Source organism: Aeromonas sp. DNRA1, assembly GCF_963888745.1.
Classification (GTDB): Bacteria; Pseudomonadota; Gammaproteobacteria; order Enterobacterales; family Aeromonadaceae; genus Aeromonas; species Aeromonas hydrophila.
In genome coordinates, this window is sequence record NZ_CAWPKQ010000001.1 from 966,795 (window position 1) to 1,080,964 (window position 114,170).

A 114,170-nucleotide genomic window follows, 5' to 3' on the forward strand; every position below is an offset into this window, starting at 1 on the left:
TGGTCGCCCTCTTCTCGCTGGCGGTGCGTAACCTGATATTGAGCGGTCTGCTGTTTGCGGGTCTTTCCGGTCTGTTGCCGGTGGCGATCGCCACCCTGACAGTCACCGTGCTCACCTACCTCCTCTCCAGGATCTGGGTATTTGCCTGATGAATGACATGACTACCTCCATCCCCCCTGACAATGCGGGCCCCTATCGCCCGTCACTGGCCATCAGCAGCCGTGACTGGCTGATGATCATCGCCGCCTTCGTACTGAGCCGGGCCGCTCTCTACGGCATGGGCTATTTCGGCGTCCAGCTCTACGGCTCCCCCGACATAGGTCCGCTGCAGGCCTATTGCCAGTTCGACTGCGTCTGGTTCCAGCGCATCATCGAGAACGGCTACGATCTCTACCCGCGCTGGCTGAGCAAGGGCAATGCGGCCAACTGGGCCTTCATGCCGCTCTACCCGATGATCTCCGGCACCATCTCCAGCCTGCTCAACGTCGAGAGTCTGATCGGCCTGATGCTGGTGGCCAACCTGGCGTTTTTCATCAGCCTGCCGCTGATGCTGCTGGTGCTGCGCCAACTCAAGCTGGGTGACGACACCGCCCGCTTCGGCGTCTGGCTGCTCGCCTTCTCCCCCTTCTCCGCCTACTTCGTCTCCGGCTATACCGAATCGATGTTCATGGCGCTGATGCTGGGCATGTTCCTGTTCGCCTATCGCCAGCAGTGGCTGATGGTGGCCCTGCTCGGCGTGTTCATCTCCGCCACCCGCAACCTGGGGGTGATGATGGTGTTCCCGGTGCTGATCCTGGCGCTGCAGGCCTACGGCTGGCGCGAGTTCTTCCGCTTCACCGAGCGCGCCTTCAAGGTGGTGTTCACCCTCTGGATGATCCCGCTCGGCCTGTTCGCCTACATGTTCTACCTCTATCACCTCACCGGTGATGCGCTGGCGTTCAAGCACATCCAGGTGGCTTGGGGCCGTTACATGGACAGCCCGCTGGACTGGTGGCTGAGCGGCTTCGAGCTGGGCGGACGCAAATCCTACCTCTCCATCATGGTGATGTTTGGCTGGGCTCTGAACCTCTATCTGTTCAGCCAGAAGCGCTGGGCCGAGGCGACCCTGATGTTCATCTGCTGCACCATTCCGCTGATGACAGGGCTCAACGCCATGCCGCGCTACATGTTCGGCCTCTATCCGACCATGCTGGCAATCATCCTGCTGACCCATCGCTGGCCGGCCATTCGCCCGGCCGTGCTCTGCCTGAGCGGCATGGTGGCCTCCTTCATCGCGGTGGCCTTCGTCAACTTCAAGTTCTTCACCGTGTGACGAAGGTGGCAATGCAACAAGCCGGTCTATCGACCGGCTTTTTTTATGGGCGCGACACCCCGCTCACACTTTTCCATTCTTGAAAACGTAACCATTTGAACTGATGTCACAAATCGACGGTTTGCCTGTCCAAGCCCGCCCTCATGCCTCCTAGAATGAGCCCCATTGACGGCAATCTGGTCCGCTTAACCCCAGCAAGGAATGGCTTATGCGTCGCACTCCCTCGGTTTCTCCCCTCTGGCTAGCCCTGCTGGCCAGCCCCCTCTTCCTCCATCAGGCCATGGCCGCCGAGGTGCGCCTCTACGTGGATGACCAGCCGGTCGGCGCACCGATGACGCTGGACAAGGGAGCGGTGCAGATGACCCATCCGCTCACCAAGGGGAACCACCAGATCCGCATCAGCGACGCGGGCAACAGCTGCGGCACCAGCTTCGGCCCGAGCGAGGCCAAACCGCTCCCCTTCGGCACCGCCCAGCCCATGGACAAGTGCAGCAAGGGGCAGCACTTCAATCTGCGGGTGATGCTGGCGGGGGACTATCAGTTCACCTTCAACCCGGATACCCCCAGCCTCAAGGTGCTGCGAGCCACCAAGAAGAGCGAATTCAAACGCCAGCCGCCAGCGGAGCCCTGCATTAGCTGGGATGGCGGCCCGGTCACGGTATCCCTGAAAGGAGTCTGGCCCGACGGCACCCAGCTGCGGGACGCCTACTCCGGCCAGCAAGGGGTGGTCAAGGGCGGCAAGCTGACCCTGACGCCGAGTAAAGAGAGCGGCGGCCTGCTGCTGCTCGAACCGGTCAAGGCGGCCACAGTGGCCCCCTTCAGTTGGGATCAGGCGAGCGTCTATTTCCTGCTGACCGACCGTTTCAACAACGGCGATCCCGCCAACGACCACAGCTTCGGGCGCCAACAGGACGGTCAGGATGAAGTGGCCACCTGGCACGGCGGCGACTTCAAGGGGCTGACTGCCAAGCTCGATTACATCAAGCAGCTTGGCATCAACGCCATCTGGATCACTCCCATGGTGGAGCAGGTGCACGGCTTCATCGGCGGCGGCGAGCAGGGCAACTTCCCCTTCTACGCCTATCACGGCTACTGGGCGCTCGACTTCACCAAGATCGATCCCAACTACGGCGACGAAGAGAGCCTGAAGACCCTGGTGGACGAGGCCCACAAGCGCGGCATGCGCATCATCCTCGACGTGGTGATGAACCACGCCGGCTACGCCACCCTCGCCGACCTGCAAGATCTGGGGCTCACCGATCTCACCCAGAACACCGGCAAACTGCCAGCCCGCTGGAACCAGTGGCAACCGAGCGGCGGCCTCAACTGGCATGGCTACAACCAGTTCATCGACTACCAGTCGCCGAAGTGGGACCAGTGGTGGAGCGGTGACTGGGTGCGGGCCGGCCTGCCCGGCTACCCGCAGCCCGGCACCGACGATGTCACCGGCTCGGTGGCGGGGCTGCCAGACTTCCTCACCGAATCGACCAAGTCGGTGGGGCTGCCGCCGCTGCTGGCGGCGAAAAAAGATACCAAGGCCAAGGCGCTGCCCAACGCCACCGTGAGCGACTATCTCATTGCCTGGCACACCGACTGGGTGCGCCGCTTCGGCATCGACGGCTTCAGAGCCGACACCGTCAAACACCTGGAGCCCGAGGTGTGGGCCCGCCTCAAGCAGGCCGGCACCACCGCCCTCAAGGAGTGGAAAGCCGCCAACCCGACCAAGAAGCTCGACGATCTGCCCTTCTACATGGTGGGCGAGGTGTGGGATCACGGGGTAGCCAAGGATTTCTGGTACCGACACGGCTTCGATTCCCTGATCAACTTCGACTATCAGCGCGAGTTCGCCCTGCCTCAGGCCCAGTGTCTGGCCAGCGCCGAGCCCACCTATGCCAGCTACGCCAGCCGCATCAATCAGGATCCCGAGTTCAACGTGCTGAGCTACATCAGCTCCCACGACACCAAGCTGTTCTTCGGCGACTATCAGGACGTGCCGCTGCAGCGCCGGGTTGCCAGCAGCTTCATGCTGCTGCCGGGCGGTATACAGGTCTACTACGGCGATGAGTCCGGCCGCGGGCTCGCCAAGGATGGCGGCGTGTTCGATCAGGCACTGCGCTCGGACATGAACTGGCAGGAGCTGGCCGGCGGCGAGAAGGCCGAACTGGTCAAGCACTGGCAGCGGCTCGGCCAGTTCCGCGCCGCCCACCCGGCGGTAGCGGCGGGCAGCCACAAGAAACTGGCCGACAGCCCCTATGCCTTCGTGCGGGAGAAGGGAAATGACAAGGTGGTGGTGGTGTTCGCCGGCCGCCAGCCATAATCCAGCTTAAGGAATCAACCCCAAACAGAAAGGGGAGCCAGTGGCTCCCCTTTCTGTTTACTCCAGCCGTTCAAACAGGCGGTTGTGCCCGCGGGCTCACTGCGGCTGACGAGCGGTCGCCGGCCACTGCAGGCGTGCCTTGACCAGGGTCTGCTGCCACAGCGGCCAGGCCAGCAGCGCCTGCTGATAGGCACCCGCCTGCCCGGGCAGCTGGATGCCGTAGCTCGCCAGCCGGTAGGCCATCACCGCATAGAAGGCATCGAGGATCCCCGCCTCGCCAAAATAGAAGGGGCCTCGCGCCTGGGACCAGATGGTCTGCAGCCGGGCCAGCTCGCCGATGGCCTCCACCGGCGGTTCGCTGCGGGTCGGGGCGCCGAGGAAGAAGGGCAGCAGGGTACGGATCTGGCGAAAACCGGCGTGCAGCTCGGCGCAAAGACTGCGGGCCAGCGCCCGCTCGGCTCGCGCTTCGGGATAGAGCCGGCGCGCAGGGCAGAGCTCGTGCAGGTACTCGGCGATGGCCAGCGAGTCGTGTACCCGCACGCCGTCGTGATCGAGCCAGGGCACCAGGCCGGCGGGGGCCAGCCGCTTGAGCCGCTGCAGCTCCTTGGCATCCTCCAGGTCGAACACCTGCTCCTGCCACTCCAGCCCGCTCATGGCCAGCACCAGCGCCGCCCGCATCGCCCAGGTGGAGCCCGTGCCCACCGTCAATACCAGAGATCCCATCTATTGCCTCCTGCATGGGTTGTTCTTGACCATCCCATCTGCCCCAATGGCACGACATCCGACGGTCGCTTCACATTTGCGCGCCGGCAGGTTTGACCCTCTCCGGGAGCGGTGCTAGTTTGATTTTCCAAAACAATCAGTTAGCAACAATGTGAGCAATGGACAGCCAATTTACCATCGTCATCGCAGATGACCACCCCCTGTTTCGGGGCGCCCTCTATCAAGCGGTGCACATGGCCATCGACGATGCCCAGCTGCTGGAAGCAGACTCCATCGACAGCCTGGCCCACCTGCTGGGTGAGCACCCGGAAGTCGACCTGCTGCTGCTCGATCTCAAGATGCCGGGGGCCAACGGCTTCTCCGGTCTCGCCCACCTGCGCGGCCAGTATCCCGACCTGCCCATCGTGGTGGTGTCAGCTTCGGAAGAGCCTGCCATCATCCAGCAGGTGCTGCGACTCGGCGCGCTCGGCTTCATCCCCAAATCGGCGCCGATGAAGGAGCTGGTCAACGCCCTAAATACGGTGATCGGGGGTGACAACTGGGTGCCGGCCGGCATCTCGCTCCATCCCGAACCCTGTGAGGGCGCCGATTTTGCCAGCAAGCTGGCCAGCCTCACCCCCCAGCAATACAAGGTGTTGGTGATGCTGCGCGACGGCAGCCTCAACAAGCAGATCGCCTGGGAGCTCAACGTCTCCGAGGCCACCATCAAGGCCCACATCACCGCCATCTTCAGAAAACTCGGTGTCAAGAACCGCACCCAGGCGGTTATCGCCCTGCAACAGATGGATATCAAGGACGACTGAGCCTCTTGCCACCATCAAGGCCCACATCACGCCCATCTTTCAGAAAGCTCGGCGTCAAGAACCGCACCCAGGCGGTCATCGCCCTGCAGCAGATGGATATCAAGGACGACTGAGCTCGCCTCATCTCCTCTTGCAGACCGATTCGTCGCTCGACAAATAGCACGGTCGTACTTTATGCTGCCCCGGTCAATGAAGGAGAGTACGATGAGCAAGGGCCGGCGGACCCGCGACAACATTTTGCAGACTGCGTTCGAGCAGGCGAGCCAGCAGGGGCTGGAGAGCCTCACCATCGGCTCCCTTGCCAGCGCCTGCGAGATGTCGAAAAGCGGCCTGTTTGCCCACTTCCAGTCCCGCGACAACCTGCAGATCGCCGTGCTGGAGTACGCCGCCGAGGTGTTCCGAGAGCGGGTGATCCAGCCGGTGCGCCAGCAGCAGCACGGCAGCCAGCGAGCGAAGCTGACGGCCCTGCTGCAGGCCTGGCTGGCATGGAACCAGTGCTTCGCCGGCCGCTGCATGTTCCTCGACGCCTGGACCTCGGCTCAGGAAGGTGAGGTGCAGCAGGCCGCCCGCCAGCTGGTGCGCTTCTGGCTCGACTACCTGGCCCGCCAGGTGGTGCAGGGACAGAGCGAGGGCGAGTGGCGCAGCGACATGGACCCCTGGCGCGCCGTCTATCGCCTCTATGGCCTCTATCTGGCGGATCAGGTGTTCAATGCCCTCGCTCTGTGTCAGGATCCGGCCCGCCACTTCTGGCCTGAAGTGGAGTTGCTGCTGGATGGCTGGCGCTGATGGATTGACCTCTCTTTTTTAAAACCGACAAAAAAGCACGACCGTTCGCACATAAAAACCACAGGATGACCATGAGCAGCAAGATCTACTTCAACACCCGCCGCTTCAGCCCGAGCAAATGGCTGCTTGGCCTTGGCACCCGCTTGCATCACACCCTGGCCCCCGCTCATGCCAAGCGCACCGCCAGCAAGCTGCTGCTCACCCCCCAGCGCAACCAGCGGGATGACACGGCGCCGGCCGGACTGGTCAAACAGGCCGTGCACACCAGCGAAGGCCCCCTGATGAGCTACCGACTCGGCCAGGGGCCGGTCTGGCTGCTGATGCACGGCTGGTCAGGCAGCGCCGGCCAGTTCTACCCCCTGATGAGCCACATCGCCGCCCAGGGCTTCACGGCCATTGCCTACGATCACCCGGCCCACGGCCACAGCGCCGGCCATACCGGCCACCTGCCCCGCTTCGTGCGCGCCTTCGACGAACTGGTGGAGAAGATGACGGCCGAGTGTGGCCCGCTGCAGGGCGTCATCGCCCACAGCATGGGGGGCGCCGTCACCCTCTCCAGCCGCCGACGCGAGCTGGATGCCCTGCCGCTGCTGCTCATCTCGCCGGTGCTCGACTACGTGCCCCAGCTCTACGGCATGGTGGCGCGCTCCGGCTACTCCATCCGGCTGTTCGATGCGGTGGTCAAGGAGATTGAGCAGGAGTACCAGCACCCCCTGAGCACGGTCGACCCGCTGGGGCGGCTCGCCGGTCGCAGCGGGCCCGCCATCATAGTGCACGACGAGGAGGATCGCTTCGCCCCGCACGGCGATTCCCTGCGCGCCACTCAGGATGGTCGCACCCGGCTGGTGAGCACCCGCGGCCTCGGCCACGGTCGCATCCTCGCCAGTGCTCCCGCATTCGCCGCGTTCGATCAGTTGAGCGCCGCCCGCCGCGCCAACTGAACAGCCTCAAAAAGGGCCTAAAAAAAATGGTTGGCAGGCCTGTTTTTATATTTGATACAGCGTCTTATAGTTAAATTGCTCGGTGGCAACACCCCCAGTGGCATGCATAAGGCGCAGTATCATGGCCAAACCCAACACAGCTCTTCTGTTGACCGGTGGTGGTGCCCGCGCCGCCTATCAGGTCGGCGCCCTCAAGGCGATCGCCGAGTTCTATCCCCGCAATCTCGGCATTCCGTTTCCCATCCTGTGCGGCACCTCGGCCGGCGCCATCAATGTCACCGCGCTGGCCTGCTACGCCTCCTGCTTTCATCTGGGGGTGCGCAAGCTGGAGTGGGTCTGGCGCCGCTTCGAGACCCACCACATCTTCGACTTTCACCCGGGGCGTCTGTTGTGGCGGCTGATGTACGAGGGCTCGGCCGGGCTCATCAATCCCCACACCAACCACGCCTTTCACCTGTTCGACAATGCGCCGCTGCGCCGCCTGCTGGATCAACTCATCGACTATCACCGCATCGACGACAACATCCTCTACGGCAGCCTGGAGGCGCTGGCCATCACCGCCTCCGACTACGACGATGGCCTCTCCACCACCTTCTTTCAGGGGCGAGCCGAGCACCTGCCGTGGGAGCGGGCCAGACGGCGCGGGCTGCGCACCCTGCTCACCTCGGATCACCTGCTCGCCTCCTCGGCGCTGCCATTCGTCTTCCCGGCCACTCACATCGGCGACAAATTCTACGGCGACGGCTCCATCCATCAATTGAGCCCGCTCAGTCCCGCCATCCACCTGGGGGCGGAGCGGATCCTGCTGATCACCCTGGATCCGCCGGCGCACACGGCACCCACCTTCCACCATGGCCACCTGACCAGCTCCAACATCGCCAGCCACCTGCTGGATACCGTCTTCACCGACACCCTCAACTCGGATCTGGAGCGGTTGTGGCGCATCAACCAGACCCTGGATCTCATCCCGGAGCGGGAGCGCAACCGGTTGAAACTCAAACGGGTGGAGACCTGCGTGCTCAAGCCGAGCCAGGATCTCGACCTGCTGGCGCTGGCCTATCTGCGCAAGCTGCCAGTACACCTGCGCCGCCTGCTGCGGGTACTGGGGGTGACGGGGGACGAGACCAGCAGCCTGGCCAGTTTCCTGATGTTCTATCCCGGCTACTGCCAGCAGCTGATCAAGCTGGGCTACCTGGATACTCTGAACGAGCGCCGGCGGGTCGAAGCGTTTCTGGGGATAGAGGAGATGGTACCGGTCGAAGCCTGAAATGGCCTCTTGAGGGTGGGCCGGCACGCCTACCAGCAAGCGGCTCATTCATCTTCGGCGAGGATAAATACACCTTGAGGGAGAACTAGCGCCCCTCCAACAGACGCTGCTCCGCCTGCTCCACCGCCACCCCATTGCCGAACAGCACCAGCCGATCCCCTGCCGCCAGCACCAGCTCAGGTTTGGGTTCCAGCCGCAGCTCGCCGCGCTGTACCTCCTTGATCCGCACCGTCTCCAACGCCAGGGCCTGCACGCTGCGCCCCACGGCCCAGGCCTGCTCGTGCAGCAGCACGGGGTGCAGCCGTTCGAGCAGCTGATCCGTCTCCAGATTGCCGGCGCTTTGATCCCCCCAGTAGAAACCGTGCAGAAAGCGGTACTGGCTGCTGCGTTCGTGCTCCATCCGCCGGATAACCCGACCGATGGGGATGTCGCAGTTGAGCAGCAGGTGGGAGACCAGCATCAGGGCCCCCTCCTGGGATTCGGGGATCACTTCAAAGGCGCCCGCCCGCTTGAACGCCTCCAGAAAACTGTCATCCCGGGTGCGCACCAGCACCTTCACCTCCCCCGCCAGCTCCCTGATCAACGCCAGCATGGCCTCGACCCGCTTGTGATCGTCAAAGGTGATGATCACCAGCCGGGCCCGCAGCAGGCCGGCGGCCAGCAGGATGTCGCGGCGGCTGGCATCGCCGAACGCCACCTGCTCCCCCGCCGATTTGGCCTCGCTCACTCGCTCCGGGTCGAGATCCAGCGCCAGGAAGGGGATCTCCTCCTGCTTGAGAAAACGGGCGCAGGTCTGGCCGGCCCGACCAAAGCCCGCGATGATCACGTGCTGGCTCTTGCTAAGGCCCGACTGGGCCACCTCGGAGCGGGTAAGCAGGGCCGGATCGGTGAGGGAGCGGGCCAGATGATGAGCCTGCAGCACCAGCCAGGGCGTCATGGCGATGGAGGTGACGCCGATGCCGATGAGCAGGGAGACCAGCCGATGGTCGAGCAGACCGTGGTGGTTGGCCAGCGCCAGCAGCACGAAGCCGAACTCCCCCACCTGGCTCAGCATGATCCCCGCCGCCATGGCATCGCGCTTGCGCTCCCCCATCAGCCGGCCGGCCAGCAGCACCAGCAGGGACTTGAACAGGATCAGGCAGAGCACGCTGGTGGCCACCAGCCACCAGTCCTGCGCCACCCGCTGCCAGTCCATGGTCATGCCGATGGTGATGAAGAAGAGCCCCATCAGCACGTCCCGAAATGGCCGGATATCCACTTCCAGCTGATGACGATAGTGGGATTCCCCCAGCATCATGCCCGCCAGAAAGGCCCCCAGCGCCATGGAGAGCCCCATCCACTGGGTCAGCGAGGCCGCCAGCAGCGCCACCAGCAGGGCGCTCAGCACGAACAGCTCGTCGGAGCGGGCCCGCGCCACCTCGTGAAACAACAGTGGCAATAGCCACTTGCCCACCGCCAGCAGGCTCAGCAGGGCAAACAGCCCCTTGAGGGTGGCCCAGGCGATCTCCGCCAGCAGGGCGCTACCCTGGATCTCGGGCCTGGCCAGGATGGGGATCATCACCAGCAGCGGCACCACCGCCAGATCCTGAAACAGCAGCACGCTCACCCCGAGCTGGGCGCGGCGGGTGTGCAGCTGCTTCTGCTCCCCCAGCTGCTTGATCACCACGGCGGTGGACGAGAGCGCCAGGGTGCCCGACACCACCAGCGCCTGGGGCAGGCTCAGGCCCCACCACCAGGCGATGGCGAAAAACAGCGATGATGTGAGCAACACCTGCAGGCCGCCCACCCCGATCACCAGCCGACGCATGGCGATGAGCCGGGGCAGCGAGAATTCGAGCCCGAGCGAGAACATCAGAAAGACGATGCCGAGCTCGGCGATGGTCTGCATGATCGCCTGGCCGGTGATCACGGCGACGCCATAGGGGCCGAGCAGTACCCCGGCAAGCAGGTAAGCGAGGATCACCGGCTGGCCGAGGCGCCGGAAAATCGCCACCAACAGCACGGCGGCAAGCAGCAGGATCAACACATCTGCGTACAATATTTCCTCCCTTTTTATCTACTTAAGCCTAGCCAGCCACTCTTGTTCGCATCGAACATATTTTGGGCACAAGGATTGCAGGTAAGTGTCAGGAAGTAGGTTGTTTGAGGGCTGTACCGTGGAAAACACATCATCATTGAATGGTCTGGGACATGGCATCGAGCAGTGGGTTCGCCAGATGGAGCGGCTCACGCCGCTGGCCAGTCAGGATCGCAACCAGTTGCTCGAGTTGTTGTTGGTGCAGATGGACCTCGGCAGCCTGCTGGCAACCTTTGCCGATCGCGCGGCAAGAATTGTCCGGATCCACAGCCTGCACTTCGACTGCGGCCAGTCTCACACCTTGATCCAGCATCCGCCCCAGGCCAGCCTGACCCTGCACAGCTACCCGTTCGAGCTGCGCGGCCAGCATGGCCAGCTGATCGGCCAGTTGCACTACACCCTGGAACATGCCCTGAGCGGCAGCCAGCAGCGGATCCTACAGCAGTATCACCAGCTGCTCTGCCTGCCTCTGCCCCTCTATCTGCGCCTGTCACAGCTGGAGCTGCAGGTCAGGCTCGATCACCTGACCGGGCTCGGCAACCGCTCCTACTTCGACGAGGCCATCGGCCGGGCGGTAGAGCAGCACAGCCGGGAATCCCACGGCCTGGTGCTGGTGCTGCTGGATCTCGACCGCTTCAAGCAGATCAACGACACCTGGGGCCACCCGGTCGGCGATCTGGTGCTGAGCCGCTTCGCCCAGCTGCTGACCCACTGCATCCGCAGCACGGATCAGGCGTTTCGCCTCGGCGGCGACGAGTTCGCCCTGCTGCTGCAACCCGCCGAACCCGAGGCCTGGCGCCCGGTCTGGCTGCGCCTGCAGCACATGTTGATGACCAACAAGGAACTCAGTACCTTCTCGGTCGGCTGCAGCCTGGGAGCCGCCAGCTGGCAGTCCGGGGTGGACGTGCACAGCCTGTACGAGGCCGCCGATGCCCACCTCTATGCCCGCAAGAAGGCGGGCAAGGCCGGCCTGCTGGACTGAACCGGCCAGCCGCTGAATACGACAAGGCCGGCATATGCCGGCCTTGTCCGTTATCCGCGTTGGCGAATGAGAGCGTCACGCCGGGGGCTGACAGGCCGCCGCCGGCAGCCAGTGCCAGGCCAGGCCGGCGCCCTGCGTCATGAATCCGTCACAGAGGAACAGCTCGCCCACTGCCGCCACCTGCTCGCCGTAATAGAGGATGGGAATGCGGCCGCGCTGCCAGGAGGGAACCCCGTACTCCTGCAACAGCTTCTTGAGGCGCCGGCTGCCGCCACGCCCTGCCGGCTTGAGCATGCTGCCGGCAGCCACCCCGAAGCGCACCGACAGCGGCTCGTCCGCCCTTGGCAGCCGCAGCCCCTCGCCTTCCAGGCGCGGCAGCAAGCACACCTCCCCCAGCCCGCCCGGCAGGATCAGCGTCTCCCCCACGGCCAATGTCAGCTGTTCGTGGCGAGGCTGCAGCCCGGGTCGCACCAGATGAAGCCGGCCCTGAAAGCGGCGGCAGCTCTGCCCGCCCCAGTTGAGCTGGGGATTGGCGTCTTCGCGCGCCAGCGCCACCTCCTGCCAGAGCAGACCAAGCTGCTCGCGAGAGGGCATCTCGCCCCCCTGGCGGCGGATCCAGTGACGCAGCAGGTTGTTGCGCCGGGTAGCTGACAGGGCCCGCAGCGGCGCGATCTGCAGCGCCTCTCCTGCTGCCGCCAGCCGCCAGTCGGCCTCGGCCAGCTCCTCCAGCAGCGCCTCCTGCTCGGCGCACAGCGCCATGCTGCGCGCCGCGGTCTGGGCCATGGCGGGCCAGCGGGCCTTGAGCTGGGGAATGAGCCGTTGGCGCAGGAAGTTGCGGTCATAACTCACATCCTGGTTGCTCTCATCCTCCACCCAGCCATAGGGGAGACTGGCCGCCACCTCGGCCAGCTCGGCCCGGCTCACCTCGAGCAAGGGGCGCAGCAACAGGCCACCGGCAAAGGGCTGGCTCGGCACCATGCCTGCCAGCCCGCGCAGGCCGGCGCCGCGCTTGAGCGCCAGCAGCAGGGTCTCCAGCTGATCGTCCTGATGGTGGGCAGTGAGCAGCCACTCCCCCTCCCCCAGCTGAGCGGCGAGGCGCAGATAGCGGGCCTCCCGCGCCTGCGCCTCCAGGCTGTCGCCACTGCCTCGCTGAAGTTGCACCCGCTCGACCAGCAGCGGCACCGCCAGTTGCTGACACACCTTTTCGCAGTGGGCCACCCACTCGTCGGCATTTGGGCTCAGGCCGTGATGGACGTGCAAGGCACGCAGGGCAAGGCCGTAGGCACGGGCAAAGCGTGCCGCCAGCACCAGCAGCACGGTGGAGTCGAGCCCACCGCTGAAGGCCACCAGCAAACCACGGGAACCTTCCGGCGCGGGCAGAGTCTGACAAAAACGAGAATAAATACGAGAAATCATAGGCTTCCCCAATACGACCAGGCCGATCTTAGCAGACTCGGGCTTATCAAGCGCTAACCCGACTGCTAGAGTGAGACGCTCCCTGCGTGGGCAAGGAAGCCGCATAACCCGAATTGGAATCCATCATAATGAACAACAAAAAAAGCATACTGGCCGCCCTCGTCGGGCTGGCCCTGCTGGCCGGCTGCAGTCAGGCCCCGGCTGGCGCAGACAAACACTCCGGCCTCGCGCTGGCCAACATGGACACCAGCGTCAAACCCGGTGACGACTTCTTTCGCTACGTAAACGGCCACTGGCTCTCCACCGCCAAGATCCCGGACGACAGGCCCGCCGACGGCGCCTTCTACATGCTGCGCGACAAATCCCTGGCGGACGTGCGGGTGCTGGTGGAAGGGCTGGACGGCAAGGCCGCCGCCGGCACACCGGCCCAGCAGATCCACGACCTTTACCAGAGCTACCTGGATCAGACTACCCGCAACGCCAAGGGCACGGCGCCGCTGATGCCGATGTTGAGCGAGATCGAGCAGATCCGCACACCGCAGGATCTGGCCCGGGCCTTCGCCCAGAGCGGCCGCAACGGCGGCGGCGCCCCGTTCGGTTTCTGGGTCGATGCCGACGCCAAGGCGCCGGACAGCTATGCGGTCTACCTCTACCAGGCCGGGCTCGGTCTGCCGGATCGGGACTACTACCTCAAGACGGATGCCGCCAGCCAGGCGCTGCGTCAAAAATACGAGCAGCACATCGCCACCATGCTGGGCCGCTTCGGCGAGGCGGATGCCGGGGCCAAGGCCAAACGCATCCTGGCCCTCGAGAGCAAACTCGCCCGGATCCAATGGGACAACGTCACCCTGCGGGATCGGGAGAAGAACTACAACAAGGGGCCCCAGAGCGAGCTCAAACGCCTCGCCCCCACCATCGAATGGAATGCCTACCTGACCCAGGCCGGCCTCGCCGGCCAGAGCAGCCTCGTCATCGGCCAGCCCACCTATCTCGCGGCCCTCAATGAGGTGATGCAGCAGACCCCTATCGGCGACTGGCAGGCCTACTTCAAGTGGCATCTCATCACCGATTACGCCCCCTACCTCGACAGCCAGACCGATGCCCAGAACTTCGCCTTCTTCGGCACCACCCTGAGCGGCACGCCCAAGCAGCGCGCCCCTTGGGAGCGGGCCCTCGGCGTACTGGACGATCACCTGGGCGAGGCGGTAGGCAAGCTCTACGTGGAGCGCTACTTCCCGCCCCAGGCCAAGGCCCGCATGGAGCAGCTGGTGGAGAACCTGCGCACCGCCTATGGCCAGAGCATCGAGGAGCTGGACTGGATGTCGCCGGCCACCAAGGCCCAGGCCAAAGAGAAGCTCGCCAAGTTCCGCCCCAAGATCGGCTACCCGGACAAGTGGAAGGATTACAGCGCCATCGCGATCCGTGCCGACGATCTGGTGGGCAACCTGCAGCGGGCCCGCGCCTTCGAATACGCCGACAACCTGGCGCGCCTCGGCAAGCCGGTAGACAGAGACGAGTGGCACATGTCGCCGCAGACGGTGAACGCCTACTACAACCCGAGCAACAACGAGATCGTCTTCCCGGCCGCCATCCTGCAGCCCCCCTTCTTCGACATGACGGCGGATGACGCGGTCAACTACGGCGCCATCGGTGGGGTGATCGGCCACGAGATGGGCCACGGTTTTGATGATCAGGGCGCCAAATCCGACGGTGACGGCGTGATGCGCGACTGGTGGACGCCCCAGGATCTCAAGGAGTTTCGCTTCCGCACCAGCCGGCTGGTGGCCCAGTACAACCGCTTCGAGCCCATCAAGGGGCAGTTCGTCAACGGCCAGTTCACCCTGGGGGAGAACATCGGCGATCTGGGTGGCCTTACCATCGCCCACAAGGCCTACCTGCTGTCGCTGGATGGCAAGGAGGCCCCGGTGCTGGACGGCTTCACCGGCGAGCAGCGCTTCTTCCTCGGCTGGGCCCAGGTATGGAAGGGCATGTATCGCCCCGAGCTGATGCAGATGCTGCTCGCCTCGGATCCCCACTCGCCGCCGGAATACCGGGTCAACGGCGTGGTGCCGAACATCCCCGCCTTCTACGAGGCGTTCAAGATCCAGCCGGGTGACAAGCTCTATCTGGACCCGGCCAAACGGGTCAAGATCTGGTAATGACCGCCCCGATGAGGGGCGGATGACGCGAACCGGCGGGGGCTGCCCGGCCGGTTCGCACAGTGACACAGGTGGCGGGCAACCGCCGCCGCAGTAACAAGGGTCAAACCGATGAAAGCCTTGCTCATGACACTCGGCCTGCTCACCCTGCCCCTCGCCAGCCAGGCGGCGGACGGGTTCTTCAAACAGCTGACGCTCCCCTCAGGCCAGGTAGTGACCGTCAGCGAAGGGCGCGGCGAACCTGCCTCCACCGGCAGCTACGACGTGCACCTCTACTCCGGCGCCAACCCCCAGTTCCCGCTGGATCAGTTCATCGATGGCAAGGTGCTGCCGCGCGATGGCAGCATCAAGGAGCTCAAGCTGCTGGATCTCAACGGCGACAAGCAGCCCGAGCTCATCGTCGTGGTCGAGAGTACCGGCAGCGGCAGCTACCTGAGCGCCGACGCCTTCACCATCAACCCGCAGGAGGGGCTGGACAGCTTCAACCACGTGGAGGGGCTGGCCCCCAATGAAGATGTGATCCAGGCGCTCAAGACCCCGCGCGACTGACCCCCATCACCACGCCCCGCCCAGCGGGGCGTTTTTTGTCCCGCCGCTGACAAAGCGCCTTCCCGCCTCACCCGCAGGGCACCGCCATGGATAGACGGTTATTTTTTCTGCGCTTATAATCGCCGCACCGTGCCATAACGAAACACAAGGAGGTAAAAAATGGTTATCCAAGCGTGTCCGATGTTCTCGGCTCGCCTGTTCGGCACATTCGCGTGCTCTTGCCTGCATACCATCGCGCTGCGATAGCGGGTTCGAGCAAAGCCGACTCCCTTCCATACCGAGACCTTTCTCGACTCTGCCGTTGTCGCCAGCGCTCCTGATGACAGGGATCTCCGATCCCGCGATTTAAGAGAGCAAGAGCATGACAACCCTGATGAGTACCCATTCCCTGCAGATGAGTGCGGGGCACCTTCCGTTATTTGACCACCTCGAACTCGGCATACGCGCAGGTGACAGGCTCGGCCTGATTGGCGCCAACGGTTGCGGCAAGAGCACATTGCTGGCGCTGCTGGCGGGCGAGCGCATGCCTCAAGCTGGCCGTGTCGTGCAGGCCGCAGCCTGCCGCTGCGAGTTCGTGGCCCAGCAACTACCCGCCGGGCTCTCTACCCTCAGCACCCGCGCCGTGCTGTTTGACGTGCTGGGCAACGATCCGAGCGCCGAATGGCAGGTGGACAAGCTGCTGGCCGAGCTGCAACTGGAGGCCCAGGCCGCGCTGCCGGTCAGTACACTGAGCGGCGGCCAGCACAGCCGGCTGCAGATAGGCCGTGCCCTTCTGCGCCAACCCAACCTGCTGCTGCTCGATGAGCCCAGCAACCACCTGGACTTACCCGCCCTGCTCTGGCTCGAGCAGTTTCTGCTGGGCTGGCGCGGCGCCTTCGTGCTGGTCTCCCACGATGGCCGTCTGCTGGACCGGGTCACCGAGCAGACCCTGATCCTGCGCGATGGCGAGCTGCACCGCTTCGCCCTGCCCTGCAGCCAGGCGCGAGCGGCGCTGGCCGCCGAGGATGAGCAGGCCCGCCTGCGCCGGGCTGACGAGCAAAAAGAGATCGACCGCCTGAGCGCCAGCAGCAAACGCCTCGCCATCTGGGGGCGAGAGCATGACAACGAGAAGCTGGTGCGTCAGGCCAAATCCATGGAGAAGCGCATCGCCCGCCTGCAGGAGGAGCAGAGCCAAGTGGCAGCGCTGGCCCCCTGGCGGCTCGAGCTGCGCGGAGTGAGCTTGCCTGCCGACACGCTGCTGCGACTGGAGGCACTCGACGTATCGCCAGCGCCAGCATTGCCGCCGCTGCTGCGCGCCGAAGGGCTCTGGCTGCGGGCAGGAGACAAGGTCGCGCTGCTCGGAGCCAACGGCACCGGCAAGTCCTCCCTGCTGCGCCAGTGCTGGCGCGAACTGGCCGCGCAGAGCCCGCAGGCGGGCTGGTACTGCCACCCCGGCGCCAGCATCGCCTATTACGATCAGTCCCTGCAGCAGCTGGCTGACGACGCCACCCTGAGCGATGCCCTCTACCCGCTGGCTCCTCTGCCGGAGACGACGCGGCGTCAGGCGCTGATCCGGGCGGGCTTCCCCTATGCCCGTCACGGCCAGCAGGTACGTACCTTGAGCGGGGGCGAGCGGGCACGGCTGCTGTTTCTCGCCCTGTCGCTCGGCAGCCACCACATGCTCTGGCTCGACGAACCCACCAACCACCTGGATCTGGCGGGCAAGGAGGAGCTGGCCGAGGCGATTGCCGCCTTCCCGGGCGGCGTGCTGCTTGTCTCCCACGATCGGGAGCTGATCGAGCGCAGCTGCAACCGCTTCTGGCTGATCAGGGACGGTCGCATCCAGGAGGCTCACAGTGCCGAGCGGGCCTATGCCGAGCTGCTCGGCGATGCGCCCTCGCCGGCAGCAGACAAGGCAAGCCTGGCCGCCCCCGCCGCCATGGGGCAGGCCTCAGCCGGCCCGGCGGATCACGAAGAGGCGCTGCTGGCACGCTGGTATGAACTCGATGCCCTGCTCGCCGCCGATCTGGCCCGCAAGCCCAGGCACCAGACCCCGCGCCTGCAGCAGCAGTGGCGTGACGAGCTGGCCAGGCTCACCGACCAGCTCGGGCTGGTCGGATCATGAGCAGAGCCATCAACCGGCTTTGCCAGCCATCCCTGTTTGACCCAACACTCGCGGCCAACTCCGGTTGGCCGCAAGGAGCCATCATGACATCAACGCAACAACCCCACATCAGGCTGGATCCGGTGAGCGACGCCGATCTGCCCCACATCTACCGCGGCCTGTCCGATCCGCGGGTCGTCGCCTACTACGGCGTCAGCTACGACAGCCTGACAGCGTGCCAGGCCCAGATGGCCTGGTATGCCGAGCTGACCCGTACCGGCCGCGGCGCCTGGCACCTCATTCGTGACCGGCACACGGGCGAACCGCTCGGCGCCATCGGTTACAACGATGCCGACCCGACTCACCGGCACGCCGAGCTGGGCTACTGGCTCTATCCCGAGCATTGGGGCAAGGGGGTGATGAGCGCGGCGCTGCAACTGTGGCTGCCGCTCACTTACCACACTACCGACCTGCACCGGCTGCTGGCAGTGGTGGAGGAGCCCAATCTCCCCTCCGCCCGCCTACTGGAGCGGGCGGGCTTTCACTACGAAGGCACCGCGCGGGAGTGTGAACGCAAGGGAGATGGTTTTATCTCCCTGCGCCACTACGCCATCTTGCGCAGCGACCTGCCCGCCAACCTGTGACCTGCAACAAAAAGCCCCGCACTGCGGGGCTTTTTTCGGGTTACTTGATGGCGCAGACACGTTCATCGGATACCGAGCGGCGGCGTCTGCGCCGCCACAGGGAGAAGCAGCCATACCCCAGACTGAGCACGACGGCATAGAGCACCTGGGAGGCGAGCGCCACCAGCACCAGGGCGCAGAGCAGCACGCTCACCCCCGCCAGCCCCTTGCCCACCCCGCCGAGCAGACGCCAGCCCGCCGCCATGCAGAGCAGGTAGACCAGCACGAAGTTGCCGTTGGCATAGCGGATCAGCTCATCGAGCGGCAGTCGCAGCCAGATGATCAGGGTGATGCAGACCAGACAGATGGCGAGCACCAGACTCAAGGCCCGCAGCGGCGCGCCGCGGGCGGTGAGGCGGGCCAGCGAGACCGGCAGCTTGCCTTCGCGCGCCATGCTCCAGATCAGCCGGGCAAACCCCTGCAGGTAGATGTTGATGCTGGCAAAGCAGGAGAAGTAGCCGAGCACCGCCACCAGCCACTTGGCGGTGGGGCCGAACAGCAGCGAGAGCAGGGCCGGAATGGCGGTGGCGTTGGTCGCCTCATCGCCGTAGAGCCCGTATTTGAGCACCACCAGCGAGTGCACCCAGTAGATGAGCCCCGCCAGCAGCACGCCGCCAAGCAGGGCGATAGGGTAATCCCGCTCCGGTCGCTTGAACTCCTCCCCCATGTGGGCGAAGGCCTCGAGCCCGACGAAACACCAGAACATCACCGCCAGCGCGGTGGCCATGGCAGGCCACTCGTCCGTCGTCGGCAGCGGCCGGGCGGCGTCGCGCCAGCTGATATCCCCCTTGAACCAGATAAGCAGGGTGAGCCCCAGAATGGCCAGAGCTATCAACAGTTGCAGGTTGCCGGAGGAGCGCGCACCGCGCAGCCCCAGCAAAAATACCCCGAGCAGGGTGAGCAGCTGGATGCCCCACAGGGTCCACTCCCCCAGATCGAACAGGGCGTGCCAGAAGCCGGCGGCGATCATCAAGGCGGCGGGCAAGCCCACCGGCAACACTGCCAAAAACAGGAAGGCGGAGAAGCGCTCGGCGCCGTTGCCAAAGGCAAGGCCAATCAGGTGCGGCGCGCCGCCGGCGTGGGGATAACGGCGGCCGAGGCGCGCAAAGGTAAAGGCGATGGGCAGCACCAGCGCAATCAACAGCAACCAGGCCCACAGCGAGGCCCCGCCCGCCAGCGAGGCGGCAGTCGCCGGCACCACGAAGATCCCGGTGCCCAGCAGCGAGGTGGCGAGCAGCCCCATTCCCTGCCAGAGCCCGAGATCCTTTTTCAACCCAGACATATCCTTTTGTCCCGACTAGAAAAACATCCCGCCATGTTAGGCCTGCCCCGCCCCTTTGTTAAGCACGATGGCAAGAATATGCCCGGTTTTATGCAAGGCCGTATCCATGGACAGCGGCCATAAAAAAAGCCGCCTCTTGCGAGGCGGCTTCTTCATTCAACCGGGTAACCCGTGTTATCAGGCAATCAGCTTGTAGATGATACCGGACATGGCGATCAGGCCGATGATGGTCACGAACGCGTTGCTGATGTTGCCAGCGTATTTGCGCATGGCCGGCACCTTGGTGATGGCGTACATCGGCATCAGGAACAACAGCATCGCGATGATGGGGCCGCCCAGGTCTTCAATCATGCCGAGGATGCTCGGGTTGATGGTGGCGATGGCCCAGGTGGTCAGGATCATGAACACTGCGGTCACTTTGTTCAGCTGCTTGACGTCAACGTTCTTGCCTTTCTCACGCAGCGCCTTGGCCATCAGACCGTTCATGCCCTCTTGTGCACCCAGGTAGTGACCCAGGAAGGACTTGCTGATGGCGACCATGGCGATCAGCGGAGCCACGGTGGCGATAACCGGGTTGTCGAAGTGGTTGGCCAGGTAGGACAGGATGGAGATGTTCTGTTCCTTGGCAGCAGCCAGGTCAGCCGGGGAGAGGCTCAGTACGCAGCTGAATACGAAGAACATAACGGTCATCACCATCATGACGTGGGCGCCCAGCAGGATGTTGCTGCACTTCTTCTCGGCACCTTCACCGTAACGACCTTTGTTGTCCACCGCGAAGGAGGAGATGATCGGGGAGTGGTTGAAGGAGAACACCATGACCGGGATAGCCAGCCACAGGGTCTTGATGAAGTCACCGTTGAAGGCGTCGGACAGGGCCGGCGCTTCGGTGATGATGGCACCGTTCCAGTGCGGGATCAGGTAGAACGCCAGACCCATCAGGGTGATCACGAACGGGAATACCAGCACGCTCATCGCTTTGACGATAACCTGGCCGCCCAGACGAACAACCGCCATCAGACCCAGGATCAGCGCCAGTGACAGGATGGCACGGGGAGGTGCAGTCATGCCCAGCTGGTGAACAATCAGGCTCTCGACGGTGTTGGTGATGGCTACCGAGTACATCAGTACGATCGGGTAGATGGCAAAGAAGTAGAGCAGGGTGATGAACTTGCCTGCGGTCTTGCCGAAATGCTCTTCCACTACCTCGGTGATGTCGCCATCACGGGTAGAACCGGACAGCACGAAGCGGGCCAGGCCACGGTGTGCGAAGAAAGTCAGCGGCAGGGCCAGGATCAGCATGGCGACCAGCGGCCACAGACCACCTACACCGGCGTTGATCGGCAGGAAGAGTACACCGGCACCGATGGCGGTACCGTACAGACCCAGCATCCAGACCACATCGGCCTTGTTGATGCCACGGGAAGACGCATTACTGGCTAAGCGGCCTTCTACTGCAATGTTCATGTCAGACATAGGGGTGTTCCTGTCATCAAGGAAAATAGAAAAGTTCTAGTCAACCGGGCGCAATGCCCTGTCCCATCTCCCTGGAACTCCTGCAGTCCATCCCTGTTATTCTCATCCCGCCAGCTCGGCAAGCTGGTCATCACTCCATGTAACAACCAAATTGCAACAAACAAGCCGGCGGGTCATAGGCCCGAGGGCCACAAACGCGTCAGACTTTACAACTCGCTAACACGCTTTTGTTCCGATGCGCTGACTCTAATTAAATCCCCTTAGCGATCACAGTGTTTTTTTGAATTAATCAACCAAAGTTTGACTGGAATCGCCTTTCTGGCGTCATAGATCACGTTACGAGCCCAATTTTGTGAACAGCCGTTAACAAACAGAGGTAGTTTCACCCGTATCTATATCCTTGTAGGTACAACAAATTGCTTACATTCGACTATTTATTGCTCAGGTTGTGCCTCGCCGTCCGCTGACGTACCCTGTTGCTCAACATTTTTTCGCTGAATTAATATGGCCATCACCCGTACCGATCTCGCCGAACTGGCGGTGTTTGCCGCCGTCGCCCGCCACCAGAGTTTCAGCAAGGCCGCCCTCGAACTCGGCGTGTCTGCCTCCGCCCTGAGCCACAGCCTGAAAGGGCTGGAGACCCGTTTGGGGGTACGGCTGCTCAATCGCAGTACCCGCGCCGTGGTCCCCACAGATGCGGGTCAGCGCCTGCTGACCCAGTTGCTGCCAACTTTGAGCCATCTGGAGAGCGCACTGGGTGAGCTGGCCCGTCACAGCGACGAACCGGTAGGAAGGCTGAAGATCAGCGCACCGCGCGGTGCCATCGATGAGTTGCTGGCCCCGGTGCTGATCGATTACATGGTGCGTTACCCGCGCATGCAGGTGGAGGTGGTGGAGCAGGAGTTGATGCCGCGCCTCATCGAAGATGGTTATGACGCCGCCCTCTTCTATGGGGATCTGCTGCCCAAGGAGATGATCGGGGTCCCGCTCGGCCCGCCCCAGCGCTATCTGGTGGTGGCCGCCCCCGCCTATCTGGCCGAGCACGGCACCCCGCAGCACCCGCGCGAATTGACCCGGCACGCCTGCATCGGCTATCGGCTAACCCCCTCCCATCACTATCGCTGGGCCTTTGCCGGCGAGGAGGGCGCCATGCTGGAGATCGAAGTGACCGGGCCGCTCACCACCAGCACGCCAGCCCTCTATCTGGGAGCGGCCGAGGCGGGACTGGGACTGGCCTACTGTCTGGAAGAGGAGGTGAGCAGGCAGCTTGCCGAGGGCACCCTGGTAAGCGTGCTGGAGCCCTGGTGCCCCACCTTCGTCGGTTTCTCGCTCTTCTATCCCAGTCGCCATCAGCTGGGCAACGGGCTGCGCGCCCTTATCGACATGCTCAAGGGACACTACCAGCCACGCTGATTGATGAATATGGCTCATCAATTCATCAAGTAGAAACCGGATTATCTATAAAAAAATATTAATCTAGACTATCTGCTCGATAATCGAACTCCCCAAGAGAACAGATATGTCTGCCTACTTCACTCTGCGCCAGCGGGCGATGACCCGCCGTTTCTGGGGCTATGCCCTCCCCTCCATCATGGCCATGCTGGTATCCGGCGCCTACTACCTGGTCGATGGCATCTTTGTCGGTCACTACGTGGGGGCCGCCGGCCTCGCCGGCATCAACCTGGTCTACCCGGTCATCATGGTACTGATCGGTCTCGCCGCCATGATCAGTATGGGGGCGGCCACCGCCATCTCCTTCCAGCAGGGCGCCAGAAATTTCGGCCTGGCCCGCCAGGCGCTGGTCAATGCGCTCTGGCTGCTGGGGCTGCTGGGCGCCGTGGCGCCGCTGCTGCTGCACTACTGGCACGTCGACATCCTGCTGGCACTGGGCATTGAACAGGGTACCGACACCTGGCAACAGGCCAGCGACTACCTCTACTGGATTGGCGGCGGTACCCTGCTGCTGGCCTGCAACCTGGCGGTGCCCTATCTGCTGCGCAACGACGGCCGCCCCCGTCTCGCCATGCTGCTGGTGAGCAGCGGCGCTATCCTCAACATCATCCTCAACTACATCATGGTGGGCCGGCTGGGACTGGGTCTGATCGGTACGGCGCAGGCCACCCTCATCTCGGAAGGGGTCGTCAGCCTGCTCGGGCTGGGTTATTTCTTTACCCGCCATGCCAAGCTGCGCATAGAGTGGCGCCACCTGGTGCCCGACTTCCCGGCCATGCCGAACCTGCTGTTCACCGGCCTGCCGAGCCTGATCGCCCAGTTCAACCTCGGCCTGCTGCTGCTGCTGCACAACAGCCAGCTGATGGTGCACGGTTCGGTCAAGGATCTGGCGGGCTTCACCGTGGCCGGTTACACCGAGGCGGTGTTCATCGTCATCCTGCAGGGGCTGGCCTTCGGCATTCAGCCGCTGGTCAGTCAGGCGGCCGGTGCCAAACGCCATCGTGACCTCAAGTTCCTGATGGAGATGGGGCTCAAGATCACGCTCGTCTATGGTCTGGCGGTCTGGCTGCTGATCCAGCTGCTGCCGCGCCAGGTGGCCATGCTCTACACCGGCGATCAAGATGGCGAGCTGCTCGCGGCCGCCACCAGCAGCCTGACTCTCAACCTCGGCGCCATTCCGCTGGAGGGGATCATCATGTTCGGCATCGTGCTGCTGCAGTCCATGGCCCGTACCCGCCAGGCGCTGCTCATCTCGGCCGCCAAGACCCTGCTGCTGCTGCCGCTGATCTTCATGCTGCCACTCTGGTGGGGCCGGGATGGCGTACTGCTGGCCCAGCCCACCACCGTGGTGTTGCTGACCCTGCCGCTGTGCTGGTTGCTGTGGCGGGAGTGGCGCCGTCTCAAGCTGGCCTGTGCCCCGCTGAGCCGGCCCGGTCGCAAGCCGCTTGGTGCGCGCCAACAAGTGCAACTGGCCAGGCGCGCCGGTTAAGCGCCGCCATCAGGCCGGCAGCCGGCGGGCACAGGTGCGGATCTCGGGCTCGACCATCGCCTGCTGGGCGGCCACCAGCTGCAGCTCGTAGGCGCCCGCCAGCCAGGTCTGGGCCAGCACCGCATCCACGCTGGCATTGGTGCGCTCGAACGCCGCCACCGGCGTAAAGCCCGCCAGCAGGTTGGCCAGCATGGTGGCGCTCAGCAGATCCCCCACCCCGATGGGCTGACGCTGAAACTCATAGAGGGGGCGCGAGATATGAAACGCCCCCTCCTCGCACACCAGCAGCATCTCGAACCGATCCAGGCTCAAGCCGGCGCGGCCCAGATGCTTGACCATCACCAGCTCCACTCCCCCCTCACGCAGTTGCTGGCAAGCCGCCAGCGCCTCGCTCAGATTGCAGATCTCGCGGCCGGTCAGCTGCTCCAGCTCCAGCAGATTGGGGGCCAGCAGGTCGGCGCAGGCCAGCGCCCGGTTTTTCAGAAAATCGGCGACGCCGGGCGCGACTATGCACCCCTTGTCGGGATGCCCCATCACGGGGTCGCAAAAATAGCGGGCATTCGGATTGAGTGCCTTGAGGTGAGCCACCGCCGCCAGGATCTCCTCCCCCTGCTCGGCCGAGCCGAGATAACCGCTCAGGATCGCATCGCACTGCCCCAGTACACCGATGTCGGCCAGCCCCGCCATCAGCTGGCGGATATGGCCGTTTGGCATCACCATCCCCTGCCAGCCTGCGCTGTACTGGGTATGGTTGGAAAATTGCACCGTGTTGACGGGCCACACCTCCAGCCCCATGCGGCGCATGGGAAACACGGCGGCGCTGTTGCCGGCGCAGCCGAACACCACGTGGGACTGGATGGAGAGAACTCGCTTCATGCTGACTCGCAAAAAAATGGATGAACCCAGATGGGAAAAACGGGCCTTGCGGCCCGTTGTTGTCACTCTCGCTTAACGCAGCACCTTGACGGTGTAGCTGCCATCGGCCTGACGATAGAGGCCGTGGATGTCGGTCTCGAAGCCCGGGTAGTGCGCCCCGATCTCGCACAGCATCTCGAGGAACTCGAGCACCGGCAGGGAATCCTGGGTCACCATCTCGCCCGGCAGCACCAGCGGTACTCCCGGCGGGTACGGCAGGATCATGTTGGCGCTGATGCGGTCAACCATGTCGCGCAGCGGCACTTCCACCACGTTGCCGGCCAGCTCTTGCTGCCAGGCGGCGTGCGGGGTCATCTTCATCTCCGGCAGCACGTCGAACGCCTTAAACATCAGCTCCGGCAGACGGTACTTGCTGGTCAGCTCGTGAATGCGCTGGGCCAGCTCCTGGATGCGCATCCCTTCGTAGAAGCTCGGGTCTTCACGATAGAGGCTCGGCAGGATGCTCTTGATGGTCAGGTTCAGATCGTAACCGCGCTTGAACTCGGTCAGGGCGCGCAGCAGCTGCATCGCCTTGGACTGATCGATACCGATGGAGAACAGGAACAGCAGGTTGTAGGGGCCGGTCTTCTCAACCACGATGCCGCGCTCGTCCAGGAACTTGGAGACCAGCGAGGCAGGGATGCCGTTGTCCAGCAGTTGACCATTGCGGCCCATGCCCGGGGTCAGCAGAGTGACCTTGATGGGATCCAGGTACATGTGGTTGTCGTCGATGTCCTTGAAACCGTGCCAGTCATCTTTCGGATCCAGCTTCCAGCACTCGACGGTGTCGATGTCGTCCGGCTGCCATACGTCGAAGAACCAGCCTTCACTCTGCTCGCGCAGACGCTTGATCTCTTTGCGGAAGGAGATGGCGCGATCGATGGAGTCCTTGATCAGCCGTTTGCCGGTGTTGCCCCGCATCATGGCGGCGGAGATCTCGGTCGAGGCCACGATGCCGTACTGCGGCGAGGTGGAGGTGTGCATCATGAAGGCTTCGTTGAAGGTCTCTTCCTCTACGTCGCCCTTGATGTGGATCATCGAGGCCTGGGAGAAGGCCGCCAGCAGCTTGTGGGTGGACTGGGTTTCGTAGAACACCTTGCCCGGCATGGCTTCGCCGCTCATGCCGCACTTGCCTTCGTAGATCGGGCTGAAGTTGGTGTAGGGCACCCAGGCACTGTCGAAGTGGATGTAAGGGGTGTCCAGCGCCTCCTTGATGAAGCCGGTGTTGTAGAGCAGGCCGTCATAGGTGGAGTTGGTGATCACGGCGTAGCGCGGCGCCTGGGCACCCGGGGTGGCGGCAACCTTGGCAGCGATGGTGTCGCGGCTGAATTCGCTCTGCGGGATGCCGCCCAGAATGCCGTAGGCATTGCGGGTCGGGCGGAAGTAGAGCGGGGTCACGTCGTTCATCATCATCAGGTGAGTGAGCGACTTGTGGCAGTTGCGGTCCACCAGCACAGTGCTGCCGGCCGGCGCCGAGTACATGCCGACGATCTTGTTGGCAGTGGAGGTGCCGTTGGTGACGATGTAGGAGCGATCGGCGTTGAAGGTACGGGCGATGTACTCTTCGGCTTCCTTGTGCGGACCTGAGTGATCCAGCAGGGAGCCCAGCTCCGGCATGGAGATGGAGACGTCGGCCTTGAAGGCGTTCGGGCCGTAGAAGTCATAGAAGATGCTGCCGGCCGGGCTCATCTGGAAAGCGGTGCCGCCCATGTGACCCGGTGTACAGAAGGTGTATTTACCCTCTTCCACGTACTTGAACAGTGCCTTGGTGAAGGGCGGCAGGATGGCGTCCTGATACTCCTGGGTGGCCTGACCCATCTTGAGGGCGATGTCGTCGGCCATGCCGAGACGGTACTCGAAGAAGTGCACGTTCAGACGCAGGTCGGTCAGGTGAATGTCCAGGGTGGACTGGTCGTTGGCGAAGGCGAAGATCGGCAGCTTCTCGTTGCGATCGTGGATCTCCTTGCACAGGCCCAGGGAGTATTTGTCCCAGTCGAAGATGGCGCCGCAGACGCGGGGGTTCTTCTCAATCAGTTTCAGCAGATCGGCCACATCGACCGGATAAACGACCTCGAAACCCTTGCGCTCGAGGGAGGCTTGCAGCTGGCGAATGGGTTCTTCTTTGAAGAAAACGCCCAGGTGGTTGAGGATGGCAATGATGTTCATCGTAATGCTCCACACGTGATGGGGCGCTCTCCATCAGGGATGGTGAGTGAAGAGCGCTCGGAAAAGGAAAACGGAATTAGTGGCTGGTCTGCTCTTTGAGCAGGGCGTCGTGCTGACGCAGACCCTGTTTCTTGGCGTAGAACATCAAGATGATGAGCGACACCACGAAGGTAGCGGTGAGGTTGGAACCCTTGGCCCCCATCAGGGCCACCAGGCAGAACACGCAGGCCACACCGGAGAAGATCATGGCGCCGATGCTGCGGGAGGTCATGCCTTCAAAACGGATCAGGTTAATGCTGGAGTAGAAGTAGGGCAGCATGGTCAGCAGCACCGCATCGGTCGTCAGCACGTTGAAGAGATCGGCCGCGTGGGCGGACTGGGAAGTGAAGGCGGTCAGGCCGACCATCAGCGCAGTCATCTTGAGGGAGCCCAGGATCAGACCCTTCTTGGCGACGCCGTTCTTGTCCACTTCGCCATAGATTTTCGGGAAGTTGCCGTCGTGGGCGGCACGCTTGCCCGCCTCGCCCACCAGCATCATCCAGGAACCCAGCGAGGTGAAGCAGGCCAGGGCGGTGAAGGCGGAGACGAACGGCGCGGACCAGCTGCCGAAGATGGCGGAGGAAGCCATGGCAAACGGGGCGCCGGAGGCAGCCACTTCACCGGCCGGGAACATACCGCTGATCACCTGGGTGGAGAGGATGTAGATAACACCCGCGATACCGGTGCCCAGCATGGTGGCGAGCGGTACGGTGCGCTTCGGATTCTTCACCATGCCGGAAGAGACGGCGGCGGACTCGACGCCCACGAAGGACCAGAGGCAGATCAGCACGGCGCTGATGACCGCATGCAGGTCGCTGCCGCTGGTGGTGTTCCAGTTCTGGCTGTAGACGGTGGCATCAAAATGACCCCAGCCCATCACGGCGGTACCCACTACCGGCAACAGGATCAGCACCAGACCCAGGGTACAGAGCCGGCTCACCCAACTGCCGCCAAGCAGGTTGACGAAGGTGAAGATCCAGACGGCGGCGATGGTGGCCACGGCGGCCGGGATCGGGCTGTTGAGAATGGGGAAGAAGACGGAGAGGTAGGAGACGCCGGTAATGGCGATGGCCAGGTTGCCGATCCAGTTGGCGTGGTAATAAAGCACACCGGTCTGGAAACCGAACACCGGGGAGATCTCGCCAGCATAGGCGATGGGGCCACCCTCTTGCGGGTTCTTGGTGGCAAGGCGGGCAAACACGAAGGCCAATCCCATGGCGCCGACCAGGCAGATGGCCCAGCTGAACACAGAGATGGAACCTATGGTGGCCAGGGCCGAGGGCAGCAGTGCAATACCGCTCCCCATCATGTTGCCGGCCACCACACCTGTACAGGCGACAAGGCCGATCTTCTTGCTCGTATCTAGGGACATAAAATCTCCGGGTCGATATTAAGGCATCAAACACACGCTTGGCGGAGCCTCCCGCCAACCAATGGCCACAGACTAGGCTCCTCGTCCCCGGAAAACATAAAGACCAGCTAAGGGATAAAAACATGAGTGAACTTTTTCGAGCAGGTGGCCTAAATCGATAAAAACACTTTAAAAACAATCGGCTGGCTGATGCGCCATCAAGCACCTTGATAAAACCTTGATATCCACCGCCCCCCTTGATGGGGCCGATAAGCGCCAGTCGACACGCCTTGATATTTTTCTGAGGGGCGTCGCGGCAGAAAGAGCGTCATTCATGACCCACCGAGTCCGGCCATGCCCGGCAGACGGGTTTGCACGACCCTTTTTGCTGGGTGTTTTTGCACCCCGTCGACCGTGAGCGCGCTATTTCCTTCGGCCGCAGCGCTATACCAGTGCTCGGCCGCCGCAACAGGCACCGGCTGGTGACCACAACCGCGCCGCGCTCCTGGCTCAAGACAACTCAAGACAATATCAAGGCTGAGATCGGGCACCTTGAGTGCCTGCAGCACGGTAAAAACCGGCGCCAGCTCGGCTGGTTCGGCGGTTCAGAGTTTCGGCGAGGAGACAGAGAGACAGTTCGATGCTGGCGCCAAGGATGGCGGCAACCATGGCTCATGCCTGCACGGGGCAAACCTGGGATGGGGATGGGTACGGCTGAGAGATGATGTCAGGCGGCACACCCGCCGGTGGCCCTAGGCAACCGGCGGGGAGCGCCGCCTTGACGACAGGGCCGGGATGGCCCCGGCGGGAATCAGAACAGCTTCACCTTGCTCTGGCCAAGGGCATTGAACAGGGCCGGGGTGAGGGTTTCCATGTTGCTGTAAAAACCGAGCTGCTGGCAGAGCAGAAAGGTCTGCTCGGTCGCCTCCATCAGGAAAGCCTGGCTGTAGGCATCCCCCGCCGCCTCGGGGCGGCCATCCAGCTCGGCCAGCTTGCCACGCAGAATGTGATAGAGCACGGAGCGGCCCCGGCTGGCGGCCTCGGCCAGCAGACGGGTAGCCTCCTGCTGCTGTCCGTTCAGGATCGCCTGCAGGGTGAGGGCCTCCCAGACCCGGGCCGGCAGGGCGGCCTGATCCCGTACCACGCCGGCCAGATGGGCACCTATGCCCTGCAGGCGCTCGCTCTGGGGCGTCCCCGTCAGGGTCGCCAGTGCCTCCCCGGCCAGATAACGCTCCGCCAGCAGCAACGGCTGATCCGGTTGACTGGCCAGCGACTTGTCGAGCAGCTCGACACCGCGTTTGAGGGCCACCGGATCCTGGCTGTTGATGTAGTAGTGCGCCTCCATCATGGCCATCAGCGCCCCGTCATCCGTCGGCCAGCCCATGCCGGGCAGCACGTCCGGCTGATCGAGGGCGCGCAGCAGATCCTGACTGCTCGCCTGCAATACCCCGTGCACGTTGTGACGGCTGAGCTGGTACTGGTGGCTGAACAGCACCCGGTTGGTGTTGATGTTGCGGTACTCCAGATCGAGATAAGTGCCCCCCGGCTGGCGGGAGACCCGCACGCTCAGCTCCTTGCCGGGCAGGATGCCCCCCATCAGGGTGTTGGCACCATACTGCACCCGCAGCGGCGTGGCGGCGGCCACCTCCCCCATCAGGGCGCGGGTGATGCCGTCGGCCAGGCGCACGTTCTCGTTGCTGCCATCCATGCCGGAGTGAAAGCGAAATACCAGCAGGTCGGGATCCAGCATGGAATGCACCTGGGGGCTGGCGTGCTGATAGCTGAGCAGGCTGACGATGGAGACCAGGATCACCGCGACGAAAACATCGAAGCCGATCATCTTCCAGCGGCTGCGGCCATCCTGGGCGTGGCTCGAGATGGCCCGGGTCAACGGGCCGGCCGGGAAGGGGGCCGCGGTGACCACGGCCTCCACGTCCTCCTCTGCCAGCGGCGGGCTCAAATCGCTCTGGACTTCGTTGCCAGCTGGCGCCATCACCACCGACACCACTTGCAGCGGCCTCACCGGCGCCACCAGCTTGTAGCCGCGCTTGGGCACGGTGACTATGTAGTCGGCGGCATCGTTGCGACCGTCTTTGAGGATCTTGCGCAGCTCGAAGATGGACTGGGTCACCACCTGATCGGTCACTTCGGCGCCGTCCCACACCTCGTTGATCAGGCAGTCACGCCCAAATACCGTGCCGGCGTTGCTGGCCAGGAAGCGCAACAGATTGACTAGCCGGGGCTCGAGGTAGACCTCGCGGTCGGGACGACACAGCATGTTGTCGTCGACGCTCAGGGTCCAGTCATGGATCTCAAAAACCGATTCGCTCATGATTCACTCGCTGCAGATGGAGACGATGCACGATGAGAGTGACGTAACACCGGGGCGGCTGGACGCAGCAGGGTGCTGCACAAGACTGGGCCGCCGGGAAGGTGAACATTCCTGTGAATCAGGCCGGGCTGGCCTGTTTACGTCCGCAGAGCGTCCTTGCGGGCATGCCGATCGGGTCGATCGGAAACAATCACTTTAAGCAAAACGGGAGCGGGATCCCACTTTTTTTGGCTACAAATCGCCGTTGAATTGATCCAACAGGGTGGTTTTGGCAAACATCGTGCCAACAGGTATCCATATGAACAGGATTTTTCACTGCCCCGCTTTCGCCCAAACTCTCGCCCAAAAAAAGAAGGCCCCCGCAGAGCGGGGGCCTTCCAGCATGGTGCGATACCGAAGCGGGCTTAGCAGTAGCCGTAGCCCAGCAGGCGCTGGTAGCGCTGCTCCAGCAGCTGCTCGGTCTCGAGCGGGCGCAGGGCGTTCAGATCCTGCTGAATGCGGTCTTTCAGGCGCTTGGCCATCTTTTCCACATTGCGGTGGGCACCACCGAGCGGCTCCTCGACGATGTTGTCGATGAGTTTCAGCTCTTTCAGCCGCTGGGCGGTGATGCCCATGGCATCAGCCGCGACCGGCGCCTTGTCGGCGCTCTTCCACAGGATGGAGGCGCACCCTTCCGGCGAGATGACCGAGTAGGTGGAGTACTGCAGCATGTTGACGCGATCGCCGACACCGATGGCCAAGGCGCCGCCGGAGCCGCCTTCACCGATCACGGTGCAGACCACCGGCACGGTCAGACCGGCCATCACTTTCAGGTTGCGGGCAATCGCCTCGGACTGGCCGCGCTCCTCGGCACCGACGCCAGGATAGGCGCCCGGGGTGTCGATGAAGGTGATGATCGGCATCTTGAAGCGCTCGGCCATCTCCATCAAGCGCAGGGCCTTGCGGTACCCTTCCGGGCGCGGCATGCCGAAGTTGCGCTTGATCTTCTCCTTGGTCTCGCGCCCCTTCTGGTGGCCGATGACCATCACCGGCTCGCCGTCGAGACGGGCGATACCGCCGACGATGGCCTTGTCATCTGCATAGGCGCGATCGCCAGCCAGCTCGTCGAAGTCGGTGAAGATGTGCTCGATGTAGTCGAGGGTATAGGGGCGCTGGGGATGACGCGCCATCTGAGATACCTGCCAGGCCCCCAGATCGCCGAAGATCTTCTTGGTCAGCTCTTCGTTTTTCTTCTCCAGCCGGCGAATGTCTTCGTTGAGATCCACGGCACTGTTGTGCTCGCTCACATGGCGCAGTTCATCGATCTGTGCCTGCAACTCGGCGATCGGCTGTTCAAAATCCAGAAAAAGACTCATAGGGACTATAGATCCTCTAATCAAAAACCAATTCAACCCGCTCTCGTCCAAGCAGGACGCGCAAGTCATCTATCAGTTGATCGGTGGGCGTCACCCGCCACTCGGTACCGAGCGTCAATCGCACCCGGGAGCCGGGGCGACGATAGTTTACCTGAACCGGACAAACTCCGGCACGGGCGGGTTCCAAAATCTCGCACAAACGCGGGAAAAAACGATCATCAATCTGCTGTTCATCGAGAGAGATGCGGATCGCCCTGGCAAAACGCTCTCTCGCATCGTTGATATCCAGTAATTCACGGGCCGACATTTTAAGGCCACCGGAGAAGTCATCAAAGCTGACCTGTCCAGAAACCACCAAAATACGGTCTTTTTGCATCAATTCTTCATACTTTTCCAGCGCTTCACTGAACAGGGTCACATCGAGGCGACCGGAACGGTCGTCCAGGGTAAAGATCCCCATCTTGTTGCCACGCTTGGTCACCATGCTGCGCGCCGCAATCACCAAGCCTGCGGCCGTGGTCACGGTATCGCGGGAGGTGGGGTGCAGATCGCACAGACGACCCGAGGTATAACGACGCAGCTCGCCGCTGTACTGGTTGATGGGGTGACCGGTGAGGTAGAGCCCGAGGGTCTCGCGCTCCCCTTCCAGCCACACCTTGTCAGGCCAGTGCGGCACGTTGGCGAACGCCTTCTTGACGTCGTCTATCTCTTCGGTGAGCACGCCGAACATGTCGACCTGACCCACCGCCTGCGCCTTGGCGTGTTGCTCGGCGGCGCGCATCGCCTCCTCCAGAGTCGCCATCAGGGCGGCGCGGTGGGGGCCGAGCCGGTCCATGGCGCCGGAGAGAATGAGCTTCTCCATCACCCGCTTGTTGAGCTTCTTGATGTCGACCCGATTGCAGAAGTCGAACAGATCGCGAAACGGCCCGTCCCGATCCCGCGCTTCCAGGATCGCATCGATGGGGCCTTCCCCCACCCCCTTCACCGCGCCGATGCCGTAGACGATGTGACCGTCTTCGTTGACGCTGAAGCGATAGCGACCGGTGTTCACATCCGGCGGGATCACGGTCAGCCCCATCCGCTGGCACTCGTCCACCAGGGTCACTATCTTGTCGGTGTTGTCCATGTCGGCGGTCATTACCGCCGCCATGAACTCCGCCGGGAAGTGGGTCTTGAGCCAGAGGGTCTGGTAGGAGACCAGCGCATAGGCGGCAGAGTGGGATTTGTTGAAGCCGTAGCCTGCAAACTTCTCCACCAGATCGAAGATCTTCATCGCCAGTTCGCCGTCGACGCCGTTCTTGACCGCCCCCTCCTCGAAGCCGGCCCGCTGCTTGGCCATCTCTTCGGGTTTTTTCTTGCCCATCGCCCGGCGCAGCATGTCAGCGCCACCCAGCGTATAACCCGCCAGGGTCTGGGCAATCTGCATCACCTGCTCCTGATAGAGAATGATGCCGTAGGTGGGCTCGAGTATGGGTTTGAGGCTCTCGTGCTGCCACTTCTCGTCCGGATAGGAGATGGCCTCCTTGCCGTGCTTGCGCTCGATGAAGTTGTCCACCATGCCCGACTGCAGCGGGCCCGGGCGGAACAACGCCACCAGTGCGATCATGTCTTCGAAGCAGTCAGGCTGCAGCCGTTTGATGAGATCCTTCATGCCACGGGATTCCAGCTGGAATACCGCGGTGGTCTCGTAGCGCTGCAGCAGGTCGAACGAGCGCTTGTCGTCGATGGGGATGGCGGCGATGTCGACCGGCGGCTTGCCCTCTTTGGCAAGGCGCGGGTTTATCATGCCGAGCGCCCAGTCGATGATGGTGAGCGTGCGCAGACCCAGGAAGTCGAACTTCACCAGCCCGGCATACTCCACGTCGTTCTTGTCGAACTGGGTGACCGGGTGATGGCCTTCGTCATCGCAGTAGAGCGGCGCGAAGTCGGTGATCTTGGTGGGCGCGATCACCACGCCACCGGCGTGTTTACCGGCGTTGCGCACCACCCCTTCCAGCCGGCGGGCCATGTCGATCAGGTCCTTGACCTCCTCATCCTGCTCGTAGAGCTCGGGCAGCTTGGGTTCGGCCTCGAACGCCTTGGCGAGCGTCATGCCCGGATCCGGCGGGATCAGCTTGGAGATGCGATCCACAAAACCGTAGGCGTGGCCCAGCACCCGGCCCACGTCCCGCACCACCGCCTTGGCCGCCATGCTGCCGAAGGTGATGATCTGCGATACCGCTTCCCGGCCGTACATCTCGGAGACGTGGTCGATCACCTCGTCCCGTCTGTCCATGCAGAAGTCGACGTCGAAGTCGGGCATGGATACCCGCTCAGGGTTCAGGAAACGTTCGAACAGCAGGTCAAATTCCAGCGGGTCGAGATCGGTGATCTTGAGGGCGTATGCCACCAGGGAACCCGCCCCCGAGCCCCGGCCCGGGCCAACGGGGATGCCGTTGTCCTTGGACCACTGGATAAACTCCATCACGATGAGGAAGTAACCCGGGAAGCCCATCTGGTTGATCACTTTGAGCTCGATGTCGAGACGCTCGTCGTACTCTGGACGACGCTCGGCCCGCACCGCCGGATCCGGGAACAGGAATTCGAGTCGCTCCTCCAGCCCCTCTTTCGACTTCATGACCAGGAAGTCTTCGGTGGTCATGTCACCGGTTGGGAAGTTGGGCAGGAAGTATTCACCGAGGCGCACCGTCACGTTGCAGCGCTTGGCGATCTCCACCGTGTTCTCCAGCGCCTCAGGGATGTCGGCAAACAGCTCCGCCATCTCCTCCTGGCTGCGCAGATACTGCTGCGGGCTGTAGCGGCGCGGGCGGCGCTTGTCCATCAGGGTATAACCGTCGTGGATGGCGACCCGGATCTCGTGAGCATCGAAGTCTTCGGCGGTGAGGAACACCACCTCGTTGGTGGCCACCACCGGCAGTGCGAACTCGGTGGCAATGGCCACCGCCATGTGCAGGTAAACCTCTTCATCGGGGCGGCCGGTACGCAGCAGCTCCAGATAATAGGCGTCGGGGAAGTGGCTCTGATAGAAGGCGAGACACTGCTCGGTCATCTGGCGGTTGCCCTTGAGCAGGAACTTGCCCACGTCCCCCTCGCGCCCGCCGGAGAGGACGATCACCCCCTTGGCGTGTTCGGCCAGCCAGGCCTTGTCGATGACCGGGCGCCCCTGCACGTGACCGCGCTGATAGCCGCGGGAGATGAGCAATGTGATGTTCTGGTAGCCGTCATTGTCCATGGCGAGCAGGGTGAGGCGGAACTGCTCGTCGCCGAGTTCGTCACTCTGCACCCAGAAGTCTGCCCCGACGATGGGCTTGACGCCCTTGCCGTGGGCGGCGCCGTAGAAGCGCACCAGGCCGCACATGTTCATCTGGTCGGTCAGCGCCAGCGCCGGCATGTTGTTGGCCGCCGCCGCGCCGACGATGGGATTGATCTTCTGCAGGCCGTCGACCATGGAGAAGTCGGAGTGGACCCGCAGGTGGATAAAACGGGGTTCAGCCATCGTCATCCCCTCTCGTTGCTCGGACTAAATTGCATGGTCTATTCGATCCCCAGTGCGCGACGCACCGGTTTGAAACTTTTGCGATATTCAGGCAGCGGACCGCGCTCGGCCAGGATGGCGAGGTGCTCAGCGGTCGGATAGCCCTTGTGACGGGCGAAACCGTACTCGGGATGACGGCTGTCCAGCTCGGTCATCTCCGCATCGCGAGTCACCTTGGCCAGGATGGAGGCGGCGCTGATGGCGGCTACCAGGCTGTCACCCTTGACCACGGCGCGGGCTTCCATCGGCAAACTTGGGCAACGGTTGCCGTCGATGAAGACCAGCTCGGGCGCGATGGAGAGCCCCGCCACAGCGCGCTGCATCGCCAGCATGGTGGCGTGCAGGATGTTGAGCTCGTCGATCTCCGCCGGGCTGGCACGGCCAACGGACCAGGCCAGCGCCTTCTCTTTGATCTCGTCAAACAGGGCGAGACGCTTCTTCTCGGAGAGCTTCTTGGAGTCATTCAGCCCGATGATGGGATTGGCCGGGTCAAGAATCACCGCGGCGGTGACCACGTCACCCACCAGCGGGCCACGGCCCACCTCGTCCACACCGGCAACCAGCCTGTCGTCAGGAATATCGATCATCATCTTGTAGCCTTGAATCAAAACAGGCCCCGCAGGGCCTGGCGTCACGTTGGCGCAGCCCCTGCGGCCGCCCGGAAGTTATCTGCCGAGCAGCTCGGCCACCGCTTCGGCCGCCTGCTGATCCGCGTTGCAGCGGATGAGCTGGTGCAGCTCGGTGAAGGTATTCACCAGCGCGCTGTTGTCGTGCTCGAAGAACTTGCTCACCTCGACCACCAGATTCTCCGGGGTGCACTCGTGCTGGATGAGCTCGGGCACCAGCATGCGCCCGGCCAGCAGGTTGGGCAGGGAGACGAATTCGGTCTTCACCAGCCGCTGGGCCAGCCAGTAGCTGAACGGCTTGAGCTTGTAACCCACCACCATCGGCTTTTTCACCAGCATGGCTTCGAGCGCCGCGGTGCCGGAGGCGAGCATCACCACGTCGGCGGCGATCATCGCCTCGCGGCCCTGCCCTTCCAGCAGCACCATGTCGAGATCCGGCGCCACTTCGGCCTTGATGGCCATGAATTGCTCACGCCGTTTCTGGTTGACCAGCGGCACGATGAAGCCGAGATCCGGATAGCGCACCATCAGGTGCTTGCAGGCCTCGAGAAACAGGGGCGACATAAAGCCCACCTCGGCGCTGCGACTGCCCGGCAGCACCGCCAGCCAGCGCCGGTTGGCGTCGATGCCGAGGGTTCTGCGTACCGCGGCCTGATCCGGCACCAGCGGGATGTCGTCCGCCATGGTGTGGCCGACGAAGCGGCAAGGGGCATCGAAGCGGTCGTAGAAGGCTTTCTCGAACGGCAGGAAGGCAAGCACCATGTCGGTGGCGGCCTTGATCTTGTGAATGCGGTTCTGGCGCCAGGCCCACACCGAGGGGCTGACGTAGTGAACCGTCTTGATACCGGCGCGGCGCAGTTTGAGCTCCACCCCGATATTGAAATCCGGTGCATCCACCCCGATGAAGATGTCGGGCGGATTGGCGATGAAGTGGCGCAGCAGTTCGCGGCGGACCTTGAGAATGCGCGGCAGACGGCCCAGCACCTCGGTGATCCCCATGACGGAAAGCTCTTCCATCTCGAACAGCGCCTTCACGCCGAGGGCCTGCATGCGCGGCCCGGCGATCCCTTCGAACTGCGCGTCCGGGTAGCGGGCCTGCAGCTCGCGCACCAGGCCGGCAGCCAGAATGTCGCCGGAAACCTCTCCGGCGACGATACCGATGCGAACGGGATCAGGCACGGATGATCCCGCGCTCGTTGTCTTTGAGGAAATCCACGTAGAGCTGGATTGCCGGCTCGCTGGCCGCCATCTCGATCAGCACCGGCAGCACCTCTTCGATGGTCTTGCCGGAGCGGAAGATCTCCTTGTAGGCGCGCTTGACGGCGGAGATCGCCTCAGCACTGAAACCGCGGCGACGCAGCCCCTCGGAGTTGACCCCGAACGGCTTGGCGTAGTTGCCAGCGGCCATCACGTAGGGCGGCACGTCCTTGTTGAGGGCGGCGCAGCCACCGACGAAGGCGTGGGAGCCGACGCGGCCGAACTGGTGGATCGCGGAGAGACCGCCGAAGATCACGAAATCGCCGATCACCACGTGGCCCGCCAGGGTCGCGTTGTTGGCGAAGATGCAGTTGTCACCGATGATGCAGTCGTGGGCCACGTGGACGTTGACCATGAACAGGTTGCCGCTGCCGATCTTGGTCAGGGACTGATCCTGGATGGTGCCACGGTGCACGGTGCAGTTCTCGCGAAAGACGTTGTTGTCGCCGATCTCGAGGAAGGTGCGCTCGCCGGCGTACTTCTTGTCCTGGCAATCCTCACCGATGGAGGTGTGCTGGAAGATCTTGTTGCCGCGACCAATCTTGGTCGGGCCCTTGATCACCACATGGGAGCTGACCCAGGTGTTGTCGCCGATTTCCACCTCGGCACCGATGACAGAAAAGGGGCCGATTTCAACCCCTTTACCGATGACGGCAGACTCATGGACGACGGCAGTATCGTGAATGATGGCAGTCTGGTCGATCACGTGTGTTAAACCTCGCGTTTGGCGCACATCAGCTCGGCGGTACAGACCACTTCACCGTTGACCGTGGCCACACCGGTGAACTTGGCGATACCGCGACGCTCTTTCAGGAATTCCACGTCGAGCACCAGCTGATCGCCGGGGCCCACCGGACGCTTGAAACGAGCGTTGTCGATTGAGGCAAAGTAATAGAGTTCGTTGGGAGACGGCTTGCCCACCATGGTAAACGCCAGGATACCGGTGGCCTGTGCCATGGCTTCCAGGATCAGCACGCCGGGGAACACCGGCTTGGCCGGGAAGTGGCCCTGAAAGATCGGCTCGTTGAACGAGACGTTCTTGATGGCACGCAAGGTCTTGCGCTCATCGCTGATCTCGTAGTTTTCCACCTTGTCCACCATCAGGAACGGATAACGGTGGGGCAGCAGATCCATTATTTCCTGGATACCCAGGCTCTTCTTTTCAGTAGTCAAAACAGTACCCTATACCAATCGTGATTATTCTTGGTCCAGCTTCTTCTCAAGCTTGCTCAACCGCTTGTGCATCTCTTCGATACGCATCACCCGGGCGGCGGTCTTGCGCCACTCTTTATTGGTTTGCAGGGGAATGCCGGAAGAGTAGACACCGGGCTCGGTAATGGGTCGCATCACCATGGCCATGCCGGTAACGGTGGCCTGGTCGCAGATCTCCATATGCCCGTTAAAGACGGAGGCGCCGCCAATGATACAGTATTTGCCAACCTTGAGACTACCTGCCATCACAGTGGAGCCCGCCACGGCAGTGCCGTAGCCGATCTCGACGTTGTGGGCGATCTGGCACTGGTTGTCGATGATGACGTTGTCAGCGATGCGGGTATCTTCCAGCGCGCCGCGGTCGATGGTGGTGCAGGCACCGATCTCGACCCGGTTGCCGATGGTCACGCCGCCGAGCTGGGGGATCTTGATCCACTCGCCGCGCTCGTTGGCATAACCGAACCCATCGGCCCCGATCACTGTGCCGGATTGAACCAGACAGTCGGTGCCCATGGTGATGTTGTGATACAGGGTGACGTTGGCCCACAACCGGGAGCGAGCTCCCAGTCGGGTATTCTTGCCAACGAAACAGCCCGGGCCAATGCGTACATCATCCCCCAGCACGACGCCGGATTCGATCACCGCATTGGCCCCGATGGCCACTCTCTCGCCCAGTTGCACGTCCGCCGCGATGACGGCGCTCGGATGGATATCCGTGGCCGGCTGCGGGGTGGTGTCCAGCAGTTGGGCTACCCGGGCAAAGCCCACATAGGGGTCTTTGAGCACCAGGGCATTGGTGGGACAAAATGGCAGATCCGCTTCTGTGATGAGCACGGCGGTCGCCTTGCTCTGCTCCAGATAATGCCGGTACTTTTTATTGGACAGGAAGGTGATGTCCCCCTCCCCGGCCTTTTCCAGTGTCGCTACCTTGCGGATTTCCAGGGTTCCGTCGCCATGGACCTGGGCCCCCAGTTGCTGGGCCAGCTGTGCGAGAGTGAATGCCATCAATTAGTTGCTCTTGCTTACCTGAGAAATAACCTGGGCAGAGATGTCCAGCTTGCTGGCGGCATACGGGGCGGCATTGCGCTCCAGCACCAGATCGTAACCATTGCTCTTGGCGATGGAATCGATGGCAGCCTGCACCTTGGTCAGGATCTTGTTGCGCTCTTCGGACTGACGGCGACCGTTGTCCTGTTCAAACGCCTGACGCTTCTGGTTGAACTCCATCTGCAGCTTGGCCAGTTTCTCCTGGTTCTGTTTCTTCTGCTCGGCGCTCATGAAGGCTTCGTCCTTCTTGAACTTCTCGACCAGTTTCTGACCGTCGGATTCCAGCTTCTGCAGCTCACGCATGCGCGGCTCGAATTCGCCTTTCAGCTTCTTGGAGACTGCTTCACGCTGGGGCAGCTTTTGGAATACTTCGCCCATGTCGACCACGGCGATCTTGGTCTCGGCCAAGGCGGAGCCCATGCCGGCAGCCATCAGTGCAAAACTCAAACCAGCTACTTTCAACGCTTTATTCACACTTACTCCTTGTTCCCTCATGTGAGGGCTACCTGATTTACCTGATTATGCAAGTGGTACCCGGACCGACTTGTTACCTGGTGAGGCACGCAAGCTGCGCGTCCCATCATTGAATACCCCCACCGCTGGGTGGGGGCAGAGTCCGTCCTTAGAAGGTACGGCCGATGTTGAATGAGAAGAACTCGGTCCGGTCGCCCTCGTACTGCTTGAGCGGACGGGCAATCGCGAACACCAGCGGGCCCATCGGGGAGAGCCACTGCAGCGACAGACCGGCCGAGGCGCGGTAGTTGGTCGGATCTGAATAGTCGGCCAGATAGTTGCAGCCGCTGAAGCAACGGTTGCGGTACTGGTCATAGTCGAAGGTGGTATCCCACACGGAGCCGGCATCGATGAAGAAGCTGGTCCGCAGTTGCGGCTGATAGGTCTCGGACGCAAACGGCGTCGGCACTATCATCTCGAGGGAGGCGACCGCCAGGGCGTTGCCGCCCACCGAGCTGTCGGTGCCCTGGATGACGTCGTTGCCGCTCAGGTTGTAGTAGTAGAGCGCCTTCGGACCCACGGTATTGCTCTTGAAGCCGCGCAGGGTATCGAAACCACCGGCGAAGTAGTTCTCGAAGAACGGCAATACGTGGTCATAGCTGCCGTTGCTGCCGTAGCCGTTGCCGTAAGAGGCACGCGCCTTGGCCATCAGCACCCACTTGTGATCCGCATCGAACGGGAAGTAGTGCGCGTCTTCGGCGTTGAGCTTGAAGTACTGCAGATCCATGCCCGGCACGGTCACCTTGGCGTTGACCCGCTGACGGTCACCGGCGGTGGGGAACTGGCCCTTGTTGAGGGTGGAACGGGTCCAGCCGGCGGTGACGTCGACGGTGTTGAACACCATGCGGTTGTCGCCATCCTTGTTCTCGCTGTACACCTTCCAGAACTCATCCACCTGCAGATAGGGGTTGGGCTGGGACAGTTTGTTGTTTTCGACCCCGAGACTGAAGTCGAGGCGGTTGTTCTCGTTGACCGGGAAACCACTGGAAAGGCGGAAGCCGATGGTGGTGTTCTCGTAGTCCACGATGTTGGCATCGGCCGCACTGAACTGGTTGTAGTAGAGACGACCGCCCAGACTGACTCCGTCCACGGTGAAGTAGGGATCGTTGTAGCTGAGGTCGACGCTCTTGGAGTACTTGTTGGTACTGGCGGAGATGCCGATCTTCTTGCCGGTCCCCATGAAGTTGTCCTGCTGCAGGCCCGCCTGCAGGCTCAGGCCAGATTCGGTACCGTAACCCACACCGGCGTTGATGGAACCGGCCGGTTGCTCCTTGACCTTGAAGTCCAGATCGACCTGGTCATCGCTGCCCGGCACCCGCTTGGTGTCCACTTCGGCGGTTTCGAAGAAGCCGAGGCGGTTGAGACGGGTCTTGGACTGCTCGACGCTGTCGGAAGAGAGCCAGGTGCCCTCCATCTGACGCATCTCGCGGCGCAGCACTTCATCCTTGGTGGTGACGTTGCCGGTGAAGTTGATGTTGCGCACATAGACGCGGGGGCCTGGCTCAATGTTGACGATGAGCTCCACTTCCTTGGTCTTATCGTTGACCTGCGGGAAGGTGACCACTTTCGGGTAGGCGTAGCCGTAGCGACCGAGGAACTTGGAGAGCACCTCTTCGGTGTGGGTCACCTGGCTGGCGGAGTAGATGCTGCCGGTCTCGATGGGGATAAGCCCCTTCATCTCGCCACCACGATCGATCAGATCGCCCTTGAGCTGGATGCCGGACACCTTGTACTGATCCCCTTCCTTGACGTTGAGGGTGACGTAGACCCCCTTCTTGTCCGGGGTCATGGAGACCTGGGTCGACTCCTGGGTAAAGCGGATGTAGCCGCGGTCCATGTAGTAGGAGCGCAGAGTTTCGATGTCGCCGGCCAGTTTCTGCTTCTGGTAGCGCTGGTCACCGGTGAAGTTCCACCAGGGCACGTCGTCCTTGAGGGAGAGCTGGGCCAGCAGCTTCTCTTCCGGGAACACGTTGTTGCCGACGATGTTGATCTGCTGGATCTTGGCCGCTTCCCCTTCCACGAAGGTGAACTTGAGGTCGACCCGGTTGCGCGGCAGCGGGGTGACGATGGCCTTGACCTTGGCGGAGTACTTGCCCACGCCGTAGTAGAAATCTTCCAGCCCCTTCTCAAGGGAGCTCAGCACGGTGCGATCCAGCGGATCACCCACCCGGATGCCGGAGGACTCCAGGCTCTGGGTCAGCTGCTCTTCCTTGATATCCTTGTTGCCGGAGAACTCGATGCTGGAGATGGTCGGCCGCTCTTTGACCGCCACTTGCAGCACCTGGCCGTCGCGGTAGACCTTGACGTCCTCGAAGTTGCCGGAGGCATAGAGCTTCTTGATGGCGTTGGCCAGCGTCACGGAATCGACGGAATCGCCCACCCGGATCGGCAGGTTCAGCAGGGCGGCCCCCAGGGTCACCCGCTGCAGACCTTCAACCTGAATATCTTGCACCACAAAAGAGGCAGGGGCCGCCTGGGCCAGGAAACTGGCACCCAGCAGGCAACTCAACACCAATGCTTTTTTAACAGCCATTTTGTTCTTATGTGTCCTTGTTGATGCTCTGGCCTCAGAGGCGAGCGAAATCATTAAACAGCGCAATACCCATCAGTAACATCAGAATGGCGGCGCCAATCCGGAAACCCACTTCCTGAATTTTTTCTGATACCGGTTTGCCGGTGACCGCCTCGATGAGGAAGTAGACCAGATGGCCACCGTCCAGCACCGGCAGGGGGAACAGGTTGATGATCCCCAGGTTGACGCTGATCAGCGCCAGAAAGCCGAGAAAGTAGACCAGACCGTAGTCGGCACTGCTGCCCGCGCCCTTGGCAATGGAGATGGGGCCGCTCAGGTTGTCCAGCGAGACGATGCCACCGATCAGCTTGCCGATCATGTCGAAGGTCAGGGTGGTCAGGCTCCAGGTCTTCTGGGCGCCCTGCCACAGGGCTTGCAAAGGCCCATACTGTAACAGAATCCGATACTCATCCGGTAATGGAACCAGTTGCGGCGACAGGCCGACGAAACCGACCAGCTGGCCCCGCACCTTCTTGGCATCCGGCGTCAGGGTCAGGGTCAGCTCGCTGCCCGCCCGCTCGACGGTCACCTCAAGCGGCTGCTGGGGCGACTGCTGTACCTGGTGGACAAACTGGGCCCACTCGGTGATCTCCTGCTCCCCTGCCCGCTTGATGCGATCGCCCGCCTGAATGCCGGCCTTCTCGCTGGCGCTCGCGGCCACCACCGCATCGACCACCGGCAGCACCTTGCCACCGAGCGGCACTATGCCCAAGCTGCCGATGGGAGACTCCTTGTCGGGGTCAAATTTCCAGCCAGCCAGCTGCAGGGTCTTGTCCACCGCGTAGCTGGTGTTGGCCGCCTTGAGCTTGAGTTGGACCGAGTCATCGCCAAGGTGGCTGATGAGGGCATAGGTCACGCTCTCCCAGTCACCGGTCTCCTCACCGCCGACGCCGACGATCTCCATGCCGGGTTCCACCCCGGCCGCCGCCACGATGGAGGCGGGACGCACCTCCCCCACCACGGGTTTGACGGCGGGCACACCGATCATGAACATCAGCCAGAGGGCAAACAGGGCAAACACGAAGTTGGCCATGGGGCCGGCAGCCACGATAGCCATCCGCGCCCAGACGCTCTTGTGATTGAAAGCGTACTGCTCGTCACCGGGCTTGAGCTCGTCCACCCGGCCGTCCAGCATCTTGACGTAACCGCCGAGGGGGATCAGGGCCAGCACGTACTCGGTGCCATCCTTGCCCAGCCGACGCCAGATGGCCTTGCCGAAACCGATGGAGAAACGTTCGACCTTGACGCCGCAGCGACGGGCCACCCAGAAGTGACCGAATTCATGTACCGCAACCAGCAGCCCGAGGGCGACGATAAAGGCACCGATGTTCCACAACACACCGCCCATCAGCCCATCACCTCGCTTTCATGCATGGTCCTGTCTCCGACAATCAGGGTGAAGGCAGCACAATGCCACGAAACAGCTCTCATCAGCTAAGCTCCTCAATCAAATTGTGAGCACGTGCACGGGCCGCCCCATCCAGCGCAATCAAATCGTCCAGCGAACCGACCGCCGTACCGCCCAGGGCGAGCATGGTGGCCTCATTGACTCTGGCAATATCCATAAAACCGATCCGCTCTGCAAGAAAAGCCGCCACGGCCTCCTCGTTGGCGGCATTGAGGGCCGTGGTCGCGGCCTGCCCCTGCTGACAGGCATGCATGGCAAGCTGCAGGCAGGGATAGCGCTCATAGTCGGGACGGATAAAGCTGAACTCTCCGACACTGAAGAAATCCAAAGGTTCCACACCGGACTCGATTCGAGCCGGATATGCCAGCGCGTGGGCGATGGGGGTACACATGTCCGGATTGCCGAGCTGGGCCAGCACGGAGCCATCCTTGTACTGCACCATGGAGTGAATCACCGACTGGGGATGGATCACCACCTGGATCTGCTCGGGCGCCGCGTTGAACAGCCAGCGCGCCTCGATATACTCCAACCCCTTGTTGATCATGGTGGCGGAGTCGACCGAGATCTTGGCCCCCATGGACCAGTTGGGATGGGCAATGGCCTGAGCCGGGGTGACGCGGGCCAGCTCAGCGATGTCGGTATAACGGAACGGGCCGCCGGAGCCGGTCAGCAGGATCTTGCTGATCCCAGCACCCGCCAGGTCACAAAAGCCGGGCTGGCGCTGGATGGCCTCTGGCAGGCACTGGAAAATGGCGTTGTGTTCGCTGTCGATGGGCAGCAGCTCGGCCCCGTGCTCGCGCACCGCCTCCATGAAGAAGGCGCCGGACATCACCAGGGCTTCCTTGTTGGCCAGCAGGATGCGCTTGCCGGCACACACCGCCGCCATGGTGGGCGCAAGCCCGGCGGCGCCGACGATGGCGGCCATCACGCTGTGGGCATCGGGGTGAGCGGCCACTTCGCACAGGGCGGCCGGGCCAGCCATGACGCGAGTCGCGCTGCCGTGGGTCTTGAGTTGAGCGGCCAGCTCGCTGGCGGCGGCCTCGTCCACCATGACGGCGAAGCGGGGAGAGAATTCGAGGCAGTCGCGCAGCATGGCCTCCACGCTGCGGGCTGCGGTCAGCGCCAGCACCTGCCAGCGCCCCGGATTGTGCCGCAGTACCTTGAGCGTACTCTGACCGATGGAGCCGGAGGCTCCCAGAATCACCAGGTTATGCATCAAAACTCCCGCAGTATGACGAATGGATGGCGCCCGCCGCAGGCAGACGCATCAGGCTGAGCATCAAAACTCCTGGCTGAGCAGCAGATAGCTGAGCAGGAACACCGGCAGCGCCGCGGTCAGGCTGTCGATCCGATCGAGGATGCCACCGTGGCCAGGCAACAGGGTGCCTGAATCCTTGATGCCGGCTTCGCGCTTGAACATGCTCTCGGTGAGATCGCCCAGCACCGAGGCCAGCACCGCCAGCAAGGAGCAGAACAGCACGATGGCCATCTTGGCGGGCACGAAGCCCATGAACCAGGTCACCCCGACCGCCAGCAGGCTGGCGGTAAACAGGCCGCCACACATGCCTTCGATGGTTTTGCCGGGACTCACGGCCGGCGCCAGCTTGTGTTTGCCGAACGCCTTGCCGAAAAAATACGCGCCAGAATCTGCCGCCCAGACCAATCCCATCACGAACAGCAGGATCCAGGCCCCCATCATGGGGTCGTGATAGAAGTTGTAACCACGGATGGCCACCAGGGACCAGAAGAAGGGGACCAGGGTCACCAGGCCGAACAGGGACTTGAGCCAGATGGACTCCTTCCACAGCTTGGCGCTCTGGGGATAGCGCAACACCAGCAGCAGCCCCAGCAGCCACCAGCTGACGGCGGTCCAGAGCACGCCCATCACCAGCGGATGCAGATGAGGAGTCCACAGCTGCTCCACCGGCAGCCAGAACAGACTGGCACCGAGCAGCAGGCAGTACACCAGCGGCAGCCACTGCTGCGGCTTGGCAGAAACGAAGCCGCTCCACTCGCGGCTGGCCAACAGAAATACCAGGGATGCCAACAGGGCAAAGAATTTCAACGGCAGAAAAAACAGCGCCCCCAACACCAGGGGAACCAGTAGCAATGCGGTAATAATTCGTTGTTTTAGCAAAAGAAGCCTCTCTCTTGGGAGGGGGGTTAGCCGGTCTGTTGCTCGGCGATCAATTCCCGGATCTGTTCACCCGTGCAGCCGAAACGACGCTCACGGGCCACAAAGGAGGCAACGGCCTCGCTGAACTCGGCCTCGCTGAAATCAGGCCACAGCACCGGGGTAAAATAGAGCTCGGCATAGGCGAGCTGCCATAACACAAAATTGCTGATGCGATGATCGCCCCCGGTACGGATCAGCAGATCCACCGGCGGCAGATCGGCCATGCATACCTCGCGGCCAAGCATGGCTTCATCTATCTGATCGGCAGCCAGTTCCCCGCTCGCCACGGCACGGGCAAGCTTGCGGGCCGCCTGGGCGATATCCCACTGGCCACCATAATTGGCGGCGATATTGAGGGTCAGCCCCTGATTGTTGGCTGTCAGCGCCTCTGCCTTGGCAATCTTGGCCTGCAGACGCTCGCTGAAACGGGCGGTATCGCCGATCACCTTGAGCCGGATGCCGTTGCTGTGCAGCTTCTGCACCTCACGGCCCAGCACCGTCATGAACAGCTCCATCAAGGCGCTGACCTCCCCTTCCGGGCGACGCCAGTTCTCGCTGGAAAACGCAAACAGGGTAAGCGCGTCTATCTTGGCCCGCGCAGCAAAGGTTACCGCCTCGCGAACAGACTTCACGCCTGCCTTGTGGCCATAGACCCGCATCTTGCCACGGTTCTGGGCCCAGCGTCCGTTGCCGTCCATGATGATGGCGACGTGACGAGGCAAGGACGAATTGGCGCAATCACCTACGGCTGCCAAAAGCGACATTCATTTCTCCCACAAAGACAAAAGCGCCGTGCAGGGGCACTACACGGCGCTCGTAATATACCTGTCAGAGGCTTAGATTTCCATTAGCTCCTTTTCCTTCAGAGCCAGTGCTTCGTCTACCAGCTTGATGAAGGAATCGGTCAGCTTCTGGATCTCTTCCTGAGCACGACGGTCGTCGTCTTCGGAGATCTCTTTGTCTTTGAGCAGCGCTTTGAGGTCGGCGTTGGCATCGCGACGGATGTTGCGCACGGCAACCCGGGCACCTTCCGCTTCGGCACGCACGATCTTGGTCAGGTCGCGACGACGCTCTTCGGTCAGCGGCGGCAGCGGCACGCGCAGGGTCTGGCCGTTGCTGGACGGGTTGAGGCCCAGATCGGAGGTCAGGATGGCCTTTTCCACCGCCTGGATCATGGAGCGGTCAAAGATGGAGATGGAGAGGGTGCGGGCATCTTCAGCCACCACGTTGGCCAACTGTTTCAGAGGAGTGGCCGCACCGTAATACTCCACCTGGATACCGTCGAGCAGGCTCGGGTGAGCACGGCCGGTACGGATCTTGGACATCTGGGTCTTGAGCGACTCTACGCTCTTGGCCATGCGGTCCTTGGCGTCGTTTTTAATCTCGTTGATCACAGTGGTTTTCCTTTTGGCGAACGAGCCGTCAACCGGCCCGTATCTATCTTATTGGCTGGCGTCATGGACAAACGAGCCGAAGCTCACGCTTGTCTCACTTGCTGACGTGATGGATCAGGGTACCTTCCGGCTCGCCCATGATCACCCGACGCAGCGCACCCGGCTTGTTCATGTTGAACACCCGGATCGGCAGATCGTGGTCGCGGGCCAGAGTAAAAGCAGCAAGATCCATTACTTTGAGTTCTTTTTCAAGAACTTCATCATAACTCAGTTCATGGCACAGCACGGCATCCGGGTTCTTGACCGGATCGTCGGTGAACACGCCATCGACCTTGGTGGCCTTGAGCACGACGTCAGCTTCGATCTCGATCCCGCGCAGACAGGCCGCAGAATCGGTAGTGAAGAAGGGGTTGCCGGTACCGGCGGAGAAGATCACCACCTTGCCGGCGCGCAGCTGGCTGATGGCTTCGGCCCAGACATAGGAGTCACAGATGCCTTGCAGGGAGATGGCAGACATCAGACGGGCATTCACATAAGCACGATGCAGGGCATCACGCATGGCCAGACCGTTCATCACGGTAGCCAGCATACCCATGTGGTCGCCCACCACGCGGTTCATGCCCGCCTTGGCAAGACCGGCACCACGGAACAGGTTGCCGCCACCGATGACCAGACCGACCTGAACACCCAGCTCAACCAGTTCTTTGATCTCTTGGGCCATCCGATCCAGCACCGCCGGATCAATGCCAAAACCCTCGGATCCTTGCAGGGCTTCACCACTCAACTTCAGAAGAACACGTCTGTATGCAGGCTTGGGATTGGTACTCATGTCACTGATTCCTGGTCATATAAAGACCGCGACATAAGTCGCGGTCTGGGGAAACGGAAAAACCGGTTCGATTAGGCCTTTTGAGCGGCCGCGATTTGGGCTGCAACTTCCGCAGCGAAATCGGTCTCTTGCTTCTCGATGCCTTCGCCCACTTCGAAACGGGTGAAGGAAACAACGTCAGCGCCTTCTTTCTTCAGCAGCTCGGCAACGGTCATGGAAGGATCTTTCACGAACGGTTGACCAGTCAGGGAAACCTCACCGGTGAACTTCTTCATGCGGCCTTCAACCATTTTCTCGGCGATCTCTTTCGGCTTGCCAGAGTTGATGGCGATGTCGATCTGGATTTCGCGCTCTTTGGCAACGACTTCGGCAGACACATCTTCCGGCTTGACGAATTGCGGGCTGTTGGCAGCAACGTGCATGGCCAGATCTTTGGCCAGCTCGTCGGAACCACCGGCCAGCTTGGTGATAACACCGATGCGGGAGCCGTGAACGTAGGTGCCCAGGTTGTCACCTTCAACCAGCATCACGCGACGCAGGTTCATGTTCTCACCGATCTTGGCGATCAGGTTGGTGATGGTCAGCTCAACGGACTCGCCGTTGCCGAAGTCGGCGGCTTTCAGCGCGTCAACGTCAGCGATCTTCTGGGTAGCGGCGATTTCAACGATTTTCTGACCCATGGCCAGGAAGCCAGCATCCTTGGAAACGAAGTCAGTCTCGCAGTTCAGCTCGATCATGACGGCAACGTTGCCTTCGGTACGGGCGAAGATCACACCTTCAGCGGCGATACGGCCAGCTTTCTTGGCAGCTTTGGCCTGACCGGATTTGCGCATGTTTTCGATAGCCAGTTCGATATCACCGTTGGCTTCTTCCAGTGCTTTTTTGCAATCCATCATGCCAGCGGCGGTGCGCTCGCGCAGTTCTTTTACCAGGGCGGCAGAAATGTTTGCCATGTCCAGTATCCTCGGTCTTGAATTGACAAGAAACAGGGGCCACAAGGGCCCCTGCTAACCAATTACATCAGCTTGGTTAATAAGGGCTTTGCAGTCCTTATCAATTACTCAGCTTCAACGAAGCCATCTTGTTCGGCTTGAACAACGATGTCCTGAGCGCGAGCTTCCAGTACGGTGTCAGCAGCAGCATTCAGGTACAGCTGAACGGCACGGATAGCGTCGTCGTTACCCGGGATGACATAGTCAACGCCGTCCGGGTTGGAGTTGGTATCAACGATGGAAACTACCGGGATACCCAGGTTGTTGGCTTCTTTGATAGCGATGTGCTCGTGGTCGGCATCGACAACGAACAGAACGTCAGGCAGGCCGCCCATGTTCTTGATACCACCCAGGCTCTTCTCCAGCTTTTCCATTTCGCGAGTACGCATCAGCGCCTCTTTCTTGGTCAGCTTGTCGAAGGTACCGTCTTGGCTCTGGGTTTCCAGATCTTTCAGGCGCTTGATGGACTGACGAACGGTTTTCCAGTTGGTCAGCATGCCGCCCAGCCAGCGGTGGTTAACATAGAACTGGTCGCAACGCTCAGCGGCTTCTTTTACGGCTTCAGACGCGGCACGCTTGGTACCTACGAACAGTACCTTGCCCTTCTTGGCAGCTACGGAGCTGATGAAGTTCATGGCATCGTCAAACATCGGAACGGTTTTTTCCAGGTTGATGATGTGAACCTTGCTGCGGGCACCGAAGATGTAGGATTTCATTTTCGGGTTCCAGTAACGAGTCTGGTGACCGAAGTGAACGCCGGCTTGCAGCATGTCGCGCATAGAAACTTTAGCCATTTTATACCTCTATTGGGGTTAGGCCTCCACACATCCCATATAACCGACCCGTTAAGGCACCCCGGCATATGTGTCGATGTGTGTGTGTTGTTTAAGTAAGGGTGATGGCATGAGGACACAAGTTCCCCATTCCGGCGCGCTTTATACCATAACTTTGGTCAGGACACCACCAGCCGAACCGCTAAAAATAGATCCCTGGGCAGCATGCTGAAGCGCCGATTTGACGCTGTGATGACAATCACACTGGAAGTAAACGGGGGTTGGGGATAAAATTTTGGCCTGATTGCAAACGCATCTATTTTTCATTACCTGATTGCCGGACATCGATAGATGCGCGGTCAGGTCCCAAGAGAGATCCCATGTCCATTAAAATCAAGACACCGGAAGAGATTGAAAAGATGCGCGTTGCCGGCCAACTGGCCGCCGATGTGCTGGTCATGATCGCCCCCCACGTCAAGGCGGGCGTCACCACCGACGAACTGAACACCCTCTGCCACGACTACATCGTCGACGTGCAGCAGGCCATCCCTGCGCCGCTCAACTACCACGGCTTCCCCAAGTCCATCTGCACCTCGGTGAACGATGTGATCTGCCACGGCATCCCGAACCACAAGAAACTGCGGGAAGGGGACATCATCAACCTGGACATCACCGTCATCAAGGATGGCTATCACGGCGATACCTCGGCCATGTTCATCGTGGGTGAGACCACCCCGCTGCGCCGTCAGCTGTGCAAGGTCGCCCAGGAGAGCCTCTACGCCGCCATCAAGCAGGTGCGTCCGGGCATGTGCATCACCGAAATCGGCGCCGTGATCCAGCCCATCGTCGAGAAGGCCGGTTTCTCCGTGGTGCGCGACTACTGTGGCCACGGCATCGGAGCCGAGTTCCATGAAGAGCCGCAGATCCTGCACTATCGCAACGGCGGCAAGCAGGAGCTCAAACCGGGCATGTGCTTCACCATCGAGCCCATGGTCAACAGCAAGAAGTACCACTGCAAGGTCAATCCGAAGGATGGCTGGACCGTGACCACCAAGGACGGCGGCGACTCCGCCCAGTGGGAACACACCCTGCTGGTGACCGAAGATGGCTGCGAGGTGCTGACGCTGCGCCCGGATGACACTATCGACCGTCTCATCAAACACGGTTAACATCAAACCCCGGCCTCCCGCCGGGGTTTTGTTTTTATCAGCCGCGAACCTGTGCGAGAACAGCGCACATGCGTGCGACAGTAGAGTGTGAGACGCCATGGATGCCAGCCTGCTTTCCCCCCACCTGTTACCCGACGCTCAGCTCACCCGCGAGAACTGCAAGGAGTACCTGAGCCGTTTTCTCGGCTGGCTGCATGCCCGCTTCGATGCCGGTGACAACATCATCGAACTGGTGGCCACCCGCTCCGAATACATGGACGAGCTGCTGACCCGGTTGTGGCAAAAGTTCGGCTTCGACAAGACGGAACTCACCCTGATCGCGGTGGGTGGCTATGGCCGCGGCGAACTGCACCCCCACTCCGACATCGACCTGCTGATCCTCTACGAAGGGGACGAACTAGACGAGGTGCTGGGGCTGCGCATCGGCGAATTCATTACCCTGCTGTGGGATCTCAAGCTGGAGGTGGGTCAGGCGGTGCGCAACGTGGCCGAGTGCCTCGAGCAGGGACGCGGCGACATCACGGTCGCCACCAACCTTATCGAGGCGCGCTACATCACCGGCCGCGAGGCGGGCTTCCAGCAGCTCAAGGAGGCCACCGGCCCCCAGCACTTCTGGCCGAGCGAGCAGTTCTTCAAGGCCAAACGCGAAGAGCAGGCCCAGCGCCACCAGCAGTTTCTCGGCACCGCCTACAAGCTGGAGCCGGATCTCAAGAGCAATCCCGGTGGCCTGCGCGACATCCAGACCCTGGCCTGGGTGGCCCGCCGCCACTTCGGCGCCACCACCTTGTTCGAGATGACCAGCCACGGCTTTCTCAACCGGGCCGAGTATCGCGAGCTGCTCGATTGCCAGAACTTTCTGTGGAAGGTGCGCTTCGCCCTGCACATGGCCATCAACAAGGGCGACAACCGGCTGCTGTTCGATCGCCAGCGCACCGTGGCCCAGATGCTGGGCTTCGAGGGGGAAGGCAATGCCCCGGTCGAGCAGATGATGAAGCGCTTCTACCAGACGGTGCGGCGGGTCTCCGAACTCAACGAGATGCTGCTGCAGCTGTTTGACGAGGCGATCCTCGGCAACACCGCCATGGACGTGCGCCGTCTCTCCGACGAGTTCCAGCTGCGCGGCCGCCTCATCGATGCGGTGGATTCCGAACTGTTCGGCCGCGAGCCCGCCGCCATCCTGCGCCTCTTCTACCAGATAGCCCAGCATCCGGAGATTGCCGGCATCCACTCCGCCACCCTGCGCCAGCTACGCGAGGCGCGCCGCAAGCTCAACTGCTGGCTGCAGGACTTGCCCGACTGCCGCCGCCTGTTCATGGCGCTACTGCGCCACCCCAACGGCATCGGTCAGCCGCTCACCCTGATGCACAAGTACGGCATCCTGGCGGCCTACCTGCCGCAGTGGAACCTCATCGTCGGCCAGATGCAGTTCGACATGTTCCATGCCTACACGGTGGATGAACACACCCACCGTCTGCTCAAGAACATCCATCAGTTTCCCAACCCGGCCAGCCGTCAGACCCATCCGCTCTGCCACGAGGTGTTCACCCGGCTGCGCAAGCCCGAGCTGCTCAGCATCGCCGCCCTGTTTCACGATATCGCCAAGGGGCGGCGTGGCGACCACTCAGAGCTCGGCGCCGTCGATGCGCTGGAGTTTTGCCAGCTGCACGGCCTGGATCGCTACGAGAGCCGGCTGGTTGCCTGGCTGGTGCGCCATCACCTGCTGATGTCGGTCACCGCCCAGCGCCGCGACATCTATGACCCTGAAGTGGTCACCGACTTTGCCCAGAAGGTGCGCGACGAGCAGCACCTCGACCTGCTTTATTGCCTGACCGTGGCCGATATCTGTGCCACCAACGACACCCTCTGGAACGACTGGAAGGGCACCCTGCTGCGCGAGCTCTACTTCGCCACCCAGAAGGCGCTGCGCCAGGGGCTGGAAAACCCGCCCGACATGCGCCTCAAGATCCGCGAGAACCAGCGCCAGGCCAAGCAGATCCTGGCCCAGCGCGACGTGCCGGAGGAGGCCATCAACCAGCTCTGGAGCGACTTCAAGGCCGACTACTTCCTGCGCCACACGCCGGAGCAGATCGCCTGGCACTGCCGCAAGATCATCGAGCACGGCAACAACCCGGCACCGCTGGTGATCATCGGCAAGCACCCGACCCGCGGCGGCAGCGAGGTGTTCATCTATTGTCGCGACACCCCAAATCTGTTTGCCACCGTGGCCTCGGCGCTGGATCAGAAGAACCTCAACATCCACGACGCCCAGATCATGAATTCGCGCAGCGACTACGTGCTCGATACCTTCGTGGTGCTCGAGCCCAACGGCGAGCCCATCAGCCCCAACCGCACCGCCACCATCAAGAAGGCGCTGGAGAAGGCGCTGCAGGAGCCGGGCAAACTGGTGCTGCGCAGCAAGCCCCTGTCACGGCGCCATCGCCAGTTCAGCGTGCCGACCCGGGTGGTCTTTCTGCCCCACAAAGGGGAGACCCGCCACACCCTGCTGGAGCTGACGGCGCTCGATACCCCGGGGCTGCTTGCCCGCATCGGCGCCGTGTTCCAGCAGTGCGGTCTGTCGCTCCATGCCGCCAAGATCACCACCATCGGCGAGCGGGTGGAGGACTTTTTCAGCCTCACCACCCTGGCCGGCGAGCCGTTGACCCAGGCCGAGCAGCAGGCGCTGGAGGAGCGGCTGGTCAACCAGCTCAACCCGCAAGAGTCGGCCGATGATGAGGGCAGGCCGGGCCCGTGAAGGCTTCACAAGACGCCGAGTCTGCCCCTGATTTATCAAGTAGAACAAATGGTTGGACCACACCAGCACAATAAATCAGCGTTCCCGTGAAGAAATCGGTCCAAGCCCTTAAAAACAATTGGAAAAGTGTGATACAACAAACGGAATTTTTTAAAGGAAACCTGTCATGACCGAGTTGCAACAGATCATAGAAGCGGCCTTCGAGCGCCGTGATTCCATCACTCCCGGCTCCGTCGATGCCGCCACCAAGGCCGCCATCCTGCAAGCCATCGACCTGCTGGACTCCGGCAAGGCTCGCGTTGCCGAGAAGATTGCCGGCGAGTGGGTGGTACACCAGTGGTTGAAGAAGGCGGTACTGCTCTACTTCCGCATCAATGACAACGGCATCATCAAGGGTGACGACGCCCAGTACTACGACAAGGTTCCCCTCAAGTTCTCCGACTACAGCGCCGAGCAGTTCAAAGCTGCCGGTGTGCGCGTGGTACCGCCCGCGACTGCGCGCAAAGGCTCCTTCATCGCCCCCAATACCGTGCTGATGCCCTCCTACGTCAACATCGGCGCCTTCGTCGATGAAGGCACCATGGTCGACACCTGGGCCACCGTGGGCTCCTGCGCCCAGATCGGCAAGAACGTGCACCTCTCCGGCGGCGTCGGCATCGGCGGCGTACTGGAGCCGCTGCAGGCCAACCCGACCATCATCGAAGACAACTGCTTCATCGGTGCCCGTTCCGAAGTGGTGGAAGGGGTGATCGTGGAAGAGGGCTCCGTCATCTCCATGGGCGTCTTCATCGGCCAGTCCACCCGCATCTATGACCGTGAAACCGGCGAGATCCACTATGGCCGCGTCCCGGCCGGCTCGGTGGTCGTTTCCGGCTCCCTGCCCTCCAAGTGCGGCAAGTACAGCCTCTACGCCGCCGTCATCGTCAAGAAGGTGGATGCCAAGACCCGCGCCAAGGTCGGTATCAACGCCCTGCTGCGCTCCATCGACGAGTAAGCGGTTTACGTTAATTTAAAAGGGCGCCTGATGGCGCCCTTTTGATTTTGGCGCCCCTGTCACAGGCAAGCCACACCGACTCGGTTAAGATAGATTGGTCAGGATCGTTTCAAACCGAGGAAGCCCGATGTACGAGAATCTGAAGAGCCTGGGGATCCAGGAACCCACCTCAGTGGACAGCTATACCCTGCGCCAGGAAGCCAATCACGACATCCTCAAGATCTATTTCAAGAAACAGAAGGGCGAGTTCTTCGCCAAGAGCGTCAAGTTCAAGTATCCCCGCCAGCGCAAGACCATGCTGGTCGACTCGGGCACCCACGAGTACAAGGATGTCACCGAGATCAACGCCAATCTCAAGTACGTGGTGGATGAGCTCGACAACCTGACTCAGGGCGTGCACGTGCAGGCCGACCCGGACATCAAGCAGAAGATCTTGCGCGACCTGCGCCACCTGGAAAAAGTGGTGCAGAACAAGATCAGCGAAATCGAGCGGGATCTGGAAAAGCTCTAAACCGGTCTGATGCAGCAAAGGCGCCTATGGGCGCCTTTTTCTTTGAGCTGAAGACCGATGACAACATTGATACCCCGCCGGTCGAAATATGCACCACCGCATCCGGCTGCCCTATGACGCCCAGCAAAAAGGGAGGCTTGCGCCTCCCTTTTCAACAACTCTGGTATTCAGGCAACAGGATTAGTTGCTCTTCATCCAGATGTCCATGTCGGTTTTCAGGTTGTCGGACTTGGTACCGAAGATGGCTTGTACGCCGGAACCTGCCACTACCACACCGGCAGCGCCCAGTTTCTTCAGACCAGCTTGGTCAACCTTGGCCACGTCTTTCACACCGACCCGCAGACGGGTGATGCAGGCGTCCAGCGAAGCGATGTTCTCTTTGCCACCGAAGGCAGAGACCAGTGCGGCAGACATCTCGTCCTTGCTCTGACCAACGCTCTCTTCGGCCGCTTCGTCTTCACGACCCGGGGTTTTCAGGTTCATGGCACGGATGACCACGGTGAAGACCACATAGTAGATGACGGCATAGACCAGACCCAAACCCACCAGCAGCAGCATGTGATCGGCACGCGGGGATTGCACCACGAAGTCGATGAAGCCGTTGGAGAAGGTGTGACCGTGTACCACGCCCAGGGAGTTGGTCAGCACGTAGGCCAGACCAGCCAGCACGGCGTGGATGGCGTACAGTACCGGCGCGATGAACAGGAAGGAGAATTCGATCGGCTCGGTGATACCGGTCAGGAAAGAGGTCAGGGCGGCAGAGGCCATGATACCTACGATCTTGGCGCGGTTTTCCGGTTTGGCGGAGTGCGCGATGGCAAACGCGGCGGCAGGCAGACCGAACATCTTGAACAGGTAGCCACCGGCCAGCTGACCGAAGCCGTTGCCAGCAGCGCGGGAAGCGTCGTCAGCAGTCAGGAAGCAGGTCATGATGCCGTGTACGGTTTCACCGGCAGCGTTGACACAGGTACCAGCCTGATAGAAGAAAGGTACGTTCCAGATGTGGTGCAGACCGAACGGGATCAGGGAGCGCTCAACCACGCCGTAGATACCGAAAGCCAGTACCGGGTTCTGGTTGGCAGCCCAGTCGGAGAAGGCACCGATGGCAGCGCCCACCGGCGGCCAAATGACGGACAGGATCACGCCCAGGCCGATGGAGACGAAGCCGGTGATGATGGGCACGGCGCGTTTGCCGGCGAAGAAGCCCAGATACTCGGGCAACTGGATCTTGTAGAAGCGGTTGAACGCCCATGCGGCCACGCCACCGGCGAGGATACCGCCCAGGACGCCGGTTTCGATGGTCTCAACGCCCATCACGGGTGCCATGACCTTCAGGGTGGCAACCATGATGCCGTAGCCGACGATGGCCGACAGACCGGATACGCCGTCGTTATTGGTAAAGCCAAGGGCCACACCCACTGCGAACAGCAGAGCCATCTGACCAAATACGGAACCACCGGCCTGCTCCATCAATTGGGAGACAATTTCCGGCAACCAGCTGAAGTGGGCAGCCCCCACCCCCAGCAGAATACCTGCAACGGGCAAGACCGATACTGGCAGCATCAGCGCCTTACCGACCTTTTGCAGATTAGAGAAAGCATTTTTTAACATGTGTGCGCTCCTGAATGGAATGTCTTACCGTAGACGTTTCAGTCCAATTTATAGACGATCATCAACATCATCTCTCATCGGCATGAATTCGACGCGGGTTTGTTTATTTTGACCAGCTGAATATAACCCAGCAGATCGCAAATATCTTCCATCAGGGGTAAGCGAATAAAAAATTTGGAGGGGAGATCACAAGATAATTTTGGTGGGAAATTTTAGCTAATTACAGATATATTTCGGCATCTTCATGTTAAGCCATAAATATGAAAAGTGCTGTTTCGCATTGTATTTTAGCCAATCAAAACAATACCTAACGAAACGTATTGTAACTTAATGTAACCATTTGCTGTTTTTTCTATTTTAGTCTACCGATTAAAAAGGCCTCCAACAAGGGAGGCCTCAAATAAATATTATATTTTAATGACCGGGCAATATTCAGCCTTTTTGGGAACGCTTGACCGCATCAATAAAGACCGATTTCGCCTTGGTCGAACCGGCCCGCTCCGCCTCGCTGACCAGTTGCATCGCCTTGTCGATATCACCGGCTTTCACCGCTTTTTCGATCTGGGATTGATAGAAGGCCTCGGTTTCGCTCAGCATGGCGGGCGCAGGCTTGGCAGGTGCGGCAGCCGCAGCGGTCGCTACAGTGCCCGCCGCGACGGCCGTCGCCGCAGGTGCAGCCTTGCTCATTGCTACCTTGTCGGCATATTCAGGCTTGAAGACCGCTTCCAGTCCCTGCCCTTTTGCCATGTCGGCCACCTTGATCTGTACCAGACCCCATGGGGAGTGCGGGATCACGGGGTCCTTGATATCCGGTTCAACCGTCCCGTTGGCTCTGGCAAACGCTTTGGAGGGGTGCAGTATGGTGGTGCTGCCTGCCAGCTTATTGGCCGGGGCATAGACAATCATATAGGTCTCGGCCGCCGGATTGCCCGGCATGCTGCGGTCGACGAACAACTTGCCCTCAATCCTGTCGTTATCGAGCAGATGGGCCGGCTGATAGGTGAATACCGATTCACCCAGCACGCGCGTCACCTTGAACTGGGCATCCAGCATGATGACCTGCGGGATCAGCACCGTCTTGCTCACCTGGGATGCGATGCTGATGGCCAGATTGCCGGTATTGGCCGGCAGGCGATAAGCGGCGAAATAGCTCATCCCCTCGTCAAACTGAAAACTGGGCTGCTTGCTGTCGAGGGCCAGCAGAGTGTCGCCCTCCGGCAACGCCACATAATTGAAATCACTGAAAGCAGCGCAGCAGCTGGTCGCCTGCGAGAGCGCCTGTTTGGCCTGATCGGCATTACTCAGGATGGATGCATGATCCTGCACGGGGACCAACATGCTACCGGAACAACCGGCCAACAGCGCAGTAACCACGGCTGCGATAGACATCTTTACCAGTTTCATTCTTCTTATCTCCATAACCCGGTTGCCGTTACCCGGCGAAACAAAACTGCCCCCATACGGGGGCAGTGACTAACTTAACTTAAACAGCTGCTTACCACCAAGCTTCCGCTTGAACACCAACTTGGTAGGTGTCTTTGGAGGTACCGCTCTCGAAGACTTTCTTGTCTTCGTCGTTGGCCAGGTAGGAGGCGAACACACGGATTTCAGGACGGGCCCAGAAGCTGGAGCCGGCAGACCAGGCTTGAGCCAAGGTCAGCTTGTAACCGGAATCATCTTCGGTAGTACCGTTGGTGGACTTGTTCTTGTCCTTGAAGTAGCCGCCTTCGAAGATGGTCTTGTTGAAGTCATCCCACTTGTACATCGGGCGAACAACGGCAGACATGGTTTCCCACTTGTCGTTGCCATCCCACATCTCGTTGCCTACACCGTAGACCAGCTGGTGGCCCATCTCGAAGTTGTTGCCCATCGGGACAACACCCCAGTTGATGATACGGAAACCGTCAGCACCGTCTTTGGCTTCAGCACCGTACCAGGAACCGTCGCCGTAGAAGGCCATGGTCTTGGAGTAACCTTCAGTACCGTATTGCAGCACGGTCTTGTTGAAGCCACCCAGGATGCCTTGGGTCAGTTCGGCAGTCAGCATGACGCCGTCTTTCATGTTGTTGTTTTTCAGCGGTTTCTGCGCTTCGGTCTCATTGACCAGAGCATACATGGCGCCGACTTCCAGAGATGCTTCGCTCCACAGTGGGATACCGGCATAACGCAGATCCAGCGTGTTGACGTTCAGATCTTCGTTCTTCACATAGTTCGGAGCTGCGCTGGTACCGGTATTGGTGTACTCACCGAATACGTCTTTTGCACTGCGGTCGTTGCGAATCCAGGCGAAGGAGATCTTGCCAGGACCGGCCTGGATGCCTTCGATACCGGCACCGGCACCGGAGATGTTCCAGTAGTAGAAGTCAGAGATGTGGATGTCGTGACGTTGGTAGTAACGCTTACCAGCCCACAGGGTGGCTTCCGGGGCGAAGCCCAGCAGACCCTTGGCTTGCACGTTGAACTGGCGCAGCGCGAAATCGGAGTCGCCGCTGCACTGTTTGGCATCAAAGTTACAAACGGTACCGGTACCTTCCCAGTCGTTTGAACCGTTGGAAGCCATCGCAAACATGGAATCAACGTAGAAAGTCTTGCCGTCCTTGTTGAATACTTCCTGACCCAGCTGAACTTCGCCGTAGGTATCATTTTCGTTACCCAGACGACCAACCTTGTTCACGTTGTATTTCACCATGTCGCCGTCACCGGAAACGCCGACACCTGAACGGAAGTAGCCGTGGAAATCAACGGCGAAGGCGGCTTGGGAAGCCAGGGCTGCGGTTACTGCTGCAGCGATCGGGAGCCACTTTGCTTTCATTTTCATTTTCCTTATTCCCGCTGAGAGGAGTGTGATCCTGAATATCCAAGTTCTTATCACCATAAAAACGTTTAGGTGATAACCGAGGCCGATTATAGGTAGCCAATTTCGGGACAAACATGAGCTGATTCACAAAATGGCGACAAATCGCCCAGCATTGGCCGTGGAGGGTTTTGTGCGATGATAATCAACCGAACAATGCAATAACTCACCACTCATTCACACTTAAAAGCGAAAAGATCCACTATGAAACCGCTACCAACCATTAATTCGCTTCGATGAATAAGTTATAAATATTCAAATTGATGACAAAAACATGACTGAAATCGCTTTCAATGGGGAACTTTTAAATTTGAGGCATGTCAGCTGCCCCCGAAATAAATCGCAGAGCAAAGAGGAAATGGCGTAGAAAATAACCGGATAAATATCGGGCAAATATGGTCAGTTGAGACTGCTGATTACCGTAAAATAAACATCCCCGTCAGACGGGCTGAGCGGGGATGAATAAAGGATAAAAACGGGCGATCGCTACAGATTATTTAGCCAGCCATTGAGCCAGACCAGCGCCACCTTTTCCGGCTCATCATCGACGGTGGCATCTATCTCCAGCCGGGGCAGCAGAGGACTGGCACCGAGCTCCTGCAACAACGCATCGAGGTGACGACCGGCACCGCAGAAATGCTCGTAGCTGCTGTCTCCCATGGCGACCAGCGCATAACGCCACCCTTTCATGTAGGGGGCCCGGTCAGCCAGGGCGGTGGCCAGTGGCTGCAGATTGGGCGGAATATCGCCCTGCCCCGTGGTGGCCGTGATGACCAGCAAGAATCGACTCGCATCCAGATCTGCCAGCTCGGCTTCCTCTAACACCTGGCAGCCGTGCCCCACCTGCTCCAGCTGCGCAGCCAGCGTCTCGGCCACCAGCATGGCCGAGCCGTATACGGTACCCACCACTATGTCTATCTGCGCCATCACGGACCCCTTTGACCAACATGGATGCCCAGCATGCCACAGTGAAAGCTTGGGCAACACCCCGTGGTCATCAGGCTCAGTAGTCGCTCTCGCTGGCAGGCCATCCCAGCTCGGCAAACAGCTGCAACACTTCCTGCCCCAACGGCGCCTGGATCCGCATCGGCACCTTCAGCACCGGGTGCTCAAAGCTGAGAGTGCGAGCCACCAGCAGCAGGCGATCGCAGCCATAGTGCTCGCGAAAGAAGCGGTTGTGGCGGCCATCGCCATGGGTGGTGTCACCGACGATGGGGTGGAACAGATGATCCATATGACGGCGCAGCTGATGCTTGCGGCCGGTCTTGGGGAACAGCCGAACCAGGCTGTAGCGACTGGTGGGGTGTTTCTTGGAGACCGCATGGGGCAACTCGACCTGATGCAGGCGACGAAACGCGGTCACCGCCTCCTGGGCCGGGCGATCCGGGTCGCTCATGGCGTCGGCGATCTTGTCCAATTGCTCTTTGAGCGGATAGTCGATGAGCCCCTGCTCGGGGGCCCAGCCGCGCACCAGCGCCAGATACTCCTTGTGCACCTGACGGGCGGCAAAGGCTTCGGTCAGGGTGCGGGCCACGGCGGGATCGAGGGCAAACAGCAGCACCCCCGAGGTGGGCCGGTCGAGCCGGTGTACCGGGTAGACGTGGCGACCGCCAATGAGATCCCGGGTCATCTGCATGGCGAAACGGGTCTCGGCCTTGTCGAGCCAGCTGCGGTGCACCAGCAGGCCGGAGGGCTTGTTGACCGCCACCAGCCAGTCATCCTGATAAAGCAGGGTCAGTTGCAAGGCGCTCTCTTCCTGTGCCTGCTCACGCATCATTGCTCAACCACTTTGCCGGAGAGCAGCAGATCGAAGCGGGCGATCAGGCGCAGCAGGGCTTCGACCTCGGCCAGCTCCTCCTTGTAGACTTCGCTGGCCATGGGATAGAGGGAGACGCTGCTGGGCAGCGGCGCCTGCAGCAGCACCAGCTGCTCCATGCGCGGGATCAGCACGAACTGCAGCCACTGATCGAAGCTCAGGGTATCGACGCAAAATGGCAGCTCGCTGGCCAGGGCCTCTTCACCGGGATGGGCCGCTTGCCAGCGTTCCAGACGTTGCAGCTCGGCGGTCAGTTCACCCAACAGGCCGGCTACCAGCAGATATTGATTCATTGCGTTCTCTTCCTCATCACCACACACCGTCCGCCGCCAATCCTGTGTCGCTGGCGACAGGCCGAACTTTGCAAAAAAGGGCGTTACTATACACCCTCCCCCCTATCCTCTGCCATGCCCCTTGCGGCCGACAACAGGGGCGAAGAGCCATGGCGGCTCCCGCCCCTGCGTACCGGGCCGGATGCCGAGCGGCGCGCCCCCACTGGCTATCTTGTGCAACCTCCTTATAATCGGCCCGCATCACCCTTAGCCGGATCACCTCATGTCCACCATCAATACGCTGACCGAATTCTTGACCCAGGCCGACACCCAGTTCCAACTGTTCGACATGGGCCGCCAGGTGCGACCACTGGCGAGCGACACTTTCGAGCGCATCGAACAGCAGCAGGAGCCCTACCCCTGGCCCCTGCAGCAGCACGCCTGGCTCGGCGTCCACTTCTTCCAACCGGCCGAATCCCGTCACTACCTGTGGTTTCTCAAGTTTGCCCTCGACGAGCGAGGTCTGCTCATCGCCAGCGGCCCCAAACACTTCATGGATCAGGTGGTGGAAACCCTGGGCTACAAACTGACCGGCGAGCTCGACGAAGAGAAGGCCCAGCGGCTGGCGGAAAACCCCTACACCTTCCGCCCGGCCGAGGCCAAGATGGCCAGCCTACACGCCAAACTGGCCCGTCAGCTGGAACAGGCCCCCTCGACCTACTTCGAGGGGCTCTGCCACTATCTGGCGGCACCGACGCCAGAGGGATGGCAGACCCTCGGCGTACAGGGTTTTGCCGATCTCGCTGAGCGGCTGCAGGATGAACGCAACCTGGCGCTGGTGTGCAAGGCGCTGCCAAAACTGCCGCAAGAGCCGCTCTACGCCCTTTGTCAGAGCCTGGAAAATGCCCCGTTGCCGCCGGCCGTGCAGGGTGCCCTGTTCGAGCGCATCAGCAAGGAGCAGGAGTGTGCCGAACCCAATGCCGAGACCCTGGCCTACCTGTGCCGGGCACTGGCCTCCTGCAATGGCAGCAGCATGCGCACCAACAAGCTGCTGACCCTGCTGCAAACCCAGCCGAGCCCGGCCCTGCTGCTGGCCATCGCCGGCCGGCTCTGGCCCGATCTGAAGGATGCCGGCCTGCTCAGCCTGTTCCTGGAACAGCTGGCTCTGCAGCCGACCCAGTTCTTCAATCAGGTATTTGCCGAGCTGGTGACCCTGCCGGCCCTGCGCAGTGATATGCTGGCCAGGCTGCGCGACCCCGAGCGCAGTGACGCCCTGGGCCAGGCCATCGGTCGCCTGTTCGCCTCGGCCTGATGATGTCGGCGGCCCGTCACCATGGCGGGTCGCCTGTCGCCACGGATCACACCCCGGAAGGAGCCCGCGATGGGTGAAATGTTCGCAATCTTGCTACTTATCCTCGGTGCCGGTGCCTTCTGGCATCAGCGGCGTCAGGCCGAGCTAGCCTGGCAATACATGCGCCGCTACTGCCAGCATCACGACCTTCAACTGCTGTCACTGGCACGCAGCCACCGTGCGCTGGCTCACCAGCCGCTGCGGCTGCTCACCTATTACGAGTTTGAATTCTCCAGCGATGGCGAGAGCCACTATCTGGGGCAACTGCGCATGCAGGGGCTGCAGGTGGTCGGCGTCGAGCTGCCACCCCATCGGGTACCCACCCTGTAAATCTGCCGCCACGGGGCGGGCCTATAATGTTCAGGAATGCCTCTTGGGAGCGATGAGATGGAATTCCTGACCCACGACCTAGCCGCCCTGTTTGCCCAACTGGGGCTGGCCAACGACGAGCTGAGCCTGCACCGCTTCATTCACGAGCACCGCTTGGACAACCAGACCCTGCTGCCGGAAGCCCCCTTCTGGAGCCGCGCCCAGGCCGACTTTCTGCGCGATGCCCTGTGGAACGATGCGGACTGGTCGGAAGCCATCGACGAACTGGACGTGTTGCTGCGCCAGCCCGACTGACCCTTGCCCCGCTGTTCAGCGCCCCGCGCTTTGGTTAAGCTCTCTGCCCGTCCAGCCCGAACCACTTTTCATCCTGCGCAGGAGTCCCATGTCAGCCCAAGAGATCATCCGCATCGCCAATGAACTGGCCGCCAAGGGGATCACCCCCTCCACCGCCATGGTCAAGGCCCGCCTCAGCCAGCCCGTCCCTATGGCCGAGCTGCTCAAAGTGCTGAGCCAGTGGAAGCAGCAGCCCGCCAGCACCCCGGAAGCCGGAAGCACAGCGCAGATGCCCCCCTCGCCCGCCGCAGAGCCCACCCTGCAGCAGCTTGCCGAACGGCTCGAGCGCCTCGAACAGAAGGTGGATCGACTGACCGAGCTGCTGCTCCAGCAGGGGAAGCAGTGAGCCATGTACATCCTCGAACTCTGCTTTGAGTGCTACCGTGACACCTCGCTGGGCGAGGCCGAACGGGCCATCGTCAACTACCTCGACATGCTGCGCTATCAGGGCCAGATCCTCGGCCGGGAGTTCCCCACCAGCATGCACGAGGGCTATTTCGTCAGCCGGGTGGTCTGCCCGGAGCAGGACAGCCTGCACCCGGACAACCAGAGCGAGCAGGTCAAGCTCGCAGAGCAGCAGCTCAATCAGGCCGGCCTGCTCGCCCCCAAACTCCAGTTGCAGGGGGCGGATCTGCTCTCCGACAGCACCGACCCTTGTGGCCATGATGGCGAGCGCCCTAGTTGGATGCTGCTCTACACCAGCTTCCTGCACACCTGCTCGCCGCTGCGCTGCGGCGACCACTTCGCCCCCATCCCGCTCTATCGGCTGCCGGCCGTCGCCAACGGCGACCACAAGCAGATCATCAAGTGGCAGGAGGATTGGGAGGCGTGCGATCAGCTGCAGATGAACGGCTCCATCGCCGAGCATGCGGCGCTGCACGAAATCGGTGAGGTGGGCAGCCGCCTCCAGCGCCGTGGCAGCGATCTCGGCAAGCGGCTGGAAGCCCTCACCGGCATTCCCACCTACTACTACCTCTACCGAGTGGGCGGCCTGAGTGCGGCCGAGGAGAAAGCCCGTCCCTGTCCGAGCTGCGGCGGCGAGTGGGCACTGGCCGAACCCTTGCACGAGATCTTCGACTTCAAGTGCGATCCCTGCCGGCTGGTCGCCAACCTCTCCTGGGATTTCAAGGACTGAGCCCGGCGGTGAACCAAACAAAAACGCCTTGCCGATCGGCAAGGCGTTTTCATTGGGCTGACGCTGTTTATTGCGGCAAAGTCTCCAGCCGCTCGAGGAACGCCGGCAGTGAGGGGGCCAGCACCAACCGACGACCCGAGTCGAGCCACTCCAGCCACACCTGCCCGCTCTCGTTGTCGAGCGACACCAGCGTCATCTCGTTGCGGGTGGTGGCGATGAACAAAGAGGGTGAGCGCTTCAACTTGCGCAGCATCAGCAGGTGGCCGATGAGGTTCTCCTTGAGCAAGTCGAGATCCGCCTCGTTCCAGGGCAGCACAAACTCGAGCCGCAACCCCTTGTAGAGGCAGGGCACAGGGCGGCTGAACCAGCCACCAAACAGGGCCTGTGTGGCCGGATGCAGGGTCAGCTCGAGCGCCTCGTTCATCGCCGTGAAATCGGCGGGTTCGGCGCGACGATGCGGGCGCCAAGCCACCCGCCCCTCCTTGGGCTCATCCAGTTCGCAGGGGGAGCGCCAGTCGGCTTCCCACTCGCACAGGGGCAGCCCTCGCCTCGCCTCGCCGTCGCGCTGCCAGCGCAAAAAAAAGTGTTCCAGGGCAGACAAGACTTGATCCGACATCGAAATTCTCCACAATTGCTGCCAAAGTTCGCTATTGCACCATCAAAGCCATGAGCAGACAAGGTGCAGCGCGGATCGCCAGCCGGCGCTCCCCGCCTTGCCGCCCCCATCGGGCGCATGCTCTGCCATCGCCCATTCAACGTTCGAGTCAGCACACATGAGCAAACAAGAGAGATACGCCGGAGCCAGCGCCCTGCAGGGGCTGAGCCTGGGTCAACAGTCGGCCTACATCAGCCAGTACACCCCGGCCCTGCTGCAGCCGGTGCCCCGCAGCCTGAACCGCGACGACCTCGGTCTTGGCGGCGAGTTGCCGTTCCAGGGCTGCGATGTCTGGACCCTGTACGAGCTCTCCTGGCTCAATGCCAAGGGCAAGCCCATGGTCGCCGTCGGCGAGGTCTCGGTGCCCGCCACCAGCACGAACCTCATCGAATCCAAGTCGTTCAAGCTCTATCTCAACTCCTTCAACCAGACCCGCTGCGACTCGCTGGAAGCGGTGCAGGCCATGCTGGTCAAGGACTTGAGCACCTGTGCCGGTAGCGACGTTAGCGTCGCCCTGTTCCCGCTGGCCCAGGCTCCGCACCACATTGCCGCCCTGCCGGGCGAGTGCATCGACGAGCAGGACATCGCCGTGGACTGTTACGAGTTCGATGCCGACCTGCTGCAAGGCGCGGCCGGCAGCCAGGAAGTGGAGGAGACCCTGCACAGCCACCTGCTCAAGTCCAACTGCCTGGTGACCAGCCAGCCGGACTGGGGCTCCGTGGTGATCCACTATCGCGGCCCGCAGCTGGATCGGGAAAAACTGCTGCGCTACCTCATCTCGTTTCGCCAGCACAATGAGTTCCACGAGCAGTGCATCGAGCGGATCTTCACCGATCTCAAGCACTTCTGCCGCCCGAGCCAGCTGACGGTCTACGCCCGCTACACCCGCCGCGGCGGCCTGGACATCAACCCGTTTCGCAGCGACTGGGAAGTGGTGCCGGCCAACCTGCGCCTGATCCGGCAATAACCGGTCAACCCGCCGGGCCTGCAGCGCTGCCACGGCCCGGATCGCGGAGCCAGCGCGCAATCTGTCAGTAAACTCTGGACGCACGGGGGCGGGCTTGGATAACATGCCCTCACTCCCGTGCTGCCCTTAATCCAATGAATCAACTGTTTTTTCTGGCAATGATGATGTCCTCCCTGTCGGCTCCTGATCTGGATCTGGCCAAGGAGCAGTTGTCCATCGACCTGCAACAGGCCCAGACCCTGGTGCTGACCGATCCCGCCAGATGCGTGCAGATCACCTCCGCCTTCCTCACCCGCACGGCCAATAATCCCAAGCAAATCATCAGCAATCGCCAGGAGTACGGCTATCGGGAGCCGCTGCTGAGCTATGGTACCGCCGCCCAGGCCACCGGTGCCCACCTGCTCAAGGGGGAGTGCCTGCTGCAGCTCGGCCAGTTCCAGGCGGCGCAGAAATCCCTCGATCAGGGCATCGCCATGGCGGCCAAAGAGCAGCAACTGGAGTTGCAGGCCCACGGCCTCTATCTGAAGATCCGCAGCCAGAACCTGCAGGAGCGCTCCCACGGCGCCAGCGGCGGCCTGCTCGGCCAGCTGGAGACCTTGCTCAGCACACCCAGCCTGAAAGAGAGCCAGCTGCAGGTTTACAGCCGGCTGCTACGCACCAACGCCAGCATAGAGGCGCACCAGTTCGACGAGGCCAAGCGCCAGCTGGCCGAAGCCCGCCGCTGGGCGGATCAGACCAAGAATCCGCTGGCCAGTGCCTGGGTCAGCGCGGTGAGCGGCGACCTCTACCACGCCCTCAAGCAACCCCAGCTCTCGCTAGGCGACTACATCGATGCCCAGCAGCAGGCCAGAGGGTTGCAGGATCCGCTGTTCCTCGGCCTGCTGTCGAACCAGATAGTGAACCTCTATCAGGAGGAGCAGGAGCCGCAGAAGGCGCTGCAATACGCCAACGAGGCGGCCAACTACTTCCATGCCCTCGGCAATCCCTCCCTGCTGAGCGACGCCCTCATCGTGCTGGCCCGCCTCAACCGGGAGCAGGGCGAGATGAACATGGCGCTGGTCTACTTCTTCAATGCCCTGGATCTGCTGGACGAGGGCAACAACCGCACCCGCATTGCCCACCTCAAGTACGAGATAGGCAAAACCTATCTGGAAACCGGCAACCTGACCCTGGCCCGCAACTACCTCACCGCGGCCCGCCAGTCCCACGAGCTGGGGGACGACAAGGAGCCGCTGATCGACACCCTGCTGCTGCTGGGTGAGCTGCACCTCAAGCAGAAGGAAGCGGGCATCGCCATCCTGCAGCTGGAAAACGCGCTGGCACTGGCCAACCAGATCGGTGACACCCAGCGCCAGTTCGAGATCTTCCGCCTGCTCTCGGCAGCCTACGAGCAGAAGGGCTATCTGCAGCAGGCGCTGGACAGCTACAAGAATTTCCACCAGCGCAGCGAGCAGGTCCGCCAGCAGCAGGTCGATCTGGAGCAGGAGGCGATCCGCGACAACTACGCCCAGGTGGAACGGGAGCAGCAGATCAAGGAGCTGCAGCAACAGCTGAGCACCAGCAAGCATCAACAGGATCGCTACCTCTGGTCGAGCGTGGTGACCGGTCTGTTGCTGACCCTGTTCATCTATCTGTTCTTCACCCTCTGGCTCAAGCTGCGGGTCGCCCGGCTGCAGGGCAAACAGCTGGGCGAGGCGCTGCTGCTCGAGCCACGTACCGGGCTGGCCAACTGGCAGCGACTGATGAGCCGCTGGCCGCGGGAGATGGCCAAGCGCCAGCAAAAATCCGAGCGCTGGTATTTAAGCGAACTGCCCACCAGCGAGTTTGACGACAAGCTGCACTACCTGCTGTTTCGGGTGCCCTTCCTGGTCAACAGCCTGGAACAGCACGGTTATCAGGTGAGCCGCGAGATAGAGCAGGCCTTCGGCGCCTACGTCAACGGCCTCACCCCGCAGGATGGCCGCATCTACGACCTGCGTGAAGGCCACTTGCTCTATGTGGTGCCCCAGCGCCATGTGGAAGACCTGCACCGACTGGCCCGCGAACTGCTCGCGGCACTGGCCGAATTCCCCTGCCAGCACCCGCTCGATCGCCACATCAGCCTCGGCATCGTCAGCCACCCCTTCCTGCCCAAGGCGGCCACCGCCCTCGATCATCACGGCCTGTTCGACCTCTGTTATCTGGCCCTGGCAGGAGCCATTCAGCTCAGCGAAAAACACCAGCAAAGCGTCTGGCTGGAGCTGGCCGCCATCGATTGCCAGCAGGCCGCATTTTTTAATGGGGATGTGTGGCAATGCTGCTTGATGGCAATTGACAAGGGACTGGTAAAAGTAAATTCTTCTCATGAAAAGCAATGGGTTAATTGGCTTCGACTTTCACGGACGAAAGCGCCGGTTGATCAATGACACATAGATAATCAACTGGGTCTGGAACTGGGTTCGACCGCTGTTGCTATCCAACACAACAACGATAATGACAACAGGGCGACCTGAATAATGAATGATATCGCTGCCGTAGCCGGACAATTGGCCAGACTCAGGGAATCCCTTCAGCAAAAGCAGCTGGAGCTGGACGGCGTCGTCTCTTTCTCCGACACCGAACGCGCCCGCAGCATCCAGTTCATCGCCAAGCTGATGCAGGCCTGTCGCGGCCACGATCGCGAGCTGGACAACAAGCTCGCCAAGCTCAAGCAGAAACTCGATGGCAACCCGCCGCTCTCCTCCCTCGATGCCGACCTCGCCGTCATCGAGAAGCTGCTGCAGCAGCACGGCAATGCACTGGAAGAGTCCATCTCCCTGACCAAGTCCGCCATCGAGCTCGGCAGCAAACAGCTCAAGGCTCTCAAGGGCTTTCCGGAGGAGACCCGCAAATCCCTCAAGGAGTTTCTGGCAAGCCCGGATGGCTATGGCATCGGCGATCACCAGAAGAAGGTGATCCGCTTGCTGGAGTTCTACCAGCAGGCCATCAAGATCCAGCTGTTGCCCACCCAGCCCCTGCTGGCGCAGAGCACGCCCGCCGGCAATCAGACCGAAACGGTCACCGACCTTGCCGCGCCGGAGCCGGGCGCCCCCTTTGACGTCAAGGTGCACGCCCACATCGCCGACGAGCTGCAGCGGCTCATCACCGAACTCGACTTTGCCGGCGCCGTCGGCGAGAGCCTGGCGGACATTCGCCGCCAGCTGCTCAATGGCATCACCCCTCCCCTGCTGGCGGAGATCTGCCTGCAGGTGATAGAGCTCATCATCGAGGGCACCCGCGAGGAGCGCAAAGCCTCCCAGGCGTTTCTCAGCACCCTCAACGAGAGCCTCTCGGCGGTCCACTTCAGCTTTACCGAATCCCTCGACGAGGGGCGCGCCCTGCAAAGCGCCACCCTGGATACCCGCAAGGCCATCGACAGGGAGCTCAAGGCCATCGACCATACCCTGGCCAGCCATGACACCATTGATGACCTCAAGGGGGCCATCTCCGGTCACATGGGGGCCATCAACCTGCTGCTGCAGGACAGGGAGGCCATGGCCGCCCGCGAGCGCCACCTGCTGACCCGCCTCTCCACCATGGAGGCCAAGCTGCGGCTGATGAAGGAGGAGACCGCCGAATACAAGAAGCGGCTCACCATCCAGAAACACAAGCTGTTCCTCGACAGCCTGACCCAGGTGCACAACCGGGCGGCCCTCGACGAGCGGCTCGAGCTCGAATACAAGCGCTGGCTGCGTTACAACACGCCGCTGTGCTTGGCCATCATCGACATCGACCACTTCAAGCACATCAACGACAACTACGGCCACATGGCCGGCGACAAGGCGTTGAAGGTGGTGGCCAAGGCGCTGCAGGGGGCCCTGCGCGACACCGACTTTATCGCCCGCTTCGGCGGCGAGGAGTTCGTGGTGCTGCTGCCGAACATCAACCCGGACAAGTTCCAGAAACCACTGGAGACCTTGCGCCAGACCATCAAGAGCATTCCGTTCCGTTTTCGGGATGCCAGGGTCGAGATCACCATCTCCATCGGTGCCACCCTGTTTAGGGAAGGGGATCACACCACGGACGCGTTCGAGCGGGCCGACAAGGCGCTCTACAGCTCCAAGAACTCGGGTCGTGATCAGGTCAATCTGGCCTGATAGGCGACTAAAAAAGCAGCAAACGCACTTTCCCCCTATTCCCCTGCCCCACCGCTTACATCTACTATCAAATTCAAGGGATGCCACAGGGCATCCCGTTTTCTCCCCAGGGAAAAGCACAACGATAACAAGCGAGTGAAAGGGGAACCTATGATTACGCACATCAATCCAGTCGGCAGCATGGACTTGCTGTCCCAGCTCGAGGTGGACCGCCTCAAGCAAACCGCCTCCAGCGATATCTATCAACTGTTTCGCAACTGCTCGCTGGCGGTACTCAACTCCGGCAGCCATACCGACAGCTCCAAAGAGATACTGGAGCGCTTCAAATCATTCGATATTCATGTGATCCGGCGCGAGCGCGGGGTCAAACTCGAGCTGTTCAACGCCCCCGAGCACGCCTTCGTCGATGGCGAGATCATCCGCGGCATTCAGGAGCACCTGTTCTCCGTCCTGCGCGACATCCTCTATGTGTCGACCCAGCTGGAGTCCAACCGGCTGGTCAACCTGACCAGTTCCACCCACATCTCCAACGTGGTGTTCGCCATCCTGCGCAACGCCAAGGCGATCCTGCCTGGCGCCGATCCCAATCTGGTGGTCTGCTGGGGCGGTCACTCCATCAACGAGATCGAGTACCAGTACACCCGCGCGGTAGGCAGCGAACTGGGCCTGCGTGAGCTCAACATCTGCACCGGCTGCGGCCCGGGCGCCATGGAGGGCCCGATGAAGGGCGCCGCCGTCGGCCACGCCAAGCAGCGGGTGCGCAACGGCCGCTACATCGGCCTCACCGAGCCTTCCATCATCGCCGCCGAGCCGCCCAACCCCATCGTCAACGAGCTGGTGATCCTGCCGGACATCGAGAAACGGCTGGAGGCCTTCGTGCGCCTCGGCCACGGCATCATCATCTTCCCGGGCGGGGTTGGTACCGCCGAAGAGCTGCTCTACCTGCTCGGCATCATGATGCACCCGGCCAACGAACGACAGCCCATGCCGATCATCCTGACCGGCCCGAAGGAGAGCGCCGATTACTTCCGCGCCATCGACGACTTCGTCAAGGCGACCCTGGGCGAACCGGCCACCAGCCTTTACCGGATCATCGTCGGCGATGCCCCGGAAGTGGCCCGGGTCATGAAAGAGGCGATGCCGAAGATCCGCGAATACCGCAAATCGGTCGGCGATGCCTATTCCTTCAACTGGTCTCTCAAGATCGAGCCGGAGTTCCAGCTGCCATTCGAGCCGGATCACGCCAACATGGCCAGCCTGGATCTGCACCGCAATCAGCCGCCCCAGCTGCTGGCGGCCAACCTGCGCCGAGCCTTCTCCGGCATCGTCGCCGGCAACGTCAAGGAAGGGGGCATCCGCGCCATCGAGAAGAAGGGCCCCTTCAAGCTGCACGGCGACAAGGAGCTGATGCACCTGATGGACAAGCTGCTGGAGAGCTTCGTCAAGCAGCAGCGCATGAAGCTGCCGGGCAGCCAGTATGTGCCCTGCTACGAAATCGTGCGCTGACGGGCAGCACCGCTGAAACGAGGGGCGCATGGCGCCCCTTTTTTGTCGCTGGGGATGCCCGCGGCCATCAATCCCCCATCGAGCCCGCTGGTTTGTTACAATGGGGGGTCCCGACTGCCAAGAGTGCCCCATGTCAAACCCAAGGCCACACCTGCTCATCATCGATGCCCTCAATCTCATTCGCCGTCTGCACGCGGTACAGGCCCAGCAGGCGCTGACCCCGACCCAGGCGTTGATCGCCACCCGTGCCAACCTCATCAACACCTGCCGCAAGCTGCTGGCCGCCAGCGAGCCGACCCACGTCATCGCGGTGTTCGACGGCGAGGTGCACAGCTGGCGCAAGGAGGTCTACCCGGCCTACAAGGAGGGGCGAACCCCCATGCCGACCGAGCTGCGTGAGGGCTTGAACGAGCTGCAGGATGCCTTCTGGGAGTGCGGCGTGGACGCCCTGCTCTCCCAGACCGACGAGGCGGATGATCTCATCGCCACCCTGGCCAGCGGCATTGCCCAGCACGGTGCCAGAGCCACCATCATCTCCACCGACAAGGGGTTCTGCCAGCTCATCTGCCCGCAGATCCAGATCCGCGACTACTTCAACAAGCGCTGGCTGGATGCCGCTTTCGTCGAGCAGCAGTACGGAGTGGCGCCGGCACAACTGGTGGATTTCTGGGCTCTGACCGGCATCGGCGGCTCCAACATCAAGGGAGTGCCCGGCATCGGCCCCAAGACCGCCACCCAGCTGCTGCAGCAATACGGCGATCTGGCCAGCCTGTTGGCGGCCTGCCAGCAGGAAGATGCCGCCAAGGCGCTGCTCAAGCTGCGCCAGCACCAGGACGAGGCCCTGCTGGCCCAACGGCTGGTGCGGCTGCAGCGGGACATTCCACTCGGCTTCAACCTGCGGGAGATCCGCTACCCACCGGCTCCCGAATCCTGAGCAAGCGAAACCGCCAAGCATGACCGGACTCACTCTCGCTGTTGACAAAAACAGATAGAATGTAAAGAAACATGGAGGGTTAGGTGTAGAAATGGTATAAAACCGCCGAATCCTCCCCCTCTGTTCCCTAGAAGTGGATACGTCTCATGTCAAAAAGAAAAATTACCGTCATCCCGGGCGACGGCATCGGCCCCAGCATCATCGAATCCGCCATCCAGATCCTGACCCACGCCGGTTGTGACTTCGAATACGAATACGCGGACGCCGGCCTGGTGGCGCTGGAGAAGCACGGCGAGCTGCTGCCCCAGGCGACGCTGGATCTCATCGAGAAGAACAAGGTCAGCCTGAAGGGCCCGCTCACCACCCCGGTCGGCGGTGGCTTCACCTCCATCAACGTCTCCCTGCGCAAGAAATTCAACCTCTACGCCAACGTCCGCCCGGTGCTCTCCTTCAAGGGGACCCGCAGCCGTTATGACAACATCGACATCATCACGGTACGCGAGAACACCGAAGGCATGTACTCGGGTGCAGGTCAGAAGCGCAGCGATGACAACAAGAGCGCCGAGGCGATGAGCATCATCACCCGCGAAGGGGCGGAACGCATCGTCAAGTTCGCCTTCGAGCTGGCGCGCCAGGAAGGGCGCAAGAAAGTCACCATCATCCACAAGGCCAACATCCTCAAGTCCACCTCCGGCCTGTTCCTGGAAGTGGCCCGTGAAGTGGCCAGCCGCTACCCGGACATCCAGAGCGAAGAGATGATCGTCGATGCCGCCTGCATGAACCTGGTGATGTACCCGGAGCGCTTCGACGTCATGGTCACCACCAACCTGTTCGGCGACATCCTGTCGGATCTGTGCGCCGGTCTGGTGGGGGGCTTAGGGATGGCGCCTGGCGCCAACATCGGCGACGGCGCCGCCATCTTCGAAGCGGTGCACGGCTCGGCGCCGGATATCGCCGGCAAGAACATCGCCAACCCCACTTCGGTGATCCTCGCCTCCATCCAGATGCTGGAGTATCTGGGCATGCAGGACAAGGCCGAACGGATCCGCGAAGCGGTACGCGCCACCATCGAATCCGGCGACCGAGTGACCCGGGATCTGGGGGGTACCGCTTCCACCAGCGAGTTCACCCAATCCATCATCGACCGTTTGTAATCACATACAAGATATTGATTTTAAAAGGGAGCTTAGGCTCCCTTTGTTTTATCTCGCGCCGCGTTCCCCCCTTTGTCGATTGGCTACTATGTTCAATAGATAAGGGATAAGGAGATCCATTATGCGCGCTATCGTTACCCTGCTGCTCATCAGCAGCAACGCCATGGCAGTAGACAGACCGGTCGAGAATGTCTGGCCGCAATTGCCCCCCTCTTCCCAGCAGGCCAGCCAGGTCTGGCGCTCCAACGTGGATACCAACGACCTGCTCAAGGCACCCAAACCACTCTCCTTCGGGATGGATGTCGTGACCGACAGCGATGGCAACAGTCAGGTCACTCCCTATCAGAAACTGAACCTGACCGCCGAGAAGAGCGTGAGTCTCTCCTTCGAGCAGCACAAACCCAGGATCAAGTTCAAGACCGCCGGCATGAACACCTCGATCAAGCTGCGCGGCAACGGGGTGAAGCTGGAATTCAGCCCGACCGATCGCACCATACCGCTCGACATCGAACTCAAGCTCACCGACGGCGAATCCTCGCTGCGTTTCGATTACCGTTTCTGATAACGCAGAAATGACAAGGCCGACAACCCGTGGGTTGTCGGCCTTGTGGTCAGTGGCTCATCGCCAGCAATTACTCCTTGGCGGAGAGCTTGGAAACCCAGTACTTGTTGTAGACGTGCACCGTGATCTCTTCGCGATCGTGATAAAGCTGTTTGGCCTGGATCACGAAGGCGTTGTCGATCTCCTTGAGCAGCTCACGCAGCACCTCGATGTTGTGCACTGCCTCGGCGTAGCGCTTCTTCATCGGCAGCTTGAGGTTGAACATCGCCTCCTGGCAATCGCTCTCCCGGAACCAGTCGGCGATCATGTGGGTAACCCGTGCCGGCTTGTCCACCATGTCGCACACCAGCCAATAGGTATTCTTCTTGCTCGGCCGCCACACGAAACCATCGTCACGGATGTGCTTGACCTGGCCGGTATCCATCAGGGACTGGGCCATCATGCCGTTGTCCACCGCCGTCACCATCATGCCGCGACGTACCAGCTGATAGGTCCAACCACCCGGACAGGCGCCCAGATCGACGGCCTTCATGCCAGAGGTGAGGCGCAGATCCCACTCTTCCCGTGGCACGAACACGTAGAAGGCCTCTTCCAGCTTGAGGCTGGAGCGGCTCGGGGCATCGGCCGGGCAGCGCAGACGCGGGATGCCCATGTGGAATTCGGAGTTGTTGAAGGAGTAGGAGTACCCCAGCAACACGTGATCATTGGCCAGGAAGAAGGCGTGGAACACCGGCCGGTGCGGGGTCTCCTTCTTGGTCAGCAACTCGTTGCCGCGCAGTGCCTGACGCAGCGGTACGGTGAACTTGCGGCAGAAGGCCGACAGCTCTTTTGCCTCGTTGGTATCGGCGGTTTCCACCCGCAGATCGCCGCAAATGGCGTAACCCTGGGTCGCCTCCAGGATGGGGGTGATGCGATCCGACAGGTCCAGATCCTTCAGCTCATGGGTCACCACCAGCATCTGGCGAATGAAGATGAGCTCTCTGAACGGCAGCTTGCGCGCCAGCAGATCGGCCTGCTCCTCGTCATACAGCTCGAATATCACGTAACCGCTGTCGTCCTTGACCCGGGCGAAACCGTAGCACTGCATGTTACTGGCACGCTCGGTGATCTCTGCCGCCGCCTCTTTCTCAAAACCGGGGCGGCAATAAAGCAGCAGATTATTCATTTTTTCCTCCAAGACGACAGCCAGCCCATATCAGAGCCGCCCATCCCAACATAAAACAGAGGCCACCGGCCGGGGTAATCAGCCCCAGCCCCTTGCTGCCGAGCAGCACCATGGCATAAATACTGCCGGAGAATCCCAGGATCCCCAGCACGAAGGCGGTGCCGGCAAAGGTGATGACCTTGCTGCGCACACCGCACCACCCCAACACCAGCAGGGCCAGGGCGTGGAAAAACTGATACTGCACGGCGGTATTGAACGCCGCCAGACGTGAAGGCTCGATCCCGCTGGCCGCCAGACCATGGGCGCCGTAGGCTCCCAGCAGGGTTGCCGTCAGGCCGAAAAAGCCCGCCAGCACCAGCCAATGTCGATGGAATTGCATCCCTTGCCTCCTCGTCGTTTCGCTTCCCATCCTCAGGTTCGCATCGGGATGGTCGCAATGAAGTTCTTGATCTGCCCGGCCGCCTGCCGCAGGTTCTCCTGCTCGCTCACCCCGCTGCTCTTGCGCGGTTTGAAGCCATGATCACCATCGGTCAGCCAATGGACCGATACGGCGGGTGAGAAGGGAAAATCAGCCAGTTCGGCACGGGTGCCGAAAGTATCGCGCTCCCCCTGCAACAGCAGGGTCGGCGTCTTGATCTGCTTGAGCACGTCACCCCGCCAGCGGTCGGGGTTGGCCGGGGGGTGGAAAGGATACCCGAGAATGAGCAATCCTGCAGCATTCATCTCGTCCTCGCCATCCTGATAAAGTTCGGCCGCCATCCGCCCACCCATCGACTTGCCGGCCAGAAACAGCCGAGGATGAGCAAACTCCTTCGCCATCTGGCGCCAGTGCGCCAGCAGCACGGGTTGCCTGTCCGGCGGTCTGCGTTTGCCATCCAGCGCGCGCTTGCTCATGTAGGGGAAGTTGAAGCGCACCACCTCGATGTCCGGCCCGGCCAGCAGACGCGACAGCTCGGCCAGAAAGGCGTGATCCATGCCCGCGCCGGCGCCATGGGCCAGCAGAATGCGAACGGGGGCATCGACAGCCCCCTCCCGGATCACCTCAGGCATCGGCCAATCGTGCCCGGCGACGGGCCTCCTCCTGCTCCACCAGCTCCAGCATCCAGTCGCGGAAGGCCACTATCTTGCCCTGATCGGACTGCTGCTCCTGACACACCAGATAGAAGGCGTTCTTGCTCACCAACACCTGCTCGAACGGGCAGATGAGGCGGCCGGCCTCTATTTCTGGCTGGGCCAGCACGCTGTGGCCAAGGGCCACCCCCTGGCCGTGAATGGCCGCCTGGATCACCATGGTGGAGTGGCTGAAGATGGGCCCCTGATTGACATTGGGCGCATCGATGTCGAGCTGGCGAAACCAGGCCTTCCAGTCGCGGCGCGAGGTATCGTGCAGCAGGGTATGGCGAGTCAAGTCATCCGGGGTGCGCAGCGGCTTGGGACCGGTCAGCAGCAGCGGTGAACAGACCGGGATCAGATACTCGGTGTGCAGCTTGTCGGCACGCAGCCCAGGCCAGTTGCCGCGACCGTAATAGATTGCCACGTCCACATCGTCGGTGAGCGAGCCCTCGTCCATGTCCACCGCCTTGATCCGTACATCGATGTCGGGGTGGCGCTCGCTGAACTTGACCAGCCGTGGCACCAGCCACTGGATGGCAAAACTCGGCTGCAAAGAGACGGTGAGCGCCCCCTTGGCGCTGCGCGCCAGCAGCTTGTCGGTCGCCTCCGAGATGGAGGTGAAGATGTCCTTGATGTCGAGGAAGTAGCCCTGCCCCTCCTCGGTCAACAGCAGGGAGCGGTTCTTGCGGCGAAACAACTTGATGCCTAGGTACTCTTCCAGCGCCTTTATCTGGTGACTGATGGCAGCCTGGGTCACGAAAAGCTCTTCCGCAGCCCGGGTGAAGCTTAAATGACGAGCCGCGGCTTCAAATGCTTTCAGTGCATTGAGCGGGGGTAAACGACGAGACATGAGACCAGCCGACGATGAGTTTTTCTAATGGGCCGCATTATAATTTGTCGGTTGCGGGTCGACCAGTGAATAAACATAATTCGCCTCGCAATCCGTTGTCATATGGCTCACTTTTTCTCTTCCATGTTGGTTTACATGTGATTTTTGTGAGTCACTGGACTGCGATTGTGGTGTTGTGTTTCTTCCTCTGCGGGAAGAGGGGCTTAAATCGGACCGATTTAACCCAGTCTGTCATCTGAATGTGTTTGGCGCCTCCAGTCGGATGGCGCCTTTTTTCTTATCCCTATACCTTGAACTGCCCCACCAGCTGCTGCTGCTTGTCGGCCAGCGCCGACAACTCGCGACCGTTTTCGGCGGAGCTGGCCGCCTCGGCGCGGATGGTGTGGCTCACATCGCGAATGTTGCTGACGTTGCGATTGATCTCGTCCGCCACCCCGCTCTGTTCCTGCGCCGCCCTGGCAATCTGCTCGTTCATCTGATGAATGGTCGCCACCGCGTGGATGATCTGCTCCAGCACGCTCACCGACAAATCCACCTTGGTGAGCGTCAGATCCGCCTGGCTGTGGCCGGTCATGATCGCCTTCACCACGGCCTCTGTGCCAGACTGTAGCTGGCCGATGAGGGTCTGGATCTCGACGATGGCGTTCTGGGTGCGACCCGCCAGATTGCGTACCTCGTCTGCCACCACCGCAAAGCCACGGCCCTGCTCACCGGCCCGCGCCGCCTCGATGGCGGCGTTGAGCGCCAGCAGGTTGGTCTGCTCGGCGATCCCCTGGATCACCACCAGGATGTCATTGATGTTCTCACTGTTGTCTGACAGGTGCTCCACCACCGGCTTGGCATCGCTGATCACCGCCATCAGCTTGCGCATCGCCTCCTGGGTATCCGCCACCACGTACTTGCCCTCCTGCGCCGCCGTATCGGCCTGATTGGCCGCGGCCACCGCCGAGTTGGCATTGCCCGCCACCTGCAGGGCGGTAGCGCTCAGCTCCTCGAACGCGGTCGCCACCAGATCCACCTCCTGGTACTGGGCCTGCATGCCGGCACTGGTGCGCTCGGCAACGCTGGCGGCCTGTTCGGCGCTGGCCCGGGTGCCAGCGACGGTATCGATGACCTGGCTGATGGTGCTCTGCAGTTTGTTCAAGAAGCTGTTGAACCACTTGGCCAGCTCGCCAATCTCGTCGTCACGACGCAGCTCGATGCGCTGGGTGAGATCCCCCTCGCCGCTGGCGATGTCCTTGAGGCGGGCCACCACGGCGCGGATGGGGGCCACTATCTGGTGGGCCATCAGCCAGATACAGATCAGTGCTACCGCCGAGATGAGGCCGCCGATGATCAGCTGGGTCATCACGCTGCGGTTGGCCTGACCGGAGAGATCGTCCTGCAGCTGGAGGGCCGATGCCAGTACCACGCTGCGCGGCAGTTCGATGTAGATACCCCATTTCTGCTCGGTGCCCCGCATCTTGACCGGCACGAAGGTCTGCAGCAGGGTGCCATCAGGGCTCCAGCGGCTGCTGATCTGCCCCTGTCCCAGCCAGCCCTGCAGCTCTCCTGCCAGGGTCTGATACTGCTGGCCGAGCGGGCTGCCCAGAGTGACATCGAAGCCGTCCACACCGGCGATACGGCCTTGGCTGCTGACCAGCAGCACCTTGCCCTGCCCCTCATAGAGCTCCTGATCCATCTCTTTGACCAGGCTTTGCAGCGCGGTCAGCGAGATATCGACGCCGACCATGCCGAGCAGCTTCTCTTGCTCCAGCAGGGGCACGGTCACCGAGGTCATCAATACCTTCTGTGAGCCCACATCATCGAGGTAAGGTTCCAGCAGACAGAGCGCCTTGCTGCGGATGCTGCAGCGATACCACTCGTTCTCCACCCCGCCGGCCGCCGTCGGGCTCTCATCCGCCAGCACGGATTCGTTTTGTACCTCGGGTTCGATCTTGCCGTCGACCCGCGCCCAATAGGTGGAGAAGCGGCCTTGATCGTTGGAGCCCAACGCACTGGAGCCATGATAATTGCTGTCTTCACCGTCGAGCTGATCCGGCTCGAACACCGCATAGACGCCGAGCAGGTTGTCAGAGGATGCGGCCGCATCGTGCAGTTGCTGATTGACTGCGGTACGCAGTGTTTCGGAGGAGCCGAAGTTGTCGGCCGCATTCTTGCGCTGGAACAGGATCCCCTGACCCAGCAGGGTAGCCCGGAAGTAGGCCTCGTCCAGATAGCTGGTGACCTTGGCCGCCTGCTCCGAACCCATCGCCTTCATCCAGTTTTCGGCCGCACTCTGGGCTTCCGCCGTGGTGGAAGTCAGCACTTGATCCTGCATGTTGGCAGCACTGAAGAGGGACGAGGCCACCAAGGCTCCGGCACTGGCCAACAAACAACAACCGGCAATCAGGGTGATCCGCCCCTGAACAGAAAGAGAACTCATGCCACCATTTCCTAGCTTTTTACAGATATGATCAGTGTATCGGTTTTAGAAACAAAAACTTAACCTTATCACGCTAAATCCAGGGCAAGTTGGTTCACTTCGCCGGCTGCAGGCAGGCCAACCACCAATCCCAATAGCCGAATGGGTTTGCCCTGTGCCCGCAGCAAGCCCTCGTGCAGCAGATCGTGAAACCGCTCCGGCTGGTAACTACCGCGCCGGTAGACGGTGGTCTGCTGGAAATCGGCGAACTTGAGCTTGATCCCCTGCCCCATCAGCAGCTCCTTGCTGTGGCTGATCGAGAAACGCTGCTCCAGCTCGGGGATGAGCTGGCGGAGCACCTGCCAGCAGGCAGCCTCATCCAGCACGTCGCTGGCCAGGGTGGTCTCCACCCCGATGGTCTTGCGCACCCGCTGGGCCTGTACCGGCTGCTCGTCGTGGCCCCAGATCCGTCCGGCCAGCATCTCTCCGAGTTTGCCGAAACGGGCGATCAGCTCCTCGTTGCCGAGCTGGCGGGCATCTTCGCAGGAGTAAAGGCCGAGCGACTCCAGCCGATCCGCAGTCTTGCGACCGATGCCGGGCAACTTGCCAAGGGGGAGCTGACGCACGAACTCATCCACCTCCTGCGGGCGGATCACGAACAGGCCATCCGGCTTGCGCTGCTCGGAGGCGAGCTTGGCCAGAAACTTGTTCGGCGCCACCCCGGCCGAGGCGGTCAGCCCCAGCTCGGTGTTGATCGCGGCGCGGATCTCCGCCGCCATCAGGGTGGCACTGCCGTCACAGCAGGGGCTCATCGTCACGTCGAGATAGGCCTCATCGAGGGAGAGCGGCTCCACCTGCTCGGTGTAGCGCAGGAAGATGGCCCGCAGCTGGCGGGAAACCTCCTTGTAGACCGCCATCCGGCCGGGGATGAGCACCAGCGGCGGGCAGAGCTTGCGTGCCAGGGCGCTCGGCATGGCGGAGCGCACCCCGAAGCGGCGCGCCACATAGTTGCAGGTCGAGATGACGCCGCGCCTGTCCGCCGAGCCGCCGATGGCCAGCGGCACCTCGCGCAGCGCCGGGTTGTCCCGCATCTCTACCGCGGCATAGAAGCAGTCCATGTCGATGTGAATGATCTTGCGCATACCACTGTACGAATAAACAGGTAACCAGTCTATGCTAACCCAGTGCTGCCAATTCTGCCATCGGCATGAAATGAGGGTCAGATATAGACTCTTAAGACACCATTGATAACCACATCACGCAAGGAGGGTGAGATGAAGATAGGTTGGCTGGGATTGGGGCTCTGCCTGCTGGCACAGCCGGGCAGCAGCAAGGACGACACGACCGCCGAATGCAGCTGGCTGTATGACCGCATCGCGGCGCTGGAGCAGGCCATCAAGCAGGGCGACGAGCTGGGCACCCGGGAGGAGCTGGCACGCTGGCGGGCCGAGTTCAAAAAGAAAGCCTGCCAGCAATACGACTACTGAGTCTTTTGCAAAAAAAACGGGCTGACCATCAGGTCAGCCCGTCGGTTATCCGGCACGGGGTCGAGTACGACTCGGCGCCCTGTCCGCTCAGATGATCCGGTTCTCCGCCAGCATCTTGCGACGGGCCTCTTCCTTGGCCATCTTCTTCTTGCGGTTGTCACAGGGTTCCGGGCAATCACACTCTTTTTCGATACCTATGCTGCCAAGCCCGCCGCAGGAGCCGGAGATGGTCTTCTTCTGGAAGATGTAACCGATGGCCATGGCCACCACTACCGCCAGAAATACCCCGAAGGTGATCAAAAAAATCTGCATGTTACCGCCCCTTATTTTCTAACCAGATACTGTTTGAAGGCATCGGAGTAGGACTCCTCGAAACCATCATCCGTCTTGGTGATCACGAAGATAGCCAATCCCCGCTCTTTGGCATAGGCCAGGCTCTTCTCGGGCCCGAGCACCATGAACACGGTCGCCAACCCGTCTGCGGTCATGCAGGAGGGGTGAATGACGGTCACCGACACCATCCGATGCTGGATCGGCTTGCCGGTCATGGGATCGATGGTGTGGGAAAAGCGCTTGCCGTCCAGCTCGTAATAGTTGCGGTACTCGCCCGAGGTAGCCACCCCGTTGTCACCGGCCACGATCACTTCCTGCACCGAACCGGCGTTGGCGGTGGGCTTCTCGATGGCGACACGCCAGGGGTGCCCCTTGCCGTTGACGCCGTTGATCCGCAGCTCACCGCCGATCTCCACCAGATAGTTGCGCGAGCCCATGGACTCCAGATACTCGGCCACCTTGTCGACCCCAAAGCCCTTAGCGATGGCGGAGAGATCCACGTAGAGATCCGGGATGTCCTTTTGCAAGGTATCGGCATCGGCCGAGGTGATCACGTGCAGATTGCCGAGTCCGGTCTTCTGGCGAGTCTGGGTGATCAGCTCGTCGGACGGCGTCTTGGTCGGGCGCGCATCGGGCCCGAAGCCCCACAGATTGACCAAGGGGCCGACGGTGACGTCCAGCGCCCCGCGGCTCTCACGGCCAATGTGAATGGCCTCGGTCACCACCCGCGCGGTATCGCGGGAGACCACCACCGGCGTCGAGCCACGATGCTGATTGAAGCGCGACAGCTCGGAATCCGGGCGGTAGGTCGACATTTGATCGTTGACCCGCTCCAGCAGCACATCTACTTCGGCCTGGAACTTGGCGGGATCCGTGATGACGCTGTCCGCCACCTTGATGGAGTAATAGGTACCCATGGTGCTGCCGGTGATGTGGATCTCCGGCTTCGATTGGACCGTTTGTTCCTGACCGCACCCAGTCAAGAAAAAGGCTAGCCCGAAGGCTAGCCAGGTCTTTACAACACTGTGCATTGATTAACCACCAAAGTCATCCAGCAGGATGTTTTCGTCTTCAACACCGAGGTTTTTCAGCATGTTGATGACGGCAGCGTTCATGACGGGAGGCCCGCACATGTAAAACTCGCAATCTTCCGGCGCCTCGTGGTTCTTGAGATAGTTCTCGAACAGCACGTTGTGGATGAAGCCGGTGTAGCCGTCCCAGTTGTCTTCCGGTTGCGGATCAGACAGGGCGACGTGCCACTGGAAGTTGTCGTTCTCGGCCTGCAGCATGTCGAAGTCTTCGACATAGAACATCTCGCGCTTGGAACGGGCACCGTACCAGAAGCTCATCTTGCGCTTGGTCTTCAGACGGCGCAGCTGGTCGAAGATATGGGAACGCATCGGCGCCATACCGGCACCACCACCGATGAACACCATCTCGGCATCGGTGTCCTTGGCAAAGAACTCGCCGAACGGACCTGAGATGGTCACCTTGTCGCCAGCCTTCAGGCTGAAGATGTAGGAGGACATCTGGCCGGGAGGTGCTGTCCAGTTGCTCGGCGGCGGGGTCGCGATCCGCACGTTCAGCATGATGATGCCGAACTCTTCCGGATAGTTGGCCATGGAGTAGGCACGGATGATCGGCTCGTTGACCTTGGACTCCAGCTCGAAGATCTTGAAGCGATCCCAGTCACCACGATACTCCTCGGGAATATCGAAGTTCTTGTACTGCACGTGGTGAGCCGGCGCTTCGATCTGGATATAACCACCGGCGCGAAACGGTACGCTCTCGCCATCCGGGATCTGCAGCTTGAGCTCCTTGATGAAGGTGGCCTTGTTGTCATTGGAGATGACGGTACAGTCCCACTTCTTCACCCCGAAGATCTCTTCCGGCAGTTCGATGTCCATGTCGGAACGAACGGTGACCTGACAGGCCAGACGCTCGCCGTGACGGGCTTCGCCCTTGCTGATGTGATCCAGCTCGGTCGGCAGGATATCGCCGCCGCCGGATTTCACCCGTACCTTGCACTGACCACAGGAGCCGCCGCCGCCGCAGGCGGAGGAGACGAAGATACCGCTACCGGCCAGCACGCCGAGCAGCTTGCCACCCGCCGGGCTGGTCACAGCCTTGGCCGGGTCGCCATTGATGCTTATTGTCACGTCACCGGCGGTCACCAGCTTGGACTTGGCGAACAGAATGACTGCCACCAAGGCCAGCAGGATCACGGTGAACATGACCACACCCAGAATAATTTCCATCTATATTTCCTTTCCGATTACAGGGAAATACCAGAGAAGGACATGAAGCCCAGCGCCATCAGACCCGCGGTGATGAAGGTGATGCCAAGGCCGCGCAGGCCTTCCGGAACATCGGAATACTTCATCTTCTCGCGGATCCCCGCCATCGCGACGATGGCAAGCATCCAGCCGGCACCCGAACCCACGCCATAGACCACGGACTCAACGAAGTTGTAGTCACGCTGCACCATGAAGGAGACGCCACCGAAGATGGCGCAGTTCACAGTGATGAGCGGCAGGAAGATACCGAGCGCGTTGTAGAGAGCCGGGAAGTACTTGTCCAGCGCCATCTCCAGGATCTGCACCAGTGCCGCGATCACCCCGATGAAGGTGATGAAGCTCAGGAAGCTGAGATCCAGGCCGGAAACCAGGGCGCCATCCTTGAGGACGTAGTTGTAGATCAGGTTGTTGGCCGGGACGGCCACGGTCTGAACCACGATAACGGCGATCCCCAGGCCCATGGCGGTCTTGACCTTCTTGGACACCGCCAGGAAGGTACACATCCCCAGGAAGAAGGAGAGCGCCAGGTTCTCGATGAAGATCGAGCGAATCAACAGACTGATATAGTGTTCCATACCTTAATCCTTCGCCTCCACCTGCTTGGGATCCTTGGTGCGTACGCCCCAGATGATCAGACCAATGATGAAGAACGCACTCGGCGGCAGCAGCAGCAGGCCGTTGGGCACATACCAGCCGCCATTGTTCACCAGCGGCAGCAGTTCGATGCCAAACCAGGTACCGGAGCCCAGGATCTCGCGCACGGTGGCCACGGTCAGCAGCACGGCGCCATAACCCAGACCGTTGCCGATACCGTCCAGGAAGGAGGGCAGCGGGGCACTCTTCATGGCGTAGGCTTCGGCACGACCCATCACGATACAGTTGGTGATGATGAGGCCGACGAACACCGACAGCTGCTTGGAGATGTCGTAGGCATACGCCTTGAGCACCTGGTCAACCACGATAACCAGCGAGGCAATCACCGCCATCTGGGCGATGATCCGCACGCTGTTCGGGATCTGGTTGCGGATCAGGGAGATGAACAGGTTGGAGAAGGCGGTGACCGCGGTAACGGCCAGCGTCATCACGAACGCCGTCTTCATCTGGCTGGTAACGGCCAGCGCGGAACAGACCCCCAGCACCTGCAGTGCGATGGGGTTGTTGCCGAGCACAGGCGTCAACAGCAACTTTTTCATTTCGCTCTTGTCAGCCATTGTTGATTTCTCCTGCACGAACCTTGGCCAGGAAAGGACCGAAGCCCTTGGGACCCATCCAGAAGTCGAAGGTATGCTGTACGCCGTTACCGGTCAGGGTCGCGCCGGACAGGCCGTCGATCTCATGCTCGGAACCAGCCGGAGCATGACCCTTGATCACCCGCAGTGCCGGCATGCCATCCTGATCGAACAGCTTCTTGCCGACGAACAGCTCGCGCCAGGCCGGGTTTTCAATCTCGCCGCCCAGACCCGGGGTTTCACCGTGGTCGTAGTAGGTGATGCCCTTGATGGTCTGGCCATCGGCCGCGACCGCCACGAAGGCATACATGGTGGACCACAGACCCTGGCCGTAGATCGGCAGGATGATGTTGTCGACCTTGCCCTCGGCATCTTTCGCGAAGAACACCGGGATCAGTTTGGAGATTTGACGCAGGCCGGCCTTGTCGTCGGCCGGGGCCAGACGAATGCTCTTGGCCGGGTCTTTTGCCGCCAGCTTGGTATCGAAGTTGTCGGCATCGCCGTCAACGAACTCACCGGTAGTCAAATCAACCAGACGCGCTTCAATCTTGTCACCGTACAGCTGGGCCAGATCGCGCTTGGCCACGCTGCTGATGTCGACACCGGCGACGGACAGAATGTTGCTTTGCTTGTCCAGCGCCCGGTTTTCCAGCTGGGCAGGACGCAGTCCCACGGCGGCCACGGAGACCACGATGGAGCAGACCAGGCACAGACCGGTCACTATGGTGAGGGTGCCGACAGTAGAGTCTTTATTAAACGCCACGAGCGATCCTCCGCTTGATGTTCGCCTGCGCCACGAAATGGTCAAACAAGGGGGCAAACAGGTTGGCAAACAGAATGGCCAGCATCATGCCTTCCGGGAAGGCGGGGTTCACCACCCGGATCAGCACCACCATCACCCCGATCAGGGCGCCATACCACCACTTGCCCTTGTTGGTGAAGGCAGCGGAGACCGGATCGGTCGCCATGAAGGCCATACCAAAGGCGAAGCCGCCCAGCACCAGATGCCAATGCCACGGCATGTTGAACATGGGGTTGGTATCGGAACCAATGACGTTGAACAGCAGGGAGGTCGCTACCATGCCGATCATCACACCGGCGATGATGCGCCAGGAGGCGATCCGCATGTAGACGATCATGGCCGCACCGATGAGGATCATCAGGGTGGAGACTTCACCGATGGAACCGGGCAGGTTGCCAAGGAAGGCGTCCATCCAGCTGATGGTCTGGCCGGTAGCACCGTTGATCAGCGCCATCTGACCGCCCTGGGCCCACTGGCTCAGTGCGGTAGCACCCGAGTAGCCATCGACGGCAACCCAGACTGCATCACCGGAGATCTGGCCCGGATAGGCGAAGAACAGGAATGCACGACCCGCCAGCGCCGGGTTCAGGAAGTTCTTGCCGGTACCACCGAACACTTCCTTGGCCAGCACCACACCGAAGGTGATACCCAGGGCAGCTTGCCACAGGGGCAGCTCGGGCGGCACGATCAGCGCGAACAGGATGGAGGTCACGAAGAAGCCTTCGTTGATCTCGTGCTTGCGCACCATGGCAAACAGCACTTCCCAGAAACCACCGACCAGGAACACGGTCAGGTAGATGGGCAGGAAGTGGGCAGCACCGATCAGCATCTTGCTGCCGATGCCGGCGACGGCCGGATCCAGCGAAGCACCCAGCAGGGTGGCGATGGTGTATTGCCAGGTGTCGGCACCGGCAGCCGTGCCCAGATGGGCGATGGCGGCGATGGATTGGTTACCGACGTTGTACATGCCCCAGAACATGGCCGGGAACACGGCCAGCCACACCATGATCATCATGCGCTTCAGATCGATTGCATCACGGACGTGGGCAGCATTGCGGGTCACGGAACCCGGGGTATAAAACAGGGTGTACGCCGCTTCGAACAGGGCATAGTACTTGGCGTACTTGCCACCCGGCTCGAAGTGATGTTCCATATTTTCAAGAAGTTGCTTGAAACTCATCGCTTAACCTTCCAGTTCGATCTTGGTCAGGCACTCACGCAAGACTGGGCCGTACTCGGTCTTGCCGGGGCAGACGAAGGTACAGAGCGCCAGATCTTCCTCATCCAGTTCCAGACAGCCGAGTGCTTGCGCATTGTCGGTGTCGCCGGAGACCAGATCCCGCAGCAGCAGGGTCGGCAGGATGTCGAGCGGCATCACCCGCTCATAGTTGCCGATAGGCACCATGGAGCGGTCACTACCGTTGGTGGTGGTAGTGAAGTTGATGAGTTTGCCCTTCATCAGGTGAGAGAGGGTGGTACGGGTGATGGAGAACTTGCTGGCGCTGGGATTGACCCAACCCAGGAACTCTTTCTCGCGACCTTCACCCAGTACGCTGACCTGATTGTGGTAGCGACCCAGGTAGTCATGTACCCCTTCGGCCTTGGCACCGCTCAGCAGGGAACCGGAGATGATGCGATTCTCGTCCGCACGCAGCTCGTTGTTGGTCAGCTGGCTGATGCAGGCGCCCATGCGGGTGCGCAGCAGACGCGGTTTGACCACGTTCGGGCCGGCCAGCGCGATCACCTTGTCGGTAAAAATCTGACCGGTGGTGAACAGCTTGCCGTAGGCGATCACATCCTGATAGTTGATGTGCCACTGCACCTTCTTGGCACCGACCGGGTCCAGGAAGTGGATGTGGGTACCGGGCAGACCGGCAGGGTGCGGGCCGACGAACACCTCTTCCTTGACTTGCGCCAGGGAAGCGTGCGGCAGGCTCGCTTCGCCCTTGCAGACGTAGACGGTGCCATCGGTCAGACGAGTCAGCACGGCCAGACCGTCGAGGAAGGCCTGGGCCTGTTCCTTGATGATCAGCTCCGCACTGGCAGCCAGCGGGTTGGTGTCCATGGCGGTGACGAAGATGGCGCGAGGGGTGGAACCCACGGCCGGCACCTTGCTGAACGGGCGGGTACGCAACGCGGTCCATTGGCCGGATGCGACCAGGATCTCCTGCACCTTGCTGCGCTCGAGCTTGGCCAGCTCGGCAGACGCAAAGTGCTCGAAGGTCACCTGCTCGTCGGACCCATCGATATCGATGACAACGGATTGCAGAATGCGCTTGGCACCCCGGTTGATCTCTGAAACCACACCGGTGGCGGGGGCCGTGAATTTAACGCCGGGATTCTTCTTATCTTCGAAGAGCTCCTGACCTTTAATGACGCGATCACCTACTTTGACAAACATAGTAGGACGCATCCCCACGAACTCTTCGCCGAGTGTAGCAACACGGGTGATGGCCGGGCCATCGTAGATTACTTGCTCCGGAGCACCCAGCACGGGGATGTCCAGTCCTCTTTTAATTGTAATCATACTCACTTGCACTACCGTTAAGGGAAGACAGGTTGGTTAGCGCCGAGAAATACATCACGACGAGTTGTTGAATGAGCCCGTTGATGTTGCGGGATGATGTCGAAGAAACAAACAAATCAGCAACATACAGAGTCATTCAAAAGCGCCTGAGTTTACCACTTATGGCGAGTTGCCTGCCATGCAAAATGGGGAAAATCCCCGCTCTATCACAAAATCATCGAAATTTAATCATGCGGTTTTTTTTCACGAAACCTCAGGCACGACTTCGAGTTAGCCATTATTACCTAAAAATGGGTAATGAATTTTATGTTCAAAAAAAGATTAGAAATCTTGATGTCAGGGCGGGAGGTTGACGTCCCGTTCCACAGCCCGGGACGCCACCGAAAAACGTTTATGAATTGTTAACTGGTCGCAGATTGAGTAATCAATTCGTCAATAGCCTTAGGAGAGGCCGTTTTTGCTGACGCAACTGGGGGTGGTCGGAGCCTGTTCCCGCTGTTGCCACTCCTGCTCGGTATAGGTATGCAGCGCCAATGCATGAATGGCCCCCGCCAACTCTTCGGCCAGCACCCCGTTGACCTGACGATGACGACCCAGCAGCCGCTGTCCTTCGAACGCCTGGCTTACCACCACCACCTTGAAGTGGCTCTCGGAGCCCGGTGCCACCCGGTGCATGTAGCTTTCGTTGATCACTTCCAGATGGCTGGGGGACAAGGCGGCGGCCAGCTTGGCCTCGATCTGTTGTTGCATGGTCACGAGCAAAACTCCCAAAGTGGATGTCCGGCCATTGTAGCCAGGGTTAGCCGTATGACGAAATCACCCAGAACGGGAAAATGGCACGCTTTTCCCGTTCTGCCGCAGCGGCCAGGACTGGTGAAATTCTCCGCCCCCGCTAGAATAGCGCCACTTTGCGCCCCGTCGGCGCCCGTTACATGAATCAGCTGGACACTTCGCCTATGCAAACCCTTCTCGACACGGCCCATTGTCGCCTGACCCTGTATCGCTATCCACGCCAGCTCCAGGATCCGTTGCAGGCCTGGGACGCCGCAGACGAGTACCTGATCAACACCCTGGCCGAAGATCCTCTCGAGCGCGACGGCCCGGTCATCATCATGAACGACGGCTTCGGCGCGCTGGCCGCCTATCTGCACGGCCATGCTCCCGTCAGCGTGACCGACTCTCATATCAGCGAGCGGGCCACCCTGGCCAATCTGGCCGAGAACGGCCTGGATCCGCATGCCATCCACCTGCAGGATGCACTTACCCCCCTGCCCGGTGCCCCCGCGCTGGTGGTGATCAAGGTCTCCAAGTATCAGGCGCTGCTGGAGCAGCAACTACTGGCCCTGCGCCAGGTGGCCACCCCTACCACCCGCGTCATCGCCGCCGGCAAGGCCAAAGACATTCACAGCTCCACTCTGGCGCTGTTTGAAAAATACCTGGGGCCGACCCGCACCTCGCTGGCCTGGAAGAAGGCCCGCCTGATTCACTGCACCCCGGCGGCTACGCCTGCCGAACGCCCCGCGCTGGCCAATCCCTTTCCCACGGTCTGGCCGCTGGAGGGCACCGACATGCTCATCCACAACCACGCCAACGTGTTTTCACGCACCAGCCTGGACATCGGCGCCCGCTTCATGCTGGACAACCTGCCTATCCACAGCGCCCGCAAGGTGATCGATCTGGGTTGCGGCAACGGCGTGCTGGGGCTCTCCCTGCTGGCGCGGGACGCCGAGGTGGAGGTGACCTTCATCGACGAGTCCCATATGGCGGTCGCCTCGGCCCGGCTCAACGTCGAACACAATCTGCCGGCTGCCCTGCCCCGTGCCCACTTCCTGGTCAACAACTGTCTCGACGGCGTGGCGGTCGGCTCGGTCGACCGGATCCTCTGCAATCCGCCGTTCCACCAGTTGCAGGCGATCACCGATCATATCGCCTGGCAGATGTTCAGCGATGCCCATCGGGTGTTGCCCAAGGGCGGCGAACTCTGGATAGTAGGCAACCGTCACCTGGATTATCACAACAAGCTCAAGCGCCTGTTTGCCAACGCACAAGTCGTTGCGTCGAACAGCAAATTCGTTATTTTGAAAGCCATCAAACGCTAAACAGAAAGCTAAAGGAAACCCATGATGAAAAAGTCACTCTTGCTGCTGGCCGCCCTGATGCTGGGTGGTTGTGCGACTCACTGGCCGGAGACCGCCCTGCTCAACCCGCAGGTGATCCCCTCCAATCAGCAGTACTACTCCGGCAACCGCATCACCCTGGAAGGGGTGGACAAGCGTGAAGCCGCCTACGTCTTCTCCATCAAGAAGAAAGAGAAGGCTGCCGTGCTGGTCAACAGCGAACAGCCGCTCAACAACCTGCTGGCCGAAAAGCTGGCGGAAGGGTTGCGCAGCCAGGGGCTGGAAGTGGGCAACAGCGGAACTACCAACCTGACCCTCGCCATCTCCAGTGCCGCGGTCACGGTGGAAGAGAAGACCTTCACCTATGTCACCAAGTCCCGCGTCAGCCTGCAGGTGATCGCCGATTTCCAAGGCAGCAAGTTGACCAAGCAGTTCAACATGTCCTCCAGCAAGGAAGGCCCGGGTGAGCCGAGCATGGCCGAGCTGGAATCCATCCTGAACCAGCAGCTGGGCAGCCTGCTGCAACAGATCATGGCGGACAATGCCCTGCGCGGTTATCTCAAGGGTCAGCCGAGCTGAGCGAGGAGCGGATAGATGAAAAAACTCTGGTTACTGGCCATGCTGATCGCCCCGCTGGCGTTCGCCGGCCCCAAGGTCAGGATGGAGACCAACCACGGCAATATCGTGGTGGAACTGGCGTCCAAACAGGCGCCGCAGACGGTGAAAAACTTCCTGCGCTACGTGGCGGATGGCAGCTATGACGGCAGCATCTTCCACCGGGTGATCCAGGACTTCGTGGTGCAGGGGGGCGGCTACAACCAGCAGTTCCAACAACTGCCGACCTTCGATCCCGTGGTCAACGAGTCCAAGGGCGGCCTGCCCAACAAGCGCGGCAGCATCGCCATGGCCCGCACCCAGGCGGTCGACAGTGCCACTCGCCAGTTCTACTTCAACCTAGTCGACAACAACAACCTCAACGCCAATGCCGGCGCCGGTTATACCGTGTTTGGCCAGGTGGTGCAGGGCATGGAGGTGCTGGACAAGCTGGCCCAGGTGCAGACCGGTTACAGCCCGATCCTGCGTGCCAATGACGTTCCCACCAGCCCCATCATCCTGAAGAAAGTAGTGCTGCTGGCAGACAAATAACGCGGAGCGGATCACATTCCGCCACCCCGCGCGCTGGGTCGCCGGCGCCCCTTTCTATACTCTGGCCTTGCCCCGATGTTCGGGACTAGGCCCACATAGAGGAGAAGGAGGTTCCGGTGACCTGCAATGATTACATAGCCCAGCAAGCCATCCCGCTGGCCCAGACGGTTCGTCACTTTCTGGCACGAGAGATCCCCTATCAACAGCTGGAAGATCTGAGCTGGCAGCTGTTGTCCCGCTGGCAGGATCTGCCCCAGGTTCCCGCAGACAAGGCCCCTGCCTCCGAGCAGGAAGGGGTATTCTGGCACCTGCTGCACAGCCTGCATCAATGGGATGAACAGCAGATCATCGCCGACGTCTGGCTGCGCCTGCAGCTGATGGAGTGCGCCAATTACCTGACCACGGACGGGCCGCTGCCGCGCCACTGCATCGGCCTGCGCCCCTGAATCGCGCAACGCCACCCCCGGCTTGCCTTGGCTATCCCTCTCGAACCTGACAAAATGGCGCAATTTTCCCAGAGGAGTCAGGTATTTGAACACTGTCCGTACACCGAGCTGGCGAGACTCGCTCGCCGTCTACCTTGAGACTCGGGTTCTCATCCTGTTTGCCATGGGATTTTCTTCCGGCCTGCCGCTGCTGCTGGTGTTCGGCACCCTGTCGTTCTGGCTGCGCGAAGCGGATGTCAGCCTGACCGACATCGGCTACATGAGCTGGGTGGCGCTGGCCTACGGCTTCAAGTGGCTGTGGTCACCGCTGGTGGATCGGCTGCCGCTCCCGCTGCTCTCCCGCTGGCTGGGCCGGCGCCGCAGCTGGATGCTGTTCTCCCAGTTGCTGATCGCCGCCTCGCTGGTGGGCATGGCCTTCTGCGATCCCAAGACCCAGCTCGCCCAGCTGGCCCTGTTCGCCCTGCTGGTGGCGTTTGCCTCTGCCACTCAGGACATCGTCATCGACGCCTACCGCATCGAGTCGGCCCCCGAGCGGCTGCAGGCGGCCATGGCGGCCTCCTACATGACCGGTTACCGGCTGGCGATGATCATGGCCGGCGCCGGCGCACTGGCGCTGGCCGCCTGGCTCGGCAGCAACAGCGGTTATGACTACAACGGCTGGCGACTCACCTATCTGCTGATGGCGGGATTGATGTCCCTCGGCGTCATCACCACCCTCTGTTGTCATGAACCGGTGATCGACCTTGCCAGCCAGAATGAGCAGCAGGCGGCCCACAAGGCCTTGTTGCTCGCCCGTGGCTGGCCCGTTTCGCTGGCCGGGCTCGGCGCCTGGAGCCACGAAGCCATCTGGTGCCCGTTTGCCGACTTCTTCCGCCGCTACGGCGGCTCGGCCCTGCTGATCCTCGGGCTCATCGCCTGTTATCGCATCTCGGACGTGGTGATGGGGGTGATGTCCAACAGCTTCTACGTGGACATGCAGTTCAGCAAGACCGAGGTGGCCACCATCACCAAGGTGTACGGGGTCATCATGACCCTGGTGGGAGCCGCATTGGGTGGTGTGCTGGTGATGCGCCTTGGCACCCTGCGCATTCTGTTCCTCGGCGCCCTGCTCACCGCCAGCACCAACCTGCTGTTTGCCCTGCTCAACGAAGTGGGCCACAACCTGGAACTGCTGACCCTGATCATCTCGCTGGACAACCTCAGTGCCGGTATTGCCACGGCCGCCTTCGTGACCTATCTGTCGAGCCTGACCAACGTGGCCTTCTCCGCCACCCAGTACGCCCTGTTCAGCTCGGTCATGCTGCTGCTGCCCAAGCTGCTGGCGGGTTTTTCCGGTCGTTTCGTCGAACAGTTCGGCTACAGCAGCTTCTTCATCAGCACCAGCCTGCTCGGTATTCCGGTGCTGATCCTGATCGTGCTGGTTGCCAAACGAGGAAGACACTTGCTATCGGAATCGGATAAATAGCAAGCGTTTGCGTAAAATTGGGGGTGATTAGATTCACACTTCCGAATAAAGTTCCCCGATGCTGGTTTCTCCGATGAATTTATTTGGCTAGAATCCCTTCCGCTCCTTGTGGGCAGGCTACGGAAAACCTCAACTAACGCACAAGAGACCAATAAAATGGCCAAATTTACCAAGACTCTGATCGCTGCCGGTCTGCTGGCTGCCGCCGCTACCCCGGCCTTCGCTGCTGACTACAGCGGTGACATCCACAAGAATGACTACAAGTGGATGCAGTTCAACGTCATGCACACCATCGACCAACGTCCTTTCACCACTGGTGCTGAAGATTACAACGACACCTACTTCGAAATGGAATTCGGTGGTCGCTCCGGCCTGTTTGACCTGTACGGTTACGTCGACGTCTTCGATATCTTCGACTCCCGTCACAGCGACAAGCACAAGGGTCAGAACCTGTTCATGAAGTTTGCGCCGCGTATGTCTCTGGATGCGCTGACTGGTAAAGATCTCTCCTTTGGTCCGGTGCAAGAGGTCTACATCGCCTCCCTGAACAACATCGGCGACAACCAGATGGAGAACATGATCGGTCTGGGTGCTGATGTACAAGTGCCTTGGTTCGGCAAAGTGGGCATGAACCTGTATGCTCGTCACGCCACCGAAAACCAGTTCTTCACCGAAGAAGAGGGTGAGTGGAACGGTTACTGGTTCGCCATGAACTGGTTCAAGCCTTTCTACACCTTCAGCAACGGCAGCTTCGTCTCCTACCAGGGCTACCTGGACTACGCCTTCGATCTGGACACCCACAACCGTGCTGACCGTACCAGCGACAACCTGGCTACCTTCCACGGTATCTACTGGCACTCCGATCGTTACGCCGTCGGTTACGGCCTGAAGTACTTCATGGATGCCTACGGCACCAAAGATGGCTCCACTGCCTACGACGGTACCCCGTGGAAGAGCTCTGGCTTCAGCCACTACTTCTCCGTTACCTACAAGTTCTAATCGAACGGGTATCAGGGATACAAAAAACCGGAGCAGCTGCTCCGGTTTTTTTATGGCTTGCTGCCGGCAACAGGGGAGAGCCGTGCCCTCCCCAGGCCATCATCAGTCGCGGAAATTCTGGAACTGCATCGGCTGACCCAGCTCGGCGCCACGCACCAGGGCCATGGTCTCCTGCAGATCGTCACGCTTCTTGCCGGTGACGCGCACTTCGTCGCCCTGAATGGCGGCCTGCACCTTGATCTTGGAATCCTTGATCAGCTTAACCAGCTTCTTGGCGACTTCCTTGTCGATCCCCTGCTTGAACTTCACGGTCAGGTGGAAGCGCTTGCCGGAGTGAACGCTGTCACCCACGTCCATGGAGCTGTTCTCGATGTTGCGCTTGAGCAGGGCTGCGCGCAGGATCTCGACCATCTGCTTGAGCTGGAAATCGGCATCGGCCTCCAGCTTGACCTCTTCCTTGTTCAATTCGAAGCTGGCTTCGACACCACGAAAATCGAAACGGGTCGCCAGTTCACGATTGGCGTTGTCGACGGCGTTCAACACCTCGTTCATTTTGACTTCAGAGACAATATCGAATGACGGCATAGTGGGCTCCTCATGTTGCGCTATAAGGGGGCAAATCTACCAGAATTACGGCAAATTTGCTGATTTCGATGGGGCTGCTCTGCTAGAATCCCCTGCGCACAGGAATGGCGAGACCCGTTAGAACCTGTTCAGGATCTGCCGCGATAGGTCGTCCAGAAGGTAAAGTGCAGCGCAGGAACCGGCGTGTACATGAATACATCAGCTGCCGGTTGCCTATAAGCAAGTCTCATACAAACCTTGATCACGACCTCGCAGCAAGATGATGAACTCGTTTCTGGTGTCCGCCAGGCGACATCTTCACTTATCCCCGGCAGGCGGTTGACTGGAATGCAGCCCCTACCTTGATTGAGTCTCTCCATGCCAAGCGGATCACGCGATTACAACCTGACACAAAGTCGACACACCTCCTCCCCCCAATGGACCCTGCTGGGCTGCGGCGCCCTGGGCGGCGTCTTCGCCTCCCTGTTGACTCAAAGCGGCCAGGCCACTCGCGTCTTGCTGCGCGAGCGCCACCGCTCCACCCTGCACCCCGGCATCGACTTCACCTCGCTGGAAGGCCACACCCAGCTCATCAACATCGAGCGCGGTTTCATCAGCCAGCCCGGCCAAGTCAAACGGCTGCTGGTGATGACCAAGGCTGGCCAGGTCATCGAGGCGCTGACGCCGCTGGTGGGCCAGCTTGCGACCGACGTGCCCATCGTGCTGCTGCACAACGGCATGGGGATCGCCGAGCAGGTAGTCACCCTGTTCCCGCACAATCCGATCATCGCCGGCGTCACCAGCCATGGCGCCATGCAGAGCGGCCACTTCGTGTTCCGCCATACCGGCAAGGGCGAAACCTGGCTCGGCCCGGTCAACGAGGCGGCCAGAGCCCACGCCGCCCTGGCTGACGATCTGGCGTCCGCCCTCGGCCAGGCCGGCTGGGATGAACAGATCCAGGCGCGCCAGTGGCAGAAGCTGGCGGTCAACTGCGCCATCAACCCGCTCACCGCACTCTACAAGCTCAAGAATGGCGAGCTGGCCGGTCCGCGCTTTGCCGATGCCCTGCAGCAGATCTGCGTGGAAGTGGCGGACGTGATGCAGGCCGAAGGCCAACCCACCGGCAGCGACGAGCTGCTGCGCCGGGTCATGACGGTGGTGGAGCTCACCGCCGACAATTACTCTTCCATGTATCAGGACATGGAGCAGGGGCGCGAGACCGAGATTGAGGCCATCACCGGCTTCCTGCTGGCCCGGGCCGCTTGCCACGGCATCGCGGTGCCGGTCAATCAGGGTCTCTATCAGGCCATCAAAGAGAAGCAGTGAGCCCGGCGGGCTCGCCAACGCAAGGAGCAACGGATGAGCGTACTGGTATTGGTGGCCCCCGGGTCAGAAGAGATCGAGACGGTCGCCATCGTCGATACCTTGGTACGCGGGGCCATCGAGGTGGTGCTGGCCTCCTGCTGCCCCGCCGGGCAGCGCCAGATCCGCGCCTCCCGCGGCGTGCAGCTGGTGGCGGATTGCCACCTCGACGAGCTGGCGGATCAGGAGTTCGAGGCCATTGTGGTGCCAGGTGGCCTGCCCGGCAGCGAGGTTATCCGCGATACGCCGCGCGCCATCGCCCTGCTCAAGGCGCAGGCGGCAGCGCAGCGCTGGCGGGCAGCCATCTGCGCCGCCCCCGCCGTGGTGTTGCAGCACCATGATCTGCTGGGGGATGCCAGCGCCACCTGCCATCCCGGTTTTCAGGCCCGCCTCCCTGCGGCGCAGCTCAGCACCGCGCGGGTGGTAACCGATCAGGCTCATCGCCTTGTCACCAGCCAGGGGCCGGGCACCGCCATCGAGTTCGCCCTCGCGCTGGTGCGGGTGCTGCGCGGTGACGAGGCTGCCCGTGCGGTGGCCGGCCCCATGGTGTTGCCCCCCTCGCTCATGCCCTGAATGACTCTTCCTTTCGCAATGACGGAGCGCCCCTTGCTAATTGGCAAGGGGCGCTCTGCGTTGGGCGGGCCGCTTCGCAGCCCGCCTCAGATCCGGCTCAACTGAGCATTTCGGGCCTGAGCTGCTCCATCAGCAGGTGGTTGTCGCTGTAATCCACCGGGATGGCCACCACCGCCGGCCCGCTCACCGCCATGGCGGCGCGCAGGGTCGCTCGCAGATCCTCGGCACAGGTGACGGCAAACCCGGCCGCCCCGAACGACTCGGCATAGGCCTTGAAGTTGATGGGGCCGAAACTCACCCCGGAGCTGCGGCAGTACTTTTTCTCCTCCTGCATCGCCACCATGTTGTAGCCGTTATCGACCCAGATGATGTGCACTATGTTGGACTTGAGCCGCACCGCGGTCTCCAGTTCCATGCTCGACTGCATGAAGCTGCCATCACCAGACACCGAGATGATCTTCTCCCCCGGGCGCACCATGGCGGCCCCGATGGCCCAGGGCAGCGCCACCCCCATGGTCTGCTGGCCGTTGGAGATGAGCACCTGGCGGGCCCGGAAGCTGTAGAGATAGCGGGCAATCCAGATATGGAAGCTGCCCATGTCCACGCACAGGGTCATGTCCTGCCCGATGATGTCCTGCAGCTCCTTGACGATGCGCAGCGGATGGATGGGGGTGCCTCCCAACCGACCGGCATGTTCGGCGAGCTGATGGCGCTGGGCACGGATCTCGCCGAGCAGCGCGGTAATGGCCGGATCCCGCGCCAGCGGCTGGTGCAGCATCCGGGTCAGCCGCGCCAGGTTGGCGCTGATGGAGCCCACCAGCTCCACCGCTGGGCAGTAGCTGCTGTCGATCTCCGCTGGCAGCGCATCGATGTGCAGCAGCTGGCGCTCACCGGTGCCGTTCCACAGCACGGGATCATATTCGATGGGGCTGTAGCCGATGCAGATCACCAGATCCGCATCCTGCAGCAGCTTGTCCCCCGGCTGGTTGTTGAACAGCCCCACCCGTCCGGCGAAGTCATCGAAATGGTGGGTATCCACCACCCCGGCCGCCTGATAGGTACCGGTCACCGGCAACCTGCTCTTGTCGAGGAAGGCGCGCACTGCGAGGGAGTTCTCCGGTCGGCTGGCCAGCAGGCCAAGCAGCACCACCGGCTTGCGAGCCTGCGCCAGCAAGCTCAGCGCCCGATCTATGCCGCGCTCGTCGGCCGCTCCCGGCTCCGGGATGGCGCTCGGCACGAGGATGGCGCCGTCGGTCGGCTCGTTGATGATGTCCATCGGCAGGCTGACGAAGGCCGCCCCGGGCCGCCCCAGCTCGGCGCTGCGAAAGGCGTTGGCCATCACCTCGGAGAGGGCGGAGCCGGTGCCCACCTGGGCGCTGAACTTGGTGACCGGCCGGCACAGGCTGACGGTATCCAGGCTCTGGTGGGTCAGTTTGAGGCCATCGGCCCGCCGCACGGCACCGCCCAGCGCCACCATGGCATCCCCTTCCGAGGTGGCGGTGGCAAGGCCGGTGATGAGGTTGGCACAGCCCGGCCCCGAGGTCACCAGCGCCACCCCGGCCTTGCCGGTCAGCCGGCCGACGGCGGCGGCCATGAAGGCGGCGTTTGCTTCGTGGCGCACCACTATGGTCTCGATGGGGGAGTCCTCCAGCGCATCGAATACCCTGTCGATCTTGGCCCCGGGAATGCCGAATACCTGCTTGACCCCTTGCGCCTCCAGATGGCGCACCACCAGTTCGGCCCCACAGGCCCAGTGTTGATTTTCCATGATGTCACTCCTTGTTAAGCGAAGGGCTCAGCCTTCGGCGGCGCGGATGGCGCGGTCCAGATCGGCGGGATTGAGGTCAGCCTGTTGAAAGGCCGGATTGCGGGGCAGCTCGATATTGAGGTGTTGCACCACCGACAGCTGCAGCTGGCCGTGGCCCATGGCGTAGTCGAGGATGTGGCCGCCCCCCCGGCGATCCTCGGTGATGAAGTGCTCGTGATAGCCGGCCACGTTGATCCCCTGCACGAAGGGCGGGCAACGAAAGCCCACCAGGGTGCCGCGCCGCTGGCTGAACGAGAACAGCGGCTGGGCCTCGATGGCCTCCAGCATGGGCTTGTAGGGGGGACTCTGACAGGGGACGGTGCGCACCTGCGCCTGTTCGAACAGGCCGTCGAGCCGAAAGGCGACGAAGACGTTGTCGGTACCCACCAACCGATCCACCCACTGGTGGATCTCCTCGCGGCTCAGGGGATGATCGAAGCGCCGCTGCAGGCAGGGGCGAAAGTGGGTCATCACCGCAAACGGGGTCTTCTGCTCGGCCTTGGCCGGACGGGCCGAGCCGTCAGCCTTGAGCTGGTGGATCTGGCGCTCGAAGGCAATCAGCTCGCCGTCGAGCCGGTTGAAGGTCCCGAGGCCGAAGTCACCGTGGCGCAACAGGTCGGCCATGGTGGTCTCCCCCTCGTAAACCCCCGCCAGCAGAGCACTCATCAGGGAGCTCTGGTAGACCTCGCCGCCGCCCTGGCGAGCCTGCCAGCGGGCAAACTGCTGGCTGATCTCGATGGCGCAGTCACATGATGAATTGGTTTCCATTTGGATTTCACCTCCAATCCTGTTAGGTTGGCAAATCAGGATTCAATAGTGACCAAGATCACAGTTTGATACCAATATCCAAACCCATCAGCTTCGAGACGTACCAGATATGGAATTCCGTTACCTACGCTACCTGGTGGCCGTGGCAGACAAACAGAGCTTTACCCGCGCCGCCGAGGCGTTGGGCATGGCCCAGCCACCGCTCAGCCAGCAGATCCGCAAATTCGAACAGGAGGTGGGCACGCCGCTGTTTCACCGGCTGACCCGCAGTGTGGAGCTGACCGAGGCGGGGCTGAGCCTCTATCAGGATGCCAAGGGGATACTGGCGCAGACCGAGCAGGCCATGCAGAAGGCCAGGCGTATCGCTCGTGGCCAGCTGGGCTCGCTGCGCCTCGGCTTTGCCGGCTCCACCGTGCTGCACCCGAGCGTGTTGCAACTCATCCACGACTTTCGCCAGGCCTGGCCGGAGGTCAGCCTGCACCCAATCGAGAACAGCATGCCCAATCTAGTGCGCGACCTGGTGAGCGAAGAGCTGGATGCCGCCATTCTGCGTCTGCCCTGCAGCAGTAGCTCGGCGCTGGCCCACCACCTGATAGACGAGGAGGAGATGCTGATTGCCCTGCCCCCGCACCATCCGCTGGCCGACAGTGGTGCCATTCCCATCGAGGCGCTGGCGCAGGATCCCTTCATCCTGTTCCCCCGCGAGCTCGGGCCCGGGCTGCATGACGCCATCACCCAGCGCTGCCAGCGGGCCGGCTTCAGCCCCCGTCTCGGCAGCCAGAGCCCGCAGGTGATCTCCACCGTCGGCATGGTGCAGGCCGGCTTCGGGGTCGCCATCATCCCGCGCTCGGTCAGCGAGCTGCATCCCCACGGCGTCAGCTATCACCCCATCGCAGATGAGCCGCTCACCACCCGCATCAGCCTCGCCACCCGCCGCCATCCCCGCCAGAAAAGCCTGCAGCATCTGATTGGGCTGATCCCCGGCCATCATTGAAAGACAAACAAAAACCCCCATCGGCATAAGCTGATGGGGGCATTAGTGCCGCATTACATAGCGTACGAATATTGGTCTACTTAATAATTAAGCTCACCTTTATCGCCGGTTTAGATGAAACAGAATCGTTATTCAGCCACAGGATTCACATCGGTGACGGGCTGGGCAGCACGATAGGCATCCATGATGGGAGCCCAACCCATTCCGTTAGGAACTGGGTATTGCTTGAATAGCTCACCATATTTTTTGTCAAAATCATCCATACCATATTGGCGCACTATCGATACTTTCTGATCATACCAATCATCGGTTACCTCTTCGGCTATGCCGCGGACAAGCAGTAGGTCAGGGCTGAGCTGCAATCCTCCTCCGGTTAATATGACCTCGAAATAACCACCAGGAGCCAATCCAAAATAGAGGCGATTTCGTCTATCGTAGCGTCCTTCGACTAAATACACCTGACGCATTTTTTGCTCTAGATCGGTAGGTAAATCCACTTTGATGCGGTAGCGCTTGCGATCATGGAACGAAACCAACTCAATCACAGCTTTATCGGGGATGGAAACGCCATCGGTAGGCAGGCCTCCACCGCCCGCCCAATAATAACGCTGTCCCTTGATTCTGTCGGCAAATAAACCTCCAGCCCCGCCTCCAGCCAAGCTGTCGGCATAAACCAGTTTCCCTCCAAGATAGAACTCGGTCTTGGTGTTCTTAGTAAGGTCTATATTGCTGCCCGAACCATAACGCCAAGCAAATTTAGGCAAAGGTTGTGGCGCCGCATTGGTCATCAATGACAGGCCAAACCACAACAATGCAACGATATATTTCATCTTTTTGTTGGTACTTCCTGCTCTAGATGGAAGAGACTCATGCTCTCGAGCGCCTTCATATTGTCAATATATCGGCGGCGCATGTCTTGGCGAAGCGCTTCAATCTCCTCTGGCGTGAGCTGTCGCGGGAGGATATCTGGCACTTTTGATCGACATTTTCAAGCTCCGTAGGTATCACCTTACTGGGTCAGTATCCGTCTTGGGTTGGGCAGTGCGATATGCATCCATGATAGGTGCCCAGTCCATACCACTGGGGGTAGGATATTGCTTGTAGGCATTACCGTATGCTTTGTCAAAATCGTCGAACCACTCTTTGTATACTTTGGTGACAGGATTTTCCTTGTCTTGCGAGGTTTGAATTTCGTTAGCAATCCCCCTGGCCAGCAAGATATCAGGCTTCACTTTGGCGTTGGTTAAAAACGCCTCCACATAACCACCGGTGGCCATACCTAAGCCAATGTTATCTCGGCGTACTTCACGCCACTCATCCCTCACTTTGATGCGATAAGGTTGCGCAATCATGCTTTCCAGCTCTGCTGGCAAGGCCAGGCTAATGCGATAGCGCTTTTTATCGTGGAATGAAATCCACTCCACTTCTACCCGATCGGGGGCGGGGTGAATATCTCGGCGACCGGCAGTTATCAACCAGCGATAGTCCCTTGCACGAAGTGATTCTGTATCAACGCGACTCGACGATCCGTTGGTTGAGGCATCTACCAATTGTCCCTGACGATAAAAAAGCACCTCCGTCACCCATATTTCATCAGCATTGGATCCTACCATATGGCGCCAGTCCAGTTGCTTGGGGCCTGTGGGGGCTGCTTGGCAGGATGTGACTAACGGCAACAGCAGCAGTAAGAGTACCCAACGCATTAATTAACTGGTTCATTGTCAGTGTGAGGTTGTTTGGCACGGTAAGCATCCATGATGGGCGCCCAGTCCATACCCTGCGGAATTGGGTGCTGCAGGTAAGTGGCGCCATAATCCTTATCAAATTCCGCAAAAGCATTATTGAATTGTTTGGAAAGTGGCACCTTTTCGTCTTGCCAAGGCCTTATTTCTTTAGCTATGCCTCTTGCCAGTAAAACATCTGGTTTAACTTTGAATTTGGTTAGAAATACTTCAACGTACCCCCCAGGAGCAAGTCCAAGTGCGATTATATTTCTTCGTACTTCTTGGCGTTTTTCTGCATTCAATATCCAGTAACCTTGTGCAATCTGAGAGTTTAAATTTGATGGAAGCATCAGAGTGATGCCGTAGTGTTTTTTGTCATGGAAGGAAACCCATTCAATATCAACTTTATCAGGAATTGGCTGATTGTATAATTTTCGCCCTGCACCTATGCGCCAGCGATAATCCTTTTCTCGTAAAGCCTCAGCTCCAACATAACCAGCATCACCGTTTGACGAGCTGTGAATGAGCTTCCCCTCATGATAAAAATTGGCCTTTGTGTGCCATATTTCATCCGCGTTGGAGCCCACCATATAATACCAATCCATAGTCTGTGGGGTGCTTGCCACACCTGTAGCGCTAAAACCAAGCAGACCCAGCGCTAGTAAAGGAAGTTTTATCCAACTGAATTTCATTATCCGCCTTCCTGATTATTGGAAATTTTACATCCATCTCTACCATCGATATTATTCGCCATATTGACCAATCCAGTTTCTGCACTATGGTATAAGTATTCAAAACGAAGATAACGATAGGCATCTGATGTTAATTTATTCGCTAAATTTTAACTATACCTCGTTCTTTAGCGGCATTAATTCATTGCTCATCTAGCTTGGCTAGCTGCGACTAATGGCAACATCAGCAGTAATAGGAGTGTGCGCATTGATTCCATCATCGCACCGGGTTTATATCTGTCTTGGGCTGTGCCGCACGGTAGGCGTCCATGATGGGAGCCCAGGCCATTCCGTTGGGAACGGGATGTTTATTAAACAACTCTCCGTATTTGCTCACAAATGAATCTATCCCATATTGCTCCGCAACAGGGACTTTTTGATCGTACCAATCATCCGTGACTTCTTCTGCAATACCACGAGAAAGTAATATGTCAGGACTAACACCAAGACTGCGCCCCATCAATAGCACTTCGTAGTATCCACCAGGCGCTAGGCCAAAGTAGAGCCAGTCACGACGTTCTTTACGCCCATCGACTTGATAAACCTGCCTCATCCGCTGTTCCAAATCCTTGGGCAGATCAACCTTGATGCGATAACGCTTCTGGTCGTAAAACGATACAACTTCAAGAACCGCACTATGGGGGATTGGCTCGCCATCCGTCGGCAGTCCCCCTCCGCCAGCCCAATAATATTCTCTCCCTATAATATTTTTTTGAATGCAGCACCGTAGTTTCCCTTGCCCTTATCAGCGTAAAAAAGCTGCCCATGTCGAGAAAACTCCGTTTTGCTACCCCAGATATCATCGATATTACTACCGACTCCATAGTGCCATTGAACCGGCTGTGATGCTGACGAACCAGCACAGATCATTAAGGAAAAACAGAACAACACTACCGCAATACATTGTTCCATCATGCCTCCTGATTATCGATCAATCGGCGACGTTCTTTGCTCACCGACTTCTCGTACTTCTTGATATTGACTGAGTTGGCAATACCTTGATTACTGGCACTATGATGCAAATAGTCACGGCGTAACGCCCGATAGATCTCTGGCGGCAACTGATGGGCCAGATTTTTCACTACTCTCGGTTCACCGATATCATCAATTGACTGGCTCGGTATCCGTTTTGGGCTGGGCGGCGCGGTACACGTCCATGATAGGAGCCCACGCTTCGCCGGTTGGGACCGGATATTTGTCGTAATAGGGTCGGAAATTTTTATCGAAACGGGCCCATCGCTCCTGATATTGGCTATCTAGCGGCACTTTCTTGTCATACCAATCGTCGGTCACTTCATGGGCCATACCACTAGCAATCAGCACTCCGGGTTTAACATATGGACCTTCTAAAGTTACTTCTACATACCCTCCGGGGAAAAGCCACATTTCAATCCAGTTACGCTGTTTTATCCTTTTATCTTCTAAGCGGTAACGCTGCGCCATCTGCTTCCCCAAATCCTTGGGCAAATCCAGCGTGATCCCATAGCGCTTCTTGTCGTGATACGACACCCATTCTATCTGCACCTTATCTGGTACTGGCTGGTTCTCAAAACTACGGCCACCACCAACCTGTCCCTGATATTTTTTCTCTTTCAAGATACTTTCATTTACAGCAGATACTCCCCCAGTACTTGACTCGTTTGCCCCCATTCCTTCCCGGCTAAATAAAGCTCGGGTATGCCAAATTTCATCTGCCCTCGTGCCAACTGAGTAATCCCAATCCATCTTGGTCGGGCCATTGTCGTTGCACCCAGCTAGCCCTAGTAACAATAACGGCAGTAATAACCAACGTCTCATTTCCCCCCCTCCAAGTTGCTGATGATGCGGCGAGCCTCTTGCCCATTAATACGGTTTGCCCCGTTCACCAACCCATCATCCGCGCTGTGATGCAAGTACTCGAAGCGCAAGTATCGATAGACCTCTTCCGAGAGCTGTTGACTCAAATCTTTGGCCACCCCAGCCTCGTTACCAGCATTAACCCAATGCCCATCCAGCTTGCTCAAATCAACTCGTGGTTTTATCGGCGCTCCACTATCCAGCATCAAGGCCTTGTCTGTCTTATCCCACTCACAGAATGGAACACCCGCCGTCCTCGCGGCTTCGACCATGATGTGTAGGGGGATACGGGAATACTCGCCCTCAACGACCCGGTTGATCAGCACGGTTACACTGACTTCCAACGGTTTTTTCCAGCCAAACTCAGGACGGTTTAACGTGCGAACTCGCAAATTGAGTTTCCCTTTCATCGGATCACTAGCTGGAGAAGGCAACACAGTCACCCCATTTCCCCAGCCCTGACGCAATTTAGCTTGGGCATAGTCCATTGCTTGCTGATAGGCGGAACTTTGCTCCGGTCGGGTTCCTGCGGGTTCCATACTTTGAAACAGCTTAATCGCCTTTTGCTCCGTCAGAGCCGGATTGCTATTGGGGTTTCGTAAACTCCAACGACTGTAATAACCGCCGCCAATGTCCGAGTGGCAACCTGGCAGCGCCAGTTCGGTGAAGTTGGACGCAATCTGTTTACCCTCCACGTCATTGGTGATCCGGGTCAGGGCAAAGAAGTAGCGCCACTCATCCTTGGCTGTCAGGTGCACGACCCGCTCCGCACAATCCGAGGCTAGCGTGATGTTACGTGCTTCCAGTAGCGACGAACAGACAGTATCGAACAGCCCGACAAACTTGATCCTGCAATCCTCCCGGCTTGCCCAGTCAAAACCTGCTTTCAAGCGGATACTAGATTCTTTGGATACTGCCTCAACCAGTGGGTGATCAGCCTGCAGGTCGATCGTGTTCACGAACTGCCGTGCCGCCGAAGCCCCCCGACTAAACCCAAACACGTCAAATTCGATCTTGTGGATACATTCCAAAGTTGTTAGTTCATTTCCTAATTGCTGTTTGATTTGTTCAACAATTTTCTCACGGCAGGCTAGCTGGACCTTGCCATCACTAGATGTCGGACCTGCATCCATACCTTGGCCAACAAGGGTTGAGTCACCTTTACCAGATTCTGTCCCAATGCCATCGAGATAAACACGCACGACCAGCCTTCCTGGTTCATTGGGGATATATAAGTCATAAGCCTTCCCAATATTAGTGATGTCGTTCCCTTGGCTGTTATCACTCACTGACACCGTCCCCGCCATGCACTGCTGACGTACCCTCTCTTGTTCTAGCGGATCGCTGCATTGAGCCAGAAAGGCTTCTATCTCTGCTTTACCTTCCTCATGTTTAAAGGAGTTGTTGGCCGTGCCATCAAAGAACACACCGATACGCAGGATATTCAGCCGATACCCCTTCACCTCAATCACGTAGGAGTGCTTGGTGATAAAGCGCGACGGTTGAGCCTGCCCAGCTTTGTGCCCTTCCGGTAGCGGCTGCTCGGGGTCGGTGAGGCAGAGGTCGCCAGTGGTCACTTTGATATGCTCTCGTTTGACGTCGCAGTGCCCGAATAGCTTGTCTGTATAGGCGGGTACCAGTGTGCTCTCACCCTCCTTGAGGGCCTCACGGGACTGCGCCGCCTTGAGCCAGGCTGGCGTCTCGATTTTTACTGTCACCGGACCAACTGCAAACCCTCGCACCAGGGTGGGTCCATCCTTCAGGGTGATCGTCTCTGACTTGCCGGTTTCGTCAGTCAAAGTGGCCTTGAGCCCCTTGAACGAACGGTTGTGCTCATCGCGAATGTCTACCTCTATCCAGTTATCATAACGTTCGCAAGGGATACAGTGGGGATCTGCCGCCATCAGGATACTCCTGTCAATTCGTGATGTTTGTTCAGCCAGTTGGCTACCTGAACCAGCTCATCGTCGGTCAGCATCAAAGGCCCCCGTATCTCTTCAAGAGGCAAATTGGCCTGCAAGGTCAAGGCACCAGCCACCACACCATCGCGCACATCCTCTTGCAGCCCATCCTGATTGGCCAGTTTGAGTGTGGGTAAAATGGTCCCGGCCGGGTCAGGATGGCGCTCCATCATAGCCGTCATGGTCTGCCATAACCGCCGCCGCAAGATGTAGGCATGACGGTTCTCGTCGTAGAGTCCAACCAGATGATGAGACCGGATATGAAACCAGGGGGTTTGCAATGCGGGTTGGAACCGGGCATGAGGCGTGCGAGAGAAGGCCTTGCCATGGATCCAGAGCCCGGAACAGGGCCCCAGCACACTATCGCGTTCATCAGGGGTCATGGCGCTGAGCATGGGCAGGAAAATGCGCGGGTCAGAGAAACGAAACCAGACAGCTTCTCCCTTGCGTATCGCTTCTATCAGGCTCTGCCAATGGCGGCGGATCAGCTCCACTGATTGGTCGCTGATCAGATAGAAGCCGCTCAGGGCGGGATTGGCCATCATGAACTCAGTGGAAGGCGCTGGCAGCAACCAAGGCCCCAACGCAGACTGCTCATCGAAAGCGGTACCGGCAAAAAGTGGATTGGCATTCTCTCCGTCATAGGTATAGAAATCCGCCACGGCTGATTCTGCCTGGGCTCCATCGATGACGGCGTACCTCTCACCCGCTTGCTCGCCAGCGAGCCAATCAGATAACGTCATAATACGGAAACCTCAATCAGTCGCTTGATCCTGCTGCGGTTGTCCGATGCATTGTCAGAGGTTGGAATCGTATTGAGCAAGGTATCGAAATCACCGCTCGTGGAAGAAACCACCCGATCGACCCTTAGCCTGGTCTGAGTCGGAAACAGCATTTCTGCTTCCCCCTTGAAGTGCGCAGCGTCACCCAGCAGACGGCCACCATGACCGGCAGGCAAGCGGATCTTCAACAAGGTATCGTTGACCCAGGCCCTGTCCGGTGAGGTACTCATGAATCCTGGCTCAACAACGATATTGCCCACCCCTGTGAACTGATCTTTGAGGGCTGCAAGCTCCGGCTTGTCCAGCGCCAGCCCCCGGTAGACGAAAGACAACTCAGGTGAGGCCGGCAATTTGGCCAGACCCGCCTCCACATCGGCAACATAGGCCTTCATTGCCTTATCAAATTCACCCGTAGATGTCGGCTCATCATTCAAATAGCTGCGACTAAGCAGGGTATCGATGGCCTCTCGCTGTTTGTAGGGGCGATCACGCAAATAGTTATTGAGCAATGTGTACCCTTGCGCCGAATAGTATCTAAGTGCTTCATCCGCTTTGGATATCTCTACCGTCGCCCACTTCTTTGCCGGCTTTATGCCTTCCCCTGTGGCCGCAACAGGTGGTGGCGGTGGCATCATTGGGCCTCCGGCAAGCTGGGGTGGGACGGGCGGTGGAGCTGGTGGGCCCCCGGCAGGCGGAGGTGGTACAGGTGGCGGGGCTGCTGGACAAGGCTTGGCCAGCGGCGCCATGGACTCCATGCTCTTGTGGATGGCCGGGGCTGGCAATGTTGCTGCTGGTGGTGTTGGCACCTCGACATTGCCTGGCTGGGTGGGGGCCTTGCCACCCCAACCAGAGCCAGAACCCGGGCTGCCGCCTGAATTCATCTTGATGGAGCCGCCACTGAGGGTAACGCCGCCGGCATCCAGCTTCACAAAGCTGCCGCCCACCTTGAGGGTCAACTCGGCGCCGGCTTCCATCACGATTTTCATGCCCGCCTTGTGGTGCACTTCACTGCCTGCATCGACCAGCAGCGACTGGCCCAGCTTCTGGTGCATCGAGGTATCGACCGTCAGGGAGTAGTCCGCCTTGATGTGGTCGCGCTTCTCGCCCTCCACCGTCAGGTGGTCGTTAGCCTTGATGCGGGTGACCCGCTCATTGTCGATATCGGTATGTTGGTCGTGTTTGATGTGCCAGGCGGCATTATTCTCGATAAGCACGTTCAGGTCTTTCTGACCGTGGATATAAATCTCTTCCTGCCCCGCCTGGTCTTCAAAGCGCAGTTCGTTGAAACCCTCCCCCTGATGAGTCTCGGTACGCAGCACGGTGCGGGTCTTGTTGGCTGGCAGCTCGTAGGGCGGCCGGTTGGTGGCGTGGTAGGTGCGACCGGTGATGATGGGCTGGTCGGGGTCCCCCTCCAGGAAGCTCACGATGACCTCGTGACCGATACGGGGTATCGCCATCATGCCGTACTGACCGCCGGCCCAGCCTTGCGAAACTCGCACCCAGCAGGAGCTCTGGTCGTTGCTCGAGCCGTAGCGGTCCCACGGGAATTGCAGCTTCACCCGGCCATGCTCGTCGCAGTAAATCTCCTCCCCGTCGGGGCCCACCACCATGGCGATTTGCGGGCCATCCACCATGGGCTTGTGAGGAGCCTCAGGGCTGCCGATGCGCGCCCGCCAGGTGGTGCTCGCTTTCACCACCCCGAATTCGTTGTGGTAGACGGTGGGGCCGCTGCCACCCTCCTCTTCCAGTGCCTGCGGCTGCAAGCCGGTGTGCTGGATGCGCACGATTTGCCAGTCGGTGTTGAGGCTGCCGTTGGGGTGTTCGGTGAGCGAGAAGCTCTGCCCTGGCAGCAAGGCGGCGCAGTTGGACTTAGCCAGGCCCGCCACCGCATCGTTGCGCAGCGCATCGAGCCGATGTTGTGCAAAGGCCTTGCCGCTCGGTTCCTGCTTGTAGCGGCCCGGATAGTCGAAGTGCTGGTAGGTATCGCGCTGGTGCTCGAGCTCACTGCCCTGCTTTTTGTGAGAGAGGCCGTAGGCAGGCGTCTTGAAGCTGTAGTCTTTGAGCTCCACATCCGACGGGCGTACCGCCTCGCGGTAGTGGAACTGGCGCACATAGGGACCTTGCTCCAGCGAGCGGTTACCGAGGTTGAAGAAGAGCTCGGGGCCTTGAGTCAATGCCGCCGCATCGTCTGCAAACACGATGCGGTGCTTGCCCGCTTCAAACTCGTGGAAGTAGAACATCCCCTCTTCGGCGGCGAGGCGGTTCACAAAATCGAGGTCTGTTTCGCGATACTGAACGCAGTACTCCCGTTTGGCGTGCTCGTTTTTCAACGCAAAGGCGTAGTCGGTGATGCCGTGCTCTTGCAACAGGATGGAGAGGATTTCATCGGGCTTTTGCGCCTGGAAGATGCGGGAGTTCTGGCGCAAAGAGAGCCGCCACAGGGCCGGCTGCACCGTGAGCTGATAGCGGGTGCGGCGAAAGCCGCTATCACCCTGCGCAAAGTCACTGACCACCCCGCACACCCGGCGTTGCAGCTCGCCGTTGTACCACACCAGCAGCTCGCACGGCTGGTCCAGCACGGCGCCAAAGTCGATATCGGGCTGGGCACTCGCCAGCTCCAGACGCAGGTTGAACGGCCGGTTCAGCCCTTCATCCAGCGCAAACTCGGCCACCACAAAGGTACTCTCGGGCAAGGCCCCCACCTTGACGGTAAATTGTAATCCTGTGCTGTCTGCCATGAAGCGCTCCTTAACCTGCCTGTCCACTGCCTGAGCCAATCACCACGCCGCCGCAGCCGACGGCGGTACCAATCGCAGTGATGGGTTGGCCGCCACACCGCAAAGTACGCTGGCGACCAGAGGTGCTGCGCGGACGGAGGGGATTGTCGGATTTATCGTAAGGGGCCCGCGGCTCGTCCTGCCGGGACGCCAATTTGCTACCGAGAAAACGCTCAGAGCTGACTGAAATCACGGGAGATGGGAAAAGCCCATCGCGCTCGATGAGCACGTCACCGGACGATGCAATGGTGGAACACATGACGACTGGCCTCTGTTGTGCTTTGCCATAAGGTCGCCTCGCAGCCATATGGCAAAACACAAAAGCTCCGACCGCATCCAGTTGAACAGGTCGGAGAAAACTTGCATGGGCCTGACGACAGCTGACACTGCCATCGTCAGGCCATGGGGTGCACTACAAGGAATAACGGCAAATAAGAGATCGAGAGTTAGGCCTCGATCGGTGCACGCCAGTCATCTGCACCGGAAGTACCGGCAACGGTGTGTTCCCAATCGATCTTGCGGTAGGCCATGGAGACCTGGATCAGCTGGGTGAAGTCAGACTTCGCCGGATCCTGGCAGTGCGGCATCTGGCAGTCGATGTCAACGATGGTGGCATCGGTCAGCACGGTAGAGAAGAAGTGCTCCTGCTTGCCCTCGACAGAGGTGCGGTACCACTTCAGGGTCACTTTCGGCAGCATTTCGCCGGACGCCAGCGAGTTGTACATCAGCGGCACGGCCTTGTTCAGCGCAACGGTGAACTTGAACGGTTTGTGGACACGCTGACCCGCAGGCTGACCGGATTGCGGGTCAGTCGGCACGGTCACGACGTGCTGGAACTCTTGTACCAGCATCTCGTCTTCGTGACCCTGCACGAAAATGTTGCCGACGGAATCGGAAGTGAAGGCACCAGCGGTGATATTGCCCTGGGTTTTACCTTCGATGCTGATATAACATGGAGTTGGCATGAGTTTGCTCCTGATTGGTTGAACGGTAATGACACTCGACCGAACCAGTTAGCAGCGACCATGCCACTCTTTTTTATATTTATTTTTCAAATGCTTAAGCAAAAAACTAGCAGCCCTGCCGGATACATGACGCAAAAAGTTGCAACCAGCAGACTATTGCACCATTATCTATTGCACTTACAGTGGAACATCTCGCCACCTACGCAACAAGTTGCTTAAAACAAACATAATCACTGCTTTTCATCCACATTGGCGACCAGCGCCATCTCCACGTTCAACCTGACCATCCCCTGCTTCAATGCCCATGAAATGGCCTGGCTCTTGCTGCTGGCCCCCAGCTTGCTGACCACATTGTTCAGATGAAACGTCACGGTACGGGGAGTGATCCCCAGGATCTGGGCAATATCGCTCACCTGCTTGCCCTCCGCCGCCCAGCGACACACCTCCAGCTCCCGCAAACTCAGCGCATCGTGCGGTGACAGACTCGCCAGACAGACACGGGCCACCGCCTCAAAAATATGCATGGAGAGCCAGCTGATAAAGGGCACCGCAGAGAGCCATTGCTGTCGGGTGCGAGGCGTACTGGTGATAAAAGAGAGCAAGCCGACATGACCGTTGGCACCGTGCCAGGGCAGGGTGATGCCATCGCAAATGCCGTACTCGCTGGCCAGCTGCATCACCTCCCGGCCTTGCTCATCACAACGCGCCTCATCGTTCACCACATCGGCCCACAGAATGGGGGTGCTCCTGGTCATGGCGCACTTGACGATGGGGTCGATGGCAAAGAAGCCGCTGCTGGTGTAGGTATCAACCCAGGCCTGCGAACAACCGTTGAAGATGATTACGTCAGGACGCTGGATGGTACTGGGAAAGATCAGGGCCAGGCGAAAATAGTCGAATCCCATGCGCCCGCTTAGCTCGCGCAGCAAGGTCACTATGGTGCGCTCGTCAGCGGCCGTCTCGAACTGGGCGATGAGCTCCAGCGCGTGCAGGGTATTCATTTCTGGGGTATGAGGATCATGCACAAGGTAGGCCAGCCAAACATGGAAACATGCCAAATGTTAACAAGCGTCAACAGATGACACACTCCGGCAGGTCGGAAAATCAGAACTCTCCCACACTTTATGCTATCGAACCGTATTTTTTGTAATGAAATGCTACAGAAAAACAAAATTGTTCCACGTGCGACCAGTCATGACTCCTACGGATGTTAATCATTGCAACATTCGTCATTGCTGACCTCTCACCGGCGGACCAACAGTCCTCCACGCTGCCTGCATCAAGCAGCAGAAGGAGTCCAAGTTGTGGCGGATGAGCCAGCGAGACGAGATACCTACCGAGCTGTGCGAATATCAGGGCCAACGGAGACGATCAAGACGCTGGTTGTCCGGCGATAGTCTCGCAATGAACGCAGAGAAAACAGGCAGGAAAATCGCAAGCGTCAGCCTTGGCCAACTGCCTGAAAAACGTGGATAAAGATGGCTTGACCAATCAGAGGCAGAATGACGGCGGGGATTTGAATAGCAAAAAGGCCATCCTTTCGGATGGCCTTTTTGGCTGAATAAATGGCGGAGGAGGTGGGATTTGAACCCACGGATGGTCGCCCATCGCCGGTTTTCAAGACCGGTGCATTCAGCCG

At 60.7% G+C, this 114,170-nt stretch carries 104 protein-coding genes, 1 tRNA gene and 2 pseudogenes (2 of these 107 cut by a window edge); 42 read left to right on the forward strand and 65 right to left on the reverse strand.

The features are described 5' to 3' along the window. The 3 genes from AACQ43_RS04365 to AACQ43_RS04375 form a co-directional block, all read left to right on the forward strand. On the forward strand, positions 1 to 149 hold the end of the coding sequence (locus tag AACQ43_RS04365; protein WP_168966142.1) for a GtrA family protein. The gene continues 223 nt to the left of window position 1, outside the view; 149 of the gene's 372 nt are visible here — the last part of the coding sequence; its start codon lies beyond the left edge, outside the window; the stop codon is at positions 147 to 149. Beyond that, a complete protein-coding gene (locus AACQ43_RS04370) occupies positions 149 to 1,312 on the forward strand; it encodes a hypothetical protein (RefSeq protein ID WP_168966144.1) in 1,164 nt (387 codons plus the stop codon). Before AACQ43_RS04365 ends, AACQ43_RS04370 begins: the two co-directional genes overlap by 1 nt. Positions 1,313 to 1,520: 208 nt before the next feature. Next, a complete protein-coding gene (locus tag AACQ43_RS04375; protein WP_168966146.1) occupies positions 1,521 to 3,629 on the forward strand; it encodes an alpha-amylase in 2,109 nt (702 codons plus the stop codon). A gap of 96 nt (positions 3,630 to 3,725) precedes the next feature. Here the strand turns inward: AACQ43_RS04375 and AACQ43_RS04380 are convergent, their stop codons facing one another. Next, the gene (locus AACQ43_RS04380) at positions 3,726 to 4,352 is read right to left on the reverse strand and encodes a glutathione S-transferase (RefSeq protein ID WP_168966148.1); all 627 of its coding nucleotides are present in this window, start codon (positions 4,350 to 4,352) and stop codon (positions 3,726 to 3,728) included. Between the two features lie 158 nt (positions 4,353 to 4,510). On the opposite strand from AACQ43_RS04380, the gene AACQ43_RS04385 reads away from it, so the two are divergent. The 5 genes and pseudogenes from AACQ43_RS04385 (at position 4,511) to AACQ43_RS04405 (ending at position 8,149) form a co-directional block, all read left to right on the forward strand. Continuing rightward, a complete protein-coding gene (locus tag AACQ43_RS04385; RefSeq protein WP_005303387.1) occupies positions 4,511 to 5,155 on the forward strand; it encodes a response regulator transcription factor in 645 nt (214 codons plus the stop codon). Between the two features lie 7 nt (positions 5,156 to 5,162). Next, a pseudogene (locus AACQ43_RS04390) lies at positions 5,163 to 5,268 on the forward strand (LuxR C-terminal-related transcriptional regulator); the annotation flags it as partial. Positions 5,269 to 5,359: 91 nt separating this feature from the next. After that, a complete protein-coding gene (locus tag AACQ43_RS04395) occupies positions 5,360 to 5,941 on the forward strand; it encodes a TetR/AcrR family transcriptional regulator (protein ID WP_168966150.1) in 582 nt (193 codons plus the stop codon). Between the two features lie 71 nt (positions 5,942 to 6,012). Then, entirely contained in the window at positions 6,013 to 6,882 is an 870-nt protein-coding gene (locus tag AACQ43_RS04400; RefSeq protein WP_168966152.1) for an alpha/beta hydrolase, read from the forward strand. A gap of 121 nt (positions 6,883 to 7,003) precedes the next feature. Continuing rightward, a complete protein-coding gene (locus AACQ43_RS04405; RefSeq protein ID WP_024946021.1) occupies positions 7,004 to 8,149 on the forward strand; it encodes a patatin-like phospholipase family protein in 1,146 nt (381 codons plus the stop codon). An 85-nt stretch (positions 8,150 to 8,234) separates the two neighbouring features. Here AACQ43_RS04405 and AACQ43_RS04410 read toward each other — a convergent pair whose 3' ends face one another. Further along, the gene (locus AACQ43_RS04410) at positions 8,235 to 10,187 is read right to left on the reverse strand and encodes a monovalent cation:proton antiporter family protein (RefSeq protein ID WP_168966154.1); all 1,953 of its coding nucleotides are present in this window, start codon (positions 10,185 to 10,187) and stop codon (positions 8,235 to 8,237) included. Between the two features lie 100 nt (positions 10,188 to 10,287). Here AACQ43_RS04410 and AACQ43_RS04415 point away from each other — a divergent pair, with 100 nt between their 5' ends. Beyond that, positions 10,288 to 11,208, forward strand: a complete 921-nt coding sequence (locus AACQ43_RS04415) for a GGDEF domain-containing protein (protein ID WP_211162482.1) — start codon at positions 10,288 to 10,290, stop codon at positions 11,206 to 11,208. 75 nt (positions 11,209 to 11,283) lie between these two features. On the opposite strand, the gene tilS is transcribed toward AACQ43_RS04415, so the two are convergent. Beyond that, the gene (gene tilS, locus AACQ43_RS04420; protein ID WP_168966160.1) at positions 11,284 to 12,624 is read right to left on the reverse strand and encodes a tRNA lysidine(34) synthetase TilS; all 1,341 of its coding nucleotides are present in this window, start codon (positions 12,622 to 12,624) and stop codon (positions 11,284 to 11,286) included. 128 nt (positions 12,625 to 12,752) lie between these two features. Between tilS and AACQ43_RS04425 the strand changes: the two genes are divergently transcribed. The 4 genes from AACQ43_RS04425 (at position 12,753) to AACQ43_RS04440 (ending at position 18,059) form a co-directional block, all read left to right on the forward strand. Further along, positions 12,753 to 14,783: a M13 family metallopeptidase gene (locus tag AACQ43_RS04425; protein WP_168966162.1), complete on the forward strand. Its 2,031-nt coding sequence runs from the start codon at positions 12,753 to 12,755 to the stop codon at positions 14,781 to 14,783. A gap of 111 nt (positions 14,784 to 14,894) precedes the next feature. Next, positions 14,895 to 15,332 carry a PliI family lysozyme inhibitor of I-type lysozyme gene (locus AACQ43_RS04430; protein ID WP_168966163.1) on the forward strand — a complete coding sequence of 146 codons (438 nt, stop codon included), beginning with the start codon at positions 14,895 to 14,897 and terminating at the stop codon, positions 15,330 to 15,332. A 361-nt stretch (positions 15,333 to 15,693) separates the two neighbouring features. Further along, positions 15,694 to 17,436 (forward strand): ABC-F family ATP-binding cassette domain-containing protein, encoded by a 1,743-nt coding sequence (locus AACQ43_RS04435; RefSeq protein ID WP_168966164.1) that lies wholly within the window; start codon positions 15,694 to 15,696, stop codon positions 17,434 to 17,436. An 83-nt stretch (positions 17,437 to 17,519) separates the two neighbouring features. Continuing rightward, positions 17,520 to 18,059, forward strand: coding sequence for a GNAT family N-acetyltransferase (locus AACQ43_RS04440; RefSeq protein ID WP_168966166.1), 540 nt, complete (start codon positions 17,520 to 17,522; stop codon positions 18,057 to 18,059). A 40-nt stretch (positions 18,060 to 18,099) separates the two neighbouring features. On the opposite strand, the gene yjeH is transcribed toward AACQ43_RS04440, so the two are convergent. Both yjeH and AACQ43_RS04450 read right to left on the reverse strand, forming a co-directional pair. After that, positions 18,100 to 19,380 (reverse strand): L-methionine/branched-chain amino acid transporter, encoded by a 1,281-nt coding sequence (yjeH, locus tag AACQ43_RS04445; RefSeq protein ID WP_168966168.1) that lies wholly within the window; start codon positions 19,378 to 19,380, stop codon positions 18,100 to 18,102. A gap of 177 nt (positions 19,381 to 19,557) precedes the next feature. After that, positions 19,558 to 20,853 (reverse strand): HAAAP family serine/threonine permease, encoded by a 1,296-nt coding sequence (locus AACQ43_RS04450; protein WP_168966170.1) that lies wholly within the window; start codon positions 20,851 to 20,853, stop codon positions 19,558 to 19,560. Between the two features lie 504 nt (positions 20,854 to 21,357). Between AACQ43_RS04450 and AACQ43_RS04455 the strand changes: the two genes are divergently transcribed. Both AACQ43_RS04455 and AACQ43_RS04460 read left to right on the forward strand, forming a co-directional pair. Next, positions 21,358 to 22,266, forward strand: a complete 909-nt coding sequence (locus tag AACQ43_RS04455; protein ID WP_029303708.1) for a LysR substrate-binding domain-containing protein — start codon at positions 21,358 to 21,360, stop codon at positions 22,264 to 22,266. A 106-nt stretch (positions 22,267 to 22,372) separates the two neighbouring features. Continuing rightward, positions 22,373 to 23,794: an MATE family efflux transporter gene (locus AACQ43_RS04460; protein ID WP_076361120.1), complete on the forward strand. Its 1,422-nt coding sequence runs from the start codon at positions 22,373 to 22,375 to the stop codon at positions 23,792 to 23,794. A 9-nt stretch (positions 23,795 to 23,803) separates the two neighbouring features. On the opposite strand, the gene pdxY is transcribed toward AACQ43_RS04460, so the two are convergent. The 21 genes from pdxY to rpsB form a co-directional block, all read right to left on the reverse strand. Then, positions 23,804 to 24,670 (reverse strand): pyridoxal kinase PdxY, encoded by an 867-nt coding sequence (pdxY, locus tag AACQ43_RS04465; RefSeq protein ID WP_024946037.1) that lies wholly within the window; start codon positions 24,668 to 24,670, stop codon positions 23,804 to 23,806. Positions 24,671 to 24,742: 72 nt separating this feature from the next. Then, a complete protein-coding gene (locus AACQ43_RS04470; protein ID WP_076361118.1) occupies positions 24,743 to 26,875 on the reverse strand; it encodes a lysine decarboxylase CadA in 2,133 nt (710 codons plus the stop codon). Positions 26,876 to 26,951: 76 nt separating this feature from the next. Continuing rightward, on the reverse strand, positions 26,952 to 28,286 hold the full coding sequence (gene cadB / locus AACQ43_RS04475; protein ID WP_076361117.1) for a cadaverine/lysine antiporter: 1,335 nt from the start codon (positions 28,284 to 28,286) through the stop codon (positions 26,952 to 26,954). Between the two features lie 790 nt (positions 28,287 to 29,076). After that, positions 29,077 to 30,597, reverse strand: coding sequence for a lysine decarboxylation/transport transcriptional activator CadC (gene cadC / locus AACQ43_RS04480; protein WP_168966172.1), 1,521 nt, complete (start codon positions 30,595 to 30,597; stop codon positions 29,077 to 29,079). 404 nt (positions 30,598 to 31,001) lie between these two features. Then, positions 31,002 to 31,952: an acetyl-CoA carboxylase carboxyl transferase subunit alpha gene (gene accA / locus AACQ43_RS04485; RefSeq protein ID WP_026080159.1), complete on the reverse strand. Its 951-nt coding sequence runs from the start codon at positions 31,950 to 31,952 to the stop codon at positions 31,002 to 31,004. A gap of 16 nt (positions 31,953 to 31,968) precedes the next feature. After that, positions 31,969 to 35,448 carry a DNA polymerase III subunit alpha gene (gene dnaE, locus AACQ43_RS04490; RefSeq protein WP_076361424.1) on the reverse strand — a complete coding sequence of 1,160 codons (3,480 nt, stop codon included), beginning with the start codon at positions 35,446 to 35,448 and terminating at the stop codon, positions 31,969 to 31,971. A 38-nt stretch (positions 35,449 to 35,486) separates the two neighbouring features. Beyond that, positions 35,487 to 36,077: a ribonuclease HII gene (gene rnhB, locus AACQ43_RS04495; RefSeq protein ID WP_026080161.1), complete on the reverse strand. Its 591-nt coding sequence runs from the start codon at positions 36,075 to 36,077 to the stop codon at positions 35,487 to 35,489. Positions 36,078 to 36,152: 75 nt separating this feature from the next. Then, entirely contained in the window at positions 36,153 to 37,292 is a 1,140-nt protein-coding gene (lpxB, locus tag AACQ43_RS04500) for a lipid-A-disaccharide synthase (protein WP_168966174.1), read from the reverse strand. Further along, the gene (gene lpxA / locus AACQ43_RS04505; RefSeq protein ID WP_168966176.1) at positions 37,285 to 38,076 is read right to left on the reverse strand and encodes an acyl-ACP--UDP-N-acetylglucosamine O-acyltransferase; all 792 of its coding nucleotides are present in this window, start codon (positions 38,074 to 38,076) and stop codon (positions 37,285 to 37,287) included. The genes lpxB and lpxA overlap by 8 nt, the downstream gene beginning before the upstream one ends. Before the next feature lie 5 nt (positions 38,077 to 38,081). Next, the gene (gene fabZ, locus AACQ43_RS04510; RefSeq protein ID WP_010634777.1) at positions 38,082 to 38,543 is read right to left on the reverse strand and encodes a 3-hydroxyacyl-ACP dehydratase FabZ; all 462 of its coding nucleotides are present in this window, start codon (positions 38,541 to 38,543) and stop codon (positions 38,082 to 38,084) included. A gap of 24 nt (positions 38,544 to 38,567) precedes the next feature. Further along, entirely contained in the window at positions 38,568 to 39,587 is a 1,020-nt protein-coding gene (gene lpxD / locus AACQ43_RS04515; RefSeq protein ID WP_011705102.1) for a UDP-3-O-(3-hydroxymyristoyl)glucosamine N-acyltransferase, read from the reverse strand. 3 nt (positions 39,588 to 39,590) lie between these two features. After that, the gene (locus AACQ43_RS04520) at positions 39,591 to 40,103 is read right to left on the reverse strand and encodes an OmpH family outer membrane protein (protein ID WP_011705101.1); all 513 of its coding nucleotides are present in this window, start codon (positions 40,101 to 40,103) and stop codon (positions 39,591 to 39,593) included. A gap of 148 nt (positions 40,104 to 40,251) precedes the next feature. Beyond that, a complete protein-coding gene (bamA, locus tag AACQ43_RS04525; RefSeq protein ID WP_039212963.1) occupies positions 40,252 to 42,675 on the reverse strand; it encodes an outer membrane protein assembly factor BamA in 2,424 nt (807 codons plus the stop codon). A gap of 34 nt (positions 42,676 to 42,709) precedes the next feature. Then, positions 42,710 to 44,062, reverse strand: a complete 1,353-nt coding sequence (rseP, locus tag AACQ43_RS04530; RefSeq protein WP_168966178.1) for a sigma E protease regulator RseP — start codon at positions 44,060 to 44,062, stop codon at positions 42,710 to 42,712. Positions 44,063 to 44,144: 82 nt separating this feature from the next. Further along, entirely contained in the window at positions 44,145 to 45,338 is a 1,194-nt protein-coding gene (ispC, locus tag AACQ43_RS04535; RefSeq protein ID WP_168966181.1) for a 1-deoxy-D-xylulose-5-phosphate reductoisomerase, read from the reverse strand. A gap of 63 nt (positions 45,339 to 45,401) precedes the next feature. Further along, positions 45,402 to 46,259 carry a phosphatidate cytidylyltransferase gene (locus AACQ43_RS04540; protein WP_005303453.1) on the reverse strand — a complete coding sequence of 286 codons (858 nt, stop codon included), beginning with the start codon at positions 46,257 to 46,259 and terminating at the stop codon, positions 45,402 to 45,404. A 26-nt stretch (positions 46,260 to 46,285) separates the two neighbouring features. Beyond that, positions 46,286 to 47,062 carry a polyprenyl diphosphate synthase gene (uppS, locus tag AACQ43_RS04545; RefSeq protein ID WP_168966183.1) on the reverse strand — a complete coding sequence of 259 codons (777 nt, stop codon included), beginning with the start codon at positions 47,060 to 47,062 and terminating at the stop codon, positions 46,286 to 46,288. A gap of 72 nt (positions 47,063 to 47,134) precedes the next feature. Next, entirely contained in the window at positions 47,135 to 47,692 is a 558-nt protein-coding gene (gene frr, locus AACQ43_RS04550) for a ribosome recycling factor (protein WP_011705096.1), read from the reverse strand. A gap of 94 nt (positions 47,693 to 47,786) precedes the next feature. Then, positions 47,787 to 48,521 (reverse strand): UMP kinase, encoded by a 735-nt coding sequence (gene pyrH, locus AACQ43_RS04555; RefSeq protein WP_011705095.1) that lies wholly within the window; start codon positions 48,519 to 48,521, stop codon positions 47,787 to 47,789. Positions 48,522 to 48,592: 71 nt separating this feature from the next. Further along, positions 48,593 to 49,474 carry a translation elongation factor Ts gene (gene tsf, locus AACQ43_RS04560; protein WP_016349867.1) on the reverse strand — a complete coding sequence of 294 codons (882 nt, stop codon included), beginning with the start codon at positions 49,472 to 49,474 and terminating at the stop codon, positions 48,593 to 48,595. Between the two features lie 104 nt (positions 49,475 to 49,578). Beyond that, positions 49,579 to 50,307, reverse strand: a complete 729-nt coding sequence (gene rpsB, locus AACQ43_RS04565; protein ID WP_005303470.1) for a 30S ribosomal protein S2 — start codon at positions 50,305 to 50,307, stop codon at positions 49,579 to 49,581. Between the two features lie 359 nt (positions 50,308 to 50,666). On the opposite strand from rpsB, the gene map reads away from it, so the two are divergent. From map to AACQ43_RS04585, 4 genes are all read left to right on the forward strand, one after another. Then, positions 50,667 to 51,455 carry a type I methionyl aminopeptidase gene (gene map / locus AACQ43_RS04570; protein WP_011705093.1) on the forward strand — a complete coding sequence of 263 codons (789 nt, stop codon included), beginning with the start codon at positions 50,667 to 50,669 and terminating at the stop codon, positions 51,453 to 51,455. A gap of 97 nt (positions 51,456 to 51,552) precedes the next feature. Continuing rightward, a complete protein-coding gene (gene glnD, locus AACQ43_RS04575) occupies positions 51,553 to 54,207 on the forward strand; it encodes a bifunctional uridylyltransferase/uridylyl-removing protein GlnD (protein WP_168966186.1) in 2,655 nt (884 codons plus the stop codon). Positions 54,208 to 54,373: 166 nt separating this feature from the next. After that, entirely contained in the window at positions 54,374 to 55,201 is an 828-nt protein-coding gene (gene dapD / locus AACQ43_RS04580; protein ID WP_005303473.1) for a 2,3,4,5-tetrahydropyridine-2,6-dicarboxylate N-succinyltransferase, read from the forward strand. Positions 55,202 to 55,328: 127 nt separating this feature from the next. Further along, on the forward strand, positions 55,329 to 55,712 hold the full coding sequence (locus tag AACQ43_RS04585; protein ID WP_011705091.1) for a DUF3461 family protein: 384 nt from the start codon (positions 55,329 to 55,331) through the stop codon (positions 55,710 to 55,712). 180 nt (positions 55,713 to 55,892) lie between these two features. Here the strand turns inward: AACQ43_RS04585 and ptsG are convergent, their stop codons facing one another. The 6 genes from ptsG to AACQ43_RS04615 all read right to left on the reverse strand — a co-directional run bounded on the left by ptsG (position 55,893) and on the right by AACQ43_RS04615 (position 62,286). Continuing rightward, on the reverse strand, positions 55,893 to 57,323 hold the full coding sequence (gene ptsG, locus AACQ43_RS04590; RefSeq protein ID WP_016349865.1) for a PTS glucose transporter subunit IIBC: 1,431 nt from the start codon (positions 57,321 to 57,323) through the stop codon (positions 55,893 to 55,895). Positions 57,324 to 57,755: 432 nt separating this feature from the next. Further along, positions 57,756 to 58,727 carry a MalM family protein gene (locus AACQ43_RS04595; RefSeq protein WP_168966188.1) on the reverse strand — a complete coding sequence of 324 codons (972 nt, stop codon included), beginning with the start codon at positions 58,725 to 58,727 and terminating at the stop codon, positions 57,756 to 57,758. A 91-nt stretch (positions 58,728 to 58,818) separates the two neighbouring features. Beyond that, complete coding sequence (locus AACQ43_RS04600; RefSeq protein ID WP_026080163.1) at positions 58,819 to 60,135, reverse strand: maltoporin; 1,317 nt, start codon at positions 60,133 to 60,135, stop codon at positions 58,819 to 58,821. A 528-nt stretch (positions 60,136 to 60,663) separates the two neighbouring features. Further along, positions 60,664 to 61,104, reverse strand: coding sequence for a flavodoxin (locus tag AACQ43_RS04605; protein ID WP_168966190.1), 441 nt, complete (start codon positions 61,102 to 61,104; stop codon positions 60,664 to 60,666). 76 nt (positions 61,105 to 61,180) lie between these two features. Continuing rightward, the gene (gene truC / locus AACQ43_RS04610) at positions 61,181 to 61,954 is read right to left on the reverse strand and encodes a tRNA pseudouridine(65) synthase TruC (protein ID WP_017408610.1); all 774 of its coding nucleotides are present in this window, start codon (positions 61,952 to 61,954) and stop codon (positions 61,181 to 61,183) included. After that, positions 61,951 to 62,286, reverse strand: coding sequence for a YqcC family protein (locus tag AACQ43_RS04615; protein WP_011705085.1), 336 nt, complete (start codon positions 62,284 to 62,286; stop codon positions 61,951 to 61,953). The genes truC and AACQ43_RS04615 overlap by 4 nt, the downstream gene beginning before the upstream one ends. A 262-nt stretch (positions 62,287 to 62,548) precedes the next feature. Between AACQ43_RS04615 and AACQ43_RS04620 the strand changes: the two genes are divergently transcribed. From AACQ43_RS04620 to AACQ43_RS04640, 5 genes are all read left to right on the forward strand, one after another. Continuing rightward, complete coding sequence (locus AACQ43_RS04620) at positions 62,549 to 63,577, forward strand: DUF3549 family protein (protein WP_168966192.1); 1,029 nt, start codon at positions 62,549 to 62,551, stop codon at positions 63,575 to 63,577. 69 nt (positions 63,578 to 63,646) lie between these two features. After that, complete coding sequence (locus AACQ43_RS04625; protein ID WP_011705083.1) at positions 63,647 to 63,946, forward strand: DUF3301 domain-containing protein; 300 nt, start codon at positions 63,647 to 63,649, stop codon at positions 63,944 to 63,946. A 57-nt stretch (positions 63,947 to 64,003) separates the two neighbouring features. Continuing rightward, on the forward strand, positions 64,004 to 64,240 hold the full coding sequence (locus AACQ43_RS04630) for a DUF2789 domain-containing protein (RefSeq protein WP_168966194.1): 237 nt from the start codon (positions 64,004 to 64,006) through the stop codon (positions 64,238 to 64,240). Positions 64,241 to 64,328: 88 nt separating this feature from the next. After that, positions 64,329 to 64,625, forward strand: a complete 297-nt coding sequence (locus tag AACQ43_RS04635; RefSeq protein ID WP_146062292.1) for a hypothetical protein — start codon at positions 64,329 to 64,331, stop codon at positions 64,623 to 64,625. Positions 64,626 to 64,628: 3 nt separating this feature from the next. Continuing rightward, on the forward strand, positions 64,629 to 65,414 hold the full coding sequence (locus tag AACQ43_RS04640; RefSeq protein ID WP_017408613.1) for a Zn-ribbon-containing protein: 786 nt from the start codon (positions 64,629 to 64,631) through the stop codon (positions 65,412 to 65,414). A 67-nt stretch (positions 65,415 to 65,481) separates the two neighbouring features. Here the strand turns inward: AACQ43_RS04640 and syd are convergent, their stop codons facing one another. Next, positions 65,482 to 66,030 carry a SecY-interacting protein gene (syd, locus tag AACQ43_RS04645; protein ID WP_168966196.1) on the reverse strand — a complete coding sequence of 183 codons (549 nt, stop codon included), beginning with the start codon at positions 66,028 to 66,030 and terminating at the stop codon, positions 65,482 to 65,484. A gap of 157 nt (positions 66,031 to 66,187) precedes the next feature. Here syd and queF point away from each other — a divergent pair, with 157 nt between their 5' ends. The 7 genes from queF (at position 66,188) to AACQ43_RS04680 (ending at position 75,307) form a co-directional block, all read left to right on the forward strand. Next, on the forward strand, positions 66,188 to 67,036 hold the full coding sequence (gene queF, locus AACQ43_RS04650) for an NADPH-dependent 7-cyano-7-deazaguanine reductase QueF (RefSeq protein ID WP_168966198.1): 849 nt from the start codon (positions 66,188 to 66,190) through the stop codon (positions 67,034 to 67,036). Positions 67,037 to 67,170: 134 nt separating this feature from the next. Then, on the forward strand, positions 67,171 to 69,441 hold the full coding sequence (locus tag AACQ43_RS04655) for a hypothetical protein (protein WP_029303726.1): 2,271 nt from the start codon (positions 67,171 to 67,173) through the stop codon (positions 69,439 to 69,441). Positions 69,442 to 69,531: 90 nt separating this feature from the next. Further along, positions 69,532 to 71,151 carry a GGDEF domain-containing protein gene (locus tag AACQ43_RS04660; RefSeq protein ID WP_029301598.1) on the forward strand — a complete coding sequence of 540 codons (1,620 nt, stop codon included), beginning with the start codon at positions 69,532 to 69,534 and terminating at the stop codon, positions 71,149 to 71,151. A 150-nt stretch (positions 71,152 to 71,301) separates the two neighbouring features. Further along, a complete protein-coding gene (gene ppnN, locus AACQ43_RS04665) occupies positions 71,302 to 72,657 on the forward strand; it encodes a nucleotide 5'-monophosphate nucleosidase PpnN (RefSeq protein WP_011705076.1) in 1,356 nt (451 codons plus the stop codon). A gap of 130 nt (positions 72,658 to 72,787) precedes the next feature. Next, a complete protein-coding gene (xni, locus tag AACQ43_RS04670; protein WP_168966200.1) occupies positions 72,788 to 73,591 on the forward strand; it encodes a flap endonuclease Xni in 804 nt (267 codons plus the stop codon). 146 nt (positions 73,592 to 73,737) lie between these two features. Then, complete coding sequence (locus AACQ43_RS04675; protein WP_029303727.1) at positions 73,738 to 74,745, forward strand: isocitrate dehydrogenase; 1,008 nt, start codon at positions 73,738 to 73,740, stop codon at positions 74,743 to 74,745. Between the two features lie 121 nt (positions 74,746 to 74,866). Continuing rightward, positions 74,867 to 75,307, forward strand: coding sequence for a hypothetical protein (locus AACQ43_RS04680; protein ID WP_168966202.1), 441 nt, complete (start codon positions 74,867 to 74,869; stop codon positions 75,305 to 75,307). 70 nt (positions 75,308 to 75,377) lie between these two features. On the opposite strand, the gene rlmM is transcribed toward AACQ43_RS04680, so the two are convergent. The 6 genes from rlmM to dinB form a co-directional block, all read right to left on the reverse strand. After that, positions 75,378 to 76,472 (reverse strand): 23S rRNA (cytidine(2498)-2'-O)-methyltransferase RlmM, encoded by a 1,095-nt coding sequence (gene rlmM / locus AACQ43_RS04685; protein WP_016349849.1) that lies wholly within the window; start codon positions 76,470 to 76,472, stop codon positions 75,378 to 75,380. Then, positions 76,465 to 76,851 (reverse strand): DUF423 domain-containing protein, encoded by a 387-nt coding sequence (locus AACQ43_RS04690; protein WP_146062294.1) that lies wholly within the window; start codon positions 76,849 to 76,851, stop codon positions 76,465 to 76,467. The genes rlmM and AACQ43_RS04690 overlap by 8 nt, the downstream gene beginning before the upstream one ends. Positions 76,852 to 76,883: 32 nt before the next feature. Then, on the reverse strand, positions 76,884 to 77,522 hold the full coding sequence (locus AACQ43_RS04695) for an alpha/beta fold hydrolase (RefSeq protein ID WP_113994940.1): 639 nt from the start codon (positions 77,520 to 77,522) through the stop codon (positions 76,884 to 76,886). Continuing rightward, entirely contained in the window at positions 77,515 to 78,435 is a 921-nt protein-coding gene (locus AACQ43_RS04700) for a transcriptional regulator GcvA (RefSeq protein ID WP_005303519.1), read from the reverse strand. The genes AACQ43_RS04695 and AACQ43_RS04700 overlap by 8 nt, the downstream gene beginning before the upstream one ends. Before the next feature lie 283 nt (positions 78,436 to 78,718). Continuing rightward, on the reverse strand, positions 78,719 to 80,860 hold the full coding sequence (locus AACQ43_RS04705; RefSeq protein ID WP_146062295.1) for a methyl-accepting chemotaxis protein: 2,142 nt from the start codon (positions 80,858 to 80,860) through the stop codon (positions 78,719 to 78,721). Between the two features lie 68 nt (positions 80,861 to 80,928). Then, positions 80,929 to 81,981 (reverse strand): DNA polymerase IV, encoded by a 1,053-nt coding sequence (gene dinB / locus AACQ43_RS04710; RefSeq protein WP_168966206.1) that lies wholly within the window; start codon positions 81,979 to 81,981, stop codon positions 80,929 to 80,931. A 132-nt stretch (positions 81,982 to 82,113) separates the two neighbouring features. Here dinB and AACQ43_RS04715 point away from each other — a divergent pair, with 132 nt between their 5' ends. Next, positions 82,114 to 82,326, forward strand: coding sequence for a hypothetical protein (locus tag AACQ43_RS04715; RefSeq protein ID WP_168966207.1), 213 nt, complete (start codon positions 82,114 to 82,116; stop codon positions 82,324 to 82,326). A gap of 87 nt (positions 82,327 to 82,413) precedes the next feature. Here the strand turns inward: AACQ43_RS04715 and nqrM are convergent, their stop codons facing one another. Genes nqrM through AACQ43_RS04755 form a run of 8 tightly spaced genes read right to left on the reverse strand, consistent with a single transcriptional unit; the run spans position 82,414 to position 89,514 of the window. Beyond that, on the reverse strand, positions 82,414 to 82,638 hold the full coding sequence (nqrM, locus tag AACQ43_RS04720) for a (Na+)-NQR maturation NqrM (RefSeq protein ID WP_011705066.1): 225 nt from the start codon (positions 82,636 to 82,638) through the stop codon (positions 82,414 to 82,416). Between the two features lie 11 nt (positions 82,639 to 82,649). Further along, on the reverse strand, positions 82,650 to 83,690 hold the full coding sequence (locus tag AACQ43_RS04725) for an FAD:protein FMN transferase (protein WP_073349191.1): 1,041 nt from the start codon (positions 83,688 to 83,690) through the stop codon (positions 82,650 to 82,652). Between the two features lie 3 nt (positions 83,691 to 83,693). Then, complete coding sequence (gene nqrF, locus AACQ43_RS04730) at positions 83,694 to 84,917, reverse strand: NADH:ubiquinone reductase (Na(+)-transporting) subunit F (protein WP_011705064.1); 1,224 nt, start codon at positions 84,915 to 84,917, stop codon at positions 83,694 to 83,696. Between the two features lie 17 nt (positions 84,918 to 84,934). Beyond that, on the reverse strand, positions 84,935 to 85,531 hold the full coding sequence (gene nqrE, locus AACQ43_RS04735; RefSeq protein WP_005303538.1) for an NADH:ubiquinone reductase (Na(+)-transporting) subunit E: 597 nt from the start codon (positions 85,529 to 85,531) through the stop codon (positions 84,935 to 84,937). Between the two features lie 3 nt (positions 85,532 to 85,534). Continuing rightward, positions 85,535 to 86,167 (reverse strand): NADH:ubiquinone reductase (Na(+)-transporting) subunit D, encoded by a 633-nt coding sequence (locus AACQ43_RS04740; RefSeq protein ID WP_005303545.1) that lies wholly within the window; start codon positions 86,165 to 86,167, stop codon positions 85,535 to 85,537. Further along, positions 86,160 to 86,948, reverse strand: coding sequence for a Na(+)-translocating NADH-quinone reductase subunit C (locus tag AACQ43_RS04745; protein WP_011705063.1), 789 nt, complete (start codon positions 86,946 to 86,948; stop codon positions 86,160 to 86,162). The genes AACQ43_RS04740 and AACQ43_RS04745 overlap by 8 nt, the downstream gene beginning before the upstream one ends. Continuing rightward, a complete protein-coding gene (locus tag AACQ43_RS04750) occupies positions 86,938 to 88,167 on the reverse strand; it encodes an NADH:ubiquinone reductase (Na(+)-transporting) subunit B (RefSeq protein ID WP_011705062.1) in 1,230 nt (409 codons plus the stop codon). Before AACQ43_RS04750 ends, AACQ43_RS04745 begins: the two co-directional genes overlap by 11 nt. A gap of 3 nt (positions 88,168 to 88,170) precedes the next feature. Next, positions 88,171 to 89,514, reverse strand: coding sequence for a Na(+)-translocating NADH-quinone reductase subunit A (locus tag AACQ43_RS04755; protein WP_011705061.1), 1,344 nt, complete (start codon positions 89,512 to 89,514; stop codon positions 88,171 to 88,173). Between the two features lie 71 nt (positions 89,515 to 89,585). On the opposite strand from AACQ43_RS04755, the gene AACQ43_RS04760 reads away from it, so the two are divergent. Next, positions 89,586 to 89,867, forward strand: a complete 282-nt coding sequence (locus AACQ43_RS04760) for a hypothetical protein (RefSeq protein WP_123785005.1) — start codon at positions 89,586 to 89,588, stop codon at positions 89,865 to 89,867. A gap of 88 nt (positions 89,868 to 89,955) precedes the next feature. Here AACQ43_RS04760 and AACQ43_RS04765 read toward each other — a convergent pair whose 3' ends face one another. Further along, positions 89,956 to 90,264, reverse strand: a complete 309-nt coding sequence (locus tag AACQ43_RS04765; protein ID WP_011705060.1) for a BolA family protein — start codon at positions 90,262 to 90,264, stop codon at positions 89,956 to 89,958. Between the two features lie 206 nt (positions 90,265 to 90,470). On the opposite strand from AACQ43_RS04765, the gene AACQ43_RS04770 reads away from it, so the two are divergent. The 6 genes from AACQ43_RS04770 to AACQ43_RS04795 all read left to right on the forward strand — a co-directional run bounded on the left by AACQ43_RS04770 (position 90,471) and on the right by AACQ43_RS04795 (position 95,687). Further along, positions 90,471 to 91,613 (forward strand): methyltransferase, encoded by a 1,143-nt coding sequence (locus tag AACQ43_RS04770; protein ID WP_168966209.1) that lies wholly within the window; start codon positions 90,471 to 90,473, stop codon positions 91,611 to 91,613. 24 nt (positions 91,614 to 91,637) lie between these two features. Next, positions 91,638 to 92,210: a YajG family lipoprotein gene (locus AACQ43_RS04775; RefSeq protein ID WP_011705058.1), complete on the forward strand. Its 573-nt coding sequence runs from the start codon at positions 91,638 to 91,640 to the stop codon at positions 92,208 to 92,210. 15 nt (positions 92,211 to 92,225) lie between these two features. Beyond that, positions 92,226 to 92,777 carry a peptidylprolyl isomerase gene (locus tag AACQ43_RS04780; RefSeq protein WP_005303575.1) on the forward strand — a complete coding sequence of 184 codons (552 nt, stop codon included), beginning with the start codon at positions 92,226 to 92,228 and terminating at the stop codon, positions 92,775 to 92,777. Between the two features lie 116 nt (positions 92,778 to 92,893). Then, positions 92,894 to 93,223 (forward strand): hypothetical protein, encoded by a 330-nt coding sequence (locus AACQ43_RS04785; RefSeq protein WP_168966211.1) that lies wholly within the window; start codon positions 92,894 to 92,896, stop codon positions 93,221 to 93,223. Between the two features lie 85 nt (positions 93,224 to 93,308). Next, on the forward strand, positions 93,309 to 94,688 hold the full coding sequence (locus tag AACQ43_RS04790) for an AmpG family muropeptide MFS transporter (protein ID WP_168966213.1): 1,380 nt from the start codon (positions 93,309 to 93,311) through the stop codon (positions 94,686 to 94,688). 156 nt (positions 94,689 to 94,844) lie between these two features. Then, positions 94,845 to 95,687: a nucleoside-specific channel-forming Tsx family protein gene (locus tag AACQ43_RS04795; RefSeq protein ID WP_011705056.1), complete on the forward strand. Its 843-nt coding sequence runs from the start codon at positions 94,845 to 94,847 to the stop codon at positions 95,685 to 95,687. Positions 95,688 to 95,789: 102 nt separating this feature from the next. Here AACQ43_RS04795 and AACQ43_RS04800 read toward each other — a convergent pair whose 3' ends face one another. After that, complete coding sequence (locus AACQ43_RS04800) at positions 95,790 to 96,272, reverse strand: YajQ family cyclic di-GMP-binding protein (protein WP_011705055.1); 483 nt, start codon at positions 96,270 to 96,272, stop codon at positions 95,790 to 95,792. A gap of 357 nt (positions 96,273 to 96,629) precedes the next feature. Here AACQ43_RS04800 and AACQ43_RS04805 point away from each other — a divergent pair, with 357 nt between their 5' ends. Then, on the forward strand, positions 96,630 to 97,577 hold the full coding sequence (locus tag AACQ43_RS04805) for a ketopantoate reductase family protein (RefSeq protein ID WP_073349183.1): 948 nt from the start codon (positions 96,630 to 96,632) through the stop codon (positions 97,575 to 97,577). A 33-nt stretch (positions 97,578 to 97,610) separates the two neighbouring features. Beyond that, the gene (locus tag AACQ43_RS04810; protein WP_168966215.1) at positions 97,611 to 98,186 is read left to right on the forward strand and encodes a DJ-1 family glyoxalase III; all 576 of its coding nucleotides are present in this window, start codon (positions 97,611 to 97,613) and stop codon (positions 98,184 to 98,186) included. A 97-nt stretch (positions 98,187 to 98,283) separates the two neighbouring features. Here the strand turns inward: AACQ43_RS04810 and alsS are convergent, their stop codons facing one another. Together alsS and budA are read right to left on the reverse strand one after the other, a co-directional pair. Beyond that, positions 98,284 to 99,954, reverse strand: coding sequence for an acetolactate synthase AlsS (gene alsS / locus AACQ43_RS04815; protein ID WP_076361094.1), 1,671 nt, complete (start codon positions 99,952 to 99,954; stop codon positions 98,284 to 98,286). A 27-nt stretch (positions 99,955 to 99,981) separates the two neighbouring features. Beyond that, a complete protein-coding gene (budA, locus tag AACQ43_RS04820) occupies positions 99,982 to 100,761 on the reverse strand; it encodes an acetolactate decarboxylase (protein ID WP_073349176.1) in 780 nt (259 codons plus the stop codon). A gap of 109 nt (positions 100,762 to 100,870) precedes the next feature. Between budA and AACQ43_RS04825 the strand changes: the two genes are divergently transcribed. Then, a complete protein-coding gene (locus tag AACQ43_RS04825; protein WP_168966217.1) occupies positions 100,871 to 101,755 on the forward strand; it encodes a LysR family transcriptional regulator in 885 nt (294 codons plus the stop codon). A 128-nt stretch (positions 101,756 to 101,883) separates the two neighbouring features. Here AACQ43_RS04825 and AACQ43_RS04830 read toward each other — a convergent pair whose 3' ends face one another. The 14 genes and pseudogenes from AACQ43_RS04830 to AACQ43_RS04895 all read right to left on the reverse strand — a co-directional run. Beyond that, entirely contained in the window at positions 101,884 to 102,585 is a 702-nt protein-coding gene (locus AACQ43_RS04830) for a DUF2931 family protein (RefSeq protein ID WP_168966219.1), read from the reverse strand. Positions 102,586 to 102,759: 174 nt separating this feature from the next. Further along, on the reverse strand, positions 102,760 to 103,458 hold the full coding sequence (locus AACQ43_RS04835) for a DUF2931 family protein (protein ID WP_168966221.1): 699 nt from the start codon (positions 103,456 to 103,458) through the stop codon (positions 102,760 to 102,762). Then, entirely contained in the window at positions 103,458 to 104,171 is a 714-nt protein-coding gene (locus AACQ43_RS04840) for a DUF2931 family protein (RefSeq protein WP_168966223.1), read from the reverse strand. The genes AACQ43_RS04835 and AACQ43_RS04840 overlap by 1 nt, the downstream gene beginning before the upstream one ends. Positions 104,172 to 104,427: 256 nt before the next feature. Next, positions 104,428 to 104,928 (reverse strand): DUF2931 family protein, encoded by a 501-nt coding sequence (locus AACQ43_RS04845; RefSeq protein ID WP_156559856.1) that lies wholly within the window; start codon positions 104,926 to 104,928, stop codon positions 104,428 to 104,430. Next, a complete protein-coding gene (locus AACQ43_RS04850) occupies positions 104,910 to 105,122 on the reverse strand; it encodes a hypothetical protein (RefSeq protein ID WP_248280960.1) in 213 nt (70 codons plus the stop codon). The genes AACQ43_RS04845 and AACQ43_RS04850 overlap by 19 nt, the downstream gene beginning before the upstream one ends. A 192-nt stretch (positions 105,123 to 105,314) precedes the next feature. Continuing rightward, entirely contained in the window at positions 105,315 to 106,007 is a 693-nt protein-coding gene (locus AACQ43_RS04855) for a DUF2931 family protein (RefSeq protein ID WP_168966226.1), read from the reverse strand. Beyond that, the gene (locus tag AACQ43_RS04860; protein ID WP_168966228.1) at positions 106,004 to 107,950 is read right to left on the reverse strand and encodes a T6SS phospholipase effector Tle1-like catalytic domain-containing protein; all 1,947 of its coding nucleotides are present in this window, start codon (positions 107,948 to 107,950) and stop codon (positions 106,004 to 106,006) included. The genes AACQ43_RS04855 and AACQ43_RS04860 overlap by 4 nt, the downstream gene beginning before the upstream one ends. Further along, complete coding sequence (locus tag AACQ43_RS04865) at positions 107,950 to 108,750, reverse strand: DUF4123 domain-containing protein (RefSeq protein WP_168966230.1); 801 nt, start codon at positions 108,748 to 108,750, stop codon at positions 107,950 to 107,952. The genes AACQ43_RS04860 and AACQ43_RS04865 overlap by 1 nt, the downstream gene beginning before the upstream one ends. Beyond that, positions 108,747 to 109,544, reverse strand: a complete 798-nt coding sequence (locus AACQ43_RS04870; protein ID WP_339354050.1) for an ADP-ribosyltransferase — start codon at positions 109,542 to 109,544, stop codon at positions 108,747 to 108,749. Before AACQ43_RS04870 ends, AACQ43_RS04865 begins: the two co-directional genes overlap by 4 nt. Positions 109,545 to 109,616: 72 nt before the next feature. Further along, positions 109,617 to 111,527: pseudogene (locus tag AACQ43_RS04875) on the reverse strand (type VI secretion system Vgr family protein); the annotation flags it as partial. 10 nt (positions 111,528 to 111,537) lie between these two features. Then, the gene (locus AACQ43_RS04880) at positions 111,538 to 111,825 is read right to left on the reverse strand and encodes a hypothetical protein (protein ID WP_168966234.1); all 288 of its coding nucleotides are present in this window, start codon (positions 111,823 to 111,825) and stop codon (positions 111,538 to 111,540) included. 187 nt (positions 111,826 to 112,012) lie between these two features. After that, positions 112,013 to 112,531 carry a type VI secretion system effector Hcp1 gene (gene hcp1 / locus AACQ43_RS04885; RefSeq protein ID WP_005332563.1) on the reverse strand — a complete coding sequence of 173 codons (519 nt, stop codon included), beginning with the start codon at positions 112,529 to 112,531 and terminating at the stop codon, positions 112,013 to 112,015. 230 nt (positions 112,532 to 112,761) lie between these two features. After that, positions 112,762 to 113,532 carry a LuxR family transcriptional regulator gene (locus tag AACQ43_RS04890; RefSeq protein WP_168966236.1) on the reverse strand — a complete coding sequence of 257 codons (771 nt, stop codon included), beginning with the start codon at positions 113,530 to 113,532 and terminating at the stop codon, positions 112,762 to 112,764. Between the two features lie 565 nt (positions 113,533 to 114,097). Further along, positions 114,098 to 114,170, reverse strand: a tRNA-Ser gene (locus AACQ43_RS04895) (it continues 15 nt past the right edge of the window).

What these genes read in the sequence shown, in the direction of transcription:
- AACQ43_RS04370 (WP_168966144.1), top strand. Translation starts at nt 149, where the DNA reads ATGAATGACATGACTACCTCCATCCCCCCTGACAATGCGGGCCCCTAT.
- AACQ43_RS04375 (WP_168966146.1), top strand. Translation starts at nt 1,521, where the DNA reads ATGCGTCGCACTCCCTCGGTTTCTCCCCTCTGGCTAGCCCTGCTGGCC.
- AACQ43_RS04380 (WP_168966148.1), bottom strand. Translation starts at nt 4,352, where the DNA reads ATGGGATCTCTGGTATTGACGGTGGGCACGGGCTCCACCTGGGCGATG.
- AACQ43_RS04385 (WP_005303387.1), top strand. Translation starts at nt 4,511, where the DNA reads ATGGACAGCCAATTTACCATCGTCATCGCAGATGACCACCCCCTGTTT.
- AACQ43_RS04395 (WP_168966150.1), top strand. Translation starts at nt 5,360, where the DNA reads ATGAGCAAGGGCCGGCGGACCCGCGACAACATTTTGCAGACTGCGTTC.
- AACQ43_RS04400 (WP_168966152.1), top strand. Translation starts at nt 6,013, where the DNA reads ATGAGCAGCAAGATCTACTTCAACACCCGCCGCTTCAGCCCGAGCAAA.
- AACQ43_RS04405 (WP_024946021.1), top strand. Translation starts at nt 7,004, where the DNA reads ATGGCCAAACCCAACACAGCTCTTCTGTTGACCGGTGGTGGTGCCCGC.
- tilS (WP_168966160.1), bottom strand. Translation starts at nt 12,624, where the DNA reads ATGATTTCTCGTATTTATTCTCGTTTTTGTCAGACTCTGCCCGCGCCG.
- AACQ43_RS04425 (WP_168966162.1), top strand. Translation starts at nt 12,753, where the DNA reads ATGAACAACAAAAAAAGCATACTGGCCGCCCTCGTCGGGCTGGCCCTG.
- AACQ43_RS04430 (WP_168966163.1), top strand. Translation starts at nt 14,895, where the DNA reads ATGAAAGCCTTGCTCATGACACTCGGCCTGCTCACCCTGCCCCTCGCC.
- AACQ43_RS04435 (WP_168966164.1), top strand. Translation starts at nt 15,694, where the DNA reads ATGACAACCCTGATGAGTACCCATTCCCTGCAGATGAGTGCGGGGCAC.
- AACQ43_RS04440 (WP_168966166.1), top strand. Translation starts at nt 17,520, where the DNA reads ATGACATCAACGCAACAACCCCACATCAGGCTGGATCCGGTGAGCGAC.
- yjeH (WP_168966168.1), bottom strand. Translation starts at nt 19,380, where the DNA reads ATGTCTGGGTTGAAAAAGGATCTCGGGCTCTGGCAGGGAATGGGGCTG.
- AACQ43_RS04450 (WP_168966170.1), bottom strand. Translation starts at nt 20,853, where the DNA reads ATGTCTGACATGAACATTGCAGTAGAAGGCCGCTTAGCCAGTAATGCG.
- AACQ43_RS04455 (WP_029303708.1), top strand. Translation starts at nt 21,358, where the DNA reads ATGGCCATCACCCGTACCGATCTCGCCGAACTGGCGGTGTTTGCCGCC.
- AACQ43_RS04460 (WP_076361120.1), top strand. Translation starts at nt 22,373, where the DNA reads ATGTCTGCCTACTTCACTCTGCGCCAGCGGGCGATGACCCGCCGTTTC.
- pdxY (WP_024946037.1), bottom strand. Translation starts at nt 24,670, where the DNA reads ATGAAGCGAGTTCTCTCCATCCAGTCCCACGTGGTGTTCGGCTGCGCC.
- AACQ43_RS04470 (WP_076361118.1), bottom strand. Translation starts at nt 26,875, where the DNA reads ATGAACATCATTGCCATCCTCAACCACCTGGGCGTTTTCTTCAAAGAA.
- cadB (WP_076361117.1), bottom strand. Translation starts at nt 28,286, where the DNA reads ATGTCCCTAGATACGAGCAAGAAGATCGGCCTTGTCGCCTGTACAGGT.
- cadC (WP_168966172.1), bottom strand. Translation starts at nt 30,597, where the DNA reads ATGAGCGAATCGGTTTTTGAGATCCATGACTGGACCCTGAGCGTCGAC.
- accA (WP_026080159.1), bottom strand. Translation starts at nt 31,952, where the DNA reads ATGAGTCTTTTTCTGGATTTTGAACAGCCGATCGCCGAGTTGCAGGCA.
- dnaE (WP_076361424.1), bottom strand. Translation starts at nt 35,448, where the DNA reads ATGGCTGAACCCCGTTTTATCCACCTGCGGGTCCACTCCGACTTCTCC.
- rnhB (WP_026080161.1), bottom strand. Translation starts at nt 36,077, where the DNA reads ATGATGATCGATATTCCTGACGACAGGCTGGTTGCCGGTGTGGACGAG.
- lpxD (WP_011705102.1), bottom strand. Translation starts at nt 39,587, where the DNA reads ATGGCATTCACTCTCGCACAGCTGGCCCAGCAACTGGGGGCCCAGGTC.
- bamA (WP_039212963.1), bottom strand. Translation starts at nt 42,675, where the DNA reads ATGGCTGTTAAAAAAGCATTGGTGTTGAGTTGCCTGCTGGGTGCCAGT.
- rseP (WP_168966178.1), bottom strand. Translation starts at nt 44,062, where the DNA reads ATGGGCGGTGTGTTGTGGAACATCGGTGCCTTTATCGTCGCCCTCGGG.
- ispC (WP_168966181.1), bottom strand. Translation starts at nt 45,338, where the DNA reads ATGCATAACCTGGTGATTCTGGGAGCCTCCGGCTCCATCGGTCAGAGT.
- uppS (WP_168966183.1), bottom strand. Translation starts at nt 47,062, where the DNA reads ATGTCGCTTTTGGCAGCCGTAGGTGATTGCGCCAATTCGTCCTTGCCT.
- pyrH (WP_011705095.1), bottom strand. Translation starts at nt 48,521, where the DNA reads ATGAGTACCAATCCCAAGCCTGCATACAGACGTGTTCTTCTGAAGTTG.
- tsf (WP_016349867.1), bottom strand. Translation starts at nt 49,474, where the DNA reads ATGGCAAACATTTCTGCCGCCCTGGTAAAAGAACTGCGCGAGCGCACC.
- rpsB (WP_005303470.1), bottom strand. Translation starts at nt 50,307, where the DNA reads ATGGCTAAAGTTTCTATGCGCGACATGCTGCAAGCCGGCGTTCACTTC.
- map (WP_011705093.1), top strand. Translation starts at nt 50,667, where the DNA reads ATGTCCATTAAAATCAAGACACCGGAAGAGATTGAAAAGATGCGCGTT.
- glnD (WP_168966186.1), top strand. Translation starts at nt 51,553, where the DNA reads ATGGATGCCAGCCTGCTTTCCCCCCACCTGTTACCCGACGCTCAGCTC.
- dapD (WP_005303473.1), top strand. Translation starts at nt 54,374, where the DNA reads ATGACCGAGTTGCAACAGATCATAGAAGCGGCCTTCGAGCGCCGTGAT.
- AACQ43_RS04585 (WP_011705091.1), top strand. Translation starts at nt 55,329, where the DNA reads ATGTACGAGAATCTGAAGAGCCTGGGGATCCAGGAACCCACCTCAGTG.
- ptsG (WP_016349865.1), bottom strand. Translation starts at nt 57,323, where the DNA reads ATGTTAAAAAATGCTTTCTCTAATCTGCAAAAGGTCGGTAAGGCGCTG.
- AACQ43_RS04595 (WP_168966188.1), bottom strand. Translation starts at nt 58,727, where the DNA reads ATGAAACTGGTAAAGATGTCTATCGCAGCCGTGGTTACTGCGCTGTTG.
- AACQ43_RS04600 (WP_026080163.1), bottom strand. Translation starts at nt 60,135, where the DNA reads ATGAAAGCAAAGTGGCTCCCGATCGCTGCAGCAGTAACCGCAGCCCTG.
- AACQ43_RS04605 (WP_168966190.1), bottom strand. Translation starts at nt 61,104, where the DNA reads ATGGCGCAGATAGACATAGTGGTGGGTACCGTATACGGCTCGGCCATG.
- truC (WP_017408610.1), bottom strand. Translation starts at nt 61,954, where the DNA reads ATGATGCGTGAGCAGGCACAGGAAGAGAGCGCCTTGCAACTGACCCTG.
- AACQ43_RS04615 (WP_011705085.1), bottom strand. Translation starts at nt 62,286, where the DNA reads ATGAATCAATATCTGCTGGTAGCCGGCCTGTTGGGTGAACTGACCGCC.
- AACQ43_RS04620 (WP_168966192.1), top strand. Translation starts at nt 62,549, where the DNA reads ATGTCCACCATCAATACGCTGACCGAATTCTTGACCCAGGCCGACACC.
- AACQ43_RS04625 (WP_011705083.1), top strand. Translation starts at nt 63,647, where the DNA reads ATGGGTGAAATGTTCGCAATCTTGCTACTTATCCTCGGTGCCGGTGCC.
- AACQ43_RS04630 (WP_168966194.1), top strand. Translation starts at nt 64,004, where the DNA reads ATGGAATTCCTGACCCACGACCTAGCCGCCCTGTTTGCCCAACTGGGG.
- AACQ43_RS04635 (WP_146062292.1), top strand. Translation starts at nt 64,329, where the DNA reads ATGTCAGCCCAAGAGATCATCCGCATCGCCAATGAACTGGCCGCCAAG.
- AACQ43_RS04640 (WP_017408613.1), top strand. Translation starts at nt 64,629, where the DNA reads ATGTACATCCTCGAACTCTGCTTTGAGTGCTACCGTGACACCTCGCTG.
- syd (WP_168966196.1), bottom strand. Translation starts at nt 66,030, where the DNA reads ATGTCGGATCAAGTCTTGTCTGCCCTGGAACACTTTTTTTTGCGCTGG.
- queF (WP_168966198.1), top strand. Translation starts at nt 66,188, where the DNA reads ATGAGCAAACAAGAGAGATACGCCGGAGCCAGCGCCCTGCAGGGGCTG.
- AACQ43_RS04655 (WP_029303726.1), top strand. Translation starts at nt 67,171, where the DNA reads ATGAATCAACTGTTTTTTCTGGCAATGATGATGTCCTCCCTGTCGGCT.
- AACQ43_RS04660 (WP_029301598.1), top strand. Translation starts at nt 69,532, where the DNA reads ATGAATGATATCGCTGCCGTAGCCGGACAATTGGCCAGACTCAGGGAA.
- ppnN (WP_011705076.1), top strand. Translation starts at nt 71,302, where the DNA reads ATGATTACGCACATCAATCCAGTCGGCAGCATGGACTTGCTGTCCCAG.
- xni (WP_168966200.1), top strand. Translation starts at nt 72,788, where the DNA reads ATGTCAAACCCAAGGCCACACCTGCTCATCATCGATGCCCTCAATCTC.
- AACQ43_RS04675 (WP_029303727.1), top strand. Translation starts at nt 73,738, where the DNA reads ATGTCAAAAAGAAAAATTACCGTCATCCCGGGCGACGGCATCGGCCCC.
- AACQ43_RS04680 (WP_168966202.1), top strand. Translation starts at nt 74,867, where the DNA reads ATGCGCGCTATCGTTACCCTGCTGCTCATCAGCAGCAACGCCATGGCA.
- rlmM (WP_016349849.1), bottom strand. Translation starts at nt 76,472, where the DNA reads ATGAATAATCTGCTGCTTTATTGCCGCCCCGGTTTTGAGAAAGAGGCG.
- AACQ43_RS04690 (WP_146062294.1), bottom strand. Translation starts at nt 76,851, where the DNA reads ATGCAATTCCATCGACATTGGCTGGTGCTGGCGGGCTTTTTCGGCCTG.
- AACQ43_RS04695 (WP_113994940.1), bottom strand. Translation starts at nt 77,522, where the DNA reads ATGCCTGAGGTGATCCGGGAGGGGGCTGTCGATGCCCCCGTTCGCATT.
- AACQ43_RS04700 (WP_005303519.1), bottom strand. Translation starts at nt 78,435, where the DNA reads ATGTCTCGTCGTTTACCCCCGCTCAATGCACTGAAAGCATTTGAAGCC.
- AACQ43_RS04705 (WP_146062295.1), bottom strand. Translation starts at nt 80,860, where the DNA reads ATGAGTTCTCTTTCTGTTCAGGGGCGGATCACCCTGATTGCCGGTTGT.
- dinB (WP_168966206.1), bottom strand. Translation starts at nt 81,981, where the DNA reads ATGCGCAAGATCATTCACATCGACATGGACTGCTTCTATGCCGCGGTA.
- AACQ43_RS04715 (WP_168966207.1), top strand. Translation starts at nt 82,114, where the DNA reads ATGAAGATAGGTTGGCTGGGATTGGGGCTCTGCCTGCTGGCACAGCCG.
- nqrM (WP_011705066.1), bottom strand. Translation starts at nt 82,638, where the DNA reads ATGCAGATTTTTTTGATCACCTTCGGGGTATTTCTGGCGGTAGTGGTG.
- AACQ43_RS04725 (WP_073349191.1), bottom strand. Translation starts at nt 83,690, where the DNA reads ATGCACAGTGTTGTAAAGACCTGGCTAGCCTTCGGGCTAGCCTTTTTC.
- nqrF (WP_011705064.1), bottom strand. Translation starts at nt 84,917, where the DNA reads ATGGAAATTATTCTGGGTGTGGTCATGTTCACCGTGATCCTGCTGGCC.
- nqrE (WP_005303538.1), bottom strand. Translation starts at nt 85,531, where the DNA reads ATGGAACACTATATCAGTCTGTTGATTCGCTCGATCTTCATCGAGAAC.
- AACQ43_RS04740 (WP_005303545.1), bottom strand. Translation starts at nt 86,167, where the DNA reads ATGGCTGACAAGAGCGAAATGAAAAAGTTGCTGTTGACGCCTGTGCTC.
- AACQ43_RS04750 (WP_011705062.1), bottom strand. Translation starts at nt 88,167, where the DNA reads ATGAGTTTCAAGCAACTTCTTGAAAATATGGAACATCACTTCGAGCCG.
- AACQ43_RS04755 (WP_011705061.1), bottom strand. Translation starts at nt 89,514, where the DNA reads ATGATTACAATTAAAAGAGGACTGGACATCCCCGTGCTGGGTGCTCCG.
- AACQ43_RS04760 (WP_123785005.1), top strand. Translation starts at nt 89,586, where the DNA reads ATGAGCCCGTTGATGTTGCGGGATGATGTCGAAGAAACAAACAAATCA.
- AACQ43_RS04765 (WP_011705060.1), bottom strand. Translation starts at nt 90,264, where the DNA reads ATGCAACAACAGATCGAGGCCAAGCTGGCCGCCGCCTTGTCCCCCAGC.
- AACQ43_RS04770 (WP_168966209.1), top strand. Translation starts at nt 90,471, where the DNA reads ATGCAAACCCTTCTCGACACGGCCCATTGTCGCCTGACCCTGTATCGC.
- AACQ43_RS04775 (WP_011705058.1), top strand. Translation starts at nt 91,638, where the DNA reads ATGAAAAAGTCACTCTTGCTGCTGGCCGCCCTGATGCTGGGTGGTTGT.
- AACQ43_RS04780 (WP_005303575.1), top strand. Translation starts at nt 92,226, where the DNA reads ATGAAAAAACTCTGGTTACTGGCCATGCTGATCGCCCCGCTGGCGTTC.
- AACQ43_RS04795 (WP_011705056.1), top strand. Translation starts at nt 94,845, where the DNA reads ATGGCCAAATTTACCAAGACTCTGATCGCTGCCGGTCTGCTGGCTGCC.
- AACQ43_RS04800 (WP_011705055.1), bottom strand. Translation starts at nt 96,272, where the DNA reads ATGCCGTCATTCGATATTGTCTCTGAAGTCAAAATGAACGAGGTGTTG.
- AACQ43_RS04805 (WP_073349183.1), top strand. Translation starts at nt 96,630, where the DNA reads ATGCCAAGCGGATCACGCGATTACAACCTGACACAAAGTCGACACACC.
- AACQ43_RS04810 (WP_168966215.1), top strand. Translation starts at nt 97,611, where the DNA reads ATGAGCGTACTGGTATTGGTGGCCCCCGGGTCAGAAGAGATCGAGACG.
- alsS (WP_076361094.1), bottom strand. Translation starts at nt 99,954, where the DNA reads ATGGAAAATCAACACTGGGCCTGTGGGGCCGAACTGGTGGTGCGCCAT.
- budA (WP_073349176.1), bottom strand. Translation starts at nt 100,761, where the DNA reads ATGGAAACCAATTCATCATGTGACTGCGCCATCGAGATCAGCCAGCAG.
- AACQ43_RS04825 (WP_168966217.1), top strand. Translation starts at nt 100,871, where the DNA reads ATGGAATTCCGTTACCTACGCTACCTGGTGGCCGTGGCAGACAAACAG.
- AACQ43_RS04830 (WP_168966219.1), bottom strand. Translation starts at nt 102,585, where the DNA reads ATGAAATATATCGTTGCATTGTTGTGGTTTGGCCTGTCATTGATGACC.
- AACQ43_RS04835 (WP_168966221.1), bottom strand. Translation starts at nt 103,458, where the DNA reads ATGCGTTGGGTACTCTTACTGCTGCTGTTGCCGTTAGTCACATCCTGC.
- AACQ43_RS04840 (WP_168966223.1), bottom strand. Translation starts at nt 104,171, where the DNA reads ATGAAATTCAGTTGGATAAAACTTCCTTTACTAGCGCTGGGTCTGCTT.
- AACQ43_RS04850 (WP_248280960.1), bottom strand. Translation starts at nt 105,122, where the DNA reads ATGGAACAATGTATTGCGGTAGTGTTGTTCTGTTTTTCCTTAATGATC.
- AACQ43_RS04855 (WP_168966226.1), bottom strand. Translation starts at nt 106,007, where the DNA reads ATGAGACGTTGGTTATTACTGCCGTTATTGTTACTAGGGCTAGCTGGG.
- AACQ43_RS04860 (WP_168966228.1), bottom strand. Translation starts at nt 107,950, where the DNA reads ATGGCGGCAGATCCCCACTGTATCCCTTGCGAACGTTATGATAACTGG.
- AACQ43_RS04865 (WP_168966230.1), bottom strand. Translation starts at nt 108,750, where the DNA reads ATGACGTTATCTGATTGGCTCGCTGGCGAGCAAGCGGGTGAGAGGTAC.
- AACQ43_RS04870 (WP_339354050.1), bottom strand. Translation starts at nt 109,544, where the DNA reads ATGGAGTCCATGGCGCCGCTGGCCAAGCCTTGTCCAGCAGCCCCGCCA.
- AACQ43_RS04880 (WP_168966234.1), bottom strand. Translation starts at nt 111,825, where the DNA reads ATGTGTTCCACCATTGCATCGTCCGGTGACGTGCTCATCGAGCGCGAT.
- hcp1 (WP_005332563.1), bottom strand. Translation starts at nt 112,531, where the DNA reads ATGCCAACTCCATGTTATATCAGCATCGAAGGTAAAACCCAGGGCAAT.
- AACQ43_RS04890 (WP_168966236.1), bottom strand. Translation starts at nt 113,532, where the DNA reads ATGAATACCCTGCACGCGCTGGAGCTCATCGCCCAGTTCGAGACGGCC.